The sequence below is a fragment of the Lysinibacillus sp. PWR01 genome (assembly GCF_043359455.1).
In the GTDB taxonomy this organism is placed as follows: Bacteria; Bacillota; Bacilli; order Bacillales_A; family Planococcaceae; genus Lysinibacillus; species Lysinibacillus fusiformis_F.
This window is the reverse complement of sequence record NZ_JBHERJ010000095.1, coordinates 1-93,332: the sequence shown is the minus strand read 5'-3', so window position 1 is coordinate 93,332 and position 93,332 is coordinate 1. Positions and strand designations below refer to the sequence as shown.

General features: G+C 36.7%; 96 protein-coding genes and 1 pseudogene. 64 read left to right on the top strand and 33 right to left on the bottom strand.

The window, feature by feature from the left end; translation table 11 throughout:
• Nucleotides 1-83: 83 nt before the first annotated feature.
• The 6 genes and pseudogenes from ACEVFT_RS22050 to ACEVFT_RS22025 form a co-directional block, all read left to right on the top strand.
• A pseudogene (locus tag ACEVFT_RS22050) lies at nt 84-349 on the top strand (transposase); the annotation flags it as partial.
• Between the two features lie 632 nt (nt 350-981).
• On the top strand, nt 982-2,307 hold the full coding sequence (locus ACEVFT_RS22045; RefSeq protein ID WP_393951300.1) for a nucleotide sugar dehydrogenase: 1,326 nt from the start codon (nt 982-984) through the stop codon (nt 2,305-2,307).
• A 16-nt stretch (nt 2,308-2,323) separates the two neighbouring features.
• Nucleotides 2,324-3,754: a polysaccharide deacetylase family protein gene (locus ACEVFT_RS22040; protein WP_393951299.1), complete on the top strand. Its 1,431-nt coding sequence runs from the start codon at nt 2,324-2,326 to the stop codon at nt 3,752-3,754.
• Complete coding sequence (locus ACEVFT_RS22035; protein ID WP_393951298.1) at nt 3,754-5,616, top strand: glycosyltransferase family 2 protein; 1,863 nt, start codon at nt 3,754-3,756, stop codon at nt 5,614-5,616. The genes ACEVFT_RS22040 and ACEVFT_RS22035 overlap by 1 nt, the downstream gene beginning before the upstream one ends.
• On the top strand, nt 5,613-7,364 hold the full coding sequence (locus ACEVFT_RS22030) for a polysaccharide deacetylase family protein (protein WP_393951297.1): 1,752 nt from the start codon (nt 5,613-5,615) through the stop codon (nt 7,362-7,364). The genes ACEVFT_RS22035 and ACEVFT_RS22030 overlap by 4 nt, the downstream gene beginning before the upstream one ends.
• 22 nt (nt 7,365-7,386) lie before the next feature.
• Complete coding sequence (locus tag ACEVFT_RS22025) at nt 7,387-8,433, top strand: glycosyl hydrolase family 18 protein (RefSeq protein ID WP_393951296.1); 1,047 nt, start codon at nt 7,387-7,389, stop codon at nt 8,431-8,433.
• Nucleotides 8,434-8,468: 35 nt separating this feature from the next.
• Here ACEVFT_RS22025 and gltC read toward each other — a convergent pair whose 3' ends face one another.
• Nucleotides 8,469-9,371, bottom strand: a complete 903-nt coding sequence (gltC, locus tag ACEVFT_RS22020; RefSeq protein WP_048394390.1) for a glutamate biosynthesis transcriptional regulator GltC — start codon at nt 9,369-9,371, stop codon at nt 8,469-8,471.
• Nucleotides 9,372-9,525: 154 nt separating this feature from the next.
• Here gltC and ACEVFT_RS22015 point away from each other — a divergent pair, with 154 nt between their 5' ends.
• The 7 genes from ACEVFT_RS22015 to sufB all read left to right on the top strand — a co-directional run bounded on the left by ACEVFT_RS22015 (nt 9,526) and on the right by sufB (nt 18,933).
• Complete coding sequence (locus ACEVFT_RS22015; protein ID WP_374805732.1) at nt 9,526-12,471, top strand: histidine kinase; 2,946 nt, start codon at nt 9,526-9,528, stop codon at nt 12,469-12,471.
• Complete coding sequence (locus ACEVFT_RS22010; RefSeq protein WP_103118724.1) at nt 12,443-13,207, top strand: response regulator; 765 nt, start codon at nt 12,443-12,445, stop codon at nt 13,205-13,207. Before ACEVFT_RS22015 ends, ACEVFT_RS22010 begins: the two co-directional genes overlap by 29 nt.
• Before the next feature lie 479 nt (nt 13,208-13,686).
• A complete protein-coding gene (gene sufC / locus ACEVFT_RS22005; protein ID WP_016994918.1) occupies nt 13,687-14,466 on the top strand; it encodes a Fe-S cluster assembly ATPase SufC in 780 nt (259 codons plus the stop codon).
• An 18-nt stretch (nt 14,467-14,484) separates the two neighbouring features.
• Nucleotides 14,485-15,792: a Fe-S cluster assembly protein SufD gene (sufD, locus tag ACEVFT_RS22000; protein WP_103118723.1), complete on the top strand. Its 1,308-nt coding sequence runs from the start codon at nt 14,485-14,487 to the stop codon at nt 15,790-15,792.
• The gene (locus ACEVFT_RS21995) at nt 15,792-17,021 is read left to right on the top strand and encodes a cysteine desulfurase (RefSeq protein ID WP_048394396.1); all 1,230 of its coding nucleotides are present in this window, start codon (nt 15,792-15,794) and stop codon (nt 17,019-17,021) included. The genes sufD and ACEVFT_RS21995 overlap by 1 nt, the downstream gene beginning before the upstream one ends.
• Nucleotides 17,011-17,436, top strand: coding sequence for a Fe-S cluster assembly sulfur transfer protein SufU (sufU, locus tag ACEVFT_RS21990; RefSeq protein ID WP_016993621.1), 426 nt, complete (start codon nt 17,011-17,013; stop codon nt 17,434-17,436). Before ACEVFT_RS21995 ends, sufU begins: the two co-directional genes overlap by 11 nt.
• Nucleotides 17,437-17,535: 99 nt before the next feature.
• Nucleotides 17,536-18,933 (top strand): Fe-S cluster assembly protein SufB, encoded by a 1,398-nt coding sequence (sufB, locus tag ACEVFT_RS21985; protein ID WP_016993620.1) that lies wholly within the window; start codon nt 17,536-17,538, stop codon nt 18,931-18,933.
• Nucleotides 18,934-19,015: 82 nt separating this feature from the next.
• Here sufB and ACEVFT_RS21980 read toward each other — a convergent pair whose 3' ends face one another.
• The 3 genes from ACEVFT_RS21980 to ACEVFT_RS21970 form a co-directional block, all read right to left on the bottom strand.
• Nucleotides 19,016-19,297, bottom strand: coding sequence for a tyrosine-type recombinase/integrase (locus tag ACEVFT_RS21980; RefSeq protein ID WP_233732843.1), 282 nt, complete (start codon nt 19,295-19,297; stop codon nt 19,016-19,018).
• Nucleotides 19,267-19,389, bottom strand: coding sequence for a hypothetical protein (locus ACEVFT_RS21975; RefSeq protein WP_255409625.1), 123 nt, complete (start codon nt 19,387-19,389; stop codon nt 19,267-19,269). The genes ACEVFT_RS21980 and ACEVFT_RS21975 overlap by 31 nt, the downstream gene beginning before the upstream one ends.
• A 94-nt stretch (nt 19,390-19,483) precedes the next feature.
• A complete protein-coding gene (locus tag ACEVFT_RS21970; RefSeq protein WP_393951294.1) occupies nt 19,484-20,251 on the bottom strand; it encodes a hypothetical protein in 768 nt (255 codons plus the stop codon).
• Between the two features lie 586 nt (nt 20,252-20,837).
• Here ACEVFT_RS21970 and ACEVFT_RS21965 point away from each other — a divergent pair.
• The 10 genes from ACEVFT_RS21965 (at nt 20,838) to ACEVFT_RS21920 (ending at nt 29,320) form a co-directional block, all read left to right on the top strand.
• A complete protein-coding gene (locus ACEVFT_RS21965) occupies nt 20,838-21,836 on the top strand; it encodes an ABC transporter substrate-binding protein (protein WP_103118721.1) in 999 nt (332 codons plus the stop codon).
• A 156-nt stretch (nt 21,837-21,992) separates the two neighbouring features.
• Complete coding sequence (locus ACEVFT_RS21960; protein WP_054549447.1) at nt 21,993-22,850, top strand: DUF72 domain-containing protein; 858 nt, start codon at nt 21,993-21,995, stop codon at nt 22,848-22,850.
• Entirely contained in the window at nt 22,850-23,674 is an 825-nt protein-coding gene (locus ACEVFT_RS21955) for a sulfite exporter TauE/SafE family protein (RefSeq protein WP_054549446.1), read from the top strand. The genes ACEVFT_RS21960 and ACEVFT_RS21955 overlap by 1 nt, the downstream gene beginning before the upstream one ends.
• A gap of 20 nt (nt 23,675-23,694) precedes the next feature.
• Nucleotides 23,695-25,062 (top strand): bifunctional metallophosphatase/5'-nucleotidase, encoded by a 1,368-nt coding sequence (locus tag ACEVFT_RS21950; protein ID WP_048394403.1) that lies wholly within the window; start codon nt 23,695-23,697, stop codon nt 25,060-25,062.
• Nucleotides 25,063-25,095: 33 nt separating this feature from the next.
• Entirely contained in the window at nt 25,096-26,205 is a 1,110-nt protein-coding gene (locus tag ACEVFT_RS21945) for an HD-GYP domain-containing protein (RefSeq protein WP_066038192.1), read from the top strand.
• 23 nt (nt 26,206-26,228) lie between these two features.
• Nucleotides 26,229-27,026 (top strand): sporulation protein YunB, encoded by a 798-nt coding sequence (yunB, locus tag ACEVFT_RS21940; RefSeq protein ID WP_048394406.1) that lies wholly within the window; start codon nt 26,229-26,231, stop codon nt 27,024-27,026.
• Between the two features lie 107 nt (nt 27,027-27,133).
• Nucleotides 27,134-28,051: a lipoyl synthase gene (lipA, locus tag ACEVFT_RS21935; RefSeq protein WP_004228269.1), complete on the top strand. Its 918-nt coding sequence runs from the start codon at nt 27,134-27,136 to the stop codon at nt 28,049-28,051.
• A gap of 33 nt (nt 28,052-28,084) precedes the next feature.
• On the top strand, nt 28,085-28,432 hold the full coding sequence (locus ACEVFT_RS21930) for a YutD family protein (RefSeq protein ID WP_004228271.1): 348 nt from the start codon (nt 28,085-28,087) through the stop codon (nt 28,430-28,432).
• Between the two features lie 114 nt (nt 28,433-28,546).
• The gene (locus ACEVFT_RS21925) at nt 28,547-29,074 is read left to right on the top strand and encodes a D-glycero-alpha-D-manno-heptose-1,7-bisphosphate 7-phosphatase (protein ID WP_374805734.1); all 528 of its coding nucleotides are present in this window, start codon (nt 28,547-28,549) and stop codon (nt 29,072-29,074) included.
• Nucleotides 29,075-29,125: 51 nt separating this feature from the next.
• The gene (locus tag ACEVFT_RS21920) at nt 29,126-29,320 is read left to right on the top strand and encodes a hypothetical protein (RefSeq protein ID WP_175400780.1); all 195 of its coding nucleotides are present in this window, start codon (nt 29,126-29,128) and stop codon (nt 29,318-29,320) included.
• Between the two features lie 83 nt (nt 29,321-29,403).
• Here ACEVFT_RS21920 and ACEVFT_RS21915 read toward each other — a convergent pair whose 3' ends face one another.
• Nucleotides 29,404-29,670, bottom strand: a complete 267-nt coding sequence (locus tag ACEVFT_RS21915; protein ID WP_009371988.1) for a DUF3055 domain-containing protein — start codon at nt 29,668-29,670, stop codon at nt 29,404-29,406.
• A gap of 88 nt (nt 29,671-29,758) precedes the next feature.
• Here ACEVFT_RS21915 and ACEVFT_RS21910 point away from each other — a divergent pair, with 88 nt between their 5' ends.
• Together ACEVFT_RS21910 and ACEVFT_RS21905 are read left to right on the top strand one after the other, a co-directional pair.
• Nucleotides 29,759-30,211: a DUF86 domain-containing protein gene (locus tag ACEVFT_RS21910; RefSeq protein WP_048394413.1), complete on the top strand. Its 453-nt coding sequence runs from the start codon at nt 29,759-29,761 to the stop codon at nt 30,209-30,211.
• A complete protein-coding gene (locus ACEVFT_RS21905) occupies nt 30,208-30,960 on the top strand; it encodes a TIGR01457 family HAD-type hydrolase (protein ID WP_048394415.1) in 753 nt (250 codons plus the stop codon). Before ACEVFT_RS21910 ends, ACEVFT_RS21905 begins: the two co-directional genes overlap by 4 nt.
• A 79-nt stretch (nt 30,961-31,039) precedes the next feature.
• Here ACEVFT_RS21905 and ACEVFT_RS21900 read toward each other — a convergent pair whose 3' ends face one another.
• Entirely contained in the window at nt 31,040-31,276 is a 237-nt protein-coding gene (locus ACEVFT_RS21900) for a YuzB family protein (protein WP_004228286.1), read from the bottom strand.
• Nucleotides 31,277-31,545: 269 nt separating this feature from the next.
• Between ACEVFT_RS21900 and ACEVFT_RS21895 the strand changes: the two genes are divergently transcribed.
• Entirely contained in the window at nt 31,546-32,610 is a 1,065-nt protein-coding gene (locus tag ACEVFT_RS21895; protein ID WP_004228288.1) for an NAD(P)/FAD-dependent oxidoreductase, read from the top strand.
• A gap of 54 nt (nt 32,611-32,664) precedes the next feature.
• Here ACEVFT_RS21895 and ACEVFT_RS21890 read toward each other — a convergent pair whose 3' ends face one another.
• Complete coding sequence (locus ACEVFT_RS21890; protein ID WP_054549443.1) at nt 32,665-33,000, bottom strand: YuzD family protein; 336 nt, start codon at nt 32,998-33,000, stop codon at nt 32,665-32,667.
• Nucleotides 33,001-33,083: 83 nt separating this feature from the next.
• Between ACEVFT_RS21890 and ACEVFT_RS21885 the strand changes: the two genes are divergently transcribed.
• Nucleotides 33,084-33,320, top strand: coding sequence for a NifU family protein (locus tag ACEVFT_RS21885; RefSeq protein WP_004228295.1), 237 nt, complete (start codon nt 33,084-33,086; stop codon nt 33,318-33,320).
• Between the two features lie 50 nt (nt 33,321-33,370).
• Here the strand turns inward: ACEVFT_RS21885 and ACEVFT_RS21880 are convergent, their stop codons facing one another.
• Nucleotides 33,371-34,063 carry a DUF2225 domain-containing protein gene (locus ACEVFT_RS21880; protein ID WP_048394419.1) on the bottom strand — a complete coding sequence of 231 codons (693 nt, stop codon included), beginning with the start codon at nt 34,061-34,063 and terminating at the stop codon, nt 33,371-33,373.
• Nucleotides 34,064-34,249: 186 nt separating this feature from the next.
• Here ACEVFT_RS21880 and ACEVFT_RS21875 point away from each other — a divergent pair, with 186 nt between their 5' ends.
• From ACEVFT_RS21875 to ACEVFT_RS21860, 4 genes are all read left to right on the top strand, one after another.
• Nucleotides 34,250-34,624 carry a HesB/IscA family protein gene (locus ACEVFT_RS21875; RefSeq protein ID WP_048394421.1) on the top strand — a complete coding sequence of 125 codons (375 nt, stop codon included), beginning with the start codon at nt 34,250-34,252 and terminating at the stop codon, nt 34,622-34,624.
• A gap of 321 nt (nt 34,625-34,945) precedes the next feature.
• Nucleotides 34,946-35,443, top strand: a complete 498-nt coding sequence (locus ACEVFT_RS21870) for an NUDIX hydrolase (protein ID WP_036078588.1) — start codon at nt 34,946-34,948, stop codon at nt 35,441-35,443.
• A gap of 72 nt (nt 35,444-35,515) precedes the next feature.
• A complete protein-coding gene (locus tag ACEVFT_RS21865; RefSeq protein ID WP_393951293.1) occupies nt 35,516-35,911 on the top strand; it encodes a LytS/YhcK type 5TM receptor domain-containing protein in 396 nt (131 codons plus the stop codon).
• A 403-nt stretch (nt 35,912-36,314) separates the two neighbouring features.
• The gene (locus ACEVFT_RS21860) at nt 36,315-36,644 is read left to right on the top strand and encodes a YuiB family protein (protein WP_004228336.1); all 330 of its coding nucleotides are present in this window, start codon (nt 36,315-36,317) and stop codon (nt 36,642-36,644) included.
• A gap of 90 nt (nt 36,645-36,734) precedes the next feature.
• Here the strand turns inward: ACEVFT_RS21860 and ACEVFT_RS21855 are convergent, their stop codons facing one another.
• A complete protein-coding gene (locus tag ACEVFT_RS21855; RefSeq protein WP_342534803.1) occupies nt 36,735-37,217 on the bottom strand; it encodes a divergent PAP2 family protein in 483 nt (160 codons plus the stop codon).
• Between the two features lie 123 nt (nt 37,218-37,340).
• On the opposite strand from ACEVFT_RS21855, the gene ACEVFT_RS21850 reads away from it, so the two are divergent.
• From ACEVFT_RS21850 to cysI, 7 genes are all read left to right on the top strand, one after another.
• Nucleotides 37,341-38,849, top strand: coding sequence for a leucyl aminopeptidase (locus tag ACEVFT_RS21850; RefSeq protein ID WP_393951292.1), 1,509 nt, complete (start codon nt 37,341-37,343; stop codon nt 38,847-38,849).
• A gap of 135 nt (nt 38,850-38,984) precedes the next feature.
• Entirely contained in the window at nt 38,985-39,188 is a 204-nt protein-coding gene (locus tag ACEVFT_RS21845) for a uroporphyrin-III methyltransferase (protein WP_205445221.1), read from the top strand.
• A 368-nt stretch (nt 39,189-39,556) separates the two neighbouring features.
• Nucleotides 39,557-40,330, top strand: a complete 774-nt coding sequence (gene cobA / locus ACEVFT_RS21840) for a uroporphyrinogen-III C-methyltransferase (protein WP_342441387.1) — start codon at nt 39,557-39,559, stop codon at nt 40,328-40,330.
• Nucleotides 40,331-40,342: 12 nt separating this feature from the next.
• Complete coding sequence (locus tag ACEVFT_RS21835) at nt 40,343-41,083, top strand: sirohydrochlorin chelatase (RefSeq protein WP_393951291.1); 741 nt, start codon at nt 40,343-40,345, stop codon at nt 41,081-41,083.
• A complete protein-coding gene (locus ACEVFT_RS21830; protein WP_205445216.1) occupies nt 41,083-41,232 on the top strand; it encodes a YezD family protein in 150 nt (49 codons plus the stop codon). Before ACEVFT_RS21835 ends, ACEVFT_RS21830 begins: the two co-directional genes overlap by 1 nt.
• Before the next feature lie 43 nt (nt 41,233-41,275).
• Nucleotides 41,276-43,069 carry an assimilatory sulfite reductase (NADPH) flavoprotein subunit gene (locus ACEVFT_RS21825; RefSeq protein ID WP_393951290.1) on the top strand — a complete coding sequence of 598 codons (1,794 nt, stop codon included), beginning with the start codon at nt 41,276-41,278 and terminating at the stop codon, nt 43,067-43,069.
• A gap of 133 nt (nt 43,070-43,202) precedes the next feature.
• A complete protein-coding gene (gene cysI, locus ACEVFT_RS21820) occupies nt 43,203-44,924 on the top strand; it encodes an assimilatory sulfite reductase (NADPH) hemoprotein subunit (RefSeq protein WP_393951289.1) in 1,722 nt (573 codons plus the stop codon).
• 46 nt (nt 44,925-44,970) lie between these two features.
• Here cysI and ACEVFT_RS21815 read toward each other — a convergent pair whose 3' ends face one another.
• Genes ACEVFT_RS21815 through ACEVFT_RS21800 form a run of 4 tightly spaced genes read right to left on the bottom strand, consistent with a single transcriptional unit; the run spans nt 44,971 to nt 48,712 of the window.
• The gene (locus tag ACEVFT_RS21815) at nt 44,971-45,573 is read right to left on the bottom strand and encodes a response regulator transcription factor (RefSeq protein WP_342441383.1); all 603 of its coding nucleotides are present in this window, start codon (nt 45,571-45,573) and stop codon (nt 44,971-44,973) included.
• Nucleotides 45,563-47,599: a sensor histidine kinase gene (locus ACEVFT_RS21810; protein WP_393951288.1), complete on the bottom strand. Its 2,037-nt coding sequence runs from the start codon at nt 47,597-47,599 to the stop codon at nt 45,563-45,565. The genes ACEVFT_RS21815 and ACEVFT_RS21810 overlap by 11 nt, the downstream gene beginning before the upstream one ends.
• A 16-nt stretch (nt 47,600-47,615) precedes the next feature.
• Complete coding sequence (locus tag ACEVFT_RS21805) at nt 47,616-48,545, bottom strand: polyprenyl synthetase family protein (protein ID WP_342441381.1); 930 nt, start codon at nt 48,543-48,545, stop codon at nt 47,616-47,618.
• Nucleotides 48,546-48,547: 2 nt separating this feature from the next.
• Nucleotides 48,548-48,712, bottom strand: coding sequence for a hypothetical protein (locus tag ACEVFT_RS21800; protein WP_342441380.1), 165 nt, complete (start codon nt 48,710-48,712; stop codon nt 48,548-48,550).
• Nucleotides 48,713-49,150: 438 nt separating this feature from the next.
• Here ACEVFT_RS21800 and ACEVFT_RS21795 point away from each other — a divergent pair, with 438 nt between their 5' ends.
• The 9 genes from ACEVFT_RS21795 (at nt 49,151) to ACEVFT_RS21755 (ending at nt 56,313) form a co-directional block, all read left to right on the top strand.
• Nucleotides 49,151-49,654: a MauE/DoxX family redox-associated membrane protein gene (locus tag ACEVFT_RS21795; RefSeq protein WP_342441379.1), complete on the top strand. Its 504-nt coding sequence runs from the start codon at nt 49,151-49,153 to the stop codon at nt 49,652-49,654.
• Nucleotides 49,651-50,082 carry a hypothetical protein gene (locus tag ACEVFT_RS21790; protein WP_393951287.1) on the top strand — a complete coding sequence of 144 codons (432 nt, stop codon included), beginning with the start codon at nt 49,651-49,653 and terminating at the stop codon, nt 50,080-50,082. Before ACEVFT_RS21795 ends, ACEVFT_RS21790 begins: the two co-directional genes overlap by 4 nt.
• A 398-nt stretch (nt 50,083-50,480) precedes the next feature.
• Entirely contained in the window at nt 50,481-50,966 is a 486-nt protein-coding gene (locus ACEVFT_RS21785; protein ID WP_342441377.1) for a hypothetical protein, read from the top strand.
• A complete protein-coding gene (locus ACEVFT_RS21780) occupies nt 50,953-52,761 on the top strand; it encodes an ABC transporter ATP-binding protein (protein WP_393951286.1) in 1,809 nt (602 codons plus the stop codon). Before ACEVFT_RS21785 ends, ACEVFT_RS21780 begins: the two co-directional genes overlap by 14 nt.
• Nucleotides 52,754-53,173, top strand: coding sequence for a peroxiredoxin family protein (locus ACEVFT_RS21775; RefSeq protein ID WP_342441375.1), 420 nt, complete (start codon nt 52,754-52,756; stop codon nt 53,171-53,173). Before ACEVFT_RS21780 ends, ACEVFT_RS21775 begins: the two co-directional genes overlap by 8 nt.
• A complete protein-coding gene (locus tag ACEVFT_RS21770; RefSeq protein WP_342441374.1) occupies nt 53,174-53,551 on the top strand; it encodes a DUF6941 family protein in 378 nt (125 codons plus the stop codon).
• Between the two features lie 11 nt (nt 53,552-53,562).
• Nucleotides 53,563-54,630 carry an ABC transporter permease gene (locus ACEVFT_RS21765; protein WP_342441373.1) on the top strand — a complete coding sequence of 356 codons (1,068 nt, stop codon included), beginning with the start codon at nt 53,563-53,565 and terminating at the stop codon, nt 54,628-54,630.
• Between the two features lie 9 nt (nt 54,631-54,639).
• Nucleotides 54,640-55,590, top strand: coding sequence for an ABC transporter permease family protein (locus ACEVFT_RS21760; protein WP_393951285.1), 951 nt, complete (start codon nt 54,640-54,642; stop codon nt 55,588-55,590).
• Nucleotides 55,591-55,629: 39 nt separating this feature from the next.
• Nucleotides 55,630-56,313 (top strand): ABC transporter ATP-binding protein, encoded by a 684-nt coding sequence (locus ACEVFT_RS21755; protein WP_393951284.1) that lies wholly within the window; start codon nt 55,630-55,632, stop codon nt 56,311-56,313.
• On the opposite strand, the gene ACEVFT_RS21750 is transcribed toward ACEVFT_RS21755, so the two are convergent.
• From ACEVFT_RS21750 to ACEVFT_RS21725, 6 genes are all read right to left on the bottom strand, one after another.
• Nucleotides 56,296-56,493: an IS3 family transposase gene (locus ACEVFT_RS21750; RefSeq protein WP_393951301.1), complete on the bottom strand. Its 198-nt coding sequence runs from the start codon at nt 56,491-56,493 to the stop codon at nt 56,296-56,298. The two genes, ACEVFT_RS21755 and ACEVFT_RS21750, sit on opposite strands and share 18 nt — an antisense overlap.
• Before the next feature lie 6 nt (nt 56,494-56,499).
• Complete coding sequence (locus ACEVFT_RS21745; RefSeq protein WP_393951283.1) at nt 56,500-56,676, bottom strand: hypothetical protein; 177 nt, start codon at nt 56,674-56,676, stop codon at nt 56,500-56,502.
• Nucleotides 56,677-56,739: 63 nt separating this feature from the next.
• Entirely contained in the window at nt 56,740-57,810 is a 1,071-nt protein-coding gene (locus tag ACEVFT_RS21740; RefSeq protein ID WP_205445210.1) for a sulfate/molybdate ABC transporter ATP-binding protein, read from the bottom strand.
• Nucleotides 57,811-57,825: 15 nt separating this feature from the next.
• Nucleotides 57,826-58,701: a sulfate ABC transporter permease subunit CysW gene (cysW, locus tag ACEVFT_RS21735; RefSeq protein ID WP_342441370.1), complete on the bottom strand. Its 876-nt coding sequence runs from the start codon at nt 58,699-58,701 to the stop codon at nt 57,826-57,828.
• A gap of 10 nt (nt 58,702-58,711) precedes the next feature.
• Entirely contained in the window at nt 58,712-59,545 is an 834-nt protein-coding gene (gene cysT / locus ACEVFT_RS21730) for a sulfate ABC transporter permease subunit CysT (protein ID WP_393951282.1), read from the bottom strand.
• An 11-nt stretch (nt 59,546-59,556) separates the two neighbouring features.
• Nucleotides 59,557-60,609 carry a sulfate ABC transporter substrate-binding protein gene (locus ACEVFT_RS21725; protein ID WP_393951281.1) on the bottom strand — a complete coding sequence of 351 codons (1,053 nt, stop codon included), beginning with the start codon at nt 60,607-60,609 and terminating at the stop codon, nt 59,557-59,559.
• Between the two features lie 466 nt (nt 60,610-61,075).
• On the opposite strand from ACEVFT_RS21725, the gene ACEVFT_RS21720 reads away from it, so the two are divergent.
• From ACEVFT_RS21720 to cysC, 4 genes are all read left to right on the top strand, one after another.
• On the top strand, nt 61,076-61,777 hold the full coding sequence (locus tag ACEVFT_RS21720; protein WP_205445203.1) for a phosphoadenylyl-sulfate reductase: 702 nt from the start codon (nt 61,076-61,078) through the stop codon (nt 61,775-61,777).
• A gap of 12 nt (nt 61,778-61,789) precedes the next feature.
• Nucleotides 61,790-62,854: a sulfate permease gene (locus ACEVFT_RS21715; RefSeq protein WP_393951280.1), complete on the top strand. Its 1,065-nt coding sequence runs from the start codon at nt 61,790-61,792 to the stop codon at nt 62,852-62,854.
• Nucleotides 62,855-62,924: 70 nt separating this feature from the next.
• Nucleotides 62,925-64,064, top strand: a complete 1,140-nt coding sequence (gene sat, locus ACEVFT_RS21710) for a sulfate adenylyltransferase (RefSeq protein ID WP_393951279.1) — start codon at nt 62,925-62,927, stop codon at nt 64,062-64,064.
• Complete coding sequence (gene cysC, locus ACEVFT_RS21705) at nt 64,061-64,654, top strand: adenylyl-sulfate kinase (RefSeq protein WP_205445198.1); 594 nt, start codon at nt 64,061-64,063, stop codon at nt 64,652-64,654. Before sat ends, cysC begins: the two co-directional genes overlap by 4 nt.
• A 44-nt stretch (nt 64,655-64,698) precedes the next feature.
• Here cysC and mnhG read toward each other — a convergent pair whose 3' ends face one another.
• From mnhG to ACEVFT_RS21670, 7 genes are read right to left on the bottom strand one after another with little or no spacing between them, the layout of a single operon-like run.
• Nucleotides 64,699-65,067, bottom strand: coding sequence for a monovalent cation/H(+) antiporter subunit G (gene mnhG / locus ACEVFT_RS21700; protein ID WP_205445197.1), 369 nt, complete (start codon nt 65,065-65,067; stop codon nt 64,699-64,701).
• Nucleotides 65,051-65,332, bottom strand: coding sequence for a Na(+)/H(+) antiporter subunit F1 (locus ACEVFT_RS21695; protein ID WP_004228375.1), 282 nt, complete (start codon nt 65,330-65,332; stop codon nt 65,051-65,053). Before ACEVFT_RS21695 ends, mnhG begins: the two co-directional genes overlap by 17 nt.
• Nucleotides 65,329-65,808, bottom strand: a complete 480-nt coding sequence (locus ACEVFT_RS21690) for a Na+/H+ antiporter subunit E (RefSeq protein WP_393951278.1) — start codon at nt 65,806-65,808, stop codon at nt 65,329-65,331. Before ACEVFT_RS21690 ends, ACEVFT_RS21695 begins: the two co-directional genes overlap by 4 nt.
• Before the next feature lie 4 nt (nt 65,809-65,812).
• Nucleotides 65,813-67,300, bottom strand: coding sequence for a Na+/H+ antiporter subunit D (locus ACEVFT_RS21685; RefSeq protein WP_393951277.1), 1,488 nt, complete (start codon nt 67,298-67,300; stop codon nt 65,813-65,815).
• A complete protein-coding gene (locus ACEVFT_RS21680; RefSeq protein WP_004228379.1) occupies nt 67,293-67,634 on the bottom strand; it encodes a Na(+)/H(+) antiporter subunit C in 342 nt (113 codons plus the stop codon). Before ACEVFT_RS21680 ends, ACEVFT_RS21685 begins: the two co-directional genes overlap by 8 nt.
• The gene (locus ACEVFT_RS21675; protein WP_205445192.1) at nt 67,634-68,056 is read right to left on the bottom strand and encodes a Na(+)/H(+) antiporter subunit B; all 423 of its coding nucleotides are present in this window, start codon (nt 68,054-68,056) and stop codon (nt 67,634-67,636) included. The genes ACEVFT_RS21680 and ACEVFT_RS21675 overlap by 1 nt, the downstream gene beginning before the upstream one ends.
• Nucleotides 68,043-70,454: a Na+/H+ antiporter subunit A gene (locus ACEVFT_RS21670; RefSeq protein ID WP_342441364.1), complete on the bottom strand. Its 2,412-nt coding sequence runs from the start codon at nt 70,452-70,454 to the stop codon at nt 68,043-68,045. The genes ACEVFT_RS21675 and ACEVFT_RS21670 overlap by 14 nt, the downstream gene beginning before the upstream one ends.
• A 155-nt stretch (nt 70,455-70,609) precedes the next feature.
• Between ACEVFT_RS21670 and ACEVFT_RS21665 the strand changes: the two genes are divergently transcribed.
• Nucleotides 70,610-71,173, top strand: a complete 564-nt coding sequence (locus ACEVFT_RS21665; protein ID WP_342441363.1) for a DUF5366 family protein — start codon at nt 70,610-70,612, stop codon at nt 71,171-71,173.
• A 518-nt stretch (nt 71,174-71,691) separates the two neighbouring features.
• On the opposite strand, the gene ACEVFT_RS21660 is transcribed toward ACEVFT_RS21665, so the two are convergent.
• Nucleotides 71,692-73,542, bottom strand: a complete 1,851-nt coding sequence (locus ACEVFT_RS21660) for a transglycosylase domain-containing protein (RefSeq protein ID WP_205445187.1) — start codon at nt 73,540-73,542, stop codon at nt 71,692-71,694.
• Nucleotides 73,543-73,779: 237 nt separating this feature from the next.
• Between ACEVFT_RS21660 and ACEVFT_RS21655 the strand changes: the two genes are divergently transcribed.
• Nucleotides 73,780-74,367: a peptidylprolyl isomerase gene (locus ACEVFT_RS21655; RefSeq protein WP_205445186.1), complete on the top strand. Its 588-nt coding sequence runs from the start codon at nt 73,780-73,782 to the stop codon at nt 74,365-74,367.
• Between the two features lie 22 nt (nt 74,368-74,389).
• Complete coding sequence (locus ACEVFT_RS21650) at nt 74,390-74,602, top strand: hypothetical protein (RefSeq protein WP_205445184.1); 213 nt, start codon at nt 74,390-74,392, stop codon at nt 74,600-74,602.
• A 48-nt stretch (nt 74,603-74,650) separates the two neighbouring features.
• On the opposite strand, the gene ACEVFT_RS21645 is transcribed toward ACEVFT_RS21650, so the two are convergent.
• Both ACEVFT_RS21645 and ACEVFT_RS21640 read right to left on the bottom strand, forming a co-directional pair.
• Entirely contained in the window at nt 74,651-76,075 is a 1,425-nt protein-coding gene (locus ACEVFT_RS21645; RefSeq protein WP_393951276.1) for a magnesium transporter CorA family protein, read from the bottom strand.
• 108 nt (nt 76,076-76,183) lie between these two features.
• Nucleotides 76,184-77,356: a MalY/PatB family protein gene (locus tag ACEVFT_RS21640; RefSeq protein ID WP_393951275.1), complete on the bottom strand. Its 1,173-nt coding sequence runs from the start codon at nt 77,354-77,356 to the stop codon at nt 76,184-76,186.
• Between the two features lie 72 nt (nt 77,357-77,428).
• Between ACEVFT_RS21640 and ACEVFT_RS21635 the strand changes: the two genes are divergently transcribed.
• Nucleotides 77,429-77,689 (top strand): DUF1871 family protein, encoded by a 261-nt coding sequence (locus tag ACEVFT_RS21635; protein ID WP_004228396.1) that lies wholly within the window; start codon nt 77,429-77,431, stop codon nt 77,687-77,689.
• A gap of 79 nt (nt 77,690-77,768) precedes the next feature.
• Here ACEVFT_RS21635 and ACEVFT_RS21630 read toward each other — a convergent pair whose 3' ends face one another.
• Nucleotides 77,769-79,109: a sodium-dependent transporter gene (locus ACEVFT_RS21630; RefSeq protein WP_393951274.1), complete on the bottom strand. Its 1,341-nt coding sequence runs from the start codon at nt 79,107-79,109 to the stop codon at nt 77,769-77,771.
• A 200-nt stretch (nt 79,110-79,309) separates the two neighbouring features.
• Between ACEVFT_RS21630 and ACEVFT_RS21625 the strand changes: the two genes are divergently transcribed.
• From ACEVFT_RS21625 to yugI, 3 genes are all read left to right on the top strand, one after another.
• Entirely contained in the window at nt 79,310-79,858 is a 549-nt protein-coding gene (locus ACEVFT_RS21625; RefSeq protein WP_205445177.1) for an RNA polymerase sigma factor, read from the top strand.
• Nucleotides 79,851-81,488 carry a hypothetical protein gene (locus ACEVFT_RS21620; RefSeq protein ID WP_393951272.1) on the top strand — a complete coding sequence of 546 codons (1,638 nt, stop codon included), beginning with the start codon at nt 79,851-79,853 and terminating at the stop codon, nt 81,486-81,488. Before ACEVFT_RS21625 ends, ACEVFT_RS21620 begins: the two co-directional genes overlap by 8 nt.
• An 84-nt stretch (nt 81,489-81,572) precedes the next feature.
• The gene (gene yugI, locus ACEVFT_RS21615; protein WP_004228409.1) at nt 81,573-81,950 is read left to right on the top strand and encodes a S1 domain-containing post-transcriptional regulator GSP13; all 378 of its coding nucleotides are present in this window, start codon (nt 81,573-81,575) and stop codon (nt 81,948-81,950) included.
• A gap of 43 nt (nt 81,951-81,993) precedes the next feature.
• On the opposite strand, the gene ACEVFT_RS21610 is transcribed toward yugI, so the two are convergent.
• Nucleotides 81,994-83,301, bottom strand: a complete 1,308-nt coding sequence (locus tag ACEVFT_RS21610) for an AAA-type ATPase lid domain-containing protein (protein ID WP_342441357.1) — start codon at nt 83,299-83,301, stop codon at nt 81,994-81,996.
• Nucleotides 83,302-83,446: 145 nt separating this feature from the next.
• On the opposite strand from ACEVFT_RS21610, the gene pruA reads away from it, so the two are divergent.
• The 5 genes from pruA to ACEVFT_RS21585 all read left to right on the top strand — a co-directional run bounded on the left by pruA (nt 83,447) and on the right by ACEVFT_RS21585 (nt 90,392).
• Complete coding sequence (gene pruA / locus ACEVFT_RS21605; RefSeq protein ID WP_069480049.1) at nt 83,447-84,991, top strand: L-glutamate gamma-semialdehyde dehydrogenase; 1,545 nt, start codon at nt 83,447-83,449, stop codon at nt 84,989-84,991.
• Nucleotides 84,992-85,241: 250 nt separating this feature from the next.
• Nucleotides 85,242-86,435 (top strand): ornithine--oxo-acid transaminase, encoded by a 1,194-nt coding sequence (locus ACEVFT_RS21600; RefSeq protein WP_205445172.1) that lies wholly within the window; start codon nt 85,242-85,244, stop codon nt 86,433-86,435.
• 83 nt (nt 86,436-86,518) lie between these two features.
• Nucleotides 86,519-87,763, top strand: coding sequence for a Glu/Leu/Phe/Val family dehydrogenase (locus tag ACEVFT_RS21595; protein ID WP_004233781.1), 1,245 nt, complete (start codon nt 86,519-86,521; stop codon nt 87,761-87,763).
• A gap of 370 nt (nt 87,764-88,133) precedes the next feature.
• Nucleotides 88,134-89,297 carry an iron-containing alcohol dehydrogenase gene (locus ACEVFT_RS21590; protein WP_393951271.1) on the top strand — a complete coding sequence of 388 codons (1,164 nt, stop codon included), beginning with the start codon at nt 88,134-88,136 and terminating at the stop codon, nt 89,295-89,297.
• 357 nt (nt 89,298-89,654) lie between these two features.
• Nucleotides 89,655-90,392, top strand: coding sequence for a hypothetical protein (locus tag ACEVFT_RS21585; protein ID WP_205445169.1), 738 nt, complete (start codon nt 89,655-89,657; stop codon nt 90,390-90,392).
• Between the two features lie 53 nt (nt 90,393-90,445).
• On the opposite strand, the gene ACEVFT_RS21580 is transcribed toward ACEVFT_RS21585, so the two are convergent.
• Nucleotides 90,446-91,429: a cation diffusion facilitator family transporter gene (locus tag ACEVFT_RS21580; protein WP_205445167.1), complete on the bottom strand. Its 984-nt coding sequence runs from the start codon at nt 91,427-91,429 to the stop codon at nt 90,446-90,448.
• A gap of 14 nt (nt 91,430-91,443) precedes the next feature.
• Entirely contained in the window at nt 91,444-92,166 is a 723-nt protein-coding gene (locus ACEVFT_RS21575; RefSeq protein WP_205445165.1) for an MgtC/SapB family protein, read from the bottom strand.
• 132 nt (nt 92,167-92,298) lie between these two features.
• Between ACEVFT_RS21575 and ACEVFT_RS21570 the strand changes: the two genes are divergently transcribed.
• Nucleotides 92,299-93,198, top strand: coding sequence for a DMT family transporter (locus tag ACEVFT_RS21570; RefSeq protein WP_393951270.1), 900 nt, complete (start codon nt 92,299-92,301; stop codon nt 93,196-93,198).
• The last annotated feature ends 134 nt before the right edge of the window (nt 93,199-93,332 follow it).

The window sequence follows — 93,332 nt, the reverse complement described above, 5'->3', positions numbered from 1 at the left end:
CCACCCTTCGTTCCAATCAATTTCTACATACAGAACTCCTTATTCATATGTTGATAAAAAGTAAAATTTCGAGGTGATCAACCATGATGACGAAGAATCAAACCAATGACCGTGAGCAATTAGAAAAGTTAACGATGGATCATTTAGTTCCTACAGATCATTTAGGGCGAAAACTAGAGACTGCTATTGATTTTTCATTTATCTATCCTTTAATAGAAAACCTTTACTCTGCTAACGGTCTTCCTAGTATGGATTCTGTTGTTCTCTTTAAAGGACGTTTATTCAGTATGATTTTGGTATTCAGTCCATGCGTCAAACTATCAAAGAAATTGAAAGTAACGCATTATTTCTATTTATAGAGAAAGGATAGGCTCTTATTTTATTTGTGCAATCTTTGCCAAAAAGAAAACACTTTTGTGGATGGGCATGGAGGCTATTTGACTCCTGTAGGATAGAAAGACTTAGCACAGAGCGTTAGCAGCAAGTAAGTAGCCTGCAAAGGAAAGCCTTTTCGCATTATAGAAAAATTCCATACGAAGGTATGTGAGTCATATTACTCACATACCTTTTTATGCAATCCCTTAAGTATTGGTGATACTTAAGGGATTTTTTGCATATATTTATTATTTAGCATGAACTAGTAGGTATGAATTTATTGATAAATATAATGTGAATTATTGCACTAATATTGTCGAATTTTGAGAAAAATAGGTGTTTTATAATGTATTTTCGAAATGTTTAGAAATTGTTTAGTTTCAATTAGTACTATATAAACGTTAGCAAATTGTTGAAGGTTTTTGATTAATCGTTTTTCACAGAAAAATCATGAGGAAGTCGGTAGCAATGAAAGGAGTTTGATCAAAATGATAATGAGAAATACTCAATTACTTTGTAGAACGCTTACCATCAATAAATCATTGCTCAAAACCTTTTAAATCCGTTGGAAGTTGAAAATTGTTTTAGATAGAGGAGTCATTTTTTATGAAAATAAAAACGCAATCACGAAGCTCAGCTTTATCGAATAAAATCAAAACAAAAACTGCGACTATAGGAGTTATTGGACTTGGTTATGTGGGGCTGCCATTTGCTGTTGAGATTGTACAAAGTGGTTTTCATGTTATAGGGTTTGATAAGAATCAAGATAAAATCAGACAGATACAGGAGGGGGATAGTTATATAGCTGATTTACCTAAAGAAAATTTACAGCGAATCATAAAAAGTAGTCGATTTGAAGCAACTAATGATTTTTCCAAACTTTCGCAAGTTGACGTAGTAGTGATTTGTGTGCCTACACCTACAGCAGTAGATGGAACGCCTAATATGTCATTTATAAAAGAGGCAACGCATGACATCGGAAGAAATATTAAGACCAATACGCTCATTATTTTAGAAAGCACAACTTACCCTGGGACAACAGAAGAATTTGTTCAGCCCATTTTACAAAAAAATGGCTTTGTCATCGGTCATGATTTGTTTTTAGCGTATTCACCAGAACGTATAGATCCAGGAAATAGCAAGTTTTCCGTTTCGAATACACCGAAAGTGGTTGGGGGAATAACAGCAGCATGTCTAGAAGTATCAAAGGTCTTTTATGAAACAGTCATTCATACCAGTATATATACTGTGTCGAGTCCGAGAGTAGCTGAAATGGAGAAATTGCTGGAAAATACGTTTCGACAAATTAATATTGCCCTTGTCAATGAGTTAAGTCAGATTTGTTATAAAATGGATATCGATGTTTGGGAGGTTATTCAAGCAGCTTCTACAAAGCCTTACGGATTTATGCCATTTACACCTGGACCTGGAGTAGGGGGACATTGTATTCCAGTAGATCCTAAATACTTATTATGGGCTGGGCAACAGCATGGCATCTCTGCAACATTAATTGAGGCAGCAGACAAAGTCAATGATTCAATGCCTAGCTTTGTTGTGAATCGATTAGAAAATTACTTACGTAGACAAAATAAAGAACTAAGTAAGGCAACGATTGTTGTCATTGGTGTTACGTATAAGCCTAATATAAATGATCCACGTGAATCTCCAGCACTTCGTGTTATCCAGCAGTTATTAGATAGTCAGTGTGAACTAAAGATTATCGATCCGTTTATTCAAACATTCTCTGTACAACAATCCCTTTTAAATACAGTTCCATTAACAGGAGAAATAGTCCAACATGCAGATGCAGTGTTAATTTTAACGAATCATTCAGAAATTGATTATTCTTTAATTGATCAACAGGCTTCCTTAATTTTTGATACACGTAATACCAATTTTGTGTTTGAAAATAAAAATTATCACAAGTTATAAGGGGAATTCATTGGAAATGAAACTACTTAAAATCTGTAGTCTGCTTATGTTATTACTTCTAACGGGATGTCACCCCGCTACCAAAGAAACGATTCATCCAGTTGATTCTTCTATTAAAATCAAAAAATCTGATGGTACAATGAGTGATTTAATTAGTCATGCCAACATTGTCGTGCCGAAAGTTGCCTTAACATTTAATGGCTTCGCAGATAACGAAACAATGGAGCAATTACTAACAAAGTTAGATGAATTGGATATGAAAGCGACTTTTTTCTTGGAGGGGATGCGTGTTGCTCAGGAGCCAGAGCTTGTGAGAGATATCTTAAAGAGAGGTCATGAGGTACAAAACGGTACATTGACGTTTCCAAATGTAGCAACTTTAGATTATGACCAGACGTATGAAGAAATTTTTTTAACCAATCAAATTTTTGAAGAGCATTTAGGCTATACTCCGAAATATGTTCGAAGTCGCTCAGGTGATGTTACCGAAAACATGCGTTTAGTAGCAGCCACACTAAACATGAAGGCAGTTATTGGATTATCTATTAATCCACTTGATAGAAAAATGCAAAGTGCTCAAGAACTAATTGACTATATCAGCCAATATATTGATAGGGGCTCTATCATTCATCTCAACACATACATTAATCCTGCCATTATTGATACCATCCCCTTACTAGCGCAATTAGCTAAAGAACATGAGTACATGATTACTACGTTAAGCGATGTGTTAGATGAACGTTATTTAACAAAGTCAGTAGAAGAAATAAAAGGGTATGACGCTGTTAGCCCCAATTTAAATTATGAGCATGCCAAGCCCAATATATATTATCGAAAAGAGACGTCCAAAAAGGAAATAGCTATTACTTTTGATGATTGGGCACATGAAAAGCGCGTAAAGGAAGTACTGGACGTTTTACGGAAATATAATATCAAAAGTACATTTTTCTTAATTGGTAGCGGAGTCGAGAAGAATCCACAATTAGCAAAAATGATTGTAGAGGAAGGTCACGAGGTAGCAAGTCACTCCTATTACCATTTAGATGTGACGAAGATGACACCTGAAGAATTGCAGGATGATTTAGTGAAGGCTCACAGGGCTCTGACCTATGCATTACAAGAGCCACCACTGTTATATTTCAGACCAGCACAAGGCATAATGGATGAGCGAACGGCCAAAATTATTACTGCCGCTGGAATTGAAACCATTGCTATGTACGATATTGCTTCTTTTGATTGGAATTTAGATTACAAGGCGCAGGACATTTATGAACGAGTAATCGAAAGGGCTGCACCAGGGAAAGTCATTGTCATGCATATTTTAGATGGGACGAATACGGTAGAAGCATTACCTCTAATTATTGAAAAACTACAACAAGATGGCTATAGCTTTAGTAAAATGTCGACTTGGATTGAGGAAGATATAAATAGGGATGTGAATGAGTGATGAAAAAAGAGATTTTAATGACACCACGCTCTGACCGCCGAATTCTATCAAATATTCCCGATCCTGAAAATGTACGAAACCTAGTGGATCGACGTGGTGCATCCTACCAGAAAGAGGAGATTGATCCTACAGATGTGAACGAAGTTTATCGTCTCCAACGAATGAGTTTACGCTATGAAACAAATTTTGAGGTTCAGCTTAAAAGACCTAGACGTCCAGTGAGTTCTAATAAATATTATGCGGAGGATATTTCGGTAACGGGTATCCTTGTTTACTCCCATCAGCCCCAGCATTTATTGATCGATGAAATACTAACTATGGGATTCACAATACCAGGTGGGGCAATGCCAGAGGGCTATGAGTCCAAAGTCAAGTTAAAGGCTAAGGTTGTACGTTGCTTTACTAAAGAAGTAGATGAACAAACCCGTTATTATGTTGCATGTGAATTTTTGCATCCTTTAAATGAGTATATGATAAAAAATCGGTGGGGCGTTTCTATTTTTGTAGCCAGCTTATTTTTCTTAATTGTGTCACTATGTGTCATATTAATGAGAGCAGAAAGTTTGATTTATTTCAGGTTTAATAAATTTTTATATCTTTATAGTATTATTGCCGCAACGTTTCTGTTAAGCAGATATGTATTCGGTATGCTCTATAAAAATATACCAATCAACCCTAAGTTTGAACCAGGTGTATCTATTATAATTCCTGTGTTTAACGAAGAGGAATGGATTCATCGCACGGTATCTAGTTGTATTAATCAATATTATCCAGTGGATAAGTTAGAAGTAATCGTCGTGGATGATTGTTCAACAGATCGTACAGAAGAAAAGGCAAAGGATATGATTAATCTTATACATGGTGAGGGTGAACGTTTTAGGACAAATGATCGCTTAAAGTTTTATAAGCTACCACAGAACGGAGGAAAGCGAGAAGCCTTAGTTGCTGGGGTTCATCAAGCCAAGCATGAATTGGTTGTGTTTGTGGATTCAGATAGTTTTTTAGAGCCACATGCCATTCGCAATTTAGTTCAGCCTTTTCAAGATCCCAAAATGGGCGGTGTGGCTGGTCGAACGGAGGTTGAAAATAAATTTACCAATTCTCTTACAAAATTACAAACAGTCCGTTATTATATTGCCTTTCGTATTATGAAAGCAGCCGAATCATGGTTTGATACGGTTACTTGTTTATCGGGGCCATTAGCCTGTTATCGGAAAGAGCTTATTCTAAAAAATGAGACAGCCTGGCTCAATCAAAAGTTTCTCGGTCAGCCAGCCACATTTGGGGATGACCGCAGCATGACCAACTATATTTTGAAAACACATCGAACAGGCTATCAGGATAATGCCATTTGTTCTACGATTGTGCCCTCTGATACGAAAGTTTTTTTAGCACAACAAATGAGATGGAAACGTTCTTGGTTACGAGAATCATTACGCGCATTTATATTTATGTGGAAAAAAGAACCTTTTATGTTTCTTTTCTTTATCATTGGTTTAATTGTACCAATCGCTGCGCCGATTATTGTTGTGTATAACTTAATTTATGTACCACTAGTATATGGCATTTTTCCAACAACATTTTTACTAGGCTTACTATTAATGGCAATGTTAATGAGTTTGGCACATTTATTCTTTAGAAAGAGCACACTATGGGGGTTTGGTTTTATTTTTGTTCTCTATTATGAATTTATTTTGCTATGGCAGATGCCAGCAGCCTGGGTAACTTTTTGGAAATCTACATGGGGAACAAGAGAAACCCCTCAAGACGTTCTAGCGAAAGAAAAGAAAATGGAAAAGCAGAAAGTACGAAAATCCCGGTTTTCGATGTTGAAAAATAGAAAAATGGGTGAGAAGGAATGAAAGGAAAAAGTATAGAACTCCAGCCAGCTAAAAAAAATCGTCGGAAAATCATTCGTTCGATCGTACAATTAATCATTGTGTTCTTACTAGCTGTGATTTTAATAAAAGCTATATTTTTGACAGAGAGGCGAACGGCTGAAGCGGTACCATTAAACAATAAAGAGGGATTTATTGCCCTTTCTTATTTTGGGCTCAGTAGAAATGATTCTCCTAAATATGTGTCTAAAAAGAATTTGGAAGAACAATTAACATTGCTGAAAAAACAAGGTTATCAAACGATTACACAAAAGGATATTTTAGATTTTTATCAAAAAGACAAACCATTGCCTAAAAAAGCATTGTATTTATCCTTTGAGGATGGTCGCACAGATTCTAGTATTTTTGCTCAAAATATTATGGAAAAATTAAATTATAAGGCGACGATGTTTACGTATGCTAATAAAATGGCTACGAGGGATAGTAAATTCTTAAAGCCTAAAGATTTAAAGCTGATGAAAAGAAGTGGGTATTGGGAATTAGGATCTAATGGCTATAGGCTAACCTATATTAATGTTTTTAATGATAAAGGACAATCACTTGGTTTTATCGATGAAAATGATGTACCCAATAAAACAACGATAGAATACTACAACCACTATTTAATGGACTTTATTCGCAATCCATATATGATTCCAAGTGAAACACGGCAAGAGATGGAAGAACGCATTAAGAAGGATTATACGCTGATGGAGGATATCTATCAACAGGAGTTTGGTGAAGTGCCAAAAGCCTATGCGATTATGCATGCTAACTCTCTTTATAACAATATGGACCCGTTAGTACAGAAAATCAATGACAAGGAAATTAAAGACAAGTTTCGTCTGCATTTTAATTTAGAATTGGGTGCCTATAATGATCGAGAGGCAGATCTTTATAACTTAAATCGTTTACAAGTTTCGCCGTATTGGTCAACCAATCATGTCATGATGAAAATTTTTCAAACTAGTAAACAAAACATTGAATTTAAGATAGGAGATCCTCAAATAGCACAAAATTGGCATGTGGTAAATGGGGCGGCAGAATTTGAAAATAATGAAATTACGTTAACCTCACCCCCATCTAGTGAAGGTAGAATTCTCTTAAAGGATGCATTAACCGAAAGCTTTCAAGCAAATTTTACATTCAAAGGAAATGTTGTAGGTCAGCAAGCTTTCTATACCAATTATGATGCAACAACAAACAGCTATTTGAGAATTGCATTAGTAGATAATGAGATTGTGGTAAGTGAAAAATTACCAGAGGCAGGGATTGTTGAGAAAGAACGATTTCAGTTAAATGAAATAAAATGGAATGAAGAGGAATATGCCTTTAACAAGGCGACCGTTTACACCTATCATGATACTCAAAAAGGTTCTCGTATTAATGATAAAGAATACCCAAGAAACTTAAAGAAAAAGAGAGTATTTAACATTACCGTCCATCAGGATAAAATAGAAATAAATGTAGATGATGTATTATCCAAAACCGTTCAAATAAATCCAGCATTACAAGGGGCACAGATTGGATTTGGTGCGCTGTACAGTAAAAAGGATACTTCACATGAACAGTATGCCGATGATATTTACGACACATTCATAGAGGATATTTTGATTACAGATAGTAAAAAGCAAATCATTTATACAAACCAATATACGAATTTTGAGAAGGTGAGGAATAAAGCCATGGTTATGTTAAATGATGTGGTGGATTTCTTTATTGAAACCTTCTAAACTGAGGTGAAATTTAATTCAAGTGAAGAATTTTGTATTGTTTATCTGTATAGCGCTCCTATTTATTACGGCTTGTAGTCCTAGTAAGGAGCCAGCAGCGGTAGCAAAAGTTGATACAAAAATTAAGGAGAAGCTTCGTTTGTCTATCTGGTTACCCGAATGGCAAAATAAATTGGCTATGGAGGATGTGAAAAATTCTCAGCAAGGGTTACAAGATCTAAGGGTTTTCGGTGCTTATTTTAATAGTAAAGACGAATTGCTTTTAACAGAAAATGCAATTGATATGCTGCAACAAACACAGCAGCAATTTACCAATTCACATCATGTGATCCTAACGCTTATTAATGATTATGTAGCAGATAACGCTCCATCTGTTCAAAAGGATAGTCAGCTTTTGCACAGATTGGTATATGATTCTGCTGCTAGAAAAAAGCATATCAGCCATATTTTAGAGGTAGCAGAACAGTACCAATTGGCTGGTATTGAGATTGATTATGAAAAGGTAGCGCAAGAAGACCTAAAAAAATATATCCTCTTTTTAAAAGAGCTGTACCAAGCGCTTTCTAAAAAGGATATGACATTGCATGTTGTGCTAGAGCCGAGTTTTCCATTTGATGTAAAATTTCCAAATGGACCTAGCTATACTGTAATGGCCTATAATGTTCATGGCTATCATAGTGGGCCAGGTGCGAAAGCCACTTTTACTTTTCTTAATGATTTAGTGAAAAAGATCAAAAAGTCAAATCAAGATTTAGCCATTGCATTTGCTACGGGCGGTTTCGATTGGGGAGCAGAAGGTAAAACAGTTGCTTTAACGGAGCTGGAGGCTGAGCAAATATTAGCTGAAACGCAAGCAGAAAAGAAACGTGATAAGAAAAGTGGAGCCGTTTATTTTACGTATATAGATGACAGCCGAATTAGCCATGAAGTTTGGTATGCTGATCAAGTAACGCTTGAAAAATGGGTGAACTATGTACAGAGGAGAAACTATCATGACGTGGTGTTATGGCGTGCAGGAGGCTTAGGCGCAAAAACATTACAATGGATTAGTGAGCATTCAACTAAATAATGTGAAGTCAAAAAAATCGCCCAAAAGGCGATTTTTTATTGGAATTGAGAAAGACGAGAAAAGAAGTTTTTCACAAAGTCTAAGAAAATGATTTCTGATGGTGCAATTTCTCGATTTACGGGTGAAATAATACCAACAGTTCTAGGGATTGTAGGAGATTCAATAGGAACCTTAATGGTAAAGCGAGCTGCTGAATCATAAAGAGAACTTTCTGGTAATAGACTAACACCTATGCCAGCGGCGACTAAGCCCTTTAGTGCATCCAAATCTTCTCCCTCTGAAATGACATTTGGTAAAAAGCCTGCAGCTCGACAAGCATCCATCGCTACCTTATGCAAAATGTAACCATCTGGAAATAATACGAATAAATCATTTTTCAACTCTGCAAGCTGTATGCTTTCTCTTTTAGCTAATGGATGATTGGCTGGTAGGAGTGCGGCAATATTTTCAGTAAACAGAATGGTTGATTGAATGGATTCGTCCTTCGGGGGCAGGGGTCCCAAAAAGGCGAGGTTCAACTCCCGATTTTTAACTGCATCAATCAAAAATCGATAAGACCCTTGACGGAGTTGAAATTGTAAATCAGGATATTCGCGTTTAAAGGCTGAAATAACGGTTGGCAGAACATAGCTAGCTAAACTTGTTGGAAAGCCGATTTTAATTGAGCCCTTTGCAGGATCAAGATATTCTTCTACTTGCTTTGCTGCAAAATCGATGGCCTTTAATGCCGTAATGGTATGCTCAAGAAATGTCTTCCCTATTGGTGTTAATTTGACATTTCGTCCCACTCGTTCAAATAACGGAGTGCCTAACTCATCCTCAAGATTTGCGATTTGCCGACTAATGGCAGATTGGGCTACATGAAGATGCTCAGCAGCCTCTGATATATGCTCACGTTCAGCAACCTCTACAAAATAGCGTAATTGACGTAACTCCACTAACATTTCACCTCTATTAATCTAAAAATAAGATTGATTATACCTTAATTATATATTATTTAAGATGAAAAATGACTGTTTATGTCAAAATAAAAATTATAAGCTGTTAGATATTTGAGAGTTCGCTATTGTAAGATGAGGAGGAGGTGGATTCATGATAAAAAAAAGTTTAAGTTGGTTATTTATTTTATTAGCCATCACGATGCTAACTTATTTAATTTTTAACGATCAAGATACAAGCAATACTAAGTTACAGGCGGTGGATGGTCAATTAGATTTATCAGAAATAACAAAAGAGGAAGAGATTGTAGCATTGTCTGGAGAATGGCGTTTTATAGGCCATAAATTTCTTGAACCTGCTAATTTTCCTGATCATGCTCCAATTGAAAAGGTTCCTGGACCATGGCAGGCCGATGCAGAGTATGGTACTTATCAACTTAAAATTAAGCTACCACCTCATTTCAAAAAAATAGGTATTCGGGTACGAAATATTTGGTCATCTCATCGACTTTTTATAAATAATGAGATCGCTGCCTCCTATGGTAAACTTGCTACTGCTCGTGAAGCATCGAAACCAAGTAATCCTGTTTATGAAGTGTATTTTTCACCTTCTTCAGATTCGGTGATCCTAACAATACAAGTTGCAGATTTTCATAATGCAAGGCATGGCATTATATTTCCTATAGATATAGGAGATGCGGATGCTCTTGCAAAAGATGTCATTCAAGATGTGTACTTAGAAAAAACAACGATTATCATGTTATTAATATTTTCAATCTTTCATTTTAGTTTGTATTTATTAAGAATAAGAGACAAAGCGTTTTTTTATAGTGCAATGTATTTTTTTACGTTGGCAATTTTGGTATGTACAAGAGGCGAACGAACTCTTTATAGAGAGTTTCCTACTATAGAATTTGAATTTTATTTTCGTTTGCAAGATTTTACAACCTATATAAATGCAGTGATGCTATTCCTGTTCTTTGCCTATACGGTAACAGCTATGATGAAGCGTAGGACAGCTTTATTATTTGTGTCACCACTATTATTATATGGCGTTGGAACACTGCTTTTACCAGCAAGATCCTTATCGGAGCTACAATATATATTTTTTACCTATATAAATTTCCTAGCATTTTTTATAATAGGACGATTATTGTATTTGATCATGAAGAAAAGTGCTCATGTTCCGAAAAATGAACTGATAATATTAAGTGCAACAATTATATCTCTATTAATTTTTAGCATAAGTGGAACATTTGATCAGCTTTTTTTCTCTGGGCGAAATGTTTTTAATCGTATTGGTCTGCTATTCTTTGTAGTATGTATGAATATTTATTTGGCAATGCGACTAATTAATCGAACAAGAGACGCTGAATTATATAGCCAACGTCTGGAAAAGGCGACAATCGGTAAGGATTCCTTTTTAGAAGTGACAACAAATGAATTAGAACAACCTCTTTATCATGCATTAAATATTACAAAATCCTTATCAACTCAATCTATGACGGATAAGCAACAACTACTAGAACAACAATTAGAACGTTTATTATATCTAGTAAATGACTTAAAAGATTTCACTAGAATAAGGTTTCAGGATTTTAAAATAGATGTACACCCAGTTAATATTCAAATGATTATTCAGCATGTATTAATTATGCACGAAAAGAAAATAAAAAAAACGCATATTCGTTTATACAAGCACACCAATCCAAAATTATTAGTTCAAGCTGATGAGCAACGTCTAGGTCAAATCTTATACAGGGTACTTGAAACAGCTATTGCTCATGCTGGGAATGGGGATATGATTCTAACTGTTTTACATCTTGATACAGACGTAAGAATCTTGGTAGAAGGAGCTGGCCCTCAGCCTATACAGCAAAAAGCAGCAGATGAGACTGGACAGTCGATAGGGAAAGCCATCATTGAGCAGATGGGTGGTACATATTCGGTAGATTTATTACAAAATGGCATTCGATTTATCATCACCTTGCCATTCGGGGGCTATGAGCAAGTGTTAAAAGACAATGAGATGATTATCACTATGAATGATCAGCCACTGTTCAATGAAAATTTGCCAAGATTGCTCATAGTTGAGGATGATGTCATTCATGCAGAGGTTTTACAATCGTTACTACAAAGCCACTACGCTATAGAGGTAGTGCATTGTCCTGAGGAGGCACTCAACGTTATTCAGCAAAAAAGACCTGATTTTTTATTGATAGATGAAGTGATGCCTGGAATGGGAGGCATTGCCCTAACCAAATATATACGTCAGTATTATAGCTATATAGATTTACCGATTATGATGTTAGTAGCCAATGAATATCCAACGAATATTTCACTTATCCTGGAATCAGGGGCCAATGATTATATCCGTAAGCCAGCTACAAAAGAAATGTTACTTTCACGTTTATCGGCTATAGCATTAACGAAAGAGGCTATGGGCAAAGCGATACAGCATGAAATGGCTTTTCTACAGGCACAAATCAATCCTCATTTTTTATACAATGCACTCAGCAGTATTATTTCGTTTTGTTATACAGACGGAGAGCGAGCAGGGCATTTATTAACGATGCTTTCTACCTATTTACGTTATATATTAGAATCAGGTAAGGATGGGCAACGCGCAACGTTAGAGAAAGAGCTTGAAATTATACGTGCCTATGTAGAGATTGAACAAGCACGCTTTGGTGATAAGTTAACGGTTATTTTGACAATAGAAAATACATTAGATGCTGAAAAGATAGAAATCCCAAGTTTACTGATACAGCCTTTAGTTGAAAATGCAATTCGTCATGGGATTTTTGAAAAGGATGGAAATGGGACAGTCTTTATTGAAATTAAAAGGCAGCAAAATAATTTAAGCATTCAGGTGAGGGATGATGGCGTTGGTATGACTGAGGAACAGGTAAAAGCTTTAAACAATGGAGAAAATATATTTTCAAATGGCATCGGATTAACCAATGTTCTACGTCGAGTAAAAGAAATGCCGAGTGCTACTCTTTCTATTACTTCTAAGAAAGATGAAGGTACAACAATGGTATTCATACAACCTTTAAAGGAGCTTCAACATGTGGAAAATTATTATGGTAGAGGATGAACAGCCAATTTTAGATTTGCACAAACTATTACTTGAAAAAGAGGGGCTTTTTCAAGTTATTGCCACCTTTACATCACCTTTAGAAGCAATAACTCAAATTTTGTCCATTAAGGGTGAATATGATGCGCTAATTTTAGATATTGAAATGCCAAAGATGAATGGATTAGAGCTTGCAGCTATTTTAGTAGAAGAAGGCATTGATGTCCCTATTATTTTTTCAACAGCTTATGCAAAATATGCTGTAGATGCATTTCGAGTCCAAGCACTAGACTATGTATTAAAGCCCATGACACCAGGTATTGTACTACAAGTAAATGAAAGACTTACAAAATATTATGGGCGTCAAACACAGCGAAACACTACAAAATTGGAAGTTAGTTTAAAAGGTGAGGTTGGAACAAGGATACATGACAAAGCTATTAAATGGCGAACAAAGGTTACGGAGGAGCTTTTTTATTATTTATTAGTCCATGAAGGAATCGTAGTATCGAAGTATCGTATTTTAGATGATATTTGGCCTAATATAGATGAGAAAAAAGCGTTAGCTAATCTTTATAATACGATTTACCGTCTACGTCAGCTTTTTATAGAGCTAGGTTTACCTATTCAAATAGAACGCGTGAATGAAGGCTATGAGCTGAAGACAAATGATGCAATTGTTATCACTTCTACCTTAGAGTCAGATGCTTTTTTACTGGAATCAAAAGGATATTTATGGGCATATCATCTAAATTAATGGAGAAATGGCAGAAATGTTGGATACAATCTACGTTTCTGTCTTTTCATTTGCCTAAAATTACTTTCTTTTGAGGAGACAATCCATTAATTTTTATAGCAAAATTTCTTTCTTCCAATATGAACTTAAATTGATTCCATTTTAATGAAATAGGTTATAGTATAGATATGTTGTTTATGCTAATTTGTCACAAAACCGCTACAATTAGCACTTTTCTCGAGGTTTTCACTATGTAGCTAGATGAAATCAATTCTCAATTAGGTAGATTTTATTGAAAATGAAGAAAGTCTATTCTCATTGTTTAGGTGAAGTAGTAATAATCTGAAAATGCTTACAAAGTCTTTATTTTTAAAGATTTTATTTAAGGAATGGGAAAGTAATTGAAATGGTTTGCATAGAGAACGATTTTCAGTTAAGATTAGAATGATGATAATTAAGGAATGGTTGACCCATTCACTGAACACTATGGAGGTATTTTCATGTCAACTTTAGTTATTAAAGATCTTCACGTTGCTATCGACGGAAAAGAGATTTTAAAAGGCGTAAATCTTACAATTAATACAAACGAAATTCACGCAATTATGGGACCAAACGGAACTGGTAAATCAACACTAGCTTCTGCTATTATGGGTCATCCAAAATATGAAGTAACTTCAGGTACTGTTGAGTTAGATGGCGAAGATGTGCTTGAAATGGAAGTAGACGAGCGTGCTCAAGCTGGTTTATTCCTAGCAATGCAATATCCATCTGAAATTGCTGGTGTTACAAATGCTGATTTCTTACGTTCAGCAATTAACGCGCGTCGTGAAGAAGGCGATGAAATTTCATTAATGAAATTTATCCGCGAATTAGATAAAAACATGGAATTTCTTGAAATGAACGAAGATATGGCTCAACGTTATTTAAATGAAGGTTTCTCTGGCGGCGAGAAAAAACGTAATGAGATTCTTCAATTAATGATGATCAAACCAACATTTGCAATCTTAGATGAAATTGACTCTGGTCTTGATATCGATGCATTGAAAGTTGTCTCAAAAGGCATCAACGCAATGCGCGGTGAAGGCTTTGGCTGCTTAATGATTACACACTATCAACGCCTATTAAACTACATTACACCAGACCATGTACACGTAATGATGCAAGGACGTGTTGTAAAATCAGGTGGTGCAGAGCTTGCACAACGCTTAGAAGCAGAAGGTTATGACTGGATTAAAAAAGAATTAGGAATCGAAGAAGAAACAGAAGAACAAGAAGCATAAGAAGGAGGACGAACTAGCATGACAGTGGAACTTAACTTGCCTGTAACAGTACAGGACGTGCGCTCGTTCTCAGAAGCAAATGGTGAACCTACTTGGTTTACAGAACTTCGCGCGGCAGCACTAGACAAAGTAGCTGGTTTAGATTTGCCAAAACCAGATAGAACGAATATTACAAAATGGGATTTCATGAACTTCCCAGTGTTTGCAGTTCATAGTGAGGCATTCCCTTCATTGGATGCTCTACCTGAAGAAGCAAAAGGTTTAATTGACCTTGAAGCACAAGAAAACCTATATATTCAACGTAATAATACACCAGCATATATTAAGGCATCACAAGAACTTGCTGATAAAGGTGTTATTTTTACTGATATTTTCACAGCAGTTCGTGAGCATGGCGAACTTGTACAAAAATACTTTATGACAGAAGCTGTTAAAGTAGATGAGCATAAGTTAACAGCACTTCATACAGCACTTGTTAATGGTGGAGTGTTTGTATACGTACCAAAAAACGTGATCATTGAGCAACCACTTCAAGTTGTTTTCCTTAATGACAATGCGGAAGCTTCATTATATAACCATGTTTTAGTAGTAGCAGAAGCGAATTCAGCAGTAACATATGTGGAAACTTATGTTTCAACAGTTGAAGAGGCAAAAGGGCAAGCGAATATTATTGCGGAAGTCGTTGTTCAAGATAATGCACAGGTGACATATGGTGCAGTAGATGTCCTTGCAAAAGGATTTACGACATATGTTAATCGTCGTGCACGTTTAGCGCGTGACGCAAAAGTTGACTGGGCTCTTGGTCTAATGAATGATTCTGATACAATCTCTGAAAACATTACGCATTTGATTGGTGACGGTTCTCATGCAGATACAAAAACAGTCGTAGTTGGTCGTGGAGAACAAAAACTTAACTTCACTACTGAGGTTCGTCACTGGGGTAAAAACTCAAACGGGCATATCTTAAAGCATGGTGTAATGAAAGATGCAGCTCAGTCAATCTTTAACGGTATTGGCTATATCGAGCATGGTGCGACAAAAGCCGATGCACAACAAGAATCACGTGTATTAATGCTGTCAGAAAAAGCTCGTGGGGATGCAAACCCAATTTTATTAATTGACGAAGATGATGTAACAGCAGGACACGCAGCATCTGTTGGTCGAGTAGATCCATTACAGCTTTATTATTTAATGAGCCGTGGTATCTCGAAAGCAGAAGCAGAGCGCCTTGTTATCCATGGATTCCTTGCGCCAGTTGTTACGCAATTACCAATTGAAGGCGTTCAAAAGCAACTGACGGAGGTTATTGAAAGGAAAGTTCGCTAATGATGAATAAAGACATTAAAAGCTATTTCCCAATTTTAAATCAGGATGTAAATGGTCATAGACTTGTATATCTTGATAGTGCAGCGACGTCTCAGAAGCCTGTTCAAGTGATTGAAGCGATTAAAGCTTATTATGAATTTGATAATTCCAATGTTCACCGTGGCGTGCATACACTAGGAAACCGTGCAACAGATAAATATGAAGGTGCTCGTGAAAAGGTTCGTAAGTTTATTAATGCGCAATCAACACAGGAAATTATTTTTACGCGTGGTACAACAACCGCTTTAAATACAGTTGCGACAAGTTATGGTCGTGCAAATGTTGTTGAGGGTGATGAAATTGTCATTACTCATATGGAGCATCATTCCAATATTATTCCTTGGCAACAATTAGCCAAAGAAAAAAATGCAACTTTAAAATACATTGAGCTTGAAGCAGACGGCACTCTTAGCCTAGAGAAAGTACGTGCGACAGTCACACCTAAAACAAAAATTGTTTCGGTGTCTATGGCATCAAACGTACTTGGAACAATAAATCCAATTAAAGAAATTGCTCAAATTGCACATGCTAATGGTGCTGTCATGGTAGCCGATGGTGCACAAGCTGCGCCACATATGAAAATTGATGTGCAAGATTTGGATGTAGATTTCTTAGGTTTCTCAGGGCATAAAATGTGCGGACCAACTGGAATAGGTGTACTATATGGTAAAAAGGAACACCTTGAAAAGATGGAGCCAATTGAGTTTGGTGGCGAAATGATTGATTTTGTTGGGCTTTATGAGTCAACGTGGAAGGAATTACCGTGGAAATTTGAAGGTGGAACGCCTATTATTGCAGGTGCAATAGGTTTAGGAGCCGCTATTGATTTCTTAACTGATATCGGGTTAGATAACATTCTAGAGCATGAGCATAAGCTTGCAGGCTACGCAATGGATCAACTTGAAACAATTGACGGTTTGAAAATTTTTGGCCCACGTGACCCTATGAAGCGTTGTGGATTAGTAACATTTAATCTAGATGATGTACATCCACATGATGTGGCAACGGTGCTTGACATGAATGGTATTGCTGTTCGTGCAGGACATCATTGTGCACAGCCACTAATGAAATGTCTTCAGCAAGTAGCGACAGCACGAGCAAGCTTCTATCTGTACAATACAGAGGAGGATATTGACCGTTTAGTTGCAGGGTTACGTTCTGCGAAGGAGTATTTTGGCGATGTCTTTTAATAATTTAGATCAACTATATCGTTCAGTCATTATGGATCACTATAAGAATCCTCGTAATAAAGGATCTTTAGATGAGAATGCTGTAACGATCGATATGAATAATCCGACTTGTGGCGACCGTATTCACTTAACATTGAAAGTGACAGACGGTGTTGTAGAGGATGCAAAATTTGATGGTGAAGGCTGTTCTATTTCTATGTCCTCTGCATCAATGATGACACAGCTCATCAAAGGAAAAAAAGTAGAGGAAGCTATTGAGCTTTCTGATATTTTTTCTAAAATGATGATGGGTGAGGAGTACAGTGATAAATATGACCTTGAGGATGTTGAGGCACTGCAAGGTGTTTCACAATTCCCAGCACGAATTAAGTGTGCAACATTGGCTTGGAAAGCAATGGAAAAAGGTGTGAAATAAATCTTACTTCCTTGTTCTTGAGTGAAAGCTACTATGCCTTCACTCAAAGCAAGGGATGATTACCTATAAAAATACATCTCAATGAACGGAGGAGAAACGATGGCTAAAAAAATGCCTGATATCGGCGATTACAAATACGGTTTCCATGACAAGGACGTATCAATTTTCCGTTCAAAACGCGGTTTAACTGAAGAAATCGTCCGTGAAATTTCAAATATGAAACAAGAGCCAGAATGGATGCTAGAATACCGTTTAAAAGCTCTTGAAACTTTTTATACAAAACCGATGCCACAATGGGGTGGCGATCTTGGAGATTTAGATTTTGATGAAATTACGTACTATGTAAAACCATCAGAAGCTACTCAAAAATCATGGGATGAAGTACCTGATGAAATCAAAGCAACTTTTGATAAATTAGGTATCCCAGAAGCAGAGCAAAAATATCTTGCAGGTGTATCTGCACAATATGAGTCTGAGGTAGTTTATCACAACATGAAAAAAGACCTTGAAGATCTTGGTATTGTGTTCAAAGATACTGACTCTGCTCTACGTGAAAACGAAGATATTTTCAAACAATATTGGGGCAAAGTGATTCCTTACACAGACAATAAATTTGCTGCTTTAAACTCAGCAGTATGGTCAGGTGGATCGTTTATTTATGTGCCACCAGGTGTTAAAGTAGAAACACCGTTACAAGCTTACTTCCGTATTAACTCAGAAAATATGGGTCAATTCGAACGTACACTTATTATTGTAGATGAAGGCGCTCACGTACACTATGTTGAAGGTTGTACAGCTCCTGTTTACACAACAAACTCTTTACACTCAGCAGTTGTAGAAATTGTTGTTCGTAAAGATGCCTATTGCCGTTATACAACAATTCAAAACTGGGCGAACAATGTTTACAATCTTGTAACGAAACGTACAGTTGTAGAAGAAAACGGTACAATGGAATGGATTGATGGTAACATCGGTTCTAAATTAACAATGAAATACCCAGCATGTATCCTAAAAGGTGAAGGTGCTCGTGGTATGACATTATCGATTGCATTAGCAGGTAAAGGACAACACCAACATGCTGGCGCTAAAATGATCCATATGGCACCAAACACATCTTCCACAATCGTCTCTAAATCGATTGCTAAACAAGGTGGTAAGGTAACGTATATGGGACAAGTTCGTTTCGGTCCTAAAGCAAGTGGTGCACGTGCTAACATCGAATGTGATACGCTGATTATGGATAATCAATCGACTTCTGATACAATTCCTTATAACGAGATCTTTAATGATAATGTATCTTTAGAGCACGAAGCAAAAGTTTCAAAAGTATCTGAAGAACAATTATTCTATTTAATGTCTCGCGGAATTTCCGAAGAAGAAGCGACAGAAATGATCGTAATGGGCTTCATCGAGCCATTCACAAAAGAACTACCAATGGAATACGCAGTAGAAATGAACCGTCTGATTAAATTCGAGATGGAGGGCAGTATCGGGTAATACACCTGAAATGCTTGATATATAAGGATTTTAGAGGCGTTAGAAAAACAATCAAAATCTGCCGTGCCGAAAACGTGCCGATTCAGATTTTATCATTTGTGTAGGAGGCGAACTTTTTTAGTTCGTCTTCTTCTATTTTCTCAGAAATATCTAAGTAAGTATCAGAAGTTGTTTTAATTGTTTTATGCCCTAATCGGTTAGAAACAAATTTTATACTAGCCCCCGATTTTAAAAGCAACACTGTATGTGTGTGTCTGAAACAATGAGTACCTTTATAATCTACACCAGCTTTTTTACAATACTTCTCTATACTTTCTCGAACCGTAGAAGGTGTTAAATAATTTCCAAGATAGTTTTGAAAAATGATATTACCATTATTTTCATTTGAATTTGTTTAGCCATTGCTTTCTTCTTACCAAAGCCAGTGAATTTAATTGTTTCTGCTATTGTATCCATGTCATGCACCCCTTACAGATATTTGTAATCTTATTTTATAGAAATATTACCAATAATACATATAAAAAAAGCCACTCAGTTGAGCGGCCTATACCTATTTTTCATTTAAAGCTGGGTGTTCATTATAATTAGTAACTACATCTGGGAAGCTTTCTGTTAAAAAATTATCCCAATTTATTTTATCTAGTGTTGCTTTATCTATACTAAACTTCATTACTGCGGAATCGTTCTCTTTACCGTAATTGTCAATAAGAGGTAGCTGCCAATCGACATTTATTTGTTTAATATTATCAACTTTTGAAAGTGGTTCTAAAATTTTTATAGAATCCATCCACATACCACGTTTCATCATATCTAATGTGAAATTATCCGAAGCATTTAAAGTTAGATTTAAACCACTATCGGTTGCTTCTACTTTTTCTATTACTTTTTTCTGCGAGTTATTATTTTTTCCTAGTTTATCAGTAATGATTTTTTCGACTTCTTCTGTTGAAACTTTACTAATTATTTGGGCAATGTTTTCATCAATTTTCTCTTTTTCTTCTTTAGTTAATTCTTTTTTGGGTTCTAATAAGCCAGTTTCAATAAGTGTCTCTAATTTTCCATCTTTAAAAACAAGTGATACAGAAGATTCTTTATCTATCCCATTTTCTCCGTCATAGTCTAAAAACAATCGTAAGTCTTCATTTTCTTTTGCTTCTGGATTTTTTGATTTGCCACCTACTATTTCTTCTACTTCATCTAAACTCATACCTTGTTCCAACTTTTTAAATTCGTCTGGGGTTATTGTAGCAATGCTTTCATCACCGCATGCAGCAAGTAATAATACTGATAATGACCCTATGTATAGTAATTGTTTCATTATACATTCCTCCCTCCATAATTACATTTTAGGGAATTTATTGGTGAAAGTACATAAAAAAACAGACAACCAATATTAGTTATCTGTGTCCTTGTCTATATGCTGCTGTAAGTCACCTAAGTTCTTTACATCCAATGTAATCATGATTTTTTCTAACGCATCCTTTGGATACATCCAGGAGCCTGTCATTTGAAAGCTGCCACTATTGCTGCAGCATTGGAGATCAGCACAAAGACAGTTTATCGTAGCGTTAAAAGTTAGAGAAATTAGGCATCATCGAAAAAGTACCAAGAATGAGATTAAACGGTAATAAAGGGGCTAGTATTTATCGCATTTTACCTTATGTCCCATCGAGTGTGTCCCAACGAGAGGCAGACGATAAAGTTAAATTGTGACTAGGGGTTTTTTGTGTTTTTATGTTGCGAATAAAAATGGAGAGAAATAGTACTGGATTTTTTTAAGATTACATACTAAAATGATAATGAGAATCAATATCAATTAAGAAGGGGTTGATAAATCTAGAAGATGTTCAGTACTTCAATAAGCCAGATGAGATAGTTAATCATCTTCAAAGGAGAATATGTAAATGAAAAAGAAGTTTTTATTTATTAGTTTCATAGCATTATTTATGCTCATTCTCGCCGCATGTGGAGAGAAGAAGGCAGTAGAAGAGGAATCTTCCACTGATACACCAAAAGAAGAAGAAGTGACACAAACAAAAGAAGAATCAACAAATGAAAATGGCACGAGAACGATTGAATATCTTGGTGAAAGCTATGAAGTGCCAGAAAAAGTGGAAAGAATTGTTGTAACAGGAGCTATGGAAGCAATGGAGGATATGGTGGTGCTGGATGTTCACCCAGTTGGAGCTATTGCTATTGGTGGCAAGTTCCCTGAGCTCTATGCTTCTGTAACAGACAAAGCAGAATCTATTGGTGAGAAGATTAAACCAAACTTTGAAAAAATATTAGAATTAAATCCAGATGTCATTTTAGGGTCCACAAAGTTCCCAGAAGAGGTACAAAGTAAATTAGAGAAAATTGCACCTACAATTTTAGTTTCACATATTTCGACGAACTGGGAATCTAATTTGAATTTACTAGCAGAACTAACTGGTAAGCAAGCAGATGCTGAGAAGATCTTATCTACATATAAAGCTGATATTGAAGCTGCTAAGTCCACGTTAACTGAAAAACTACAAGATCAAAAAGTAGCGGCTATTCGTATTCGTGGGGGACAAGCGTATGTTTATCCAAAAGAAGTATTTTTAAATGCAGTTCTTTATGGCGAGCTTGGTTTAGCAGTACCTAATGAAGTTGCTAAAGCTAAATCTCAAGAGGCCATTTCTGTGGAGCAACTTGCAGATATGAATCCTGATTATTTATTTGTGCAGTTTTCAACAGATGAAAATGCGGACGCGCCGAATGCTTTAGAAGACTTTAAAAAGAATCCAATCATCCAAAATATTACTGCATTTAAAAATGACCGAGTATTTGTTAATGTACTAGATCCACTAATGGAAGGTGGCCCTGCATATAGCCGAATTAAGTTTTTAGAGGCTATTCAGCAAAATCTTGTGAAATAAACGTCGCCTGTTATAGTAGCATGAGTTCAATGGAAGATGGACTCATGCTTTTTCTTTGGCATAATTAAGTGATAAAAGAAGGTATATTTTTTACATGATGTTTATTTGTAGTGACATACTGTGTGCTATGATTATGTACATAGAGGAGGATGTCACATGATTGTAGTAGGATTAACTGGTTGGGGCGATCACCCTTCACTTTATAGTGGAGTGACTACTTCAAAGGATAAATTATTTGATTACACAGGTCATTTTTTAACGGTTGAAGTAGATACTTCTTTTTATGCCATACCAGCCAAAGAGCATGTTCGGAAATGGTGTGAGGATACACCTGAAAACTTCCGTTTTGTTGTGAAAGCTTACCAAGGAATGACGGGTCATTTACGTGGAGAGATTCCCTTTGAATCAAAAAATGATATGTTCAATGCATTTATTGAATGTGCCAATGAATTTAAACGTTATGGAAAGCTAGCCATGGTATTAGCACAATTTCCACCATGGTTTGATTGCCAAGGAAAAAATGTGCAATATTTATTGTATATCCGACAGCAGCTAAAGGATTTTGAAGTAGCGATTGAATTTCGAAATCAAACATGGTATGCAGAAAATGTTGTCAAGCAGACGATAGATTTCTTACGAGAACATCAATTTATCCATACGATTTGTGATGAACCACAGGCTGGTGTAGGATCTGTTCCTTTCTACCCTGTAGTGACTGCAAATAAAGCGTTGATTCGTCTCCATGGTCGCAATATACATGGCTGGCGGAACACAGGAAATGCAGAAAATTGGCGTAAAGTTCGCTTCTTATATGATTATAATAAAGAAGAATTACAGCAGCTTGGGGATAGCATGAAAAAGCTTGAACCAGAGGTCAATGAACTCTTCGTTTTATTTAATAATAATTCTGGTAATCATGCAGCGAAAAACGCAAAAGAGCTACAAGGTATGTTGAATATTAACGATGTCGGGTTGGCACCTAAACAATTAAACATGTTTGAAGGGGAACTATAATGGAGTTTATTTTATTAGTCATCATTGCCTTGCTTGCTGGTCTAATTGGCTCATTAGTTGGGCTAGGTGGTGGTGTAGTATTAGTACCAGCAACATTATACATCGGCTTAAATTTAGGAATGATCCCAGATATTACACCACAAAAAGTAGTCGGTTTATCAGTGGTGATGATGATTTTCACGGGACTTGCCTCCACGCTAAGCTATATGAAATCTAAAACGGTGGATTATAAAAGTGGTTTTATATTCTTTATTGGAAGTATTCCAGGAACAATCCTTGGCGCATGGGTCAATAAAGGATTAGATTTACCATCCTTTAATTTATATTTCGGTATTTTACTTATTATTTTATCGATTATTTTGCTTGTGAGAGACAAACTGAAGCCTGTAAAATGGTTTGTAAAAAATGGTATGCAGCAAGAGTTTACTGACTCTGAGGGAAAAACCTATGTATATGGCTATCCCATTTGGTTTGCTATTACATTAACATTTGGTATTGGCTTTGCTTCTGGTTTATTTGGAATAGGTGGCGGTTCCATGATCGTGCCAGCAATGATTATTTTATTCTTATTCCCCCCACATGTCGCGGTGGCAACATCGATGTTTATGGTATTTTTAACGTCCATTGTTAATTCTGCAAGCCATGTTTATTTCGGTCATGTACCCTGGCTTTATACTATTCCAGTTATTCCTGGGGCTTATGTTGGAGCAAAGCTGGGTGCTGCGTTAAATAAGAGGATTAAATCCGATACACTTGTACTAGCTTTAAGGATTATTCTATTATTACTAGGAATTCGATCTATTATAGAAGGCATATTAGCTTAATTTAAAGTGAGGTGGCTTTAATGCTTGAAAAGATCCATATTTTTCACACAAATGATTTGCATAGTCATTTTAAGTATTGGCCACGAATGCAAAGCTATGTGAAAGAAATGCGCAATAAATTAGGGAATATCGGGGAAACAAGCTATTTGTTTGATGTTGGAGATCATTTAGATCGTTCCAACATTTATACAGAAGCAACAGTTGGGAAAGGTAATGTGCGATTGCTAAATGAGGCGGGTTACGATGTGGTGACAATCGGCAACAATGAAGGCATTACATTATCCCATGAAGAGCTCTTCCACTTATATGATAATGCTAATTTTGATGTTGTAGTTGCAAATGTATATGCCTCCCACGGGAAGAAGCCAGCATGGATGAAGCCTTATGTAATCTTAACAACAGCAATGGGTACGAAGATTGGCGTCATTGCAGCCACGGCCATGTTTGAAGTATATTATGAAGAATTAAATTGGCATATGGACGACGCTAGAAGTACACTGCTACGTTTAGCGCATCAACTACGTGAAGAAGTAGACATTGTTGTATGCTTATCCCATTTAGGCATTACAGAGGATGAGCTCTTAGCGGATGAGTGTCCAGAAATTGATGTTATATTCGGCTCTCATACTCATCATGTCCTACCAGAGGGCAAAGTGATTAATGGGGTTTTACTGACAGGTGGAGGTAAGTTTGGCCAATATACTGGACATCTTATCATAGAATATGATAAAAAATTGAGGAAAATTGTTGAAAAAAAGGATACTTTAATTCATAATAAGGATTTGCCAATTGTTAAAAATGAACAGAAAGTGGTACAGTTTTTGGAGGATGAAGGAAACAGAATATTGGATACTCCAGTTTTTACAACAAAGAAAGCCTACAACAAGGAATGGTTCCATTATTCACAGCTATCTGATTTATTTGCACATGCAATTTTGGAAAAAAGCGGAGCGGACTGTGCATTATTCAATGCAGGGATATTTTTAGATGGTCTTCCTAAGGGAATAGTGACTGCCTTAGATTTGCACCGAATTTTTCCACATCCAATTAATTTATGTACAATTGAATTATCCGTCGCTGAAATGAAAGAAATTTATATGCAATCTAAAAATGAAGAATGGCCCTATATCGAACTAAAAGGACTAGGGTTTAGAGGCGTCATTTTTGGAAAAATATTGACATATGGATTTTCCATGAATGAAAATCGGCAATTATTAATTAATGGTAAGCTAGCAGATCAAAATCACATTTATAAACTGGTCACATTGGATCTGTTTACATTTGGTTATTTTTATCCAAGTTTTAAATATGCAAAAAAACAATATATTTTACCTGAATTTTTACGAAACATTATGATAGATTATGGTCAAAGATTCTTTAAACAATAGAGAGAGTTTAAAGAATGGAATGGGGAAGAAGTCATGCGATTAATTTCAATCGATGTATTAAAAGAAGGAATGGTATTAGGAAGAACCATTTGGAATGAGGCAGGTCATCCGCTTTTAAAGAAAGATGTTGTCATTAATGACCGTATTATTCAAAGACTTCAACAGTTAAATACACATTATTTATATATTGACGATGAGATTTCTGAGGGAATAGAAGTAGAAGAGACCGTTCCACCTGCTATGCGAAATAAAGTCATCAAAACTATAAAGGATTCGTTCCAGTCCATTGATGGTTTGAATCCAGTAAATGCTTCTTATATATTAGATCAGCAATCAAAGACAATTGTTTCGATCGTAGATGAATTACTTTCTGCAGTTACTGGAAATAATGAAATTCTAACCATTTTAACAGATGCTTATTTATTTGATGAATATTTATATCAACACTCTTTCCAAGTGACATTGTATTCTATTGCCATTGCCAAAGAACTTGGCTACTCTGCTGAGGATTTACGTTTGATCGGGATAGGTGCGTTATTACACGATGTCGGTAAACTAATGGTACCGAAAGATATTTTAACAAAGCCAGGACGTTTAACGAATGATGAGTTTGAAATGATGAAGATGCATGCTCGTTACGGTTTTGATTTATTACGGAATTTACATTCAATCTCTCTGCTTGTGGCGCACTGTGCTTTCCAACACCATGAACGTATTGATGGAAGTGGCTATCCAAGAGGACTTGTTGACTTTGAAATTCATCCATTTGCCAAGATAATTGGTGTTGCAGATGTTTTTGATGCGGTGACAACGAATCGTGTATACCGGGAGAAGATGCTCCCTTCACAAGGACTAGCTATTGTTGAAGCTGGCTCGGGCACTCTTTATGATGCTCGAATTGTAAAAGCTTTAAAAAGAGCTGTCGTTCATTATCCAAATGGTGTTATTTTAAAATTATCAGATGGACGCCGTGGGATTGTATCTAGACAAAACACGTTGGATGCAGCATTACCATGGATTCGTATTTTTGAAGAACAAGATCAATTGCTGGCAGCTACATATGAAATTAATTTAGTGGATTATCCTGATGTAACAATTGAAAATGTTGAGACGGATTATGTGGTTCCCGCAAAAGTAGAATAAATTACTCCTCCTGTTCATACGTTATGGAACAGGAGGAGATTTTTTTGTTTTTCCCTCGAAAAAGAATGAAATTACGCTCATATGGTAGAAGGGGAATGCGTCTTAATAAATTAACGATTTTAATTGTTAGTATGGTTGTTTGCCTTATATTATTTATTTATTATTTAAATGAACGGCTCATGCCAACCTATTTGCAATATGCGGAAGTGCAAACTACGAAGATTGCCTCATATGTTGTGAGTAAAGCCATTAATTCACGTACCTCTAATGTATTAGATGTAAATGATATCATTGAAGATATTCCTCCAGGTACGTCTGAAATGATGACGACTAAGTTTAATACAGAAATCATTAATCGTGTTCGAGCAGAGACATTAGAGCTTGTTAAAATGTATTTGGAGCAAGCTGAACAGGGAGAGCTATCCCATTTACCTGAATTAGATAATGTTGAATATGATATTAACAGGATCCAAGATGGTGATGGCATTGTCTTTTTTGTACCGCTTGGTCAAGCAGCCAATATTCCCTTGCTTGGAAATTTGGGGCCAAAGATCCCGATTCGCTTCCATGTGATTGGGAATGTTCATAGTAATGTGACATCCTCTATTCAAGAATTTGGAATCAATAGTGCTTATGTGGAGGTAGGTATTCATTTAGAGGTAAATGTTCAGATTATTGTTCCTTTCGCTAGTAAATCTTCTACCGTTGCACAGGATATACCTGTAGCGATGGGCCTAACAAGGGGGCCTGTTCCAAACATTTATACCAATAGTAGTGACGCGCCACAACCGTCCATAGAAATACCTGTCCCTTATAAATAGAAATGTTTGTTGTGATAGTTGTTGGAGTGCCTTTAATATGTTACATTGACAACAGTGAAGATAGTTAATATTAAAAAATGTATATTTTTGATAGGGGCGATATTCGTATGACATCTTGTAAACCTACAAGTAAAGAAGAACATGTAAGAAAACCAGATTGGCTAAAAATAAAACTAAACACGAATGATGAATATAAAGGGCTTAAAAAGCTGATGCGTGAGAAAAATCTGCATACAGTATGTGAAGAAGCTCGTTGTCCAAACATCCATGAATGCTGGGGAGAGAGACGTACTGCTACCATGATGATTCTTGGTTCCGTTTGTACACGTGCTTGTCGTTTCTGTGCAGTGAAAACAGGTTTACCAAATGAACTAGATTTGGCAGAACCAGAGCGCGTTGCAGATTCAGTAGCCATTATGAATTTAAAGCACGTTGTTATTACAATGGTCGCACGTGACGATTTAAAGGATGGCGGAGCGCAAGTTCTAGCAGAAACAGTACGTGCAATTCGTCGTAAAAGTCCTTTCACATCTGTTGAGGTATTGCCATCAGATTTAGGCGGGATGAAGGAGAACCTTCAAATGTTAATGGATGCAAAACCAGATATTTTAAATCATAATATTGAAACAGTACGCCGTTTAACACCTAGAGTGCGCGCTCGTGCAAAATACGAACGCTCTTTAGAGTTCCTGCGTTTAGCTAAAGAGATGCAGCCTGAAATTCCAACGAAATCATCACTAATGATTGGATTAGGCGAGACACATGAAGAAATTTTAGAAGTCATGGACGATTTACGTGCAAATAATGTAGATATTATGACGATCGGTCAATATTTACAGCCAACGAAAAAGCATTTACCAGTTAAAAAATACTATTCACCAATAGAATTTGGTAAACTGCGTAAGATTGCCATGGAGAAAGGCTTTAAGCATTGTGAGGCTGGCCCACTTGTACGTAGTAGTTATCATGCAGACGAACAAGTAAATGCTGCAACGAAAGAACGTCAATTACAAGCGGAAGTGTAAACGTCAAGGCTGAACGAAAAGGGTGGTGTCACTTTGATCATAGTTGAAGGATTAGAATATGAACTAATAGAAGATTATCGCGAGGCCTTTCAGGAGGAAGTTTTTCAGGAAAGATACTCAGATATCTTAGCCAGATACGATTATATTGTAGGTGATTGGGGCTATAACCAGTTACGTTTAAAGGGATTTTTTGATGATAAAAATCAAAAATCCACTTTTGATACAAAAATAAGTACGCTTCAAGATTATCTATACGAATACTGTAATTTTGGCTGTGCTTATTTCGTATTACGTAAATTGGGGAAAGTTATGAAACAGCCAGAAGTAGTGGACATGAGTGAAGTAACAAAGCCAACAGACCATGAACCTTTAGCAGAATAAACTCTTATACAAAAACCTGATGTGATAGGCATCAGGTTTTTTTTCATGATTGTTAGCTTTTGTGTAATTGGGGAAAACTAAAGCACAAAACAGCTTATCGAAGGTGTGTTGCAAATGAAAAAAGCCGTATTTTTAGATCGTGATGGTGTTATCAATGAAGTACTGACCAATCGTGTGAAGTTTGTGAATAAGCCTAAGGATTTGTACTTTTTACCGCAAGTGCCTGAGGCAATCAGAAAGCTAAATAAGCATTTTGATTATGTGTTTGTCGTGACAAATCAAGGTGGGGTTGGTTTAGGCTTTATGAAGGAAAGTGGCTTACAGAAAATACATGAACATATGGTGAAGGAGCTAAAGAAAAAAGGGGCAGTGATCCATGAAGTCGTTTATTGTCCGCACAAACCTAAGTCAGGTTGTGCCTGCCGCAAGCCCAATAGCAAATTAATTGTGGATTTAGGAAAGAAATATAACATTGATTTATCAAAATCCTATATGGTAGGCGATACAGATACGGATATTATTGCAGGAAAACGGGCAGGAACAAAGGGTGTTTTCCTAGGGGAACAAGATCCATTAGCAGATGCTGTCTTTCCAGATTTAATAAGCGCTGCCCAGTGGATTATTAAGGATGTCACAGCTTAAACGTATTGAGAAAAAGGGCGTATAAATCAATAAAAAAGGGATAATTTATGAATGGAGGTGATGATGTTGGCAAAAGAAAAACGCAATAAAAAGCCATTAGATCGAGAGGAATATGGGTATGGTTTTGATATTAGTGTAGACGATTTAGCTGTGATTGGTCAAAATCAGCAAGCGAAAAAGCAAAATGATAATGAAAATAAAGACAAGCCCCATAATAAAGATAATCCATCCACTTTAAATAAATAACAATACGTAAAAAGATTTCGCAATCGCCCATGGCTAGCGAAATTTTTTTATGTTATATAAAAAAACACCCAATAAAATGGGTGTTAGTTCAATAATTCACGCAAGTATTCCCGTAATTCGATTGTTTCTTCCTCTGTGCGATTGTACACATGTTCTAAGTACCCAGGCTCTTCTACATCATCAGGACCAATAATAGCAAAGCGACCGAACTGGATATCCATGACAAGCACTTTTCCAAAGAAGCGGCCAGATTGTAATATAGCTAAATCATAACGTAGCTTTTGTCCAGCAAAACTAACAAATCTTGTTTTCGTATCTTCTACATCATCATATAAAAAAAAACGTTCCATCTTTTAATCTCCTTCCAATCCTATAGTTATGGTACTATAGAAGAGAAAAGACTATCAACTTTTAAAGATTTGAATGGGGGCTTTCCTTGTGTATTTTGTAGATCGTAATAAAATCACAAAAAATTTACAGTACTTAGATGGGCTATTAACTATTTTGGAGACAGAGGATAACTGGCTTCAGAATGATATAAAGAAATTAGCTATCGAGCGAATTGGACACAACATTATGGAGTCAATGATGGATGTAGGAAATTTAATGATTGACGGTTTCATTATGCGCGATCCAGGAAGCTACGAGGATATTATTGATATTTTAGTCGATGAAAAAGTTGTAGCTGCTGATTTGGAAGCACCATACAAAGCAGTTGTTGGCTTACGTAAAATGCTAGTGCGTGAGTTTATAGAGGTAGATATCCAAGAGGTTATCCATGTACTAACAGCCAATCTAATGGCTTTAAAGCAGTTCTCGCCAGCAGTTCATAATTATTTAACAAATGAATTAGGACCTGTTTCAGCATTTTTGCCAGAGGATCATCAATGAAACAATATAAGGCCTATTGCTTTGATTTAGATGGTACTGTCTACCGTGGGAAGGAAGGTATTCCTTCTGCGGTAGCTTTTATTCATCGTTTACAGCAAGCAGGAATTGAGCCATTCTATGTAACGAATAATTCTTCGAAGACGCGAGAACAACTGCAAGAAGCTTTACTGTCTATTGGCGTGAACGCGCCATTAGAGCATATTTATTCAAGTGCATTGGTCACAGCAAAGTATGTGGCCCTACATTTTCCAAGCAAAAAAGTAGCGATGATGGGTACAGATGGTATTCGTCAGGCACTACTCAATGAAAATATTGTGCCTGTTGAGGATGAGCCCGATGTATTTGTTATGGGGATTGATCGTACGCTTGATTATATGGCACTTGCTAGGGCCACGGTTTTTGTTCAGCAAGGAGCGACCTTTATTGCCACGAATCAAGATATTAAATTCCCAACAGAATACGGGTTCTTACCAGGCAATGGTTCTTTTGCACGCTTGGTAGGAGAAGTTGCAGATGTTGAACCAATCTATATTGGTAAGCCATCGCCAGCCATGCTGGAAGTAATTGCGACCGAACATGGAATTGCGAAAGAAGACATGGTAATGATCGGTGATAATTATGATACGGACATTATGTGTGGCATTCGATTTGGCTGTGACACCATTCATGTGAATACTGGGGTGACGCCTACAAAGACTGTCCTCGAAAAAGAATGCCAACCTACATATGTAGTGGACGTACTAAAGTAATAAAAGGATGTTTATGCTAATTTTCAGCATAACATCCTTTTTATTTGTTCAAATTTATTCATATAGGTATTTTAGAAAACTACCATAAAGGATTTTCTTCAATAAATTGATAAATGGCTTTCGTTAATTCATCAGGAGAATCTGCTTCTACTAATTCACCGTTTACTATTGCATAAAAGGATTCTGAGCACTTTGTACAATAACTGAGGCAGCCATATTCCAAAACGTCGATGTTTGGATCGCGTTCGAGTACTTCATAAGTTGCTTGAGAGCCATTTGCTAAATTACTTATACAAAATTCAACCATTGGATTCATCCATGTCACCTCACCAAAGTAATGCTACTCGGTTTTACGATTTTCGTCAATTATTTATGTTTAAGAGAAAAGAAACGTTTTTTAATAAAAGATAAAGGGAATTTGTTATTAATGGCTTAAAAATCAATAGAAATGAACAGGTTCTCGTTTATTTTGTGAAATCTTTCACAAAATTTCATTCTGATATTGTGAAACTTCTCACAATCGGTTATACTCGTTTGTGGATACTTTGTGAACAATTATTAAAAGAGATATAAAAGGAGACTATTATGGGAAAATTAGTACTTTTAGGTGGCGGCTACGGCAATATGCGTGTCATGCTTCGTCTATTAAACAGCCTACCATTAGACAGAGAGGTAGTTATAGTAGATAGAGCCCCTTTCCATAGTTTAAAAACAGAGTTTTATGCATTGGCGGCAGGGACAGCAACAGATAAAGAAATTCGTGTAAGCTTCCCAGAGCATGAACGTTTAACAGCCGTATATGGAGAAGTCGTTGAAATTAATCGTGCGGAAAAAGTAGTCATTCTTGAAGACGGACAACGTATAGAATATGATGATTTAGTCATTGGGCTTGGCTGTGAAGATAAATATCATGGTGTACCAGGTGCGGAAGAGTATACGTACAGCATTCAAACAATGGGTAAATCACGTGCAACATTCCAAGCACTTTGTGGGTTACCAGCTGGGTCTACAGTTGGAATTATAGGGGCTGGCCTAAGTGGAATTGAGCTTGCAAGTGAGCTACGTGAAAGTCGCTCAGATTTAAAAATCAAGCTATTTGACCGTGGTCAACGTATATTGAAAGATTTTCCAGAAAAACTAAGTAAGTATGTAAAGGATTGGTTTGTTAAGCATAATGTTGATGTGGTTGCCAATTCAAATATTACAAGAGTAGAGCCAGGTAAAATTTTTAATCATGATGATGAAATTTTACTCGATGCAGTGGTTTGGACTGCAGGTGTCCAGCCAGTCAAAATTGTGCGTGATATGGATGTTGAGAAAGATAAACATGACCGTCCACTTGTCACACAGTATTTTAATTTACTCGATGATGAACATGTCTATGTTGTAGGAGATTGTGCTTCATCAGATTTAGCCCCAACAGCACAATTAGCAGAGGAACAAGCGGAGCAAATTGTGAAAGTACTTCGTATGCGTTGGAAAGGTGAACATTTACCAGAGAAGATGCCAGATATTAAATTAAAAGGCTTTATGGGAGCTCTTGGTAAAAAACAAGGCTTTGTATACTTAGCTGATACAACAGTAACTGGGCGTATCGCTCGCTTAATGAAATCAGGATTATTATGGTATTACAAACGTCAAAATGATTAATTAGCTGAAAGGGATTGTTTCAAAAATCATTTTGAAACAATCCCTTTATTTTTATTAAACCGTTTCGTCTGGGACAAACCCTAAATTTTCAAGGGCCGTAAATACAGGCTTTAATTGGACATAGCCCTCTCCAACTACCTCATTGTTAATGAGGACAAGGGGGTAGAAAAATTCATCGTCTTGAATACGTGACGCATACTCTTGGTCGCGTTCATTCTCAATTGGACCTTCAATATCGATATAGCGAATATCATATGCTTGATCTGGATATTTGCGATTGATGGCTGCTTGTAGCCACTCATATGTATCCTTGGAAGATGGGGCATTGACACAACTAGCACAGATGACAGCTGTTCCATAAATTTCAATCATAGGTTTTGTTGATGGCATAGTATTTTCTCTCCTTGTGATTCAATATTGGATTTTTTCTGTTGCTAACATTATAATCATTATAAGGAAAGGAGTCGAGATAAATGGCAGAAGCAACAATTAACGACCAAGTTCAAGAGGTATTAGATAAATTACGTCCATTCTTACTACGTGACGGTGGAGACTGTGAATTAGTAGATGTTGAGGATGGCGTTGTGAAATTACGTTTATTAGGTGCTTGTGGCAGTTGCCCAAGTTCTACGATTACATTAAAAGCTGGTATTGAACGAGCATTATTAGAAGAAGTACCAGGTATCGTGGAAGTAGAGCAAGTATTCTAAGCCTTTTTAAAAAGTTCTAGCTGTTTGCAAGCTAGAACTTTTTTATTTACCTATTTATGACGCGCATGTTCTTTTTCTTCACGAATAATGGCCCACTGTTCTTTCGCCATATCTATAATTTTTGCCTCACCACCGACACTTTGTTTTTCAATGACTCTAGAAAAGAAGCGTGTCGCATTTTCAATATCTCCAATACGTCTAGATAATTCAGCAATCATATACATAATTCGGACAGCTGACATTTGTGTAGAGCTGTAGTCCTCGGTAGAATAAGATTCCATATAATAATCACGTGCTAATTTCATAAAGCGCTCTTCTTGTCCACTATTGTTTAAGGAACGATAAAGCCATGCAAGACGTAGAGTTAGTCCAGCAATCGCTACATTTTTTTCTTTTTTAATCGTGCCACAAAGAAACGCTAACTTATAGGCTTGAATCGCTTGAAATACGGTACGTTCACCCTTGAAATCATGATGCACCCATTTTTCTGTAATTTGTGTACGTATATCATCTTGGATACCCGGTGCAAAATATTTTGTAAAGTCTTCTGTAAAGGAAAAGCCACAATGCTCACATACAAAAACATTATAATAGAGAGCATTCACTTCATCTGCATAAATAGGTTGAAAATCTGTTTCCGTATGATCTACTTTAATAAATTTTGAACGCACTTTTAATGTTGGAAATTCTTTTTTGCAATTTAAACATTGAATTTTTTTCTCATAATATGGTGAAATCTCCATATATATTACCCCCTGCCAAGAATTCGTTGTAACTATTATACCAATGATGTTTTTATTAACATGAATAAAAAATACTATTAATGTGAAAAATATGAGAATTATAACTTATAATCGACTTGAAGCTGAATGTTTGTCATACAATGGTCAAAATTGTTATGATAATACGTAAGAAGGAAGGTGATTGGGATGACAAGTACAAAGCAAATTATAGAAGTGACACAGGCTGCTGGCTTTCATATTAATGAAATGATGGAGCATAATGAAGAACAAGGTTCTTTTTTACGTGTAGTGGTGAATGGTGGCGGCTGTAGCGGGCTATCCTATGGCATGCATTTTGATAAAGAGAAAAAAGATGATGATTTTGAAGATGTTCAGCATGGTTTAACAATTCTTGTTTCCCGTGAAGATGCGCCGATTTTGATGGGAACAAAAATTGACTATAAACAATCGCTAATGGGCGGTGGCTTCACAATCGATAATCCAAATGCCATTGCATCATGTGGCTGTGGTACGTCTTTCAGAACAGCAAAGCGTGAAGGTACGCCTGAGGTTTGTGAGTAAAAGTAAATAAATCCATTCGAATAATGGGCTAACAATAATAGGCTTCTTTGATTGATGATGTTGCAAAACATGATGAATGAAAGGAGCTTTTTTCTTTCTTTTTATTTACCTGTTTGTAAGTAACTATGTTAAAAATCATTTGACACTTCCAACAAATTTTTATGACCTTATTTAGTGAAATTCAAGGCAATGTATAATAGCTTCTTTTATTGAGGTTGAATGAAAGAAGCATTTTCACTGTGGATTAACTGTAAAATTCAGAATAAATGCTTCATTCCATAGAAAGTGAGCAGGTATAATAGGTAGATAGAGGTGAAGGTTATGAGAAAAGATCGAGGGAAAATATGGTTGGGTGTATCAGGTGTTACGGTGAATGAGCTTGGGCAATGGTTGGTTGTAAAGAAGGCTTATAGTGGCTTGAAGGGGCGTTGGTCATTGCCAGCAGGTTTTGTTAATGCAGGAGAAACGGTAGATGAAGCGGTTATTCGTGAAATCAAAGAAGAAACAGGCATCGATTGTAGAGTCTCAGGCTTAATTGGATTTAGAACAGGTGTCATCCGTGATGATATCAGTGATAATATGGCGATTTTTTATTGTCGAATGCTAGATGAGCAGCAGCAGGTTTCCATTCAAGAAAAAGAAATTTTAGAAGCTAAATGGTTGTATCCACAGGAACTAGCACAAGATGAAACAACCTCTGTGATGTTAAAGGAAATGGCTTCCAATCAATTTGAAAGACATCAATTAGAAGCGATAGAAGGGATTAATCCAGGTGATATTTTTGGCTATACCTCTTATCGTTTATTCTTTAAAAAATGATATGACTTTAGGAGGTGACCTTTGATAAAGCTATTTTTATTTATGTGAGAGCGAGTTGGGCTGATCATTGTAATGTCAAGATGGCGACTCTTTCGAGAAAAGCTGTTTCAGGAGCAAGGAATGAAAGAGAAAATATGGCTCATCATTATTTTTAGTAGCCTATGTATTATCAGCAGCTATACAGGGATTAAAATTGAAAGTGGGACCATCCATCCTTTAAATCAGATGATACATAGTACGATTAATGCAGAAGAGGCGATTGCCAATACAAGGTTAATTGGTATGGCCATTGCAGGGATTTTTGGCGGACCACTTGTTGGTGTGTGTGTAGGTATTATTGCAGGTATTCATCGCATCACACTCGGCGGTTTTACAGCAATAGCCTGTGGTGTTTCAACGATTCTTGCGGGCTTTATTACAGGTGGTTTAAGTAAACGCTTCAAGATACGTCAAACTTTTTCATGCTAATGCTCGGCCTATTAATTGTGATGATAGCATTTAAAAAATGGGCACAGCTTTGGAGATTACCGAAGTTTTTATTAGCTCAATCAACCTCATAAAATAGTAGAAACTATTGAAGATAAGCACTTGTCTTCAATAGTTTTTTTGATGAAAAAAGCATTTATCTGACTTGAAAATAGAGAATACCCGCGAAGGAGAAGCGAATACTCGCGGAAGGAGGGAGAATACCCGCGGAAGGAGGGCAAATACCCGCGAAGAAAGCAAATACCCCTAAATTTAAAGATCAATTGCAGATGATCGATTAATGATTTTCCGAAATATGACGAACAAGCGAAAACAAGGATATGTTCATTGAAAGCGGTGTCGTAATCATGTAAACTAATGAGAGGAAAACGGAGGTTATACATACATGGATGGTCCAGTTTCATTAGTACAGTTAATCATTTCTATATTGTTATTTTTCGTCATGTTCTTTGGTATCGGATTCTTGTTAAATATGCTGTTACGTATGACATGGTTAATGGCAATTGTGTATCCAATTGTTGTCATCTTTATTGTAGATGAAGTAAGCTTCTTAGATTATATTTTTAAGCCAGGCTCTGCCTTCCCAGCATTAATCGATAAATTACAGGCACTTCAATTTGTAGATATTGCTATTTTATCAGGTGGCTTTGCGGGCTCTATTGTGGCGGGTATCGTCATGATTTATTTACGAAAAAGTGGATATCGAATGTTCTAACGTGCTTAGTATTCTTCTTTCAATTGAAGGAAGAATACTTTTTTTATACAAAAAAACACAACCTCCCTCTAGAGGATGTGTTTATGTCTGTTAGATGAAAAACTCGTAGGTTATGATGGCGATAAAAATACCCGTGAGAGCCCCAAAAAATACCTCACTTCGTTTATGGCCTAATAATGTTTTTAATTCCTCCATTTTCTCTTGCCCATCCATCTGTGGCCATTTTTTTAAATCATGGAGCAATGTTTGGAAATCCTTACGCAGTTGATTTAATATCGCTGCATGCTGCCCTGCCTGGTAACGAACACCACTGGCATCGTACATAACGATAATGGAAAACATAGCGGCTACCGCAAAAATGGGGGATTCCAAACCCGTCTCATACGCAATAGAGGTTGCCAGTCCAGTGACAGAAGCGGAGTGAGAACTAGGCATTCCGCCCGTTGAGGTAAAAAGGCCCCATTTTACTTGTCTGGTCATTAAAAAATGGATGGGGATTTTAACAAACTGCGCAAAGAGAACCGCAAAGAGGGCAATTAGTAATGGGGTATTTTGGAGTAAACTCAATTTCATCACAACCTTCGCAAATAATTGCTTTTATTATAACATTCATTATTTTCTAAAAGAAGATATAGGCAAATATTACGCGCTTTTCAGAAACTTCGTTATAATAGTATATGGAATGGAGGAATTTACATGCATATTGTAAAAGAAGCAAAAACATTTGAAACGATTTCTACTGAACTATTAGTGGTGGGAGTCACAAAACATCGTGAACAAATGCAGGACTGGGCAAGCTTTTCATCATTTTACGGTGAGGCCATTGATACTTGGATTAGTGGTGGGGACGTCTCAACGGAATTAAAGAAACTAACAAAATTACCATTTGTGAAAGACCATGCCAACCTCAAACGTATTGTATTTGTAGGCTTGGATGAGCGTAAAAACCTAACAGAAGGTGATATTCGCGCAGCATTTGGTTTAGTAGGGAAAGAATTAAGATCTTTAAAAGTGAAAGAGTATTCCATTTGGGTTGAATCATTTACAACAGAGTCAATTTCAACAGCAGATGTAGCATTTTTAGCAGGTGAAGGAATTGGCCTTGGCTATTATGCTGTTCCACATTACAAAACTACTTCGAACGAGGTAGATAAACGTATTGATGCGGTTCATCTTGTGACAACAGCAGAGGATTTAGATGAGGTTGTAGCAAGCTTTGAAGTAGGTGTAATTTATGCAGATGCTGTCAATGAAGCTCGTAGCTTAATTAATTTACCGCCAAATCTACTAACAGCAACGGATTTAGCTAATTATGCACAATCTCTAGCTGTGGAATATGATTTAGAAGTAGAAATTTTAGGTAAAGCCCAATTAGAGGAACTAGGTATGGGTGGTATTTTAAGTGTTAACCAAGGCTCTTATGAAGAACCACGATTAATTACCTTAAAATATAAAGCGACTGAAGATTTTGAAGATCCGATTGGCCTTGTTGGTAAGGGTGTAACGTATGATACAGGCGGCTATTCTTTAAAACCAAAGGATTCCATGGTTGGTATGAAGGGTGATATGGGTGGCGCTGCTGCTGTGCTTGGTGCGATGAAAATTATCGGTGAATTACGTCCAAATAAAAATGTTGTAGCCGTTATCGGTTCTACAGATAATATGGTGTCTGATACAGCATTTAAACCAGATGATGTGATTACGACGTACAGTGGGAAAACGGTAGAAGTATTAAATACGGATGCAGAAGGGCGTTTAGTTCTGGCAGATGCAACTACATATGCTAAACAGCAAGGGGCTACATCACTGATCGATGTTGCGACTTTAACTGGAGGCGTTATTACTGCGCTAGGTATGGATAAAACAGGTGCTCTTGCAAATGATGATGCGTTTTTTGAAGCATTTATGGAAGCCGCAAAAGAGACAGATGAATTTGTTTGGCGTATGCCTTTAACAGAGAATGATAAAAAACGAATTCGTAAATCAGATGTAGCTGATTTAAATAACTCTCCAGGTCGTGATGGACATATGATTTTCGGCGGAGGCTTTGTAGGCGAATTCGTTGGTGATACACCGTGGATTCACCTAGATATTGCTGGCACATCTGATGCAGTAGCTGTTCATGATTTAGGACCTAAAGGTGGTACAGGAGTTATGGTACGTACGCTTGCGAATTTTGTCCAACGTTTAGGGGAAGAAAAATAATAAAGCTTGTCAATCAGCGAGAGTTTATTCTCGCTGATTTTTTGTGATTTATGCACTAATCCCGATAGAATAGGCATTCTACATATGATAGATGTATCTTCCTACATACGATAGAGTAAAAAGGGGAGGTAGCATATGCGCAATTTCGGAGGTTATCCAGGCGGAGGATTTGGCGGCTTTATTTGGCCATTTGGCGCACCGTTTTTTGGTGGGTTTTTAGGCAGTTTCCTTGGCTCTCAATTTAATCAATATCCTTACAATCCATATTATCCAAACTATCGACCATATCCACCGGGTCCAAATTTTAGACCAGGTCCGCGCTATCGTAGACCATGGTAAGCACATAAACTGATCAACCAGTTGTCGGTCTTGAAATCGGCAGCTGGTTTTTTATTGTGTCTTACGAAGTGGCAAATTTGGTGTTGACAGAATATACTAAATTATTTATTATTCTTATTATATTACTAAGAATTAAATATGTGGCTGACTAGCAAACTAGAGGCTTTTATTGTTCATAGGCATTTTTGTGCCTAAGGATAATATTGGCCTTTTTTCTTTATCTTCATTTAGTAAATGTTTTTTGTACCGAAAGCTGGGCGTCGGGTATAGAAGAATCTCGCTTCTATAGGGAGGGCCTTTTCGAGCAAAATCGAAAAAATCTGGAAGCCATAACAATGAGGCGTAATTGATAGAAGGAGTGAAATAGAATGGGGAAAGTTTATATCGTCGGTGCAGGTCCTGGAGATGTTGACCTCATTACGATCAAAGGATTACGTTGTATTGAATGTGCGGACGTCATTTTATATGACAGACTCATTAATAAAGAGCTATTAGCCTATGCCAAGAAAGACGCTAAATTAATCTTTTGCGGGAAGTTGCCACAGCAACATGCCATGATTCAGGAGCAAATTAACCAAACACTTGTTGATTATGCTCAGCAAGGATATGTCGTCACAAGATTAAAAGGAGGAGACCCATTTGTTTTTGGAAGAGGGGCAGAGGAAGCAGATGTGTTAGCGAAGCATCAAATTCCCTTTGAAATTGTACCTGGTATTACGTCAGGTATAGCAGCCCCAGCATATGCAGGTATTCCTGTCACACATCGTGACTTAGGCTCAAGCTTTGCTATGGTTACTGGGCATATGCAGGACGGGAAAGAAGATGCTATACGTTGGGAAAGTCTTGCAAAAGGGATTGATACGATTGCCATTTATATGGGGGTTGGTAATCTACCGTATATCCGTCAACAATTACTCAAATATGGTCGTGATGAGCAAACGCCTGTGGCTGTTATTCATTGGGGAACAGTTTCTACCAAGCAAAGAACTGTTACGGGTACTTTAGCTACAATTGAGGAAATCGTGCGTACAGAAAATATTCAAAACCCTAGCATCATATTAGTAGGGAAGGTTGTGACCCTAAGAGAAACCATTCAGTGGTTTGAGCAAAGCCCAGCGCAGCCAATCCAAATAACGGGATAAGGTTGTGGAATCATGCAGGCTATTTTATATATTGCACATGGCAGTCGTGTTAAGGAAGGGGTAGAGCAAGCCGTAACCTTTCTTCAAGGTGTTCAACAAGAAGTAGATGTAGCCATTCAGGAAATATGCTTTTTGGAGCTTGCAACACCAACTATTGCAGAAGGCATTGCTAGCTGTATTCAAAAAGGAGCAACAGCGATTGCCGTGATGCCTATTCTACTACTAGCTGCTCAACACGCAAAGCAAGATATTCCGAAAGAAATGGCTAAAGCTCAAAAACAATATCCCTATGTAAAGTTTACATATGGGGAGCCCCTTGGCATACATGAACGATTAATTGACACGTTACAAGCTAGAATAATAGAAAAACAGCAACCTAACAGCAATGCAAGTGTTTTACTCATCGGACGTGGGAGTAGTGATCCAGCCGTCAAGAGGGATTTAGCGAAAATTGCCAAAAGGCTACGTGCTAAATATCACTATAAAGCAGTTGATACATGCTTCTTATATGGAATGGGACCAACCTTTGAAGACTGGCTACAGCAAGATAAAGGAAAGCAACAGCAAGTTTTTATTGTCCCTTATTTATTATTTACAGGCATTTTAAGACAAAGTATTGCCAAGCGATTACAAGGCTTTGATAGCCAAAACATCATGTTATGTGAAAGCTTAGGCTATGACGCCAATGTAAAAAAAGTGTTAGTGGAACGTATTGATAAATTACTACATTTTAAAGAGGAAGGTGTTTCGTAATGGTAGATAAAAGGACTGAGAATGTAAATCTAGCATTAGATAATGTCCGCCAAATGTTAAATACTGTGAGCCACGGATCAATTACATTGATTGTTCAAAATTCTTACGTGGTTCAGATTGAAAAAAAGGAAAAAATAAGGCTTCGATAATTTTAAAAATATGAAATGATGATGATTCGTGAGGTGGCAAAGATTGAAATTGCAAGTAATAAACAGTCCATTTAATGAAGAGCAGGTGAAGTTATTAAACGAGCTTCTCCCTAAATTAACCATTGAACAAAAAATTTGGCTAAACGGCTACTTAAGTGCACCCCAAGCAACTCTTGAAGCAATTGTTGAACAGGCACCACCAGCAGCCCAACCTGTTACAAAAACAATAACAATTTTATATGGTTCCCAAACAGGCAATAGTCAAGGGTTAGCTGAAAAATATGCAGCAGCTTTAAAAACACAACAGGTAGATGTAACTGTCTCATCATTAGGGAAATTTAAAGCAAGTAATTTAAAAAAGATTACCAATCTATTACTTATTGTGAGTACACATGGAGAGGGAGATCCACCAGATCAAGCGATACAATTCTATGAATTTTTGCATAGCAAACGTGCGCCTAAACTAGAGCACCTACAGTATTCAGTCCTTGCCTTAGGGGATAGCTCCTATGAATTTTTCTGTAAGACAGGTAAGGACTTCGATGAGCAATTTGCAAAATTAGGGGCAACAAGAATGGCTCCCCGAATTGATTGTGATGTGGATTATGATGACGCAGCTGCACAGTGGTTTTCTGTGGTTCAACAGGAATTTCTTCAGCAGACAACTTCAGGAACGTCTACTTCAGCACAGAATGAAGGCGCGCAAGTACTTGAAGCATCTACATATTCAAGAAAAAATCCATTTTACGCTGAAGTACTTGAAAATATGAACCTAAATGGTCGTGGCTCAAACAAAGAGACGCGTCATCTTGAATTATCTATTGAGGGAGCTAATTTCCAATTTGAACCTGGAGATAGCATTGGTATTCTGCCCGAGAACGATGAGCAATTAGTCAATGCATTGCTGACAGCACTTCAATTCGATTCAGAGACAGAAGTGACTGTTTTTGATGAAACAATATCGATAAAAGATGCACTACAGAAAAAATTAGAAATTACGGTGTTATCTAAGCCGTTACTCGAGAAAATTGCTGCTTTTACAGAGCATAAAGAATTTTCTAAGCTATTTGAAGAACCAAATGCATGGAAGGACTATGCAAAAGGAAGAGACTTACTGGATCTAGTAGAGGCGTTTACACCATTTACTTGGAGTGCACAGCAGTTTGTAGAGTTGCTACGTAAAATTCCAGCGCGACTTTATTCTATTGCTAGTAGCCAAAAGGCCAATAGCGAAGAGGTTCATTTAACGATTGGTAAGGTAAGCTATGAGACAGCTGGTAGACAACGTCTTGGTGTTTGCTCTGGAAGTGTGGCAGAACGCATTCAAATTGGTGATACATTACCAATCTATGTTCATAAAAACCCGAATTTCAGGTTGCCAGAGAATAATGAAACACCAATTATTATGATTGGTGCAGGCACAGGTGTTGCACCATATCGAGCTTTTCTAGAGGAGCGAGAAGAGTTAGGGATTGAGGGGAAAGCATGGCTCCTCTTTGGTGATCAGCATTTTGTTACGGATTTTCTCTATCAAACGGATTGGCAACGTTGGCTTGCTGATGGCACATTAAGTCACATGCATGTAGCCTTTTCACGTGATACTGACAAAAAAGTCTATGTTCAACATAAATTGCTAGAAAATGCGGCAAGTTTTTATGAATGGCTAGAGCAGGGGGCAGTCATTTATGTATGTGGTGACGAAAAATCAATGGCATCTGATGTGGATGCAACTATTCATCGAATCATTGAGCAGCAAGGGCAGAAAACACTAGAGGAAGCAAAAGCCTATGTGAATGAATTAAAACAGCAAAAACGCTACCAACGTGACGTTTATTAATTGAATTCAGCACAAATTCCCATAGAAGTGGTAGAAAACCTTTCCTATTCAGGAGCTTATATCTTTGCTAGCAAGCGCAGCCTCAGATATGCGCCATAAACTTAGATGTAATGGATTAAAGGAGCGATAAAGAATGACAGAAAAAATAGTTTTACCTCCACAGCCTGGGAAACCAAGTGATGTAGAGCGTATTAAGACCGAAAGTAATTACCTACGTGGAACGCTCGAACGTACCATGAATAATCCATTAAGCTCTGGTATTCCAGAGGATGATAATCGCTTAATGAAATTCCATGGTAGTTACTTACAGGATGATCGAGATCTTCGTAATGAACGTCAGCGACAAAAGCTAGAACCGGCTTATCAATTTATGGTGCGTGTACGAACACCAGGTGGAGCAGCCACACCAGAACAATGGCTCGTGATGGATGAAATGGCTAGAAAGTATGGCAATGGCTCTTTAAAATTAACAACACGTCAAGCATTTCAAGTACATGGCATTTTAAAATGGAATGTCAAAAAATATATGCAGGAAATCAATGACGTGCTATTGGATTCTCTTGCGGCCTGTGGGGATGTAAACCGTAATGTGATGTGTAATGTCAATCCCAATCAATCTGCATTACATGAAGAGGTTTATAATTGGTCTGCTAAACTAAGTGAGCATTTACTGCCACGAACACGTGCTTATCATGAATTGTGGTTGGATGGAGAAAAGGTAGTAGATAGTCAGGATGTAGAAATTGAACCGATTTACGGAGCGCAATATTTGCCACGGAAATTTAAAATTGGGATTGCGATTCCACCAAGTAATGATGTGGATGTTTTTTCGCAAGATATTGGACTGATTGCCATCGTTGAAGATAATCAGCTTATTGGCTTTAATGTAGCGGTTGGTGGAGGCATGGGCATGACGCATGGTGATCATGAAACCTACCCACAGCTTGCTCGTGAAATTGGCTTTATAACGCCAGATAAATTACTGGAAACTGCAGAAAAAATAATTACGATCCAACGTGATTATGGGAATCGCTCTGTCCGTAAAAATGCACGATTTAAATACACAATCGATGCGAGAGGACTTGAATGGTTCCAAGAAGAATTAACGCGTCGTCTAGGCTGGGAAATTCAGCAGGCTCGTCCCTATACATTTGAACGTACAGGTGATGAATTTGGCTGGATTAAAGGGGCAGATGGTCATTGGCATTATACGTTATTTATTCAAAATGGTCGTTTAAAAGACTTTGAAGATTATCAGTTGTTAACAGGATTACGTGAAATAGCCAAGGTGCATACGGGCGATTTTCGTTTAACACCGAATCAAAACTTAATGATTAGCAATGTAACACCTCAGAAAAAGAAAAAAATTAATACACTTATTGAACAATACAAACTAACAGACGGTGCGCATTACTCTGCTTTACGTCGTAATTCCATTGCCTGTGTCTCGTTACCGACATGTGGCTTAGCCATGGCAGAAGCAGAACGCTATTTACCATCTCTTATTACAAAAATAGATGCCATTATCGATGAAGCGGGATTAAATGAAACAGAAATTGTTATTCGTATGTCTGGCTGTCCAAATGGCTGTTCACGTGCAGCCATGGGTGAAATCGGCTTTATTGGTAAAGGACCAGGAAAATACAATATGTATCTAGGCGCAAGTTTTACAGGCAACCGATTAAATAAAATCTATCGTGAAAATATTGGCGAAGAGGAAATTTTAGCAGAGCTACGTCCAATTCTTCTGCATTTTGCCAAGGATCGTTTAGAGGGCGAGCATTTTGGAGACTTTGTCATTCGTGCAGGCTATGTCACAGCTGTTTATGATGGAAGAGAATTTCATGCACAATAATAAAGTATAGATTAGACGAAAGCTGTAAGGAAGGTATTACTTTTCCTTACGGCTTTTCTGTGTTGTTAACTAAGCCTTGTTCCAGTGCTTTTACAACAGCACCTACACGTGATTGAACACCCAGTTTTCGTAGTATAGAGGAAATATGATGTTCTACAGTCCTCTTACTAATAGAAAGCTCTTTACTAATAACTTCACTTGTTTTTTCTGCTACAATAAGCTGTAAAACTTCTAGCTCTTTTGGTGTAAGTAGTGTTTTTTCGAAGGAAGGAAACAAGGTATATCCCGCATAGACCTTCTTCACTGTCGCAATTAAATCCTCATTAGACTGTTCTTTTTTTATAAAGGCTTTAGCTCCAGCATTTTGTGCAGCTTGAATATAGGCATCATCATCGTAGCCGGATAAGATAATAATCGGCATCGTAGGTATACTTTTTATAATAGCTTTTGTTAAGTTTAGCCCATTATATGTCTTGATGCGAATATCCATTAAGAGTACGTCAGGCTGTAATGATAAGATATCCTCTAAAAGTTGCGAGGGGTCAGTGATCGTACCAACTACGTGAATAGTTGGCTCAGCTTCTAGTATTGTTTTTAGGCTTTCTACTAATAATAAATGGTCATCTACTAATAATACTTTAATGGACATGCTGTTCACTCCATTTCAATGGTAATGTGATTGTAGCGGTTGTATGTTGGTTGAACTGGGATTCTATTATAAATTCCCCATCTAGTTGCTCTACCTTCTTTTGAATAGTCAACAATCCAAAGTGTTCCCCTGCATGTAATGTCTGTTGTTCAGGAATAGCAAAGCCCTTTCCATTATCAGCTACAACCATTACTAGCTCATGCTGTTTATCGTAAAGAGCGATATGAATGTGTGTTGCTTCTGCATGTTTTATACTATTATTGAGGAGCTCCTTTAGCATACGAAATAAGTGAACTGCAAAAAAAGAGGGGATACGTTCATCTTCTATATCATATGTTAGGTGAACATCAATAGCGTGTTGTTGTTGAATTTTTTGCTGTAAGGACTGGATACTTAAACCGAGCCCTAAATCTTCCACCATTATTGGATGCAAATCATGACACATAGTACGAATAGTTGTAATAGTTTCTACTAACGGCTGCTCGATTGTGTCAACTGAACCTATCTGTATTTTACGTACTACTAATAATAGTTGCTGTAAAACATCATCATGAAGAAAAAGAGATAATTGTTTACGCTCCTCCTCGATCGCCTCTAGTAATTGTCGATTATAGTTTGTAAGTTGCTGTGAGGTTTGTTGTGCTTCCTGTGTAATTTTATCTATTTTTTGGATGGTTAGTGCACTAGCAAATAATTGTACTGCCTCTACATGAATATTTTTTAGTAATGTTAGTTCCTCTTTTTCCCATTTAGTGAAATTACTTTTGCGACCTACAATAATAATACCGTTAATTTCTGTACCATTCCTTAGCGGCAGTGTGTGGTAAAGTGATTGTTTCAAAATTTCAGCATGATTTTGCTGTTGTTGTAGGTAGTATTGTATATCTTGCTGAGCTGTTGGAGAATGTTGAAATAAGCCTGAATCATAAAGAATTGCTGGAGTAGGCTGTGACCATATGATACATACACCTTCTACATCAAACATTTTATGAAGTAATTGTGCAATACGTTTAGCACAGATGGGCAAAAATGCTTCTGAATTCATTTGGTTGAAAATATGCTGTTTTTCTTGCTGGATGGCTTGAAGCTTTGCCACCATCTGCTTTTCTTCGATGTGTTTAAATAATTTATAAAAAAATGTAAATATTCCTCCGCCAACGATAAAGGCTGTGAACTGTTGAGTAGAAAATTGTAATAATCCTATTAAGATAGCAGATGTGATCAGACAGGCTAAAAATACAGGAAATAGTTGTCTGATAAGGTAACTGAAATTTATAATTTCCTGTTTTGTTAATAAATAAGCAAGTGTAATAGGGAACAGAGTAATGGAAATAATCGAAAATTCATAGGGCACACTTGGAAGATGGAAAATAGAGAGTTGAATCATACTTATTAAAACAGGTGTAAAAGATAGGACAAGGCTAATGACCAATATACGCAATTGATTCTGCACCCATTTTGTATGTGACAACCATTGTCTACTAAGAAAATAGCTACATAATATAATGGAAATCAAAATATTGAGAATGATCATAATCGGTATAAGAGTTGCCGCCCAAGGTGTTAATAGAACTATGTCTAAAATAGTAATCGCTATCGCTATTATTAAAGTTAACCATTTAAAGAATGATAAATGATTTCTTGCTTTAGGGATAGGAAAGTATTCAAAAAAATGCATAAGAAAAAAAGGTGCTAGACTAATTGCCAATGTTTCAATGGAAGATGCAATCTGAATTTGATAACTTGATAGTTTAGCATAAGTTATGGCTATACCAGTGATACACATCAATTGAAAAAAACGTTGAACGATCACAGCTTTAGGCTTTTTTAGATAAGCGTAAAAGCCAATGCATAAAAATAATAGACCAATAAAATTTGTTGAATGATTATATAAAATAAGCAATATCGCATTAAGGTAGTCATTTCGATGGATTTGTGCATTGACTAGATGAAAAGGTTGTGTGCGGATAACTGCGAAAATCCAAAGACTAGACAAGACAAGAAATAATAAAATACGCTGATACAATATAATGAATTCTCCTTTAATCTATTAAGTGAATAATCTGTTTTATATAGGGTGATTTATCATTAAAATAGTGTTGTAATAATGATTTAGCTTTTTTTGTATAATATTTTGCTAAAATAGAGCAGTAGTCAATAGCTCCTGTTTGATATATATACTCTCTAATTGTAGTTAAATGCTTTGTAGCTACATCTTGACTACGGATTAATTGTAGCTGTTTCAATAACCAACCATGATCATATGTATTACTATGCTGTACGGCTTTAATTAAAGGAAGTGTAGCTTTTTGGTGAAGTAAATCACTTTTATGATCAGCAAAAATATCGCATATATCATTTTGAAGTTGTAAGCCGTAACCAATATAAATAGCGATTTCTTGCAAAATAGGAGATGGAACAGTTGAACTATGTAATTCAAATATAAGTTGTAGAAATGAACAAGACTTTTGTTGGACAATATGAAAATACTGCTCCTCTGTTGCTGCTGGATGTTCCATAGTAAGATGGAAATCTAGCCATTGCCCATTACCAGCAGTGCGTAAATAGCGGTGAATAATAGCAAATCGATCTGATGTAGAGGAAGCAGTATTTGGCATTAGCAAATGCAATGCCTCCACTAGTAATAAATTTCCAAGCATTAATAATTGGGGTTTGGCTATAGGAGTGTCTAAACTGTTGTCATGATCTATAACATCGTCAAATAAATCTGTAGCCAGCATTAATAATTCAATCCCAGCAGCTTGTTTCATTTTTGTAGTATGTGATACTTCAGTTTCAGTTAAGAGAGAGAATACATAGTAAGAAAATTCTCCCCAAGTAAAATCCTCTTTATTTTGACTAAATATTTTCCCACTTTGATGTAATAATTGTAAAGTAAGCTTTTGGATATCATACTCTAAGCCACTGGTAAGTAAGATATCTTTAATAATAAATTGAATAGTAGTACGCATATCTATTTCCAACCTGGTGAGCCTATAACCATCTTTCCATCACGTTGTAATGTTAATAATTGAAATACCTCTGGCTCTAGTACTGATTCTGCGTAGATCCAATCCTCTATAGTAAGCTCTTTTTTTTTCTTAAATAATTGAATAACTTCCCATAATTTTTGATTCATTTCCAAAAACCTCACTAATAATCAAATTTTTCCCTATTATAATACTATAAAAATAAGCAATAGTAAAATATTATTATTACTGTATATCATTGAATAGGTAAATCCCGCAAAAACATGGCGGGATTTACGGATTTTTTTTTTATTATATTTTGTTATGATTTAGTAAATCAAATTATTTTTTACCATTATTTGAAATTATATTAAGCACTCCAATATGTGCTTTCTAGAAGGCACACTATGAGCTGTTTTAGCCAAATATCTACTAGATTTTAAAATAGTCTTAACCTAAATTTTGGTGATGAACTTATATGCTGAAGGAGGTACGTGTTGAAAAAATTCTTTGACATGTAATAGAGCAAATTAATTATGGATATGTCAAGATTTATAGAAGCATTCATTTTCAGTAAAATATTTAATAAATAGGGAGTTAGAATTGAAATGGTTTATGTGCTTGATGTTGGATTAGCATTTATTCTCTTAACTGCACTATACATGAAAGTTATAGACTATAATAATGCTCGTTATGATATATTCTCATACGGCTTAATCCGATTTCATTATACGGGTATTATCTTAGGAGTCGTTTTAGGGATCGAAGGAAGTTTAGCTATAATGTTTGTCTTAGGTAAATATGTTATGGCTAGCAGTATAGGAGCAGTTGTTTTATTTACTTGTTTTTGTTTTGCTCAATTGTATAAAAAAAGAAAACAAGGTACTAGCAAATGTCACTGTTTTGGGAAAATAGAATGGTTAAATCGTATGCCTTTAACCAGAAATATTTGTTTTATTGTACTTGCTGTCATTAGAGCCTTTTTACCTGAAAGAAACGACACAATTCAAACAAGTTTGATTTTTCTTCTATCAATAATCATTTTCATCCTATGTATGGAATTTGTTCAAGGTATTATAAAAAGCAAAGATAAGGGAATGACAATATTATGATTGCTTTGATGCTATTAATATTATTATCTGCTTTACTGTTTGTGGTGAGGCAAAAATTGAATCAAAAAACATACGAAAAAAAGTATCAATTACTTAGAAGATTGAAAGAAGAAGGATTTGTAGAAGTGGACGAGGGCTACCCAGTTTTATATTTATCAATGGAAACAGCCTTCTTTGAAGAAATAGCGAGGATATTAGGTGAAAATACTTGTAGACCAATGATAATAGTTTTAGAAGCACCGTTATGGTATGCTTCTTTGCAAAAAAAGCAATGGGCACAACATCTTGTAATTCCTCATATTGAATTAAAAGAATGGTTCAGTGTAAAGAATGATAGCTTCATATTGGTTAAAAAAGGAGTTAAAATTCTTGAAATAAAATTTATTAAAGAGTTTTTACAAATAGAAAATGCATTAAATGGTTTGTGATTATTTAAAAAGTTAATAATTTCATTTTTTGAAATAAATTATAAAAGTACTTTGTAATTGAAAGGAGGTGATAACTATGGCATGTCCTTCTGGAACAATGAAAGTTGCTAGTAAAGGGGTAGTTTTGTGCGTAAATAACGGTTGGTGTACTTGGTATCCTTTGGATAGTACTCGTTCAAATGTAGAACATCTTTACGATGTATGTAAAGACAATAGTACTGGAACAACTTCTGATTACTACTCTCATACTAGAGATATGAATACTTGTTGCTAAAACATTTATGCATGGTGAAAAAGAAGGGAATTTGTAAGTATAAGATACTAGCAAACCTGTAGCTAGGCATATAATTATGCCTAGCTGATTTTCTTATGACGGTTAGAGAAAGGAGCAGATATTTATGAGTGAGATTAACAAATTGAGTTCTCATTTAAAGTTTTTAAAAAGTAATCCTATAACTCAGTTTGAAGTTGGGAGTTATGTTCCCCAAGATTTGCAAGTTGATGAAGACCCGATTGACAATGCATTTTGCTTCAACATAAGTGAAAAAGGGTCAGTTATCTTCATAATTAGTGTTTCTTGTAGCGTGTGTAAAATTGATTCAATTCAATTGCTAACTAAACTTTATCCTGAATTCCAGTATATCCTATTTACAGATGGTACAAAAGAGGATGTAGAACAACAACGTCTATTTCTTAATCAAGTAGAAATAGTACGCGCTAATATTTTCCATATTATACGTCAGCTTGGAATACCAGGTGTTCCGTATGCCTTAGGGATTAATTCAGATGGGCAGATAGTATCCGGACGCCCTTTTGATTCTATTGAAAGTTTAAAAAAAGCAATAAGTCCATTACTTGAGGTTTATTATAATGAGGTACTATAAAATTATTTTAACATATATTTGGACAACTATAAAAGTAGTAAGAGATATTTACCATTACAAAAAAGGAATTGTAGTGATGGGGGTATTATTTAGCTTGTTTTTCTCCCTTGCTGCTCTAGCTAATATACATACTTCTAAGTGGCTTATTAATAGCTTAAATAATACCCAATTTAAGTTGAGTGTTCTAATATTCTTACTTATTACACTACTTAATCTAGTTAAAAATATAATTGCCGATTATCAGGAATTAAAGTATGAAGAGTATGCTTTTAAAATATCATTATTAAATCAGGAAAAATTGATTAAAGCTACTCAAAGAATCAGCTTACGTGAGAAGGAACATTCAGTTTTTCAATCTGAGTTGAGTATTGCTTCCAGAGGTGTAACGATGTATTTTGGGTATTTTCGCGGATTTATACAAATGGGCGAAAGTATTCTTACATCTGTTACTACATTGCTTTTTTTATTCCAGTATTCTTTATATTTAGGGTTATCTGTTGGTGCCATTGCTTTATTTAAAGCGATAATTATATCAAAAATAGTTAACAAAAAAGTGGAGCTCACTAGAGATTTGCAAGAACATGAGCGTGAGCCTCAATATTTTTATAATTTATTGACCAACGTACCTACGCAAAAAGAGCTGAAAGTGTATGGAATTAATGATTTTCTTCTTAAAAAGTGGAATGATGTCAACTATCAGGTACAGAATCTTAGAAGAAAACTCCACTTGATAAAAGTCAAAAACAATTTAGGTCAACATTTATTTTCACAAATAAGTCTAGCGGCTGTTGTCATAATGATTATAGTTTTGCTGAGTGAAAATAGACTAACTCTCGGAGATTATTTTGCATTAACTTTGGCATTGAACTTAGCAGATAGTAGTATGACTACTCTAATTAGAAATATAGTTCAAGGTGTTGAGGACACTTTTTATATTCAAGATTTTCAAAAGTTTATTAGAAAAGAGATAGACGTTGAAAACGACAATGAACAAAAATCTGCCTTTCAATTTAATAACGAAATAGAGATTAAAAACCTTTCTTTTAGATATCCTAACTCTATTAGAAATTCGTTAGATAATATAAATCTGAAAATAAAGAAGGGGCAGAAGGTAGTCATATTAGGTGAGAATGGTTCAGGAAAATCAACATTACTTAAGCTGATCGCTGGTTTATACGAAGCTCCTGAGAATACAATTTTTTATGATGGAGCAAGTCAACATTGTATAAATAAATCAACACTATATAAAAATATGTTTGTAGCATTTCAGGATTTCACAAAGTACATGCTAACTGTTAAGGAAAATATTACTTTTGGTAGAGATGAGGATAATGAGGATAGTGAAAAATTACTAAAAGCAATCCATCGAGCAGGCTTTAAAGATTTGCATATTTTACCCGATGGTTTAACAACACGGCTAGGATATCTAACAAAAGGATCAGTTAATTTATCTGGTGGTCAGTGGCAAAAACTAGTTTTAGCAAGAGGATATTATAATGAATCTAATTTCTTATTATTAGATGAGCCTACTGCTGCAATTGACCCTGAAAGTGAAATGAACTATTTGGAAGATATATTTTTTGACAAAAGTAAGACAGTTATTGTTATAACACATCGTATAAATATAACAAATAATGCAGATTTTATAATTCTTATGAAAGATGGGCGAATTGAAGAATCAGGGACCCATAAGGAGCTACTTCGTAACGAGAGTGGAGTTTATAAAAGAATTTGGGAGAAACAATCAAGTATATTGCATTTAGAAGAAAGAGAAAGGGCGATTACATATGGATAAACTGCCTAACATTAATTTGTATAATTTTGACGGTGCTTTGCTAGAGCTGAACAATGCTTTTAGAGAAAAAGAAGTTTTATTCGTCTTTGTCTCTCTATATTGTAAAAGGTGTATTGAGTTACTTCCAGATATAGAGGGGCTTTTGCAACATGGGCTGGATTTGGTCTTAATAACAAATGGCGAAGTTGAAGATAACTATGAAATGGTAAAATATTTTGGTTGGACTTTTCCAGTATTGACAATGACTAATTCAAATATGGCTGAATATTTTCATGTTTATGAAACTCCTGCTATTAGGATTTATAACAATCAAGGTTTACTGCTAAATCAAGGGATTATCAATGTGTCAAGTGATATATTATTCTATATCAAAAATATGGATTCTCAATTTTCGAAAAGGGGAGATGTCTAAATGAATTCACAATTACTTTGTTGTGATAGTATTGAATTTAATAAAGAAGAGTCTTGTCATATTTTAGGGCGTGTTATTAATAGATTAGATATTTCAACTATGCCAAAAGTAATCGAATTTTATGTGTTCATCAAACTGTTTAACATTGAGCCTGCCAAAACCTATGAGGTTGAACTGCAATTAAAGGATAGTGCAAAAAGGCGTTTTGCTCACACAGAAAAAGTTATTCTTTATAATAGACGTATTCCAGAACAAGTTCAAGGGGTAGATTTCAGTACACCTATGAAGGCTGTAATAACAAAATGCGGGAATTATACGATAGAGCTAATAGTTGATGAGAAAATAACTGCTTCATATCCTATTTATATATGTGATTAAGGGGAATGTGAATGAAACTTCAAATGTACATAAAGCTATTGTATAAATCAATGCTACGAAATAAAACGGTTATGACAGTTCTAACCTTACAAATGGCAATTTCACTTATGCTAGTTACTGTCATATTTTCTTTTTTGAATGGAAGCTATCATACAGTACGGGAGCAAGTGGAGAGGGAAAACGGAACAACAACAATTATGCTAACATATCCGGTTTCACTCAGTACTTTGGCTAAACTTGAAAGGGAGTGGCGAGCAGAGTCAAAGGTTCAGCGATTTTCCTATTTCGCTACGACTGATGATCAGGTGAAATTCGGATCGCACGTTGTTGTTTTGCCGTTATGGGGTGTTAATGAAGACTATCCCTATTTCTATGGTTTTCCCTTTGAGCAGTTAAGGGAAGGTGAGACAGTTTTGACTGTTAATGCAGCCAAAAAAGTGTTCCCCAATCGCAGTGCTGAGAGCGTTGTTGGTGAGTTCATTGAAATTAATAAGAAAGTCTATACCGTTATTGGTGTGGAGCAAGTAAGTTTAGTTGACCGTGTTTATATTCCCCATGCAGATTTCGAGCAGGCATATAACAAGATTGACGGGGTTCGGGTAGGTTCATTAGAGATTGATAAGGATTCCACATCAATAGTGTTAGAAGAATTAAAACCGTATGGACCAGTAGAACGGGAACCAATTGCTCAGTCGAGATACCAGGGTATTATGTTCTTCATCTTAGTAGCAAGTCTGGTTACGGTTTTTTTAGTTCTCTACTCGGTTCTTAGTTTTATTCAGCTATACAGCTTTAAGCTCATTAAGGAGCGCGATAAGTGGAATATATTGTTTTTGCTAGGTGCTACTCGCGGTAACTTAAGGTCTTATTTGTATACTGAAACAGCGAGCATGACAATCGTATCGCTTCTAACTGCTGCAATTGGCTATTGGGCTATTGCACATGCTGTTAGTCTAGAAGGTATAACTTTCCGAATAGATGTAGTTGTGATCTTAGCTATTGCAATAATTGTGATGACAATGATCCTCCTATCAGTGGAGTTAACCCTTCATAAATTGAAAAGAAATGTATTTAAGTGAGGTTTAATGATGAGGGATTTGTGGAGAATTGCATCAAAAATGCTTAATCGTAATAGAAAAATGACATGGTTAATACGCATTCAATTTTTAGTTATGTTTTTGCTCGTCTTCATTTTAGTTAGTTTCCTTTTCAAGAATCAAGATCAAATGCAAGTTCTTAGAGAGCAAATTGGCAAAGATGTTTGGATGATTATGCCTACATTCAAACCTAATTCAAACTCTGGCTTGACCGATGATTGGACCCAAGAACAACTCGATTGGTTAGAACACAAATTTACTGGTAAGATCGGTATCATTTCTTTAAGCCCGAATCAAGAGGGTGACTCGCAAAAAATTTATGTAAATGATGTTATTGAAAAGTTAGTGTCTGATAATGATCAAAGGCAAGCGAGGGAATACCTTCAATATTTTCTTTTATATGATTCAATTCAGCCTCATGCACAGATTCTTCCTATTGAAGAAAAAAATCTACAGGATATATGGGTGTATGTTGTAGGGGTAGAAGATGAGGAAATACATGTTAATACTTTAGATGCTGAGCTCTCTAAACTGAATCCAATCTCTAACTATGATGTTCGGCAGGTAATTAATACAAAAGAGCAACAAACAGAAATCAATTTAATTTATGCGAAATCGCTGCTATTCTTTATTACCATTGCTTTCATACTCATTATGATCTGTATTACTAGCTTTGTCTTGCTGCAGAATCAATACCAGACTGCTAAGCTACAGCTATTTCGGCTTTTTGGCGCTACTAGGATGGATATAATAAAGATCTTTGTATTCACTAACTTATTGTTAATGGGACCTTCTTACATGATTGCACTTCTTTTATTTATCTTGGCAGGTGTGCTTTGGCTAACATTTACTACATGGATGCTTACTTTTTTAATAAGTTTCTGTTTAATTGTTATTCTATTGCTACTTATGACAATTCCATCAATATCTTTAGGTCGTTAAATTAGTTGTTCATTTGTTGAATTAAGGAGGGAGCATGCTATGAATTTAATCGAACTAGCCCATATAAAAAAAACATATCAAGGACGGAATATTGAGTCAATCGTATTTCAATCTTTGGATTTAACGATTGATAAAGGAGACTTTATCGCTTTTTATGGTAGATCAGGTTCTGGAAAGAGCACATTGCTGAATATGATTGGACTTGTTGACCGACCAACATCAGGTGAGATTACTCTTGAGGGAAATAAAATTAATACATTAAGTGATGATAAATATGCCTTCATACGAAATAAATATGTGGGTTTTATCTTCCAAGATTTTAAATTGATTGAGGATATGACTGTCTATGAGAATGTAGAGGTGCCAATGCTCTTTGCAAAAGAGAAACTTTCCAACATGGAACGTAGGACACGTATCACTGAATTATTAAAAAAACTTGGTCTCGAAGGAAAAGATAGAGCTTTTCCTGATGAATTATCAGGGGGACAGAAACAAAGAGTAGCAATTGCAAGGGCGCTTGTTAATCAACCGAAATTACTTTTAGCCGATGAACCTACAGGTAACTTAGATAAGTCTTCTGCTGAAGATGTAATGAAAATGATCACTCAGATTCATAAAGAAAATGAGACGACAGTGGTTATCGCAACACATGATCCTCATGTAAAGGAATATGTCAACCGGGTTATTTATGTTGATGAAGGGTTTTTAAGAGAGGAAGAATAAGAATGTAGCTATTTTAGATGGACCAGGCACTACACCATAACTTGAGCTGACCCCTAAAAACTTTTTAGCCCTTCGAAACTCAACTGGAATTTTTCCGTTGAGTTTTATTTGTATTCGTTCATGATTGTAGTAGTGGATAGAGTTTACTAACGCTTTTTTGAATTTTTTATAGTTGTATATGGAAATTTATGCAAATAAGCTTTCTGTCAGGGCATTGTTACATGCTTTGCTTGATTTCGTAAGTTGCCAATAACCCTCTAAATCGTGGTATTTGATATAACCCTCCTTAATGCGAATGAATAATAAAGTGATGGGTAAAGCCCATAACGATTCCTCCTCCGATGTTTGTGTGGTAACTAACATGTTACACGAGGTCGTTATGGGCTTCTTTTATTTTAGAGGTGTTGCACTTAATATGACAATTCATTAAATGGAGTAATCCTCAGGAATAAACACCTTTAATTGTTTCGGCTTTACAAATACTTGGTCGCCCACTTTCAGTTGAAGAAGATGATATTGTTCTTTTGATAACTCGGCCTCTAAAAATTCATCAAGATCCTCACGGCGTAGCTCAATTTGGACGATAGGGCCTAGCAAATGAATATGGCTGATTTTAACAGGAACTGTACCTGAAATACTTGTTTTCTCAATCTGAATATCATGAGGACGTACATAGCCTATCGCATTGTCATCTGAATGTGTTAGGGCATCAGGTACATCAAGTGCAACTTCGCCATGCATGAGCTTACCATTATGTAAGCGACCCTTAAATAGATTGACATTGCCCAAGAAGTCATAGACAAATGGACTTTTTGGATTTGTATAGACCTCGTCTGGACTGCCAATTTGCTCGATTTTGCCATTGTTCATAACGACAATGCGATCTGCAACATCGAGAGCTTCCTCTTGGTCATGAGTGACAAAAATACTTGTAATATGAAATTCATCGTGTAACTTTCGGAGCCAGCGACGTAACTCCTTACGTACTTTTGCATCCAGAGCTCCAAATGGTTCATCTAGTAACAGTACCTTTGGCTCTACGGCAAGCGCTCTTGCCAGTGCTACACGTTGTCGTTGTCCACCTGAAAGCTGCGTTGGATACCGATCAGAGAAATTTTCAAGTTTCACAAGTCGCAATAACTCCATCACTTTATCTTTGATTTCTTGTTTTGAAGGTCTGCTTTTTCGAGGGCGGACCTTCAGCCCATAAGCTACATTGTCAAAGACCGTCATATGACGAAAAAGCGCATAATGTTGAAAGACAAAGCCCACATTGCGTTCCTTTGGGTGTCGATCTGTTATGGATTGCCCATCAAATAAAATGTTGCCGACATCACTTGTTTCAAGCCCAGCAATCACACGTAACAAAGAGGTTTTTCCTGATCCAGAAGGGCCAAGCAGTGCTACTAGCTCCCCAGACTGAATATGTATGGATATATCCTCTAGTGCCTGAAAGGAACCATATTTTTTGGATACGTTTTGAATTTGTATACTCATTGAGACCATCTCCTTTTAACTAGATTTTGATTTCCAAGCAATAATGTCTTTCACAATTAATGTAAAGATGGCCATAACGCTCATTAAGGAAGCAACTGCAAAGGCTGCTGCAAATTGATATTCATTGTAGAGAATTTCAATATGAAGCGGCATCGTATTAGTCATGCCACGGATATGGCCGGATACAACAGAGACAGCCCCGAATTCTCCAATGGCTCGTGCATTACATAAAATCAAACCATAGAACAATCCCCATTTAATATTGGGTAACGTGACATACCAAAAGGTTTTAAAGCCACTTGCCCCTAATGAAATGGACGCTTCCTCCTCAGATGTGCCTTGTGTCTGCATCAGCGGTATTAATTCTCGTGCAACAAAGGGCAATGTGACGAAAATTGTAGCAAGGACAATGCCAGGAAGTGCAAAAACAATTTTAATATCATGTGCAAACAACCACTCACCAAACAGTCCCTGTGAGCCAAACAATAAAATAAACACTAAACCTGCGATAACAGGGGAAACGGCAAAAGGTAAATCTACCATGGTGAGTAATAGATTTTTCCCTTTAAAATTAAACTTTGTGAGTGCCCATGCAGCCATTACGCCGAAGATCGCATTGAGTGGTACAGTAATAGCTACGACGATTAACGTAAGCTTAATAGCAGCTAATGCATCTGGATGTGTAATCGCAGCAAAGTAAACGTCGGCTCCTTTTTGAAAGGCTGTAATAAAAATAGATACTAAAGGTAGTACGATAAAGAAAGCTAAAAAAGCTAAAGCAATAAATATTAACGTATAGCGAATAATACGAGGTTCCTGTAGGGCAGCAGACTGTGTGGCTGCTTTATTTTTTTCTGTACTAGCCTGCTGAATAAAAGTTGATTGTTCCATATAGTACCTCCTAATGTACAAACCGACGATTGGCTAGCCATTGTATCAAGTTAATGGTGAACAACAAGATAAAGGATGTCACAAGCATGACAACAGCTATCGCTGTTGCCCCCGCATAATCATATTGCTCAAGCTTTGTCATAATAATTAATGGGGTAATTTCCGTTTTCATCGGCATATTTCCTGCAATAAAAACAACGGAGCCATATTCACCTAAAGCACGAGCAAAGGCCAAGGAAAAGCCAGTTAAAATAGCTGGTACTAGCTCTGGTAAGATGACTTTACGAAAGGTTTGTAAACGATTAGCACCAAGGCTTGCCGAAGCTTCCTCGACCTCAGCACTAATATTTTGTAAGACAGGCTGGACCGTACGTACAACAAAGGGTAGCCCGATAAAGGTTAAAGCAATAATGATGCCAAGAGGTGTAAAGGCAATTTTAAAATCAAAAAATTGACCGATCCAACCATTTGGCGCATAGAGAGATGTTAAAGCAATACCAGCGACAGCAGTAGGTAATGCAAAGGGTAAGTCTACAAGCCCATCAATGATTCGTTTAAAGGGAAATTGATAGCGAACGAGTACCCATGCAATAATCGTACCGAAAATCACATTTAGTAAGCCTGCGATCAGCGCAGTGCTGAAGCTCACTTTATAGGAAGCAACAGCACGAGAATCTGTAATGATATCGATAAATGCTGACCAGCTTAAGGACATGGTATGAATGAAAATCATTGAAAGTGGTAGTAACACTAGTAAACTAACGTATAGCATCGTATACCCAAGAGATAAATGAAAGCCTGGAATAATTCGACGCGATTTTTTAGGAATGATTAAACTACTCATCAAAACGCTCCTTATTGTGGTACGTATATTTCATCGAAGGTACCACCATCTTTAAAATGGGTTGCTTGTGCTTCTGCCCAGCCGCCGAAATCATCAATGGAAACAAGTTCAAGCTGAGGGAATTGCTCTTTATATTTTTCTAAAATCGTTTCATTACGTGGTCGATAATAATTTTTCGCCGCAATTTCTTGCCCAATATCACTATATAAATGCTGTAAGTAAGCTTCAGCGACTTCACGTGTCCCTTTTTTATCTACGATTTTGTCTACAACGGCAACGGGTGGCTCTGCTAAAATGCTTAATGAAGGCGTGATGATTTCAAACTCATCCTTACCTAATTCATTGAGAGAGAGGTATGCTTCATTCTCCCACGCAATTAAGACATCTCCAATTTTGCGTTCTACGAATGTTGTTGTTGCCCCACGAGCGCCAGAGTCAAGTACTTCGACATTGCTATAAAGTGATTTCATAAATTCTTTTATTTTTGTTTCATCATTGTTATATAACTTTCCGGCATATGCCCAAGCCGCTAAATAGTTCCAACGTGCACCACCAGATGTTTTGGGATTAGGCGTAATGACAGACACGTCGTCTTGAATCAGATCATCCCAATCTTGTATGTTTTTTGGATTCCCTTTGCGTACTAAAAAAACAATTGTCGATGTATAGGGAGTGGAATTATTATCAAACTCTGTTTGCCAATCTTTATTCAGCAGCTCGCGTGTTTGAGCAATTTCATCAATATCGTAAGCGAGTGCGAGGGTTACAACGTCGGCTTCAAGACCATCAATAACTGCACGTCCTTGTTTGCCAGATCCACCATGTGATTGATTAATTGTGACATCTTGGCCGGTTTCATCCTTCCAGTTCTTTATAAAATCTTTGTTGAACTCATCGTAAAGTTCGCGTGTTGGGTCATAGGAGACATTTAGTAGCTCTACAGACTTTTTGTCTTCTTGACCACTTCCTTTTTCATCCGAGCTGGCACTTCCACAGCCAGTTAAACTAAACGTTAGAATAGTTAGTAATGCCAATGATTGGAGAACATAGCTCCTTTTTTTCATAATTAATTCGCCCCTTTTCTGTCTAAAGAATGCAAAAAGCCATCACCCACAATGAAATGACAACATGGGTAGATGGCCTTCAGATCCTCTGATCAGCGCTTTTTTTATTTAGGTCAAAGCTTTAATAATACATTAAACATATATTTCCTATTAGTCAACAAGGAATTGAGAAAAAGATTATTTATTTCGAAAATTAATAAGGGGGTCCCTAGATACCACTCATCATATGCAACAAAGAACCGAAAAAAGTGGGTGTATGAAAAAGATATTCAAAAAACCTAGTTGACTGCTTGGTGTACACTAGTATATATTTGGTAATAAGAAGAATGATTGTGGTACGAGGTAGCAACTACTAGTGAACAATCATTATATAAAGAGCTGGCTAGTCAAACTAGAGGCGTTTTAACAAAGACTTGTTTTCCTGTGTCTTGTGTTAGAACGCCTTTTTTGCTATGAGGGGGATTCGATGTTAACTTACGAAAATTGGCAAGAACCGATCATTGATTTTCAGGTCGATGATTTGTATAAGGCTGCACTAGAGGTTTTACAGTGGAGCTATCAACAATATGGAGATGAAATCGTCTATGCATGTAGCTTTGGTATTGAGGGCATTGTCTTAATTGATCTCATTTCAAAGGTAAAGCCTAACGCTACGATTGTTTTTTTAGATACAGATGTACATTTTAAAGAAACCTATGAAACCATTAATAAAGTCAAAGAAAAATATCCACAACTCAACATTGTCATGAAAAAGCCAGCCCTTACACTAGAGCAACAAGCTACACAACATGGTGATGAACTATGGAAATCTAACCCAAATAAATGCTGTGATATTCGTAAGATAAAGCCTTTGCACGAAGCCTTGTCAGGTAAAAAGGCTTGGATATCAGGCTTACGTCGTGAGCAATCACCAACACGTCAACAGACAAACTTTCTAAATCGTGACGATAAATTTAAATCGATTAAAGTTTGTCCTTTGATTCATTGGACTTGGAAGGATATTTGGCGCTATGTTTCAAAGCACAGTCTGCCATATAATCCGTTACATGATCAAGGCTATCCAAGTATCGGCTGTGAGCATTGTACGAAACCGGCATTTACGATGGAGGATTTACGTTCAGGTAGGTGGCAAGGTTCTGGTAAAACCGAGTGCGGGTTACATGAATAAAGGAGTTCTGCCATGCTTGAATATTTTGCAATAGCTATTAGTTTATTTTTTGCAATGAACATAGGCGCAAGCGGAGCAGCCGCCTCAATGGGTGTTGCTTATGGTGCAGGTGCCATCAAAAAAGCGTGGCAAGCATTGCTATTATGTGCGATAGGCGTCTACAGTGGAGCTGTATTAGGCGGAGGAGAAGTAGTCAAAACGATTAGCTCAGGCATTATGCCTCAGGAATATATTACGGTAAAGGTTGTCATCATTATCTTAATTTCTGCGACAAGTTCGTTACTTTTCGCCAATCTTTTAGGCATCCCCTTATCAACGAGTGAAGTAACAGTGGGTGCTGTCGTGGGTGTAGGAATTGCTTATAAAGTATTATTCGTCAATTCCCTGCTCGTCATCATATCATTTTGGGTGATTGTCCCGCTTGTTGCCTTTGTCATTGCTCTTGTATGTGGAAAGCTATTATATAAATTACAAAACAGAGGACTGCTTAAAGATCGTCCGATTTTAACTGTTCTTCTCGTATTAGCTGGATTTTTCGAAGCATTTTCAGCGGGAATGAATAATGTTGCCAATGCAGTTGGACCGCTGGTGGGAGCAGGAATGATGGATGTGACAACGGGCATTGTGCTTGGCGGTGCATTTGTTGCAATAGGTGCTATGTTACTTGGTAAACGAGTGCTTGAAACAAACGGTAAGAAAATTGTGCGCTTTCAAAAGGCAGAAGGCATTCTCATTTCAAGTACAGGCGCACTGCTTGTTGGTGTAAGCTCCATTTTTGGGCTTCCAGTACCATTAACACAAGTAACTTCTTCTTCCATCATCGGGATGGGGATGGCGAAAAACGGTAAGCAAATTTTCCATCAGCATATTGTGAAAAAAATTATACGTATTTGGGTTGTATCACCCATCTTTTCATTAGTCATTTCTTATTTTTTAGTGCAGTTGTTTTTAGAAAAGGACCTTTATGCCATTATTTTGAATGGCAGTATTATCATAGGGACGCTAGGGGTCATTAGCCTGATGCGCATGATGCGTGAAGAAGAGCAATCTATCTATGATGAAGGGGAAGGCATTTAAATTGAATCGTATCATCACTATATTTTAACTATAAAACTTAGTATTTAACCAGAATTAGGAGGAGATTTTAATGAGTTTACAACCACATGGTGGGCTACTTGTGCAGGCATTTTATCCAGAAAAAGAGATCACAACTATTCACAAGGAAATTGAGCTGGATGCGATTTCGTTGAGTGATTTAGAGCTAATCGCTGTAGGGGGCTATAGCCCAATCGAAGGCTTTTTAACACAAGCAGACTATGAGTCGGTCGTGGAGCAAAGTCGTTTAGCTTCAGGTATAGTATGGAGTATTCCGATTACATTACCTGTTACAAAAGAGAAAGCGGCCACTTTACAGCCTGGTGACGAGGTGAAATTAGTTTATGATAATGAAGTTTATGGCGTTATTGAAGTAGCCGATATTTATGAACCGAATAAACGAAAAGAGGCTTTGCTTGTATATGGGACAGAGGATTTAGCACATCCGGGCGTTCAAAAGCTCTTTGATCGTCCTGCCATTTATGTCGGAGGAAAAATTACATTAATTAAACGTCTTGCACAAAAGTTTCCTGCGTATTCATTTGACCCAGTGGAAACGCGACAATTATTTGCTGACAAGGGATGGAAAACTATTGTCGGCTTCCAAACACGTAATCCAGTCCATAGAGCGCATGAATATATTCAAAAGGCAGCACTTGAAACAATTGATGGGTTATTTTTAAATCCACTTGTCGGTGAAACAAAGTCAGATGATGTATCAGCCGCTATACGTATGGAGAGCTATGAAGTTTTATTGAAAAACTATTATCCTGAAAGCCGTGTACAATTAGGTATTTTCCCAGCCGCAATGCGGTATGCAGGACCAAAGGAAGCTATTTTCCATGCCCTTGTTAGAAAAAATTATGGCTGTACCCATTTTATTGTAGGCCGTGATCATGCAGGGGTTGGTGATTATTACGGCACATACGATGCACAAAAGATTTTTGAACAATTTACTGAAGATGAATTAGGAATTGTACCACTAAAATTTGAGCATAGCTTTTATTGTCAGCAATGTGAAGGCATGGCTACGACAAAAACGTGTCCACATGATAGCTCTGCCCATGTCATTCTATCAGGAACGAAGGTACGAGAGATGCTACGAAATGGCGAAGTACCACCAAGTACATTCAGTCGTAAAGAAGTCGTAGACATTTTAATTAAAGGTATGAGTAAGGAGGTAGTGAAATGAGTTCAAATATTGTTTGGCATGAAGCCTCCATTACAAAAGAGGAACGCCGTTCAAAAAATAAACATCAAAGCTTTATTTTATGGTTTACGGGTTTATCGGCTTCAGGGAAATCATCCGTGGCCAATGCCTTTGCCCGTCGATTATTTGAAAGGAGCAATCAAGCCTTCGTATTAGATGGTGATAATGTGCGCCATGGCTTGAATAGTGACTTAGGATTCGATGAGGCAGGGCGCAAAGAAAATATTCGTCGAATAGGTGAAGTTTCTAAGCTATTTATAGAAAGCGGTCAAATTGTGCTAACAGCTTTTATTTCGCCTTATCGGGAAGATCGTCAGGTAGTCCGTGAGCTTGTAGAGGATGGCGAATTTTTAGAGGTCTATGTCAAGTGTTCAGTAGAAACATGTGAAAAAAGAGATCCAAAAGGTTTATATAAAAAAGCAAGGAATGCAGAAATTACTAATTTCACAGGGATTAGTGCTCCATACGAAGAACCAATCAACCCAGAAGTTATTTTGGATACCGAACAGCATTCTATTGAAGAATGTGTGGAACAGCTGACGCATATTTTAACTGACAAGGGATATATTTAATAAAAAATCTGCTCGATATTATTAATCGGGCAGATTTTTACTGTTTATTTTACACCTTGTTCCTTTTTCATTCTGTCAATTTCAGGACCTAATTCATCACGAACTGTTCCTTTCCATGGCTTAACACCAGCTATATAGGAAGAACGCGTCATAATGTGTCCTCCAACAGGACCAGTGATGAAGAGGAATAATATCCCTAATAAAATGCGAGGGTTGAAATGATCTTCAATTAGCCAAAAGTGAAAGAATACACCGATCAGCACACACATGACGCCAAGTGTTGCACTTTTTGAAGCAGCATGGGCACGTGTATACAAATCAGGTAAGCGGACAAGTCCAATAGCTGTCACGACAATAAAAAGTACTCCAACAGTAATGAAAAAGATAACTAAACTATTAGCGAGAATTATCACGTTTAATGATATCTCCTTTCTCTATGAATTTAGAGAAAGCCATCGTACCGATAAACGATAAGATTGCTAGCAATAAAATGATTTCAAGAAAGAAGCTTGTTTCCACTAAAATTGAAAATAGTCCGATGAGGGAAATGAGTGAAACACCAAGTGAATCCAAAGCTACAACACGGTCAGAAGCGGAAGGACCTTTTACCATTCGATAAATGACCGCTATCATCGATAAGCAAATCACTACGATTACAGCAATAATAAATGTTGTCATGATTTACTCACCTCCAAAATTGCTTTTTCAAATGAATCTCGAATGGAAGCAATGGCTTCATCCACATCGCTAATATCAATTGCATGTACATACAGTGTTTTCGCATCATCCGAAACATGCACTACGACTGTTCCTGGTGTTAACGTAATAAGACTCGATAATAACGTGATTTCCCAGTCTTGCGTTAAAACAGTTGGATAAGCAAAAAAGGCAGGTTGCATGTCCAGCTTAGGCTTTAACACTACTTTCAAAACTTGAACATTTGCTAAAATTAACTCTTTAAAGAACAACAACGTTAATTTTAGAAGGGCCCATAATCGATAGACATAAAGCCGAGACTTGAAAAACCTCCGCATGAGAATAAGTAAAAGTATTCCCATAATGAATCCAATGATAAAACCAGTTGCTGTGTAATTAGAGGAAAGGAACATCCAGACGAAGGCAAGTACAAAATTTAAAATCATTTGAAATGCCATAGTGCTAATCCTCCTTCATTACAGCATCTATATAGATAGATGGATCATTTAATAGTTTTGCTGCATCATCCATAAATGGCGTAATCCATTCGGAACCCACACCATAGGCTACAGTAATAAGTACTAACAAGGCAGTCGGCATAAACAGCATCTTATAGATAGATTTGTCGACTGTACCTTGTGTTTCTTTTTCCTCACCCCAAAAGGCATAGAGGAAAATACGGATCACGGACAATAGGACAAGCAGTGAAGATGCTAAGATGAAAATACTACTCCACATACTTCCAGCCTCAAAGCCCCCCTGTACAATTAACAGCTTTCCAACAAATCCGCTAAGTGGTGGGATTCCAGCTAAGCCAAAAGCTGCTATTAAATAACACCAACCAAGTGCAGGGTATTTTTTCATGAGTCCACCCATCTTACGCAAATCCGATGTACCCGTAATATAGATGACAATGCCGATTAGCATAAAGAGCGCGGCCTTAATCAGCATATCGTGAATTAAATAAAACATAGCACCTTTTAATGAAGTCTCATTCATTTGAGAGACACCAAATAAAATGACACCAACTGCAATGACAATGTTATAGATAATAATGAGTTTTACATCAAAATAAGCGAGTGCTCCAATGCATCCAGCTACAATTGTTGCAATAGCTAATGTCATTAGTAAGTTGTGCGTATAGGACAAATCATGTACAAAAAATAGTGTATAGGTACGTGTAATGGCATATACCCCAACCTTTGTAAGCAGAGCGCCAAATAATGCTAAGACAGGAATAGGCGCTGCCGCGTACGAAGTAGGAAGCCAAAAATATAATGGGAAAATGGCCGCTTTTAATCCAAATACCATTAAAAATAGTACGGCAATAACAGTAATAATTCCTGGTTGATTAATCTCAGCAATTTTTACCGCAATATCGGCCATGTTTAAAGTCCCTACTACAGAATATAAATAGGCAACGGTAATAACAAATAAGGCCGAAGAAATAACATTAATTAAAATATATTTAATAGACCCTTTCAGTTGCCCCTTCTCACCACCTAAAACGATAAGTAGATAGGAAGCCATTAACAATACTTCGAAGAAAACAAATAAGTTAAAAATATCGCCTGTTGTAAAGGCTCCATTGACCCCAGTTAAAATAAACATAATACCTGGGTAATAAAAGAAGCGTTCACGCTCCTTCGTAATGGAACCAAAGCCATACCAAACAACAAATAGCGCAATCAGCAATGTTGTTGTAACGAGCAATGCAGATACCATATCAGATACCATTGTAATACCGTAAGGAACGGGCCAGTTTCCAAATGTGACCTTTTGAATACCATCATGTTTCACTTTTAAAAGAAGTGAAAGGGCAGAGAAGAGGGCTAGTCCAATTCCAAGTAATGAAAATGATCGTTGATAGGTTAGATTTTTTTGTCCAAACATTAAAATCATACCGAAGAAAAATGGGATGATAATCGGTAGTAGTAGGAAGTTATTCATCCTCATCACTTCCTCTCATTAAGCTAATATCATCCGTGTTAAGCTCCTGATAGGAACGATAGGCAAGTACAAGGAAGAATGCTGTCACCCCAAAGCTTATAACAATCGCAGTTAAAATAAGTGCTTGGGGTAAGGGATCAGCAAACGTTTTGGCTCCTTCATTTAAGACGGGTGGAGCTTCGCCACCAAGACCACCCATCGTTAAGATCAGTAGATGAGCACCATGACTTAACAGACCAGTTCCAATAATAATGCGCAATAAACTTTTCGATAAGATTAAATAGACCGCTGCCATAAAGAGAAAGCCGATCACAAAGGCCATAATTATTTCCATTATTCATCCTCCCCAATCGTTTGAATAATGGTCATCGTAACACCGACAACAACCAAATAGACACCGCTATCAAAAAGCATAGCCGTGTGTAATGACTGTTTGCCTAGAAGCGGTAAATCGAAATAATCAAAGAAATGTGTGAAAAACGGTTTGCCCACAAACATTGGGTATGCCGCAGTAGCAAGGGCTAATAGTAAGCCAATGGCTGTTAAATACGTGTAATTAATAGGTAGAATATGACGGACTGTGTTGATATCATAGGCTAACACTAAAAGAACAAGTGCACTTGATGTTAACAGACCCCCAACAAAGCCTCCACCAGGCGTATAGTGACCAGCTAAAAAAATATGAATGGAGAAGAAGAAAATAATGAAAAATACAATTTTAGCTGTAAATTGTATGACCACATCATTTGTTTTCATGAGTGTTCTCCTTTCTATTCATACGTAACTTAATCATAGCTAAGATGGCCATGCCAGCTATGCCGAGTACTGTAATTTCAAATAATGTATCGAAACCACGATAGTCTACTAAAATTACGTTTACAATATTTCCGCCACCAGCTAATGAATACACGGTTTCCTCGTAGTACTTAGCAATAGAGGGAATTAGTTTTTGGGAATGAGCTGATAGGGCAACAAGGGTTACCATCACCCCAACTGCAATCGAAACAACGGCACGATTTAACTGGAATCTCATTCGCTCCTCGCGTTTACCAAGCTTAGGTAGATGGTAAAATGCTAATAAAAATAGTGCTACTGAAATCGTTTCAATAACGAGCTGTGTCAGCGCTAGATCAGGTGCGTTAAAAATGACAAAGAATAAGGCTACGGTATAGCCTACAGTACCAAGCCCAATAATGGCCGTTAAACGTGACTTGGCCAAAATGGTGATGGCAGTACCAATTAGTAAAACGACGATCAAGATTATTTCGTATAGATTTATTGGTGAGGCTCCTTGGAATGAAATGCTAAAAGCATCTTTCATGAAAAGAGAGCCGATAACAATTACAGTAATTCCACTAAACATATAGAGTAAATAGTGACGCATAGAGCCTGTCATATAGCGTCGAGATAAACGATTTAAGCCAACGTCTAAACCCTGCATGATTTTGTCATAGGCATTGTTTAATGTTAAGGCTTGCGGGAATCGCTGATACATCCCTTGCCATTTTGGTAAGGCGACAAATAATAATACCCCAACAATGATAATTCCAATAGTCATCAGTAGCTCTGGGGTGATGCCATGCCAAGCAGATACATGAATATCCACTGCTTGAGGTGTATCATACAAAAATGGCTGAATCGCTTGGACAGCTGGTTTTACAAAGGTATTGCCAATAAAGTTAGGGATAAAGAAGATTGTCACAACTAAAGCCGCTAAAAGTATTGGAGAAATTAGCATGCCAATCGGTGCCTCATGTGGTTTATGAGGTAACTGCTCAGGTTTGTAATTTCCATTAAATGTTCGGAAAACAAAATAAAAGCTATAGATAAAGGTGAAAATACTAGCAATCCAAGCAACAATAGGGAAGAGTGCTCCCCATGTTTCAAAGCCGAAAAATTCAAACTTTTGAAGGGCAAGCATGGCTGTTAAAAACATCTCTTTACTTAAGAAGCCATTAAATGGTGGAAGACCAGCCATTGATAAGCTTCCTATTGCAGCCACAGTAAAACTAATTGGCATGATACTCATTAATCCGCCAAGTTTACGAATATCTCGAGTTCCTGTTTCATGATCAACAATGCCTGCAATCATGAAAAGACTGCCTTTAAATGTAGCATGATTGATAAGGTGGAAAATGGCAGCAAATGCAGCAAATTTAATGGTATCGACTGAGCCATTTGTATGAAAAGCAACAGCGCTTGCGCCGAGTAGTGACATAATAAGACCAAGCTGACTGACTGTAGAGAATGCTAGGATACCTTTTAAATCTGTTTGCTTCACTGCAAAGAAGGAACCCCAGAATAAAGTTAAGATACCTACACCTGTTACAAGCCACACCCAAAGCTCAGAGGCTGCAAATATCGGCGTAAATCGTGCAACTAAATAGATACCTGCTTTGACCATTGTTGCCGAGTGAAGGTATGCACTTACTGGTGTTGGCGCTTCCATGGCATCTGGTAACCAAATGTAAAATGGGAATTGCGCGGATTTTGTAAATGCGCCCAAGAGTATTAGGATAAGTGACCAAGTGAATAAAGGTTGATCTACTAAATTAGGTGCCATGACAATCAATTCTCGAATGGAATAGGTCCCTCCCATTAAATAAAGCAGAACAAAGCCACCTAGCATCATTAAGCCGCCGCCAACTGTGATCATCATAGACTTTAATGCACCGAAGCGTGAGGCATCCCGATTATACCAATAGCCGATGAGTAAAAATGATGATATGGACGTTAGCTCCCAAAAGAAATAGAGTGTAATTAAATGATCAGACTGTACTACTCCCAGCATGGCTGACATAAATAACAGTAAGTAAACATAAAAGTTATGTAATTTTTCTTTATGTTTATCTAAGTAAAAAATGGAGTAAAGCACAACTAACGAGCCAATTCCAGTAATGAGTAATGAGAATAATAAGCTGAGTCCATCTAAATATGAGATGATGGAAATATCAAGCGATGGAATCCAAGGGAGCTCTGCAGTAAATACTTCCCCCTTAGCCACTTGAGCAATATATGTTGCATAAATAATCGCAAGCGTAGCAGGTACAGCAAGAACAAACCAACCTGTGTGAATATTTTTCATGCGTTTATATAATAATGGCACTAATATTGCAACAAGCATTGGAATAAAAATATAAAGTACTTGTAACAAAAAAACCCTCCTTTATGCAGGTAAGTATCCCAATTATAACGTACTTTAATTGAGGATGCATATGTACTATTGGGATTTAGCTTGCGGTCGTTAGAGAATTTTCGTTATATTATAAATAGGAAGTTATCAATAAAAATAGAGGAAAAAAATTTTTTATGAGGAACCCATATATCTATGGTTATCTACCATTAATTACAATTTTATTGTTTAGTTTGACATTTGGTATGTATGCTGTTGGTAAATCATTACAGATTTTTCAAGCCATCGGTGTGTATTCAGGTATGCGAGAGTTTTTATCTGATTTTGAATTACGTGTATTTTTACTCATTGTTTTTGCCATTGTTTTTTTTATGTTATTTTCGGCTCTTAAACTTGTAGGGGAAACCATTCATGAAGTAGGAATGCTGTTTTTTTCAAAGGATAACGAAGGAGCCACTGTAAGTCAGGCTCGTGGCGGCTATATAATCTTATTTGTAGGTGCCATGTGTTCCGCATTTGCCATCCAATTTATTTATGTTTTAATTGGTATCTTTGTGATAACGATATTTGCCTACTTTATTTATCTGATTTATAAAATGAGTCATTTTATATCAATGGGCGGCACAATCGGTCTATTAATCTTTGAGCTATTTATGTGGACGATTCTTTTAACGCTTGTTATTTATGTTGTGTTGAAACTATACAATGGTATTTTGGCAAGTTTGCCGTTTGCAAATTAATACATACTATTAAAAAGGTGATGTCAACAACGGCAGAAAAAGCAAGTTTGAAAGGCGAGAGGTTGATTTCCGTTCCACCAGCGTCCTTTCCAGAGGGCGTCAGCTGAGCCGCTTCACTCACTAACGTTGGTTCCAGGGTCCCGTCTGTGATGCTGTCTCTACTCCAATTAACCATTTTGCAAAAGTGTCTTTTCCTTTTCTTTCATACTAACAGTAGTAAAAAATGTGGAGAAGTGATTCGTGACATCACCTCTCCATAAAATGAGTAGTGAACATCTTCACTTTATTTGAAAACCTTTGCTAAATTTGTGGGGAGGAGTGGAAGGCTACTTGACTCCCGTGAGAAAGCGAGATAGGCAAGCCTCTAAACGAAGCGGCTCGGCGCTCGCCCACAGGAAAGTAAGTAGCCTGTAACGGAAATCCATTTTCACCTTTCACAAAAATTGTATAGATGGTTTTGTTTTTCAACACTATGAAAAGGTAGTAGTCTCAGCGACTACTACCTTTTGGTTATTTCACTACTCAAGCAAAATATTAAATAATTGATGGTGGATTTTGTATTCCTCTAATTGCTGCATCGATTGAGGTTTATCATATCCTAGCCAAACAGCGGCAGTATAATCATCATTGAGCCCCGCAAGCCAGTAGTCTCGATAGTCATTCGTTGTCCCTGTTTTTGCACCGACGTAGCTGCTGTTACTATAGACACCTTGACCCGTACCGTTTGCTACAACATCTGCAAGGAGTTCACGCATGTATTTTACTGTTTTAGGAGACCAGATCTGATCACGCTGTGTATCCCAACTATAAAGCTCTGTTCCATCTAAAGCTGTAACTTTTCGTATACTATGTGCAAGAACATAAGAGCCATCAATAAAGCTTGTATAAGCATCTGCTAGTTCTAATGCTGTCACACCATAGGTTAATCCTCCTAATGATGCGGCATAGTTATGATCTTTCTCTACAATGGAGCGGAAGTGAAAGCGATTAAGGTAGTCAAAGGCTGTTTCAACGCCAACTGTTTGAAAGAGACGCAGTGCAGATGTATTATAGCTGTGTCGAAAAGCAGTACGAATAGAAACATCACCATACGTATAGCCTCCATAGTTTTGGGGGCAAAAGGAGCCCACACAATAACGACCACCATTGACAATCGAATCAGGTGTATGGGATGTCGTTTCGAAAAATGGTGCATAGACTGCCATTGGCTTAAAGGCAGACCCTGGCTGACGTGTTCCTTGGAATGCACGATGAAAATCAAATTTTTCATAGTTCTTTCCTGCATACAGACTGACTATTTCTCTTGATTGGTTTTCAATGACCGCACCTGCTGCTTGCAATGGGCTAGCCTCAAGAATAGCTGACATTTTTTCCTCATCATGCTGCTGTTTAGTTGGATCAAGCGTCGTTTGAATGATGAGTCCATTTTGAAATAATGTATGAAGTCGATTATCTAATTGTACTTTAATGTTTTTCTTCTCTTCCTCATTAACTGTAATGCTTAGTCGATCCGCATAACCTTCTTTTTCTGCAACTAGCCATTTTAGCTCTTGAAGAACATAAGTGCTATACATTGGATAACTTTGAATTTTATCTTTCACATTTAATGTAATGGGAGTAGCTTTATTTTTTTTTGCCTCTTCCTCTGTAATCGCCCCATTTGCTGCAAGGGTATCTAACAATCGTTCCTGCCTCGCTTTAGTTTGATCAAAATTTTTTAAAGGATTGTAAAGGGAGGGGTTATTTGGGATAGCAGCAATGAAAGCTATTTCAGCAATAGATAATTCTTGGAGTGGCTTTTGAAAATAATAAGTGGCTGCTCCGCCAATGCCATAAACTTGATTGCTAAAATAGGATTCATTCAGGTACATTGTTAAAATGGCATCTTTATCAAATTCTTTTTCTAATTCATATGCATAAAAAAGCTCTGTCAATTTCCGTTCATATGTTTTTTCCTCAGATAAATAACGCATTCGAACAAGCTGTTGTGTGATGGTACTACCACCTTGAGAGGTGGTGTTACTATTTGAATTAGCTACAACCGCACGAATAATCGCACTTAAATCAAAGCCGATATGCTCATAAAAATCAGCATCCTCACTTGTGATGAATATTTCCTGGGCAATTTGTGGAATTTCTTGTAAACTTAGTGGCTGCCGCCATTCGACATATTCCTCACTAAATGTTTGCCCATTTCGATCAATAAGGGTAACAGGTAGCTGGGCTTCTACCTCAGGTAAATGTATAGCATTTGTCATTTGTTCTTCATGTGCTTGTGCTATATTGATTTCTGTTTTAATGTTTGTGCTAATCCACCATAAAGCAGGAAGGGATAAAACGATAATAAAAAAACCAAAAGCCTTTTTCATGTGTGCCTCCACTCTTTCTATAAATCCTTCATCAGAATAACATATTTTGGATTGATTCCAAATACTCGCTCGGACCTATTTACTTCGTTTTAAAAATGAATAGTAAAAGTGCAAAAATCGTCAATACTTTGAGGGAGAAAACCAATAAGAAGTATGTTAGACTAAAATGAGGTCAGAAAGGATGCACGGGCATCTTTTTCATTGAAACTGAAATTTATCATTAAAGGAGAGACTTCCATGTTTCCACAATTAACAACAGACGTACAAGCAGGCGAAGTGCTTGTAGAAATGAACACAACATTAGGTGCTGTCAAAATTAAATTATTCCCTGAGCACGCACCAAAAACGGTTGAGAACTTTTTAGGGCATGCTAAATCAGGCTACTATAACGGCATTGTTTTCCACCGTGTTATTCAAGACTTCATGATTCAGGGTGGCGACCCAACTGGTACTGGTATGGGCGGAGAATCAATTTGGGGTAATTCCTTTGAAGATGAGTTCTCAGATCAATTATTTAACCTACGTGGAGCGCTTTCAATGGCAAATGCAGGTCCAAATACAAATGGTTCTCAATTCTTTATTGTACAAATGAAGCACCTTCCAAGTGATATGCTTCGTCAATTACAAGGGGCAGGCTTCCCAGAAGAGATCATCGAAGCTTATGCTCAAAATGGTGGTACACCTTGGTTAGACCATAAACACACAGTATTCGGTCATGTTGTAGAAGGTATGGACATTGTGGATAAAATTGCGGATGTGGAAAAAGATTTCCGTGACAAACCATTAGAAGATGTGAAAATTGAGTCAATTACAGTCTTTGAATAATACTTATAAGGACGTGTAGAACATGCAAAACTTTATGTATCAATTTTTATATTTCCCAGAAGACAAATCAGGTTATATTCCAGCAGCATTTGAATTTTTAATTATGCTTATTTTATGTATTATCGTGTTTACGCTTTTCAGAAAAATTTCTAAGAAACAAGAATTGAAATCAAAAGAAATTGAAGCACGTATTCTAGCGGATAAGAAAAACACAAACAATCAACAGAATATCTAAAAAAAGGAATCTGCTTGCCACGGAGGGCGAGCAGATTCTTTTATTGTATTATTTTTTTAAGCGGCGAATACTATTTTGCAGTGTTTTGAGGATAGTGAAACAAACTAGTACGAGTGATAAGCCAATCCCACTCAATGCAGTAATAAAGGCTACCCATTCAAAGAGTGTATAACTACCGATGCTATCGAAATCACTGCTATCTTTCCAACCTTCAATGACTAAGTTCATACCGTAAATACCGGATACAACAGTAAAAACTGTTAAAATAAACAGTAAATTATTACTTCGATTATCATATTGGTCTTCTTGTATACGATACAAACTATCCAATGTTGCTTTAGTTTCCAGATAATGTTCATTTATACGGAAATACTTTCGCAGCATTTGAGAAATTTCTCTGCCTTCTGTTCTTACGATGACTTCTTCAAAATAATAGCGTGCAGAGAACTTTGTAATCAGCTCGATTAGTTCATTGATAACCTGCTTATCTTTGCCCCACTTTATTTCACTATACTCATAGGAAAGCTTTAAGAGCATCATTTTATAAAAATAATGAATGAACAAGTTGTAATAGTGCGTACCCATAAATTCTTGAATACTATGAGTACATTTGTCAAACGGCCTATTTGTAATTGTCATCTGTGCCTGTGACGAGGTGATAATATAACTATTAGGTGCCCAGCGTGTATGGGTGTGCTCTTGTACATAATTAGAGATATAGTGAGGATTCGTGCTAGAAATAAAGGGCTTGCCATCTGGTGTCCTACCATCAACTTGCCCTAATCGAAATAAATGCTCAGGTAATAGTTTAGCCTCTTCCTTAGCAATGAAATAAGCTGAGGCAAACATTCGCTCATCTTCAAAGAACGGTAAGCCTTCGTAGCTGTGGTCTTGTTGATGTAATAGAAAAGGCTGTAAATAAGGTATAAAATACTTAAATAATAATTCACTTGTAGAAGAACAATGACCAAATGAAAAATGATGACTGGCACCTTTCTCCTCTCGTAGCTTAGCCTCTAATACTCTAAAATAATGAACAAAATTTAATATATCACTTAGATCATGTGATTGATCTGTAATATTTGTTCTTACTGTTATAATGCCATTCCCAAAAGGACATAATGTCACATCGATACTCATTACTTCGTAATTATAATTGATTTGACTTTCTTGAAGATGTAAGGAACCTTGTGTATAAAATGCTTTCGAAAAACGAATAAAGTCAGGGCTATTCATTTCGTTTGGAAATAATTTATCCTCCAGAAAAGGATAGAAAAATTGAGCAAGCTCCTCATGTATAATCGTCATGTCACTGTAAAAGGCGTCTTCAAGAGATGTGTTTTTCAAGGTGAAAAAAGAAAAACCTTCCTTTAGTAGTACATCACCAATTTTTTGACGATTTTTTGTGGAATAGGCGAAAGGAAATAGGAATGTCATATAGGCACGTTTAATCGTTAATGGAACGATGTCCATGTAAAACACCTCTTTTAAAATCCAACTGATAAGAAACTTTTCCACAAAATTATGATTTTAAACATAAAAAGGCTATCTCCAAAAGTAGAGATAACCTTTCAACCATTTTTATTCTGCAAAGACCTTTTTAAAACGCTCGACTCCATCTTTCACAGTATCAAATGAACAAGCCAAATTCATTCGTAGGAAGCCACGACCTTCTTCTCCGTATTTTGTCCCTGGTTCTAGTGCCAGCTTGCCGATTTCTAGTAAGCGATTCATGATATCCTTCTCTTCAAGCGCTAGCTCTCGGTAATCAATCCAGATTAAATAAGTGGATTGAGGAATCGTAACACGAATGCCTGGAATCTGCTCTAATTCAGCTTTCACATAATCCATGTTAGCAGAAATATAAGGAAGTAATTCATCTAACCAAGGAGCTCCTTCTGTATAAGCAGCATGAAGGGCAACAGAGGCAAATGTATTTAATGAGCCTTGTCCACTCGCCATATTGATGGCCTCTAGCTGCAGGCGTTTTTTCTTATCTGTTACAATCATATATGATACTTGAATGCCTGCTAAGTTAAATGTTTTAGTAGGAGCCATACACGTAACAATGCGATTGATTTCATCCCCTGCAACTTTAGCTAAAGGTATATGCTTATCCCCATTGATCATTAAATCAGCATGGATTTCATCAGAAATAATGATGACATCGTATTTAGCACAAAGTCGTACAATTTCCTTTAAAGTAGCTTCATCCCATACATAGCCTCCTGGATTATGAGGGTTACAGAATATGTAGGCTTTCACATCTTGTGCTAAAGCCTGCTCGAAGGCTTCAAAATCATAGACAAACATTCCATCTTCTTCAACTAATGGGCAGCTTACAACTTCACGACCATTACTTTTTGGTATGTTAAAGAATGGCGGATAGACTGGTGGTGAAATGAGTACTTTGTCACCAGGATTAGTTAGTGCTACAATGCTGTTAGCTAATGCAGCGACCACGCCATTACAGAATAGGATGGCTTCTTTCTCAATGTGCCAGTCATGGCGAGTACTTTGCCAGTCTACAATGGACTGGATCGCTTCTTCGCTCATAAAACTATAGCCAAAAATAGTTTGTTCAGCATGTTGTTGTAAAGCCTTTGAAACAGCTGTAGGTGCAGCAAAATCCATATCAGCTACCCACATTGGCAAGATATCTGCCGCATTGTTTAGGCCATAAACCTTTTCCATTGCGTCCCATTTTACAGAGTTTGTACATCGACGTTTGATAGTTTGATCAAAAATAGACAAGCAAATCACTCTTTTCTTTTTTTTTTACTATGGTATCATACGAGTATGATCAAAGGATAATAGGTGAGTATTTTGGAAAATATTAAGATGAATCAAGCAGCTGTCCATCTGCTAGAGGAGTGGGATCCATTCCACTTAGGTCCAGACCATTATGATACAGAAACAGCAGATGTAGTAGCAGCCTTGCAAGGGATTGATGATCCATCGACACTTGCAAAAGTTATTCAAGAAACATATGAGCATTCGTTTGAGCAATGGATACCGTTTGAAGATTGTGTAGCCATTTCTTACAAACTAATTGCCATTAAATTTGAAGCGAAATGTATTATTTAAAATATTTTGCATATTCCTTATAAAAAAAGGGGTTGTCAATGGACAACCTCTTTTTTAATGGAATGATTGAGGTTAATACTTATTTAAATAAAGGTAAAATTCCCTGAATGAAAATGACTAAAATGGCGATTGGGGAGACGTAGCGAATTAAAATGTACCAAATATTAAACAGTAAGCTAGATGCAGCTAATTCCTTACGTGAAATATCCTTTGTATAATAATAACCTGCAAAAATTGAAATCAACAAAGCTCCTATCGGCATACCGATGCTATTGGTCATAAAATCAACAAAGTCAAAAATAGAGCGATCTAATATTTTTACATCGGATAATATACCAAATGAAAGGGCACTTGGAATACCAACGATGAAAATAATGATTCCACCAATCCAAGCAATCTTTCTACGTTTTTCTGATTTATCACCAATGGCGATAGCCACGACAATTTCTAACATGGAAATGGAAGAAGTCACTGTAGCAAAAAGTAACAGAATGAAGAAGATTGTTAAGAATAAGCCCCCAAGAGGTAACTGTTCGAATACAGCTGGCAAAATAATGAATACTAAGCCAGGCCCTTGATCGGGTGTATAGCCAAGTGCAAATACTGCTGGGAAAATAACAAGGCCCGCCAGTAAAGAAATAATAATATTCATGGATGCTACATTTATCGCAGAGTTACCAATCTTCTCTTTTTTAGACAAATAGGAAGCATATGTAATCATAACGGCAATACCTACACTTAATGAGAAGAAAGCTTGTCCTAAAGCCATTAAAAATGTTTCAGCATTAAAATAGGACCAATCGGGTACAAACATAAATTTAACGCCTTCCATGGCCCCGTCTAAAGTTAAAGAGCGGATAACTAGGACAATAAAGAATATAAAGAGGAGAGGCATCATCCATGTGCTGGCTTTTTCAATACCACCCTTAATACCTGCTGACACAATGACTACTGTTAATAACATAAATAGTCCCTGTACAAGAACGGCTTCAAATGGACTTGAAATAATCTTGCTAAATAAATCGGCGTAGTTGATGTCAGAGCCAGCATTCGTTAGCTTAAATGTAAGGGCACGACCCAAGTAGCTTAAAATCCATCCACCGACAACGCTGTAGAAGGATAAGATAAGGCCTGCGATCACCATACCGCCCCAGCCAATCAAATACCATGGCTTCCCTGGCGCTTGTTCCTTAAAGGAAGTGACAGCATCTTTTTGACCTCTACGACCAATCATGAACTCAGCAATGAGTACTGGTAAGCCAATAAAGAATGTACATAAAATAAATAATAAAATAAAGACACTACCGCCATTCGTACCTGCCATATAGGGGAATTTCCAAATGGCTCCCAGCCCTATAGCACTTCCTGCAGCAGCTAAAATAAACCCAATTTTAGTTGTAAATTGATCCCTCGATGACACGAAAATAAATCCTCCTTATACTAAAGTTTTATTTTACCTCAATATTCTCATAACACAAGCAAATATCAGAAAATTGATGATAGATCGGAAGACATTTGATGGAGTAAAAATATAGAATGATGACATATAAGGAAAGACATCTAATTTATGTAACAATTAGGCAGATTGCATCGTTCCATTAACAAAAAGGGGGGATAGCCATGATGGAGGTTGAATTAATAGCAAGGGCACAGCAAGGAGATAAAGAGGCCTATATCGAGCTTATCCGCAATCATCAACGAACCGTTGAAAAGTTTGCCTTTCAATGCGGTGTACATACGAATGATTTAGCTGATGTTTCGCAGGAGGTATTTGTCAAACTGTATCGCTTTTTACATCAATTTAAACAGGATCGATTTACAACGTGGCTCTATAAAATCACATTAAATGCTACTCGTGATTATTATCGTAAGGAACAGCGACAGCAGGCAAAAGAGGACAAGCTACATGCCCAGCAGCAAAAGACCTATTCATCTGCAGAAGAGAATGTTCTTTTGTTCGAAGAGGACAGGCATCTACACAGTGCCATTCAGGCCCTTGATGAAAAATACCGTTATCCTCTCGTGTTGTATTATTTCCACGAATTAAAATACGAAGAAATCGCTGAAGTCTTAAATATTTCACTATCGACGGTGAAAGTGCGATTATTACGTGCGAAGGAAAAGCTAAAGGCAGCATTAATGCAAGATGGGAGTGTTGAAAATGGATGATAAGCAATTTGATCAACGTATGGCACTACTAAAAAAATCCTATGATCGAATGGAATCACAGCTAGACCCACAACGAGTTCTTCAGCAAATTGAAGCTGAGGATAATGTAAGGGAGTCTCTAGAAAGTATGAATACGGTTCGAAAGCCTTCTGCAAGATGGCAAAAATCGGCTGTATGGATCGCAAGTATTGCCAGTGTGCTTTTGGTAGGTATTTTAATTTCGTCTTATATGTTCCATCCTTCAGCACTCGTTCATTCAGATGAAGAAAAATTAGAAAGCAACTATGAAGATTGGTTTTCTAGATTTCAAAAGATGTATCATGAAAAACGTGAAAAAACACGCCTTGAGCTCAATATACCTGAGGAAAATTTTAAGAAACTAACATTTGTTGTATCTGCTGATAATATATACAATGATAAAGCTAAAAATAAAAAAATAGTTTTAAATAGAATGGCTGATGATCCAAAATATTTAACACAATTAGAGCAAGAAATATTAGACTGTTTGCAAACACCTCGAGAACTGATAGAGCAAATAGGAACGTATGAAAAACCGATGTCATTTGCCGAATCTAGATATTTCTTTAGCATATATTACTACGCAACGAAAGATGTTTTGAAATATTATACAAATGAACTTTCTCAGTTTAATACGGTACTTTCACAAGCAAAGAAAGATTATCCTAAAGAACTAAATGAATTGATTGCAACGACCAAAAAACAATATTTCGAATTGTCACATGATGGGAATACCTATAGTTTTAAAACAAATCCTCTATTTATGAAAGATGCACCAATCTCTATTGACCGTCTTCATCCTGATATCTTGGGCTTGTTTAAATATTTGGCTATGGGCTCTTTATTCAATGGTGAGGACTTACGATTTTCTGTAGAAGAATCTGCTCGTATTTTAAAATTATATGAAAGAACATTAGTAAAAGACTTATCATCATCAGGACTTGATTTCCAATTACACAATTTAAAGAAAGAGTTTGAAAATACGTGGCTCGTACTTTTAAAAGGTACAGATGACAAAAATAGATACTCCCCCGAACATATAAAGCTATTAAATGATACGGTAAATGGGAAGTATGGAGACTCGATGCGCTTGACTGCACAATTTATCCTCGAAGAATTTAAGGGAAAAGGAACATTCAAAATAAGGGGAAAACTTACAACACAGGATATTGGGATGGCGCTTTCATATTTACGTAACGATGTCTATATGGAATCAGAAGATGGTTCGACAAGCTTACGAATTGATTACCGGTGGATTATCCAAACGGAAGGTTTATACAATGCGTATACGTCAAGCAAAGATGATATGATCCTAGATTCATTAAATCCAATGAACGTTGTAAGTCTATTCTTATATGCACAAGGAAAAGGAGATCAAGAAACAGCTAAACGGTTATTGTCTCAAGATGTAGATTTAAATAAAGTGGTTCAATTTGATGGTATGGAACATTTTACAGTTCTTTATGCCATAGATGCCTCTCAAACAACCATTAAAGCAGGTGTTAAGCCAGAATCAGTTCAGATGATTGGTCAGCATTTAACCTTCCAGTTAGGTACAGTGACTACAGGAAAAGGTGAAAAACGTTACATCATTACAGCCGTTTCCGAGTAAGGAGATTTTTTGCCCCGTATTTACACGTATGTTATAATTTAAGCGATATATACGTAGCAAACAAAAAGAAAGTGGGCAAAGGTTATGGTAAAAAAATATGAATTAGGAGACGTGTTGACCGGAAAAGTTACAGGTATTCAACCATATGGTGCATTTGTTGCGCTAGATGACAATACGCAAGGCCTTGTGCATATTTCGGAAATAACATACGGCTTTGTGAAGGACGTTAGTGAATTTTTAGCGGTTGGGCAAGAAGTAGAAGTCAAGATTCTTGAAATCGATGAAGAGGCCGAAAAAATTAGTTTATCGATGAGAGCGCTACAGGATCGCCCAGCAACAGTAAGAAAAAAAGATGCACCACCACGAAAATCATTGCAGGACCGTGTAGATGAATCGGATGCGAATGGTTTTAATTCCTTAAAAGATAAATTACAGGACTGGATTGAACAATCTGGTCAATAAAAAAACGAGGATGCTTTCGAATGAAGGTATCCTCGTTTTTTTGCTATTGTTTTTTTATTTTGCGGATTCGATATTGTAGGTTTTGTCTGCTCATACCAAGTGCATTCGCTGCCTTTGTAATATTGCCCTCATATAAATTTAAGACATTTTGCACATAATATGATTCGGCTTCACGCAAATAGGCATCGAGTGGCATGACATTGTGATTTTGATGGAACATAAAAAATTCGGGTTCACGATTGTTTGTATCTTGCTGCTGCACTTTGAAGCGGAAATGTAAAGGTAATAAATCTGAAGTAACAGTGGACTCCGTAGTCATAAATGAAACAATCTCATCCAGTAGTAGCTCAAGTTCCTTTAAATTGCCTGGCCAATCATATTGTAAAAATAATTCCTGTACATCTGGTGCAAGTTCAGTGACTTGGGAGGCAAAGCGTTCTCGATGTCGACTAAAATAATCATCGACAAATGGAAGAATATCTTCTTTTCGATCCGTTAAATTGGGAATGGTAATAGCCATTGTTGCAAAAAAATAATAAAGAGATTTAGACAGCTTTTTTTCGGCAATCAATGTAATAGGGTCACTGCCCACACTTCCAATTAGCATATATTTGGACTGTGGAAGCGAATGCAGTATATCTAAAAGCTGCTCTTGAATGTCTAAGCTTAAAAAATCGATACGTTCAAAGAAAAAGGTATAATCTTTATCTTCTTCTAATAGCTGTTGTAATTTATCAAGCACCGATTGAGCTGAACGGCGACTAACGAGTGTCACAAAGGCGTCAGGATCGGGGGAAGCTGCGTGGTGAATTCCTTCAGCTACTAAATCTTTCCCTGTGCCAGATTCGCCAATTAATAATACTGGTAATTTTACAGCGGCTGCTTTTTTAGCGTTTTCGATAACCTGCTTCATTGATTCAGAATCAGCTTTAATCATATCAAATGTTAATGGTTCATCGTAACGACGAAGGGGTTGATAAACAAGCTTTTCCAGCGAGGTAATATCACGTGCAAATTCGATTGCGCCAATTAGTTTACCTTCAACAAAAAGTGGAAAAGTATCATTGATTGTTGTAATTTCATGGCCATTTTTATTCCAGTAGGATTGTTTAACATTAATTTCTTTTTTTCCTGTTTGTAAAACACGCATTAATGTACTTTCGTGTTGTCGGAAGGAAAACATTTCAATAATGGAACGATCCGCAAGTTCATCAAAATGAAATCCTTCAATTTCTTTCATTTTTGTATTATAAATAATCGTTTTGCCAGATAGGTCTACTGCATGAATACCAACGGATACATTTGTTGCAATAAACTCATAAAAAGGTAGTAAAGGTTCAGAATTTTTCATAAAAATGTGCACCTCAAAAATTTTTTACTTGAAATATGCAACGAAATTTTGCATTATAATAAGTGTAAGGATATTTTATACGCAAAGATATTTTGCGTCAATGTTTTTTGCATACCCAAATACATTTCACAAGGGAGGATTAAGTATGATTCCATACAAACACGAACCATTCACAGATTTTTCACAAGAGGCAAACTACAATGCTTATGTAGAGGCTTTAAATAAAGTTGAAGGTTACTTAGGTCAAGACTACCCACTAATTATTGGTGGCGAGCGCATTACAACGGAAGATAAAATCGTTTCGTACAATCCTGCAAAGAAAACAGAAGTCATTGGTCGCGTTTCGAAGGCAAGCAAAGACTTAGCTGAAAAAGCAATGCAAGCGGCAGATGAAACATTTAAAACTTGGAAAAAAGTTGATCCAGCGATTCGTGCGGACGTTTTATTCAAAGCAGCAGCGATTATCCGTCGTCGTAAACATGAATTCTCTGCTTTATTAACAAAAGAAGCTGGGAAACCATGGGCAGAGGCAGATGCAGATACAGCGGAAGCAATCGACTTCTTGGAATACTATGGTCGCCAAATGCTACGCATTAAAAACGGTCAACCAGTAGAAAGCCGTCCAGGTGAGTACAACCGTTATGACTATATTCCACTAGGAATTGGTATCGTCATTTCTCCTTGGAACTTCCCATTTGCAATTATGGCTGGTACAACAGTAGCAGCTTTAGTAACAGGGAACACAGTTTTATTAAAACCAGCTTCAACAACTCCAGTTGTGGCGTATAAATTTATCGAAGTATTAGAAGAAGCAGGTCTTCCAGCAGGTGCAGTGAACTTCGTACCAGGTTCTGGTGCTGAAGTAGGTGACTACTTAGTTGATCATCCAAAAACACGCTTCATCAGCTTCACAGGTTCACGTGATGTCGGCTTACGTATCAACCAACGTGCATCTGTGTTAAATGACGGTCAAATTTGGATTAAACGAGTTATCGCTGAAATGGGCGGTAAAGATACAATCGTAGTCGATAAAGAAGCAGATTTAGAATTAGCTGCACAATCGATCGTGAAATCAGCATTTGGCTTCTCTGGTCAAAAATGTTCAGCATGTTCTCGTGCTGTTATCGTAGAAGATGTGTATGACCAAGTGGTGAACCGTGTAGAAGAGTTAACAAACGCTTTAACAGTGGGTGACCCAACTGATTTCAGCAACTTTATGGCAACAGTAATCGACCAAGCAGCATTCAATAAAATTACAGAGTACATCGAAATCGGTAAAGGCGAAGGTCGTCTAGTAGCTGGTGGTACAGCAGATGATTCAGTCGGTTACTTCGTACAACCAACTGTCTTCGCGGACGTAGAGCCTTCTGCTCGTATTATGAAAGAAGAAATCTTCGGACCAGTCGTAGCGATTGCAAAAGCAAAAGATTTCGACCACGCGATTGAAATTGCAAACGATACAGAATACGGTTTAACAGGCGCTGTTATCACAACTAACCGTGTGAACCTAGAAAAAGCGCGTGAAGAATTCCATGTAGGAAACCTTTACTTCAACCGTGGCTGTACAGGTGCAATCGTTGGTTACCAACCATTCGGTGGCTTTAACATGTCAGGTACAGATTCAAAAGCAGGTGGCCCAGACTACCTACAACTGCATATGCAAGCAAAAACAACATCAGAAATGCTTTAATTTTCACATTGACGTGAGGGCTATTCAAAGTAAGTAGAAATTGAGGCATTTTGAATGAATTTGTGACACTTCTCTAGGTAACGCTACACTGGCTAAAACCGTAGACATCCATGACGTAGTTTACCTTGGAGAAGTTAGCAAATTTATCGTTTGAATTGTTGTTAAATTCTTAATCATTCTACTTATAGTGATACATAGTCCCTTTCTATTAAAAGTTTTTCATCATGATTTAGTAAGGAGAGAATAGGATATGACAAAAACTCAACAAGTTATTGAACAAACACAAAATTTTGGTGCAGCAAACTATCATCCACTGCCAATCGTTATTTCAGAGGCTGAGGGTGCTTGGGTTAAAGATCCAGAAGGCAACAAATATTTAGATATGTTATCAGCTTATTCAGCTGTAAACCAAGGACACCGTCACCCAAAAATTATCGCTGCTTTAAAAGAGCAAGCTGATAAAGTAACATTAACTTCACGTGCTTTCTACAGTGAAAACCTTGGAGAATGGTATGAGCTAGTAGGGAAATTAACAAATAAAGAAATGGTATTACCAATGAATACTGGTGCTGAAGCAGTAGAAACTGCGTTTAAAGCAGCTCGCCGTTGGGCATATGATGTAAAAGGCGTAGAAGAGGGTAAGGCTGAAGTTATTGCATGTAATGGTAACTTCCATGGTCGTACAATGCTAGCTGTATCTTTATCTTCTGATGAAGAATACCGTCGTGGTTTTGGTCCAATGCTACCAAACGTTAAATTAGTAGATTACGGTAATCTTGAAGCTTTAAAAGCTGCTATTACACCAAACACTGCTGCATTTTTAATTGAACCAATTCAAGGCGAAGCTGGTATCGTAATTCCAACAGAAGGCTTCTTAAAAGCAGCTCGTGAACTTTGCCGTGAAAACAATGTACTATTCATTGCTGACGAAATTCAAGCTGGTTTAGCACGTACAGGTAAAATGTTTGCTTGTGATTGGGAAGAAGTAGAACCAGATATGTATATCTTAGGTAAAGCACTAGGTGGCGGCGTATTCCCAATTTCTTGTGTGGCTGCAAACCGTAGCATTTTAGGTGTATTCAACCCAGGTTCACATGGTTCAACTTTCGGAGGTAATCCTTTAGCTTGTGCAGTTTCAATTGCATCTATTAAAGTTTTATTAGATGAAAAATTAGCAGAGCGTTCACACGAACTTGGTGAATACTTCAAAGGTAAATTAAAAGAAATTAACAACCCTGTTATTAAGGATGTACGTGGTCGCGGTTTATTTATCGGTATGGAGCTAACGGAAGCAGCTCGTCCATACTGTGAAAAACTTAAAGAATTAGGTCTATTATGTAAAGAAACACATGATACAGTAATTCGTTTTGCCCCACCACTTGTTATTTCTCAAGAGGATTTAGATTGGTCAATTGAACAAATTGAAAAAGTATTTAAACTTTAACAAAATGTTCACATTTTAATTCGGAAGTATGTTACAATGATGCCGATAACTATCATTAAAAAAAACAAAGAGGCGATTTAATAATGTCTGAAAACTTAAATCTTTTCACATCAACTCAAGATGTCATTCAAGATGCTCTAAATAAACTTGGCTATGATGAAGCAATGTATGAATTACTAAAGGAACCGCTTCGCATGCTACAAGTACGCATTCCAGTGAAAATGGATGATGGTACAACAAAAGTATTTACAGGTTACCGCGCACAACATAATGATGCTGTAGGACCAACTAAAGGTGGGGTTCGTTTCCACCCGCAAGTGTCTGAGGAGGAAGTTAAAGCGCTTTCAATGTGGATGACATTGAAATGTGGTATTGTCGATCTACCTTACGGTGGTGGTAAAGGCGGTGTCATTTGTGATCCTCGTCAAATGTCTATGGGCGAAATTGAACGCTTAAGCCGTGGTTATGTACGTGCAGTAAGTCAAATCGTGGGGCCAACAAAAGATATTCCTGCGCCAGATGTATTTACAAATGCACAAATTATGGCATGGATGATGGATGAATACAGCCGCATGGATGAATTCAACTCCCCAGGCTTCATCACTGGGAAGCCACTAGTACTTGGTGGTTCTCAAGGTCGTGACCGTGCGACTGCACAAGGTGTTACAATCGTAATCGAAGAAGCAGCTAAAAAACGTGGTATTGATATTAAAGGTGCTCGTGTTGTTATTCAAGGATTTGGTAACGCAGGTAGCTTCCTTGCGAAATTCATGCATGACTTAGGTGCAAAAGTAATCGGTATTTCAGATGCTTATGGTGCCCTTCATGATCCTGAAGGTTTAGATATCGACTATTTATTAGATCGTCGTGATAGCTTCGGAACAGTAACTACTTTATTTGAAAACACAATTTCAAACAAAGAATTATTAGAGCTTGATTGTGACATTTTAGTGCCAGCTGCCATTGAAAATCAAATTACAGCTGACAATGCACACAATGTTAAAGCAAATATCGTAGTAGAAGCAGCAAACGGTCCTACAACTGCTGAAGCAACTAAAATCTTAACAGAGCGTGGCATTTTACTTGTACCAGACGTATTAGCCTCTGCTGGTGGTGTGACAGTTTCTTACTTCGAATGGGTACAAAATAACCAAGGTTATTATTGGACAGAAGAAGAAGTGGAAGAACGTCTATACAAAAAAATGGTTGAAGCATTTGACAATGTTTATACAACAGCTACAACACGTAACATCAATATGCGCTTAGCGGCTTACATGGTAGGTGTTCGCCGTACTGCAGAAGCTTCACGCTTCCGTGGATGGGTTTAAGTAATCAAAAGATAAGATAATGAGTCATTCCTAAATTAATGGGATGACTCATTTTTTTCATTTTTATTCGATTGAATAAGGTGGTCTAGGCGCTGTTCTAATAGCATCTTTTTTTCTTTCCTTATTTTTTGGATTTTAAAAAATCTTAGCAGAAAAAAGCCCAAAATAATAGTTACAGCAGCAATCATAATAATAAGCATGTGCAAAATTTCCTTTTATTTTATGTATTAAATAGTACTATACAACTATTGCCTGAACAAAATCTGAACAGTTTGATAAAACCTTTAGAAATAGCAAAGTGTTGCAGCGTTTAATCTTTGCTTTCTCTAGCGTAATTATGAGAAAATCCAACTAGAAAGGGGCGAATTAGATGGATTCATTTACTTTTTTTAACCCAGTGAAACTACATTTTGGTGAGGACGCACTGGAAAAATTACCGAAAGAATTAGAGCAATTTGGAAACAAGGTTTTAGTTGTATATGGTGGCGGAAGCATTAAAGCGAATGGTGTATACAATGCTGTTATAGAGAAATTACAACAGGCGGATAAAACGATTTTTGAATTAAGCGGTGTAGAGCCAAATCCACGAGTAGAAACAGCTAGACGTGGTATTGAACTATGCAAAACAGAAGGAATTGACTTAGTTCTGGCTGTTGGTGGTGGTTCAGTAATCGATTGTTCTAAATTAATCGTTGCTGGTGCAAAATATGATGGCGATGCTTGGGATATCGTGACACGTAAAGTGTTAGTAGAACAGGCCTTACCACTAGGAACAGTGTTAACACTTGCTGCTACAGGCTCTGAAATGAATGCTGGATCGGTGATTACAAACGCTGCTACAGAAGAAAAACTAAGTTGGGGTAGCCCAGCAGCCTTCCCAAAATTTTCAATACTAAATCCAGCATATACAGTGACTGTACCTAAAAACCACACTGTCTATGGAATTGTTGATATGATGTCACATGTATTTGAGCAATATTTCCATAACACAACGAATACCCCAATTACAGACGAAATGTGTGAAGGTGTATTGCGAACGGTTATTACGACAGCTCCAAAATTAGTAGAGGACCTAGAAAATACGCAGTTACGTGAAACCATTTTATTAGCAGGGACAATTGGTTTAAATGGATTCTTATCCATTGGTTCTCGCGGGGATTGGGCATCCCATAATATTGAACATGCTGTATCGGCTGTATATGATATTCCACATGCGGGTGGTTTAGCAATTCTTCAACCACATTGGATGCGTCTAAGTGTACCAGTAAATCCTGCGCGTTTTGCAGGTATAGCAACACGTGTATTTGGAGTCGATGCAACTGGTAAGACAGTTGAAGAGGTTGCTTACGAAGGAATTGATTGTTTATCTGCATTTTGGACATCATTAGGAGCGCCTAATCGTTTAGCTGATTACGATATTGATGATTCGAAATTCCAACAGATTGTTGATCATGCTATGCAAAATGGACCTTTTGGAAACTTTAATAAATTGCAAGAGCAAGATGTAAGAACTATTTTACAAAATTCTCTTTAAACATAAAGTATGAGGCTATGTTGATAGCCTCATACTTTTTTATTGCAAGGTTAAGAAAAATTAACGATAAATGTTGAATTTTGTCGTAGAAGTTTCTTTAGTCCTGCAATATAATAAAATAGATAGATAATAAAAGGGTTAAAAATATATTTTTCTTTGTTTTAAGTGAGAAAAGTCACGTTTTTTATTGAGTCATTCAACCTATATTGTCGATTGTTTTACTATAAGGCGATTTTTGAATGATAGAAACGAACAGTTTTTTGTCGTAATCACTCAACTGATATGTCGATGTTCAGAAGTTGTTCAGTCACCTTTATTAAAATAATTACAATATTAAACAAAGAGGAGAGGGATCAAATGTTGAAACAATTGCTAGAGGACCGTATTGTTACATTAAGTTGTGTAGAAATGCCATTTCAGCAGCATGTATATAAAATGCAGAATTGTGTAGAAGTATTGGGAATTGAAGCGAAATCATTGCAAATTGAAAATGATAAAATAATCACTGGATACATTGTAGATCAAAGTATATTTTTTAAAAGCTTACGTTTTGGGCAAACGAATATTATTTTTTCGGATGGTGTAAATAAAGCAATTGTACAATTATTTGTTCGTCCTTCTGGAGAAATTGTTGTAGAAGTTAAGCCGTATTTGGGGGGTGCTGAAATTGTTCCTGTTTATTATCGAACGATTTTAGCAGATACAGCTATTGCAATTGATTTAAAAGGTGCTTTAAAACATTATTTGGTAGCCCATCAATTCATGAATATAGAAGATTCAATTGCTGAAGTACATTATCAATCCATGCATCCGAATGTATTAAAGGATTCTTTTGCAGGAAATTTCGTGTTGGGTTGTCATGTGGATGGCAGAAACATTCTAAATGCCGAAGAATATGCGTTAGCCAACCGTCAAGCTTCTCTACAATTTTCAAAAATCGTTATTCAACAGAATGGTAAAAGAAAAACGATTGCTTGTAACAAATTACTTACATTCATGATTACAAACCATGTCTTTGTAGGTTATGAGGATATTCCTAATTATCTAAATGAAGTAAAAATTAATGACGGACGAGATTATTTAAAACTAGTATAATAAATAGCCAACTGCCTGAAATACGGCAATTGGCTATTTGTCTTTATAAAGTATTAAATGGAGTTATTTGGCTTTTCACCAACATGTATCCAGCTTGTTTTACCATCATCTTCGTCGAATAATATAGCTACTTTCGATACCCCTTTTTGGCTTAAGATGACTTCTGTTAAATGATCGCGAACATCGTCTAAAAAAGCTAGCGATAAAAGGGGATCAGCTTCAGCTACTAGTTCTACATGTAAAAACTCCCCTTCTTTAACCACTTCAAGACGCATAATATCTTTTATGTTCGGATCATCCATTACAAGGTGAGCGATATGGTTTAACATTTCCTCATCCGTTTCACCAATGACGCCACGTGCATTATCGAGGAACACCTTACCAACTACATAAAACATCATGGCTCCGATTATCATCGAAACTAGTCCTTCTATTCGACCCCAACCTGTAAAATAAGCAATTAAAATAGCTGCAAAGGCTAAGAAGTTACCCGCAGTAGCAACTAAATCTTCCATAAAAACTAATTTTGTTGCCGGTTTTGCTCGATTTAAATAAGAGAATGCTTTTGGAATCGCTGCGATACCTGCCTTTTCTTGACCTGCTTCATGTAGTACTTCTGCAGCCGCTTTAGCTAGCACGGTTCCTTCTAAAACAATCCCTATGAATAGTACTCCTAGGGCAATCAGTATCCCACTAGACTCACCAGCAGGATGAATAAAATGATGCCAACCTTCTTTTATTGTTTCATAAGAAAGTATAGCTACAATAATAACAGCAAAGAGACATACTAAGTTGACAATACGGCCAAAGCCACTGGGAAATTGTTTTGTAGGTGCCTTTTTAGAAAGAGCTGAGCCTATATACACAAATAATTGGTTAGCTGCATCCCCTAGAGAGTGCATCATTTCTGCAAACATGGCAACATTACCTGTAAAGAAAAAGGCGATCCCTTTAATAATCCCTAAAAAGGCATTTACACATGCAGCCATTAGAGAGGGTTTATTGCCGTCTTTTAGTAGTTTTAATAGTTCTGCCATAAAAAATCCTCCAACTAGTTTAAAATTTCCATTTCGATTTTTTCTATATAAGATAGTGCTCGTAATGAACGATAAAATGACAACAAATTATCAGAGACAATTAAGGATAGACGTAAATCTAATTCATGTAAAACACTATCATTTTTTAAAGGTACATCTTTGATGCGTATGTTTTCGATGATAATGTTGTTGTCCTTTAAAAATAATAGAAACGATTCTGTATGATTGTCATCATCAATTTGAACTTTTAATAAAATTTCTCGCATACGAATTCGCTTTGGCCCGATTTTCATAAGGAAAGGCGAGAGTACTTCAATACCAAAAACAATGATCACAACAGCTAATGTTGCATCCATGTAAAATCCCGCACCAACTGCAATCCCGATACCAGCGGCTCCCCAGATCATGGCAGCAGTTGTTAAACCCGTAATGCTGTCATTACCGCGTCTTAGAATGACTCCTGCACCAAGAAAGCCAATTCCGCTAACAATTTGTGCAGCTAAACGAAGAGGGTCCATCGTAATATTGATATCTTCTCTAGCAGGGGTTGAGTAGGCTGTCTCAATGGAGATGATCGTTAATAAGCAGCTGAAAGTAGCAATAACTAAACTTGTTTTTAATCCCACTGGTTTTTTCTTTAATTCCCTTTCGATACCGATTACTAAACTTAATGTGGCTGCAATAACTAATTTTATGCCAACTTCATATGTAATCATATTTTCCAATAATGTTTCCATACACAACCCTCCATTGATATTTCGTATTGCTAAGAGATATGCAAACTGTCATTATTATATGTGCATCACTTTTTTGTATTGTACAACATGAAGTGAGGACATATAAGTATTTTTTCAGGGAGGTGGGGTTTTATGGAGCAGCCTAAAATTCATCCATACATCCCGATAGTTATTGGTGTAATTTCAGTATCTATGTCAGCTATTTTTGTGAAACTAGCATCGGCGGAAGCGGGCATTATCGCATTTTATCGCATGTTATTTTCTGTTTTAATAATGGCACCATTGTTTTTGAGAGGATATACAAAGGAGTTAACTACTTTAAATAGACGTGATTGGCTATTTTCTTCAGTTGCGGGGATTTTTTTAGCATTTCATTTTATATTATGGTTTGAATCACTTAACTATACTTCAGTAGCAAGTTCTACAGTTTTAGTAACACTACAACCCTTGTTTGCATTTGTGGGAACATACTTTTTCTTTAAAGAGAAAATAACGATGAAAACAATCGTTGCAGGATCAATTGCCATAATAGGAAGTGTTTTAATTAGTTGGGGTGATTTTAAAGTAAGTGGAACAGCCTTTTATGGAGATATACTAGCACTCATTGCTTGTGCCCTAGCGACAGCATATTTTCTATTAGGACAGGATGTACGAAAGAGATTATCTTTAGTGACCTATACAATGGTTGTATATGTTGTGAGTACCATTACTTTATTTATATATGTATTGGTTAAAGGGGAATCTTTTGGTCCATACTCTTCGATGGATTGGTTATGGTTTATCTTATTAGCATTAATACCAAATTTACTTGGTCATACTTTGTTTAATTGGTCTATTAAATATGTTAGTACGAATGTTGTTTCAATTGCTATATTATTTGAGCCTGTAGGAGCCGCTCTTTTAGCCTTGTTGATATTTAAAGAGTATTTAATCATGACACAAATCATTGGTGGATTGATTGTATTAGCAGGAATTCTATTGTTTATAATAGATATTAAAAAGATTTTTAATTTTTTTACGAAAAATGCTTGATTTTTAAAATGCTATATTATATATTATTACTTGTCCTTAACAAGAAGGAACGCTTGAAAAGAAAGTTTTAAAAAAGTTGTTGACTTCTTGTTGTGAATGAGATATGATAATAAAGTCGCTGAAAACGACTTTAA

Bases quoted from the DNA above. Each gene is read 5' to 3' on its own strand.
- cysC (WP_205445198.1), top strand. From the start codon at position 64,061: ATGAGTTCAAATATTGTTTGGCATGAAGCCTCCATTACAAAAGAGGAA.
- sufC (WP_016994918.1), top strand. From the start codon at position 13,687: ATGTCAACTTTAGTTATTAAAGATCTTCACGTTGCTATCGACGGAAAA.
- ACEVFT_RS21945 (WP_066038192.1), top strand. From the start codon at position 25,096: ATGCGATTAATTTCAATCGATGTATTAAAAGAAGGAATGGTATTAGGA.
- ACEVFT_RS21885 (WP_004228295.1), top strand. From the start codon at position 33,084: ATGGCAGAAGCAACAATTAACGACCAAGTTCAAGAGGTATTAGATAAA.
- ACEVFT_RS21970 (WP_393951294.1), bottom strand. From the start codon at position 20,251: ATGAAACAATTACTATACATAGGGTCATTATCAGTATTATTACTTGCT.
- ACEVFT_RS21685 (WP_393951277.1), bottom strand. From the start codon at position 67,300: ATGAATAACTTCCTACTACTACCGATTATCATCCCATTTTTCTTCGGT.
- yunB (WP_048394406.1), top strand. From the start codon at position 26,229: ATGGAACAGGAGGAGATTTTTTTGTTTTTCCCTCGAAAAAGAATGAAA.
- ACEVFT_RS22045 (WP_393951300.1), top strand. From the start codon at position 982: ATGAAAATAAAAACGCAATCACGAAGCTCAGCTTTATCGAATAAAATC.
- ACEVFT_RS21660 (WP_205445187.1), bottom strand. From the start codon at position 73,542: ATGAAAAAGGCTTTTGGTTTTTTTATTATCGTTTTATCCCTTCCTGCT.
- ACEVFT_RS21965 (WP_103118721.1), top strand. From the start codon at position 20,838: ATGAAAAAGAAGTTTTTATTTATTAGTTTCATAGCATTATTTATGCTC.
- ACEVFT_RS21725 (WP_393951281.1), bottom strand. From the start codon at position 60,609: ATGAAAAAAAGGAGCTATGTTCTCCAATCATTGGCATTACTAACTATT.
- ACEVFT_RS21905 (WP_048394415.1), top strand. From the start codon at position 30,208: ATGAAACAATATAAGGCCTATTGCTTTGATTTAGATGGTACTGTCTAC.
- ACEVFT_RS21875 (WP_048394421.1), top strand. From the start codon at position 34,250: ATGACAAGTACAAAGCAAATTATAGAAGTGACACAGGCTGCTGGCTTT.
- ACEVFT_RS21585 (WP_205445169.1), top strand. From the start codon at position 89,655: ATGTTGAAACAATTGCTAGAGGACCGTATTGTTACATTAAGTTGTGTA.
- cysI (WP_393951289.1), top strand. From the start codon at position 43,203: ATGACAGAAAAAATAGTTTTACCTCCACAGCCTGGGAAACCAAGTGAT.
- ACEVFT_RS21785 (WP_342441377.1), top strand. From the start codon at position 50,481: ATGAGTGAGATTAACAAATTGAGTTCTCATTTAAAGTTTTTAAAAAGT.
- cysW (WP_342441370.1), bottom strand. From the start codon at position 58,701: ATGGAACAATCAACTTTTATTCAGCAGGCTAGTACAGAAAAAAATAAA.
- ACEVFT_RS21925 (WP_374805734.1), top strand. From the start codon at position 28,547: ATGAAAAAAGCCGTATTTTTAGATCGTGATGGTGTTATCAATGAAGTA.
- cobA (WP_342441387.1), top strand. From the start codon at position 39,557: ATGGGGAAAGTTTATATCGTCGGTGCAGGTCCTGGAGATGTTGACCTC.
- ACEVFT_RS21995 (WP_048394396.1), top strand. From the start codon at position 15,792: ATGATGAATAAAGACATTAAAAGCTATTTCCCAATTTTAAATCAGGAT.
- ACEVFT_RS21830 (WP_205445216.1), top strand. From the start codon at position 41,083: ATGGTAGATAAAAGGACTGAGAATGTAAATCTAGCATTAGATAATGTC.
- ACEVFT_RS21855 (WP_342534803.1), bottom strand. From the start codon at position 37,217: ATGAAATTGAGTTTACTCCAAAATACCCCATTACTAATTGCCCTCTTT.
- ACEVFT_RS21680 (WP_004228379.1), bottom strand. From the start codon at position 67,634: ATGGAAATAATTATGGCCTTTGTGATCGGCTTTCTCTTTATGGCAGCG.
- ACEVFT_RS21760 (WP_393951285.1), top strand. From the start codon at position 54,640: ATGAGGGATTTGTGGAGAATTGCATCAAAAATGCTTAATCGTAATAGA.
- ACEVFT_RS21580 (WP_205445167.1), bottom strand. From the start codon at position 91,429: ATGGCAGAACTATTAAAACTACTAAAAGACGGCAATAAACCCTCTCTA.
- ACEVFT_RS21865 (WP_393951293.1), top strand. From the start codon at position 35,516: ATGTCAAGATGGCGACTCTTTCGAGAAAAGCTGTTTCAGGAGCAAGGA.
- ACEVFT_RS21740 (WP_205445210.1), bottom strand. From the start codon at position 57,810: ATGAGTATACAAATTCAAAACGTATCCAAAAAATATGGTTCCTTTCAG.
- ACEVFT_RS21870 (WP_036078588.1), top strand. From the start codon at position 34,946: ATGAGAAAAGATCGAGGGAAAATATGGTTGGGTGTATCAGGTGTTACG.
- ACEVFT_RS21600 (WP_205445172.1), top strand. From the start codon at position 85,242: ATGACAAAAACTCAACAAGTTATTGAACAAACACAAAATTTTGGTGCA.
- ACEVFT_RS21765 (WP_342441373.1), top strand. From the start codon at position 53,563: ATGAAACTTCAAATGTACATAAAGCTATTGTATAAATCAATGCTACGA.
- ACEVFT_RS22010 (WP_103118724.1), top strand. From the start codon at position 12,443: ATGTGGAAAATTATTATGGTAGAGGATGAACAGCCAATTTTAGATTTG.
- ACEVFT_RS22030 (WP_393951297.1), top strand. From the start codon at position 5,613: ATGAAAGGAAAAAGTATAGAACTCCAGCCAGCTAAAAAAAATCGTCGG.
- ACEVFT_RS21645 (WP_393951276.1), bottom strand. From the start codon at position 76,075: ATGGACATCGTTCCATTAACGATTAAACGTGCCTATATGACATTCCTA.
- ACEVFT_RS21610 (WP_342441357.1), bottom strand. From the start codon at position 83,301: ATGAAAAATTCTGAACCTTTACTACCTTTTTATGAGTTTATTGCAACA.
- ACEVFT_RS21895 (WP_004228288.1), top strand. From the start codon at position 31,546: ATGGGAAAATTAGTACTTTTAGGTGGCGGCTACGGCAATATGCGTGTC.
- sufD (WP_103118723.1), top strand. From the start codon at position 14,485: ATGACAGTGGAACTTAACTTGCCTGTAACAGTACAGGACGTGCGCTCG.
- ACEVFT_RS22035 (WP_393951298.1), top strand. From the start codon at position 3,754: ATGAAAAAAGAGATTTTAATGACACCACGCTCTGACCGCCGAATTCTA.
- ACEVFT_RS21835 (WP_393951291.1), top strand. From the start codon at position 40,343: ATGCAGGCTATTTTATATATTGCACATGGCAGTCGTGTTAAGGAAGGG.
- ACEVFT_RS21770 (WP_342441374.1), top strand. From the start codon at position 53,174: ATGAATTCACAATTACTTTGTTGTGATAGTATTGAATTTAATAAAGAA.
- ACEVFT_RS21790 (WP_393951287.1), top strand. From the start codon at position 49,651: ATGATTGCTTTGATGCTATTAATATTATTATCTGCTTTACTGTTTGTG.
- ACEVFT_RS21570 (WP_393951270.1), top strand. From the start codon at position 92,299: ATGGAGCAGCCTAAAATTCATCCATACATCCCGATAGTTATTGGTGTA.
- ACEVFT_RS21845 (WP_205445221.1), top strand. From the start codon at position 38,985: ATGCGCAATTTCGGAGGTTATCCAGGCGGAGGATTTGGCGGCTTTATT.
- ACEVFT_RS21780 (WP_393951286.1), top strand. From the start codon at position 50,953: ATGAGGTACTATAAAATTATTTTAACATATATTTGGACAACTATAAAA.
- ACEVFT_RS21795 (WP_342441379.1), top strand. From the start codon at position 49,151: ATGGTTTATGTGCTTGATGTTGGATTAGCATTTATTCTCTTAACTGCA.
- ACEVFT_RS21955 (WP_054549446.1), top strand. From the start codon at position 22,850: ATGGAGTTTATTTTATTAGTCATCATTGCCTTGCTTGCTGGTCTAATT.
- ACEVFT_RS21960 (WP_054549447.1), top strand. From the start codon at position 21,993: ATGATTGTAGTAGGATTAACTGGTTGGGGCGATCACCCTTCACTTTAT.
- ACEVFT_RS21620 (WP_393951272.1), top strand. From the start codon at position 79,851: ATGGATGATAAGCAATTTGATCAACGTATGGCACTACTAAAAAAATCC.
- sat (WP_393951279.1), top strand. From the start codon at position 62,925: ATGAGTTTACAACCACATGGTGGGCTACTTGTGCAGGCATTTTATCCA.
- ACEVFT_RS21675 (WP_205445192.1), bottom strand. From the start codon at position 68,056: ATGAAAACAAATGATGTGGTCATACAATTTACAGCTAAAATTGTATTT.
- ACEVFT_RS21720 (WP_205445203.1), top strand. From the start codon at position 61,076: ATGTTAACTTACGAAAATTGGCAAGAACCGATCATTGATTTTCAGGTC.
- ACEVFT_RS22040 (WP_393951299.1), top strand. From the start codon at position 2,324: ATGAAACTACTTAAAATCTGTAGTCTGCTTATGTTATTACTTCTAACG.
- ACEVFT_RS21655 (WP_205445186.1), top strand. From the start codon at position 73,780: ATGTTTCCACAATTAACAACAGACGTACAAGCAGGCGAAGTGCTTGTA.
- ACEVFT_RS21690 (WP_393951278.1), bottom strand. From the start codon at position 65,808: ATGGCATTTCAAATGATTTTAAATTTTGTACTTGCCTTCGTCTGGATG.
- ACEVFT_RS21805 (WP_342441381.1), bottom strand. From the start codon at position 48,545: ATGCGTACTACTATTCAATTTATTATTAAAGATATCTTACTTACCAGT.
- ACEVFT_RS21860 (WP_004228336.1), top strand. From the start codon at position 36,315: ATGGATGGTCCAGTTTCATTAGTACAGTTAATCATTTCTATATTGTTA.
- ACEVFT_RS21745 (WP_393951283.1), bottom strand. From the start codon at position 56,676: ATGTTAGTTACCACACAAACATCGGAGGAGGAATCGTTATGGGCTTTA.
- ACEVFT_RS21800 (WP_342441380.1), bottom strand. From the start codon at position 48,712: ATGAATCAAAAATTATGGGAAGTTATTCAATTATTTAAGAAAAAAAAA.
- ACEVFT_RS21850 (WP_393951292.1), top strand. From the start codon at position 37,341: ATGCATATTGTAAAAGAAGCAAAAACATTTGAAACGATTTCTACTGAA.
- lipA (WP_004228269.1), top strand. From the start codon at position 27,134: ATGACATCTTGTAAACCTACAAGTAAAGAAGAACATGTAAGAAAACCA.
- ACEVFT_RS21890 (WP_054549443.1), bottom strand. From the start codon at position 33,000: ATGCCATCAACAAAACCTATGATTGAAATTTATGGAACAGCTGTCATC.
- ACEVFT_RS21815 (WP_342441383.1), bottom strand. From the start codon at position 45,573: ATGTCCATTAAAGTATTATTAGTAGATGACCATTTATTATTAGTAGAA.
- ACEVFT_RS21695 (WP_004228375.1), bottom strand. From the start codon at position 65,332: ATGACAACATTTATTATTGCTGTAATCGTAGTGATTTGCTTATCGATG.
- ACEVFT_RS21900 (WP_004228286.1), bottom strand. From the start codon at position 31,276: ATGAATCCAATGGTTGAATTTTGTATAAGTAATTTAGCAAATGGCTCT.
- ACEVFT_RS21950 (WP_048394403.1), top strand. From the start codon at position 23,695: ATGCTTGAAAAGATCCATATTTTTCACACAAATGATTTGCATAGTCAT.
- yugI (WP_004228409.1), top strand. From the start codon at position 81,573: ATGGTAAAAAAATATGAATTAGGAGACGTGTTGACCGGAAAAGTTACA.
- ACEVFT_RS21590 (WP_393951271.1), top strand. From the start codon at position 88,134: ATGGATTCATTTACTTTTTTTAACCCAGTGAAACTACATTTTGGTGAG.
- pruA (WP_069480049.1), top strand. From the start codon at position 83,447: ATGATTCCATACAAACACGAACCATTCACAGATTTTTCACAAGAGGCA.
- ACEVFT_RS21575 (WP_205445165.1), bottom strand. From the start codon at position 92,166: ATGGAAACATTATTGGAAAATATGATTACATATGAAGTTGGCATAAAA.
- ACEVFT_RS21625 (WP_205445177.1), top strand. From the start codon at position 79,310: ATGATGGAGGTTGAATTAATAGCAAGGGCACAGCAAGGAGATAAAGAG.
- ACEVFT_RS21775 (WP_342441375.1), top strand. From the start codon at position 52,754: ATGGATAAACTGCCTAACATTAATTTGTATAATTTTGACGGTGCTTTG.
- ACEVFT_RS21650 (WP_205445184.1), top strand. From the start codon at position 74,390: ATGCAAAACTTTATGTATCAATTTTTATATTTCCCAGAAGACAAATCA.
- ACEVFT_RS21975 (WP_255409625.1), bottom strand. From the start codon at position 19,389: ATGGATACAATAGCAGAAACAATTAAATTCACTGGCTTTGGTAAGAAG.
- cysT (WP_393951282.1), bottom strand. From the start codon at position 59,545: ATGAGTAGTTTAATCATTCCTAAAAAATCGCGTCGAATTATTCCAGGC.
- ACEVFT_RS21915 (WP_009371988.1), bottom strand. From the start codon at position 29,670: ATGGAACGTTTTTTTTTATATGATGATGTAGAAGATACGAAAACAAGA.
- ACEVFT_RS21595 (WP_004233781.1), top strand. From the start codon at position 86,519: ATGTCTGAAAACTTAAATCTTTTCACATCAACTCAAGATGTCATTCAA.
- ACEVFT_RS21665 (WP_342441363.1), top strand. From the start codon at position 70,610: ATGAGGAACCCATATATCTATGGTTATCTACCATTAATTACAATTTTA.
- ACEVFT_RS22015 (WP_374805732.1), top strand. From the start codon at position 9,526: ATGATAAAAAAAAGTTTAAGTTGGTTATTTATTTTATTAGCCATCACG.
- sufU (WP_016993621.1), top strand. From the start codon at position 17,011: ATGTCTTTTAATAATTTAGATCAACTATATCGTTCAGTCATTATGGAT.
- ACEVFT_RS21715 (WP_393951280.1), top strand. From the start codon at position 61,790: ATGCTTGAATATTTTGCAATAGCTATTAGTTTATTTTTTGCAATGAAC.
- ACEVFT_RS21755 (WP_393951284.1), top strand. From the start codon at position 55,630: ATGAATTTAATCGAACTAGCCCATATAAAAAAAACATATCAAGGACGG.
- sufB (WP_016993620.1), top strand. From the start codon at position 17,536: ATGGCTAAAAAAATGCCTGATATCGGCGATTACAAATACGGTTTCCAT.
- ACEVFT_RS21880 (WP_048394419.1), bottom strand. From the start codon at position 34,063: ATGGAGATTTCACCATATTATGAGAAAAAAATTCAATGTTTAAATTGC.
- ACEVFT_RS21920 (WP_175400780.1), top strand. From the start codon at position 29,126: ATGGAGGTGATGATGTTGGCAAAAGAAAAACGCAATAAAAAGCCATTA.